The organism is Streptomyces sp. NPDC102437, assembly GCF_044765565.1.
Lineage (GTDB): Bacteria > Actinomycetota > Actinomycetes > Streptomycetales > Streptomycetaceae > Streptomyces.
Genome location: NZ_JBIWKI010000014.1, coordinates 111,909 through 224,100, shown reverse-complemented (window position 1 = coordinate 224,100; position 112,192 = coordinate 111,909). Strand labels below are relative to the sequence as shown.

The window sequence follows — 112,192 nt, the reverse complement described above, 5'->3', positions numbered from 1 at the left end:
ATCGACGGCTTCTATGACTCCCGTCGCGTCCAGTAACGGCTCAATCCGTTCCCGGGTCTGCCAGTTACGGGACACCGAGTTCGAAAAGGCCGTAGCCCGCGTACGAGCCGGAAGCCAGGGCTGCGATGCCGAGGAGCATGAGCTGGTGGGTCAGGCTGAGCCGGCGCAGGGCGAGGGCCAGCGGGAGAAAGAGCGGGAAGAGGGGGAGCAGGTAGCGGGAGACGTTGCCAAATATCTGCTGGCTGCCAAGGACGAGGACGAGGGTGAGGACGGTATAGACCATCAGGACCACTGGGGGACGCAGCCTGATCAGCAGCAGAAGCAGTGCGAGCGCGAGCAGGACGACACCGACGCCGATCAGATCCGCGAAGGGCCAGGCGGAGAGATAGTCGGAGTGGCCCACCGGGACGGATGTGAGGACGTCGAGGGTGTGCCGGCCATAGTCCCACTCGTGGGCCCAGGCATCGGACTGAAGCCTGAAGTAGCCGCCGTAGTCGCCCATCTGGTGCCCCACCCAGCCGAGATAGGCGAGGAGGCCGAGCGGGGCGACGGCCATCGCGACCATCGGACGCAGGATGCCGTCCCGGCGGCGGTAGAGCGCGAGCAGGGCCGCGACGGCGACGGCGGCGATCAGCGCCGCGGCAGTGGGCCGGTTGAGCCCTGCCACGCAGGTGAGGAGACCGGCGGCGAGCCAGCGGCGGCTCAGGACGGCATGGCAGGCCCAGACGGCCAGGGCCACGTAGAGGGAGTCGGAGTAGACCGCCCACTCCACGCCGGAACCGGGCCAGACGGCCCAGAGTCCGGCCGCGGCCAGCCCGGCCCGTCTGCCGCCGAGGCGTTCGGTGACGGCGTAGATGCCCAGGGCGGCGGCCAACGAGGCGACGACGGAGACCAGCAGGCCGGCGCCGTACGGGCCGAGACCGGTGAGCTCGGAGACCAGCCGCATCAGCGCCGGGTAGAGCGGGAAGAACGCCGCCGAGTTCCCCTCGAGGGTGATCGGGCCGGTGGCGCCGGGGATCGGGACCAGCTGAGGGTCGTACCCGTGCACAGCAATCTGCTGGTACCACCAGCCGTCCCAGCTGGCCAGGACGTCCCACGGGTGGGCGCCTCCGCCGAAGCGCGGGTGCTTCGTGCGGTAGTCCCCGGCGGAGTGCAGCAGCCACATGAAGGTGGCGAAGCCGATGAACTTGAGCGTGCCGTAGACGGCCAGTACGGGGCCGTAGTACTCGGCTGTGCGGCGCAGCCGTCCGCGGTCGGGGCCCGTGGTGGCGGGCTGCTGCGACAGCCTCGCGTTCCAGCTCAGGGTGGCGGTCGCGGTCGTACGGGCCGTGGTCCTGATCATGCGCGGAACACCCACGTTCGGAAGAACAAGAACCGCAGCAGTGTCGCGGTCAGGTTGGCGGCGAGGAGTACGGCAAGTTCGGTGGCCCGACCGGCCGAGGGCACCGCGTGGTGCAGAGCGGCGAGCGATCCGCCGGTGAGCGCCAGGCCGATCAGGAGGACGACCAGGCCCCTGCCCTGGTGGCGCAGCACACCGCTGCGGCCACGGAGGCCGAAGGTGAGCCGCCTGTTCACGGCCGTGTTGACGACGGCGCAGACCAGCAGCGCGAGTGCGTTGGCGGCCTGGGATCCGGCCACCGGGCGCAGCGCCGCGTAGAGGAGCAGGTACGCGAGGGTGCTGACGGCTCCTACGGCGGCGAAGCACACGAGTTGGGTGGCGAGCCTGCCTGGTGCGTCGGTGCCAACATCGCGGAGCGACCCGCCCGGCGGCAGCGTGCCCCGCGCCAGTGCCCCGCTGATCCTGGCGATGCCGCGCAGGTCGGCCAGTGCCGTGGCGAGGATGTCGACCCGGGTGTCGGGATCGTCCACCCAGTCGACCGGCACCTCATGGATGCGCAGCCCGGCACGCTCGGCGATCACCAGCAGTTCGGTGTCGAAGAACCACTCCGAGTCCTGTATGAGGGGCAGCAGTCGCTGGGCCACATCACGCCGCACCGCCTTGAATCCGCACTGCGCGTCGGAGAATCCCACGGCGAGGACGGAGCGCAGAAGGGCGTTGTAGCAACGAGAGGTGATCTCTCGCTTGGGGCCGCGCACCACCCGGGAACCGGGGGCCAGGCGGGTGCCGATGGCGATGTCGGAGTGGCCGGAGAGCAGCGGGGCCACAAGCGGCAGCAATGCCGTCAGTTCCGTGGACAGGTCTACGTCCATGTACGCGAGTACGGGGGACGACGAGAGCGACCAGGCGGTACGCAGCGCCCGGCCGCGTCCCTTCTCGGCCAGCCGAAGCCACTGCGCTTCGGGCAGTTCGTCCGTCAGCCGAGCGGCGATCCGCGGGGTGCTGTCCGTGCTTGCGTTGTCGGCGATGGTGATACGGAACGGATAGGGGAAGGTCTCGCGCAGGTGTGCGTGGAGCCGCCGCACGCTCGGCTCCAGATCTCTCTCCTCATTGAACACGGGGACGACCACGTCCAGGACGGGCTCCGGGTGGTGCGTCGCCACCGGTGCGCGGTATGGCAGTCGGCTGAGGTCCTTCAGGGCAAGTGACCCTTGGTTTCTCATGTTCTATCCTTTTTGTGACCTTGCACGGGGTGGGCCGGAGACGCTTGGGGCGACGGTGCGCCACGGTGCTACGGGGTGACGAGCGTGGACGAGGCGGTCGACGGTTAGTTCCGCGCGGTCGCCGTACTCGAAGGCGGAGCCGAGGTCGAGGACGGCGACACGCCCTCCGTGCCCCCCGGCAGGGTCTCGGTGGCCGTGGCCGTACTCCCGGTCGTGACCGGCGGCGCGCTTGCAGGGGTCCCGTCCGGGGACGCTGGGGCAGTGGAGGTGTCCGAGGAGGGAGGCGCGCTCAAGGACGCGTCGGGTGTCGCGGGCGGGGCGGAGAGCGAGGGGCTCGCCGCGGGCTTCGGGCCGGGGTGGCTGGGCTCGACCTGGGTCGCACGGCCGGGCAGCAGGAGCATCCCGACACTGAGACCGACAACGGCCAGGACGGAGCCGACTGCCCTCTGCGCGGCCCGTTTCCGACAGCGGACACGCACCCCTGCCCGGAGACGTTCCCGGTGCTTCGGCTCGAACAGTGCGGGCGCCTCGGTTTCGCGCATCATCCGTGCCAGCTGCCGCTCGAAGTGATCCATGGGGTTCTCCTTCACCGCACCGGCTCGTTCACATTGCCCAGGAGCTGCCTCAGCTGCGCCACCCCGCGTGCGGCGTGGGACCGAGCCGTGCCCACCGGGCACCCGAGCGCCTCCGCCACCTGCCCTTCGGGCAGGTCCTGGTAGTAGCGCATCACCACCGCCACCCTCTGCTTCGGCGACAACTGGGCCAGCGCGGCCTCCAGCCGAGAACGCTCCGCCACGTCCGCTGACATATCGCCGACCACCGCCGTCTCGGGCAGCTGTTCGACGGGGCGTTCACCCCACCAGCGCCGCTGTCCCGAGCGTGCCGCCGCACGCACCATCACCTTGCGGACATACAGCTCCGGGGCGTCATCCGCGACCTTGGACCAGACGAACCAGAGCTTGACCAGGGACTCCTGCAACAAGTCCTCGGCCCGATGCCGATCACCTCCGACGAGCAGACGGGCCAGGTGGACCAGCACCGACCAGCGGGCAGCCACGAACTCGTCGAACGCACGGGCTCGACTCTGCTCCATCCACACTGTCCCTGTTCTCGCCGGTTGCCTACACCCTGTAAAAGGCACTGGCGTGCGACCCACGATGCACCTGCAGCCCGTGATCTGGGTCACAGGGCATGTCAACGGCAAGTGCGAGACGCTCCTCCGTCCCCTCAGCGACGCCGAGAACGAGGACGCGGTTCGACGGCCCCGGCCCTGCGCTTGCCGATAACCTCATCCGCGCTGGTCTGAGCTGGTGTGCGGGGTGTACGGGATGTCGAGCGCGGTCGGTCGGGTCTGTACCGTCGCGCGGCCGTCGACTCAACGCCGCATGATGACCAACCGTGCTGCTGCGACCGGCCTGCTTGGGCATGGCGAACGCGTTCGCCGTGCTGCGCCTGCTACCGATGAGCGATCGGGACAAGGACATCGAGATCCTCGCCCCGCGCCACCAACTGTCGGTGCTGGAGCGGGCAGCGCTGGACTTCCTGCGGACCGCCACCAACCTGTCGCCGGCCGCCGTCATCACTCCGGGCGAACGCACCGGCGCGTACCGCGGGTCTGGAGGACCTGCTGATCGGCGCGGAAGGCGAGAGCCGGATCTCCACCGAGGACTACGCCGTGTCACTGCTGGACGAGGTCGAGCAGCCGAAGCACATCGGCGGGCGCTTCACCGTGGCGCACTGACGCCCCATCACGGCGCGAGAAGGGCCAACGAACCGCAGCGATCCGTTGGCCCTCCCGCTCTCCGGCTCAGTATCAGCTCTCGAACGCGTCCTGTGATCACCAGGCCCGAGCCTCACCGCAACGATCACGGAGGGCGGTCGGATCCGCGTGCGTCGCGTCTCGGCTCAGCTTCCCTTCGGCACCTCGATGTCGTAGACCAGCGCATACACGATGTCCCGGGCCTGGCGCAGGTCGTAGCCCGTCGCGTCCACGATCACCTTGACCGCCCGGATGGTGTCGCCACCCAGCATGAACATGCGCGCGTCGGCCTGCGCCTTGGCCGGAACCGGCAGGACACTGGCTCGCCGAGGATCCACGCTCCGCGGGATCCTCGGCAGCCCGCCCTCCTTTTTTCTGCCCCCGAACACCTTCAGTCCCCAACCCCTCGCCCGTACGACCAGTCCGTGGAGCGCATCCTATGCGGACTGGGCGCTCCGGCAGATTCAACGTCCTCGCCGAAGCCGACGTCGGCGGCTTCGCCAGGGAGCAGTAGACGACCAGGCCGACGAGCAGCAGCCTTGCTCCGACCTCACCCAGAATCGGATATCAGCTCACGCACCGTCCTCTCAGAGTCCTGCTGGACAGTGCGGCCGCTGGTGACGTCCACTCAGGTCCAGCCGTCGGCCTGGGCCTTGCACTTGAGCGAAGCCACTCGCGGGATGCCCCGTGACACAATGCCGCGCATGAACGATTCGGCCACGACGGCCATGGCCCGGGAGGTGCGCCGGCGATGGCGCGACCGGGAGGCGCCCGACGGGGACTTCATCGTGTTCGCCGACGGCTCTCTCACCGTGATGGATCTGCTGCGTCTGCAGACGCCCGACCGGCTCGACGATCCGCGGGCCGAGAGCTGGCACTGGACCGAGGCCCTGCGCGCCACCGAATGGAGTACCGACAGCTGGGTGGAGGTCGACTCCGCGCTCGCCACGCACACCCACGAGGGAAGCCGCGCCTGGGCGGGAGAGTCCGCCCATCACGGATCCATCGGCTGGGTCGCGCTGACCCGGGAGGACGACGAGAGCACCCTGGAGTGGCTCGCCGTCTCCGCCTGGTCCGATCCGTTCCACCAAATCACGCTGGACGACACCTCGGTGACCGCGGTCAGCACCTCCGGCCGGATCTGGACCTTCCCCCGGAACACGCCCCAGAAAGTAAGGATCACCGACGACCCGGCCTACCCGGGCCGTCGCTGCTGAGCGCGCCGCCTCCCTCGGTCGGGCTCATTCCTCGGCCCGTTGGGTGATGGACGCCTCAGTACGGTCACCCGGGAACTCGTACCACCGGCGCTCCAGACAGACGTAACGCACATCGGCTTCGACGAGGCTGAGGAAACCGGCCACGGTTTCGGACAGACGTTGCTGCAGCTCCGGGTCGATCAGCGTTCCGTCCTCCGCGAAGGCCTGGTAGCTGTTGGCAAGGCTGAACATGTCCGGATAGACACGGGTACCGAGGTGCTCCAGGGGGACCCTCAGCGCCCACAGTCCTCGGTTGCCGCCGACCAGGGACGGCGAGGCGGAGACAAGCATCGCGTGCTTGGTCTTGAACGGCTGCGGCCGCACACGCGAGACCCAGTCGATCGCGTTCTTCAGCAGGCCCGGCACAGAGGCGTTGTACTCGGGCGAGGAAATGACGAATGCGTCGGCCTGTTCGATCCGGTCACGCAGCAAAAGAGCGCCGTCCGGCAGCCCTTCGGCGGCCTCCGCGTCACCGTCGTACAAGGGCATGCCGAAATCGTGCATCGCAGCGTGGTCGACGGTGGCGCCGGTGTCGGAAATCAGCCGGGCCACGAGCGACGCGAGGCGGGCATTGGATGAATCGGCCCGCAGTGCGGCGCCGAAGACGAGCACCCGCAGCGGGCCGGGCTGGGCCTCCCTGGGCATGTGATACGTCCTTTGGTCGCGGGGGCCCGTGCTTGGTCCGGGCACCACCGGACCATTGGTTCCATGGTGGGGCCTTCATTCTCCAGGGGGCCGGAAGAGCTCGCCCGAAGGAAGGAGAAGCTTCAGCCGGTTGATCAGCCGCTCGACGGTGTTGCGATCACGGTAAAGACCGGCGTCGAAAGTGACGGGAGGACCGCCGACTGCCCTCCTTCTTGCGGTTGGCCACCTGGTCCTTCTTCTCCGGGACAACCGCCTTGGAGCGGTGTTTACGCAGGTGGGCACGGTTGGCGCGGGGCGAGTACGCCTTGCCCGCGGCTACCGAGGCGGCCCCCGGACCGTCGCGGAGGTCCTGTCGCCCCCGGACGACCTCATCCTCTTCTGCGGCATGTCGGCCGGGTTCGAAGACGTCACAGCGGGCGACGCCCGTATAGGCCGGGCGTAGCTCGGCGAAGCGGTCACGTTCGTCGACGGTCTCCGACACCGCCCCTCCTCGGCCCATCAACGAACCGTTTCATGCCACACCCACATAGCTGTTCATATGCCATATTGCGCACATAATCCCAACGAAAGGTATGTCATGAAGCTCGCAGTCATCGGCGGTACCGGGCTGATCGGGGCGCAGGTCGTCAAGGATCTGAACTCCGCGGGACACGAGGCGGTACCTCACTCGCAGTCCACCGGAGTCGACGTCATCAGCGGCCAGGGACTGGACGAGGCAGTGGCGGGAGCCGGCGTCGTCGTCAATCTGACGAACTCCCCGACCTTCGACGAAGCGTCCCCGGCCTTCTTCCAGACCTCGATGGACAACCTTCTGACCGCGGCCCGAAAGGGCGGCGTCGGCCACTTCGTCATCCTCTCGATCGTCGGCACCGACCAGGTCCCGGAGCTGGACTACTACCGGGCCAAGACGCTTCAGGAGAAGATCCTCGCGGCCGGGCCGATCCCCTACTCGATCGTCCGGGCCACGCAATTCATGGAGTTCATGGACGCCGTCCTGTCCTGGACCACCGACGGCGACACCGTCCGGCTGCCCGCCACGCCGATCCAGCCGATCGCGTCCAAGGACGTGGCCAGCACGGTGGCGGAGGTCGCCGCGGGCGCCCCGCTGAACGGCATCCGCAACATCGCAGGCCCCGAGATCTTCAACCTGGACGAGCTCGGCCGGATCACCCTGACCCACAAGGGCGACAACCGTACGGTCGTCACCGACCCCACCGCCGGCATGTTCGCCGCCGTCAAAGGGGACGTCCTCACCGACAAGGACGCCCACCTCTCCCCCACCCGCTACACCGACTGGCTCTCCTGACATTCCCGCCCCCGCGCGTCCTGTCCCAGCCCGGCAGTCCTTCCGTTGCGCGCGCGCAGGGTGTCGCGGCTTGAGCCGGATGGGGATCCGGCTGAGGTCCCCCGATCCCAGGTCAGGCGGAGGGCGGGGGACTCGCATGCAGCCATTCGGTCCCGCCGGGATAGACGCGCCACGGCTCTCGGGGTGCGACGGGCCCGTGGACGTCGCGACGGTCGACCGTCGGCATGAGCCCCGGCTGGACTGACCGGCGCTCAGTACCGTGCGGACCATGCGAAACGGAGGGTGACGCGCGGCGGCGTGTCTAACGCTGGTAGCGGGCGTGCCCTATGTGCCACACGTAGGAGGCTGCGACGGCTTCCATGGCGTGAGCGTGACCCGGGAGTGCGTTCTTGCCGGTAGCGCGGAGTTCGGTGAGTCGAAGGCGTGCGGTGGAGGCTTGGTCCTCGCACATGCGGGAGGCCAGGCGGAACGCCCCTTCGAGGTCGCACCCGCGGTGTCGGATCAGCAGTGTCGGCAGGCTCAGAGGAGTCTGACGACCGCGATCCGTCTCCTTCACGTACGAGGCGAGGTCGTTGATCCACCCGGCAAGGTGGGCAACGGCCTTCTCCAGTTCCCGCACTGCTGCCGAGGCTCGCTGACCCTCGGTGAGTTCGTATCCGAGCACGACTTCCGCGGTCGTCATGACGGTTCGGACGAAGACCGTGTGCGGGCGCATCGCGTAATAGTCGCTCAGGGTGACCTGGTCGGGCCTGTCGAGGTGATGGGCCTCCCAGAGGATGCCGAAGAGATTGTCCCGCAGGTGCGCGGTGAGCCGTAGATACTGCGTGGGCGTGGCCCGTTCCCGGAACCGGTGCAGGAGCTCCCTCAGGGCGGCGAGGCCGGCGTCGTCATCGGCCGCCGGCTCGTCGTGACCGGACAGCACGTGGACACAGTGACTGATGCGGCGGACCAGGCGGGCTGTGTCACGGCCTCCTTCGGCCTCGCCGTGTACGTCGTCGAACGCGGTGAGCCACAGAAAGAGATCGGCGCAGAGGAACACGCCGTCCCGGTCCGCCGTGGGCAGGAGACGAGCCACCCCCTGGGCCGTGATGTTGCAGAGGGCCTTCGCCTCGCCGGGTGAACCGACCAAGGGGAAGGTGCCCAGCCAGTGGGCGGTCTGCTCCTCGATGGCGTCGGCATACGGGCTGGTGGCGAAGGGGCCGGGGAAAGAGCCTCGGAGGTCGGGCATCGGCAGGGTGCGCGCGGCCGGGCTTCGGGTGTGGCTCATGCGGCTGCCCCCGCGACTGCCCGCTGCCTGGTTTCGGCGACCATACGAGGGTCCGACGGGTGCACCGTGAGCAGCCCGACCGGCTCCACGGTGGCGCCGGGAACGGGCCGCAGCCGCCAGCGGGACGCGATGAACGCCGTGATGACGATCGCCTCCGTCCAGGCGAACGCGTCGCCGATGCACATGCGTTTTCCTGACCCGAAGGGGATGAAGGCGCCTCGCGGCGGCTGGGGGCGCTCCGGCAGCCAGCGGTCGGGGTCGAAGCGCAGCGGGTCGGGGTACAGGACCGGGTCCCGGTGCAGTGCGTAGGGACTCCACAGCACCTGCTCCCCCGCCGGCAAGCTGGCCTGCCCGAGGCACACGGGCTTGGTGGCCTGCCGGGTCACCAGCCATCCGGCGTGGTGCAGGCGCAGGGTCTCACTGACCAGTCTGCGGGTGAAGGCGAGTCGGGGGACGTGCTCGGCGGTGATCGGTCCCTCTCCGACCACGGAGTCGACCTCCTCGTGCAGCCTGCGCTCCAGCTCGGGGTCGCGGCCCAGCTCGTGGAACAACCAGGCCAGCATGACTCCCGTCGTCTCGGAGCCCGCGGCCAGCAGCCCGATGATCTCCGACAGGATCTCGTTGTCGGGCAGTGGCGCACCGGTTTCGTCCCGGGCCTCCAGGAGCAGTGTCACGAGGTCGTCGTGGGCGTCGGGGGCCGCCCGGCGCTCCGCGATGATGTTCGCCACCTCGCTGCGCAGCAGGCTGCGGGCGGCCTTGAGCCGCCGGTTGCTGCGGGTGGGCAGCCGTTCCAGCGAGGACACGGGCACCATGGTGCGCCAGATGGCGGCCGTGAAGACCGTGTCGACGGCGTCGAGGATCGCGCGCGCTCGTTCGTGCTCCGCGCGGAAGGAGCACAACACCGACATGGCCACGTCCTGGGCCATGAGCCCCATTACGGTTTTCAGGTCCAGCAGTTCCCCCTCACGCCAGCCCGTGATGGACGGCTCCACCGTTTCCCGCATGGTGTTGACGTACCCGCTGATCCGCTCGCGGTGGAAGGCGGGCTGGAGCAGGCGGCGCCTGCGCAGGTGCGGCTCACCCTCCGCGACCGGCAAGGCCGACTGACCGAAGAGCTTGAGCTTCTCGCCCAGCAGCCCCTTGGAGAAGGAACCGGATTTACTGGTGAGCATTTCGTGGATCAGCTCATGGGAGTTGACCACGGTCACCTTCTTGAGGCCGACCGACATACGGACGATCGGCCCGTATGTACGCAGGCGTTCGACGAACTCCAGACGGTCCTTGAGGAGGGGCACGACGTGTCCGATGAGCGGCAGCCTCCCCGGGGCTGTCGGCGGAACGTCCATGTCGGCAGTCACATCTATGTCAGGTGTCACGCGTCCGTCCTTTCCACATCTGCTTCTGTACATGCGGCTGCGCGACGTGCCCGCAGCAACTCCCGCGCAGCCAGCACCTCGGCCTCGATCACTGCGGTGGGCGCATACAGGGTCTTGTCGTGCCACAGGGCGGGGTGTCGGTGGCCGGGGTGCAAGGCAGTGTGCAGATACGTTTCAGCAAGATCCAGGGCCCGGGTGTGCTGCCGCTGCGGTGTGGGTGTGGCGGCGCTCAGCAGGATTTTGACGGCGTATGCGGTTTCTTCGACGGTGCTGCCCCACACGCCCCAGGAGCCGTCGGCGCGCTGAGTGTCAATGGTCCACGCGGCAGCGCTCTGTACGGCCCTGGACGCGTGATGGCCGCCGTACTGGGCGAGCGCGGTGACGCTTCGCGCGGTGGCGTAGTAGGGGGAGGCATGCCACTTGTCGGTCCAGTGCCCCTCGGGTTGCTGTTGGCCGGTCAGCCAGTCGCAGAGCTTCGCCGCTCGGGGGCCGTACGTGAGCTCTGGGGTCAGGCAGCGCCGCAGGTAGCTCACGAGGGCTTGGAGGGCGTGGGCGTTCGCGGTGACCGATCCGGTGTCCTCGCCGATGTAGCAGTCGTAGTGGCTGCCGTTGTGGAACAGGTCCAGCGGTGCCAGGTCGTACTGCAGGCCGACGAGCGATGCAACCAGCGCCGCCATGGCAGTGTCGTCGGCGTCGGTCATGAGGCCGGGAGCACCGCGTACGCCTTGCGGATCGTAGATCTCCTCGGCCCACCCACGGACAGTGGGAAGAGCGGCGGCGGGCAGGTGGGCGCGCGCCAGCGCGGCAGCGACCCAGAGCCGTTCGACCACGCGGAGCGGCGCGGCCTCGGGGAAGAGACCGCCGTAGCGCTGCGCCACTGCGGTGAGGTCATCGACGGCCTGAGCGGTAGTAGCGGGGAACCGCGCTGCCCGTGCCGCGGTGGCGGCCGGCGAGCTGCCCAGCAGGCCGTCGGCATCAGGGAAGAGAGACGGTGAGATGTAGCTGTCCATGCCTTCGAACGTGTGGTGAAACTTGACGGGCAGGCTGCCCGCCGACTCGTAACGCCTGGCCACGGAAGCGGGTGCCGACGCGTTGAAGCCACCCGGGACCGGCAGCCGGGGGCCACCGAAACCAGGTATGTCACCGCCGGTGATCAGGGAGTCCAGCTTCTCGTTGATCTTGGCTACCAGGCTGGGTACGAGTATTTCCGCTGCGGCCGTGTCCGGCCACGGGCCCGCCGATGGCAGGGATCGCAGTGCGTCGAGTCCTCTGTTCACCGCGGCCGTCAGCCGGCCGGTGACCTCTGCGGACGCGGTGCCCCTTCGCAGGACAGCCAGTGCGGCCTCCACTCCACTGAGTGTCGGCAGCAGCCGGTAGGGCAGCGGTCCCTCCCCCCAACTTCCGTCGGTCGCCTGCTGTTCCAGCAGGTACGTGATCCGCCGTGGCTCCTCGGGCAGCCACGGCGCCGCCGAGAGGACGCGGGCCGTCTCGTACAGGGAGGGACGGACGCTTCCCCAGCTGTCCTGGTCGACCCTGTCTACCAGGTTGGTGGCTCGTTCGGCGTAGGACGTGCCAATGGGCGTGCTGATGCTCATGGGGCGACTCCTCTTCGGGTTCTGACTGGCGGAGTGCGGCGACGCCTTATGTCTGTCTGGCCGTCGCGTCCAGGGCGAGCCGGCGCAGGGATGCCGTGGCATCCCCTGGGAAGGGAGCGTCGTCCAGGGCGGCCAGGGCGGCGGCCCGTCGTGTGGCGATCATTTCCTCCACGGTCAGCCGGGCTCCGGTGGAGTTCAGGATCGTGCGGACCGCGGCTGCGTGTTCCTCGTTGAGGTCGCTTCGCCCGACGAGCTCGCGCAGTGTCTTCAGTTCGGCCGTGGAGGCTCGCTGGACCGCGAGCGCCATCAGGACGGTGGCCTTGCCCTCGCGCAGATCGTCCAGCACCGGTTTCCCTGTTTCGGCAGGGTCGCCGAAGACCCCGAGCAGGTCGTCCCGCAGCTGAAACGCTTCTCCTAGTGGTATGCCGAAACCGGTACAAGCATCGAGAACGGGCTGGGTCGCTCCGGCCGCTGCCGCCCCTATGTGCAGAGGCCGTTCTATGGTGTATTTGGCGGTCTTGTATCGAATGACGTGCAGTGCTGTATCGACATCACCGGTAAGGCGGCCGGTGGTCTGCAGGTCCAAGAGCTGGCCGTACATGACCTCGCTCCGCATTTCGGCCACCAGAGGCAGCACCTGCGCCAGCCGCCCCGGGCTGAGGTCCGCTGTTCGCAGGAGGTCGTCGGACCACACCAGGGCGAGGTCGCCGAGAAGGACGGCCGCGCCCAGACCGTGCGCCTCGGCCCTGCTGCCCGGGCCGCCGCTCTCGGTGTACGCGGTGGCCAGTGCACGGTGGGCGGACGGCCGGCCGCGGCGGATATCGCTGTCGTCCATCACGTCGTCGTGTACCAGGGCGAACACCTGGAACAGTTCGAGGCTGGCGGCAGCGCGAACGGCAGCAGTCATGTCACCTGTTGCTCCGGCGGCCTGCCATCCGTACAGGCACAGCAGGGACCGAAGTCGTTTTCCGCCGGTCAGGAGTCCGCGCAGGGCGGAGGTCAGGTGGAGCAGCTCGATTCCTGGCGCGGCACGTTCCTTGGCGTCAAGGAAACCGGTCAGAGCCGCGCCCACCTTCTGTCGTAGGGAAGAGAGGTCGGGGAGTCCTGTGGGAAGGGTTTGTGTCGCCGGCAATTGATCCTCTTTCGTTCGGGAACCGTCGTCGCGGTTCCGTTCTTGCAGAGGACGGGTCAACAGACCCGCGTTTCCTCCCTGGGGTTGTGGCGGTGGTGCCGGCCGGCTCCCGGACGGCACCACCGCTACGTGACGATGGACGGCAGGTGATACGGCTTCTACGCCTCGGTGCCGCCTGATGTCGGGGAGAATGAGGTGTCCCGCTCGGGGCGGGAAGGGCTCCGGCTCCAGGGGGTGGCCCCGTTGGCGTCGGGGGTCAGCGGGGTGAATCGGGCCGGAAGCGCGGTGAGCGTCCGGTGAACAGCCCCAGGGCGGTAGGTCAGCTTTTCTGCGGGAACGTCCAGTTCGATGTCCGGCAGGTAGGTCAGGAGCCTCTCGATGGCGGCGGTGGCGATCAGCGTGGCGACGTCACGGGCAGGACATGTATGGGGTCCTGCGGCGAAGGCCAGGTGAGCCTTGTTCCCGGAGCGGTAGCCGTCCGACGGGATGCCCGAGTGGGGGCAGGTGTTGGCGGCGGCGTACGACACCATGACGGGCGAGCCCGCAGCGATGCGGGCGCCGTGGAAGGTCACGTCCTTCTTGGGGAAGTGGACGCTGTAGTTGGCCAGCGGCGCGTCGTGCCAGAGCGCATCGTCGATGGCGTGCTGGATCGGCAGGCTCCCGGTGGTCAGGGTGCCGAAGTAGCGGTCGTCACTGAGCAAGCGGACGAGCGTGTTGGCGATGAGGTTGCACAGTGGCTCGTTCCCGGCCCCGAGGGTGATGAGGATCTGATTGACGGCCTCTTCCTGGCTCAGCCCATTGGGATGATCGATGAACCAGGAGGTCAGATCGTGGCCGCGCTGTGCCGCCTTGGTCCCGTAGAGGTTTTCGAGGTAGGCGCCGAACGCCTGCCCGCCCAGTGCCTGTCGCTCCGGATCGCTGTCCATCATCGCCTCGAGCGCCCACACGAGCCGCGGGCCGTCCTCGTCCGGCATGCCGAACAGGGCGTTGAAGACCATCAGGGGCAGCTGCTGCGCGTACTGGCGGACGAGGTCGACGGTCCCGGTATCGGCGAATTCCCGGAGCAGCGTGTCGGCGAAGCGGAATGTCAGGGCACGCACATCATGGGGATCCAGGAGGCCGAAGCTGTCCGTGATCACACGTCGCAGGTGTGCGTGTGCCTCGCCGTCGGCGAAGAACAGACTCGGCCGCCACTCCACCAGGGGCCGGATCGGGCTGTCCTCCGGCACCTGTGGCAGCCAGCTCCGGGTGTCCTTGGTCCACGTATCGGTGTCCTGGAGGAGGTCGAGCGCGGCTCGGTAGTCGGTGACCAGGTTGACCACGACACCGGGGGCCACCTCGGCTACGCCGACCGGTCCCTGCCTGCGCAGCAGTTCATAGCTGCGCTGCGGATTCGCGGCGTGTTCGGCCCCGTGCAGGGACACGGGGGCTTCGGCTGGTGTGAGCGTCACGAGGCTTTGACTCCGGCAACGGATATGGAATGGGCGGTCAGTTGGGCGAGCGCGTGCAGGCCGCTGTTCTTCTCTCGTGCGTCACAGGTGACCAGTGGTGTCTCCGGGGCGAGGTCGAGCTTCGAGCGGATGAGCGCCAAGTCGTACTTGGGTGAGTCAGGGAAGACATTGACAGCGACGGCGTACGGCAAACCGCGCTCCTCGATGAGTTCCATCACTTCCCAGGAATCCTTGAGCCGCCGGGTGTCGACCAGGACGAGGGCACCGAGCGCTCCGAACGCGATGCCTTCCCACAGCGGAAGGAAGCGGCGCTGCCCCGGAGTTCCGTACAGATACAGAACGATCTTGTCGCCGGGCAGCGTCAGACGGCCGAAGTCGATGGCGACCGTGGTGGTGGTCTTGTCACGCAGGACATCGTGGCTGAGGTCATCGGTGGCGACCGCTGCGTCCGTCATGACTTCGTCGGTGTGCAGTGTCGGAATCTGCGACAGCGACTTGACCACGGTCGTCTTGCCGATGCCGAGCGGGCCGGCAACGAGGATCTTGATCCTTCGGTGTTCTCCCTCGGGCAGGTAGACAGGAGGCGAGCTAGGCGGCAAGGAGAGCGTGGAGTCCACTCAGAACCTCTTCCAGGACTTCTTTCGACGGTCGGCCATCGTTCGACGCGCGCAGGGCGTCCGGAATCGGGACGGTGGCCTTTAACTGACCGTCACTGACAAGTTGTTCGGCGAGCACCAGAGTCACGCTGACCGGGAGGCCGAGATAGCCGGCCAGTTCGACGACGCTGAGAGACCCGTCGGTAAGGAGCTCGATCACGCGCTGGTGCACCGCTGTGTGGTACCTCGCGAGGGGCAGACCACTGGCACGCAGAGCGGCCAGCGAATCCAGGGTGCCCGAGAGGCCGGCACCGGGGTTGGTCCCGGTGGCGAGGTAGGCCGGCAGCAGCCGTCGCTGTTCCTGGCCGCGGCTCATGACGCCCCGTCGTTGGTACGAGCGGGAACGGACATTATCTGTTCGCCGAGTTTCATTGCCTGGCGGGCCATGGTGGCCGCGACCACTCCCATGGGCATGTCCTCGTCGCCCGCTGCCGCGATCAGGGTGTTGGTTCCTTCTCCGACCGGCATGACCATGTAGATGCCCCGGTCGTTGTGTGAGGTGACGGTCTTGAGCGGAGTGCCTCGAGGGACGCCCAGAACGGCGTTGGTGGCGGCACGGGAGGCGGAGTGCAGCGCGGCAGTCATCGCACCGATGCCGTCCGCCTCGTCCTTGGTGAGATCCTCGGAGATGGCCTGGACCATCCCGTCGAGAGTCATCGTCAGGGCGTGCCGGACACCACGGATTTCGGTGATGGGCTTCAGGACCCAGGCGGACGGGCCGGTCTCTTCGTGGGTTTCAGGCATGGTCACAGTGTTGACTCCGAATCGGTGACGGACCGGTCGCCGGTGAGGCCACTTTGGAAATCGCTCCACATGGCACCGGTGTCTTCCGGGTTCAAGGGGCGGGGCGCTGCGGCGGTCTCGTCATTGGTGGCTGTCGCTGAGAAACGGCGGCGGCGCTGCGGTAGCGCGGACGCGCCGGTCGGCGCGGGCGCGTGTGCGGGCGAGTCGGCGGCGGGCCGCTTGTGGGCCTGTGGCGCCACGGCAGGTTGGGGAGCCATGACCGACGGAGGTGTGGCGTTTTCGTCGATCGAGGTCAACAAGTTCTCGGGAACGGACACCACAGCGCGCACCCCGCCATAGGGAGAGGAAGTGTCGATGGAGACATGGAGGCCGTAGTCGACGACGAGACGGCCGATGGCGGCGAAGCCCATGGACGGCGGATCGCCGAGTTCGAGGAGCATCACCTCCTGCTGTTCACCTGATATCAGACTCCGGCCGCGGGCGAGCGCTTCTGCGGTCATGCCCTTGCCGGCGTCGTCGATCGTGATGCACACACTGCCGTTGCCAGTCTGGATCAACCCGACATCCACCATGAGGTCGTCACGGGAGTGCTCCAGCGCGTTCGCCATCAGCTCGGCGCAGACCACAGCAACTGGTTCGGCGGCACGCCCGACCACGCCGATGTTGGAAAGGCCCAGCCGCGAAACGATGTTGATGCGGTCGAAGCCGCGCAGTCGTGAGGAGGCACCACTGACGACCTCGCTCACGTAGGTGTCCTTACGGACATGGCCCGGCCAGCCGCCGCACACGATGGCGGATCTCTGCGTGAGGCGCAGATTCTGCTCATTGATGTGGTCGGACTCGAGCAGACTCTGCGTCAGACGCGGCGGCGCGCTGAACTCGTGCTGCAGACCCACGATATTCGTCTGCAGCCGGTAGGAGAGGGCCTGGGACTCCTGAGTCGCGCCACGAAGAGCAGCCCGAGCAGCGGCGTCGATGCGGCGCCGCTCCTTGAGGACGATGCCGGAAACCGCTTCGGGCAGGGCGTCGAGGAGCTGGGCGGCCTCGGACCCCGCGAGGTTCTTGTGCAGGAGTCCGGGGACGGGGTGATGAGAGCTGATCAGGTGCAGTGCGAGAGCGGGGAGCCTGTCGGAGACGAGGTGACGTACTTCGTCGAGAATCTCCGCCTCGCGAGCAGTGAGTTCCTGCGTGCGCGACTCTGCGGCCTGCCTTTTCTGCACCTCGGTCCGGGTACGGCCCTCGGCAGCCTGCACACGGGAATTGGCGGCCTGAGCCTCCGCGGACAGCTCTCTGCCCTGCCGTATGTGTTTGCGGCGCGAGCGTGCCAGCAGCAGCGCCCAGCCTGCTAGGAGGAGAGACAAGACGCCAAAGGCAATGGCGATTTTTGAGGACAAGGTCACGGAGGGTGGTCCTAGGGGGTCGATCGAGCCTTCGAAGAACAGCGCAGCGGTTCACTCCCCCGCAGGGGGTGTGCGCGGTCCCCGGAGAACTGGTGGACAGGAAGAACAATGTGGCAAGTCGGTAGTGCGTGGGCCGTTCGTACGGCGGAAGAGCGCCGCCGCGGACAAGCGAGTGCCAGGCCGCGGCGCGGCCCGGTGAATCGCCCGAGTCGGCCAACGTCCCGAAACCGCGATCCCCACATGTGTCGACGGTCGCCCGGCAGGCCCTCGCGCGACTCCGACCCCCCGAAACGATCGTGGGGCGGAGCTTGCTGAACGCGAACGAACAGGGTTCATCAGAGCTCCGTCGAGGAGTACGAACGTCGGCTGCATCGGGTGCTTCCCGCCGTCGCACGAGTCGACCAGCGGCCTTGCCACTTCCTAAAACGCGGTCAGCTTACTGGAGTTGATCTGTTCACTCGGTATTGGTGGGCGCGCACAGTTACGAACCGGACGATCTTCGCCTACCGGGTTCTCGCTGATCGCGCACGGCGTGGTCAATGGCAGTCTCCAGCAGCCCGCCGAGCACACCCTCCGGTGGCCTCGGCGCTGAACGCCACGGAGGTCAGGTGCCCGAAGAGCGGGGTGAGCGGCGCGGCTTCAGATGTCCGCGACCGAATTGCGCAGCACAAGAAGAGCAGTCGGTACTGCACATGAGCGCGATCAAGGCCGGAAAGGTGCTCGCCCCGTCCTCTCTGGTGTCGATGACCGTCGGGCCGTTCGCGGGACGGCTCTCAGACCGCATCGGCGGCAAATACCTGCTGCTGGCCGGACTGACGCTGTATGCAAGCCCGCAGACCTCATACCGGCTGCGGCCACCCGGGAGACGACGCCCGGTCGCTGACTGGATGGCCTGCTGCGGGACTCCGGCCGTACGCGGGTTCACCCGTGCCCGGCTGGACTGGTCGTCCCGGGCGAACCCGGGAGTCGGGGCGCGACCGGCCGCCGTCAGGGAGACTTCACGGCGTTGACCATGGTGTATCCCATCTTGTCCCGGCACAGCGCGAGGATGTGCGGGTAGACGGTGTCGAGCTGCTCCATCGCGTCGGTGCCCACCAGCGCCGCGATCTGGGCGCGCCTTGCGGCGAACAGGCGCGGGATCAGCTCGTAGGTGGGTTTGAACTCCCGGGACATGTCGCGAGTGCCTTGGACGGTGAAGCCGGCCTCGCCGAGCATGCGGGAGTAGTCCTCGGGTCCGGCGGGGAGGCGGGAGAGAGCGAACGCGGCCTGGAAGAGCTGCACTTCCTCGGGTGTGAAGGGCACGGCTTCGTAGCAGTCCGCGAGGACGAAGCGGCCCCCGGGCCGCAGCACCCGCCGAACCTCGCGGATCGCGGCGGGGCGGTCGGAGAAGTGAGCGAAGGACTCGATGGCCCACGCGGCGTCGAAGGTCTCGGACTCCTGGGGCAGGGCCATGGCGTCCGCCTGTTCGAAGGTGACGCGGTCGGACAGTCCCGCCTTCGAGGCGCGGTCGTGGCCGGCCCGGACCTGCGCGGCACTGACCGTCACGCCGAGCACGCTCGCGCCCGACTCGGTGCCGATCCGCACGGTGGGCCGGCCTGTACCACAGCCGACGTCCAGCATCCGCTGTCCCGGCAGCAGCCCGATGACGTCGATGAGGGTGCCGGTCCAGGAGTCCTGGGCCCGGGTGAGTTCCTCCCACATCTCGTCGGCCGTCAGCTCCCCCGCCTCCGTCCGCACGCCGTCGGTCCACATGCCCAGGTGCATGCTGTCGCCCATGGTCAGGCCGTACAGGCCCCCGAAGCGGTCGTACCATTCACCGACCTCCCGGGCCGATGGATTGCTCATGTCCAACTCCTCGCTTTCCGGGCGGCCCACCAAATGGGCTGGCGCCGCCGGGCCGACCCGGCCGATCGACCCCGCTGCCCTCCACCTTCCCCAGGACAAGCCCGCAGTGAGGCCACACGGCGGGGCGCACAGAAGCACGGATGGATTCATCTCTCACAGCAATCCCGCCTCCGCGACCCGTCAGAAGCCGCCGACCGATCTATCCCTGGTGGGCGTGCGACGACAGCCCTTAGGCTGCTGGTCATGAATCCGGCCGTGACCAGCGGTGCGGCCACTGAGCCCGCCGTCCTTGACGCCATGGAGCTGACTTCCGATCCGGAACTGGAGGCCCGGTTCATGGAGTCGGTCCACCAGATCCTGGCGGACCTGGTCCGTGGAGGTGCCGCGCTGGGCTGGGTCGAACCACCCTCGCGGGACGAGGTGGCGGAACTTCTCGGCCACGTCGTCTCTGCGGTGTCGACCGGGGATGCGGCCCTGCGTGCCGCTTACCTCGGCCGTCGGCTTGTCGGGGTGGGGTACTGGCTCCGCTACACCCGACCGACTCATCGGCCACACGCCGATCTGGAGAAGATCGCGGTAGATGCTACCGCCCATGGTCGTGGCGTCGGTCGGGCGCTGACCACTGCCTTGATCGCCGACGCCCGGAAGATGGGCATCGAGGTCCTCACTCTGGACGCCCGCGGCGACAACACCAGTGCCCTGCACCTCTACCGGTCGCTGGGCTTTACCGAATACGGCCGTCTGCCCGACTTCGTCGCCGTCGACGAACGCCGTTACGACAAGGTCTTCTACATGCTGGACTTCCGCCGACAAGGCTGACCGCCGCCACGCACGAGGGCCCGGCGGCGACCCGCCGGCGCTTCGCGACCTTGTGCCGGCTGGTACGAGGAAGTACACGGTGCGGGCGGCGGGGTCCAGGGTGGCGGGGCCGCGTCCGGACCGAGCGGGCCGGCGGTTTGCAGTTCGATACCGGTGATGTGCGAGGTCGGCGCGGACGCGCGTCGGCGGACCGGCTGCGGTGGCCTGGGGGCCTCAGCGGTGGGTTGCGGCGTGTCATGAGTCGCTGCGGGCCGGTTCCGGCTCGTGCTGCGACGTCCGGTCCTGCCGGGGAAGCAGGAGCGGGCTGGTGAGGATGAGCAGTCCCGCGACCGTGAGAGCGGTGCGGGGGCTGGTGAGATCGGCGAGCAGGCCGGTGAGCGCGGTGAGGATGGCGATGGACGCCTGCTGACCGATCGACCAGGCCGTCAGGGTACGGGCGACGAGATGCTTGGGGGTGTGTTCGAGCCGGTAGGTGGCGAGCACCGGGCTGTACAGGCTCATGTTGATGATGATCGCGAGCTCGACGGCCATCACGGTGACGAGGCCCACGACGCCGGGACGGACAAAGGCCAGGCCGATCAGCCAGATGGCGCGCAGAGTGCCGACGGTCCGGAAGACCCAGTGCCGTCCGAAACGGGCCACGACACGGTGGGCCAGCCGCGAGCCGATGAGTCCGCCGAGGCAAGGGGCGGCGAAGGCGAGGCCGTACTGCCAGGGTGGGAACCCGAGCCGGCGAAGCAGGAGCACGGCCAGCACCGGCTCGGTGGCCATGATCAGACCGGCGACGAGCATTTGATTGAGGTAGAGCGGCCGCAGAACGGGGTGGCCCATGATGTGCCGCCAGCCGTCGAGCAGTGCGCCCGCCCGGACCGGGCCCTTGTCGGTCGTTCGCGGCGCTTCCTCCTGGCCGCGGATCGCGGTGATGCCCAGTGCGGAGAGCAGGTAGCTGAGCGCGTCGGCCACCACGGTGGTGACCGGCCCGAACAGGCCGATCGCCGCTCCGCCGAGCGGTGGCCCCACCGCGATGGAGCTCCAGTTCGTGGACTCGAACCGCGCGTTGGCGACGAGCAGGTCATCCGGTCGGACGAGGGCCTTGAGGTAAGCACCACTGGCCGCGTTGAACGCGATCTTCGCTGCGGCGATCACGGCCGAGATCACGAGCAGCTGGACGAAACCGAGCCGACCCATGGCGTAGGCGACCGGGATCGTCGCCATGGCGGCGAACCGGGCCAGATCCATCGTGATCATGACCGGGCGCTTGCGCCGGAACTCCACCCACGGTGCGAGCGGCACCGCGATCAACGCCCCCACCGCAGGCCCCACCGCGGACAGCGCGGACACCTCGGCGGGGCCGGCGTGCAGCACGAGTACAGCGAGCAGCGGCAATGCCCCGAACCCCAGCCCGGACCCGTACGCGCTCACCGCATACGACGCCCACAGCCAGCCGAACTGGCGGCCCAACCGTCTCCGGCCCACCATGCTCAGCGCCTCCCGCGAAGTCCCACCCGAACAATCCGACGTTGACCGAGGAGAGCTAAGTGGGCAGGTCTGCAGCAGGTCAAACAACTGACTTGCCAGCGATTCACAACCATCCGTTGTTCAGTAAGGTGGGTAGGCGTGGATCTCGAAGCCATACGTACCTTCGTCGCCGTCGCGGAAGCAGGCCAGTTCCAGAAGGCCGCCGCCGACCTGTCGATCACCCAGCAGGCCGTCTCCAAACGCATCGCCGCGCTGGAGCGCACCCTCGGCGTGCGGTTGTTCACCCGTGCCCCACGCGGCGCCGAGCTCACCATCGATGGGCAGGCGTTCCTGCCCCACGCACGGGAGCTGCTGCGCGTCGCCGAGCGTGCGGGCGCGTCCGTGCGCCCCGATCGCCGTCCGTTGCGCGTCGATGTGATCGCCTCGCGCAGCGCACAGTCGGGCCTGATGCGCGGCTTCCACCGCGCACACCCCGAGATCGACCTCGACGTGATGATGCTGTTCGACATCGAGACGGCCATCACCGCCATCCGCTCCGGTGCGATCGATGCGACCTTCCGCGCCGTCGCCGCGCCCGGCCGGCCCCTTCCCGAGGACATCGAGTCCGTCCGGGTGCTCGACGAGCCGCTCCAGCTCCTCACCGGCCCCGCCCACGCACTGGCGGGCGCCCGGTCGGTGACCGTCGCCCAGCTCACCGGGCACCGGATCTGGATGCCCGGCATCGCCCCCGGTACCGAGTGGGGCGCCTACTACGACGACCTCGTCGCCGAGTTCGGCCTCACCATCGAGGTGACCGGTCCCAACTTCGGCTCCGACGCGCTCCTCGACACCATCTCCGGCACTCCGGCTCTGGCGACCTTCATGGGCGAGCACACCCGCCTCATCTGGCCCGCCGATCACGGCCTGCGCCGCATCCTGGTGACCGACCCGGTGCCCGTCTACCCGCACTCGCTCCTCTGGCACCGCGACAACCCCCACCCGGCGCTGGCCACCCTCCGCGCCCACCTCGCCGCCACGACGGCCTGCCGGGACGCCGCCGGGACCTGGCTACCGGGCTGGGTGCTTCCCTGCTGAACCTGTACTGCCCCTACTTCCATGGACACGATGACGCCTGGCTCAAGGCCTCTGCGGGGTTTCTGATGGAGCGCCACCGCGTTCCCTGGATACCTGAGGGTTCGGTGCCGGGGTCCACAACCCCTGGTTCCTGGACGAAGACCGTTTCGCCCGAATCCACACCTCGCAGCTGGGGGTTCCGGCCGGCCTCGACTGTCGCGCGTGGACGATGGCACCCACCGAACCCACGGCACCGGACCCCGCTCCCTGATCCGGCCTGATCCAAACGAAAGACCCTAGTCGTTGAGAAGGGGGCTGTGGCGTTCGGTGAGTGGGCCGACGCCGAGATCTTCGCGCATGAGCTTGCGCATCTCGGCGGCTGCTTTGCCGCGCGCCTCCCAGCGGGAGCGGTCCTCCGGACTGCTGACCGCAGTGCCGTCGATGTAGCCGTCGCAGATGCGTCGCAGGCAGTGGAACACGCTGTTGGACGCCTTGACGACGCCTTCGGGCGCGATGAGCCACATCCGTTCTGACGCGATGCCTATACCTGAATCCCGAAAGGCATCGCGCAGCGCAAGCGCCCGCTCGTCGTTGGAGGGGTGCTCTCGATCGGCCAGGGCGCGCAGGGTCTCGCCGAGGACCTTCACGGTGGTGGTGTACTGCGTGTAGATGTCGAGCCGCAGCCGAAGGGCTTCCTTGACATCCTCGCGCTTCCACCGATTCCGGTCGGCAATGAGAGTGGCGACGATGCCGATTGCGGCGCCGGCCAGGGTGGAGAGCAGCGGCAACCAATCCATGCGGGCCAGTTTGGGGTATCCCGTGGCGGTGGCACCAGGTGGGCTGTCCCGTAGCCGGTCCGAGGAGGGCGGGGTCCCGCTCCTCCCCCGCGGCAGGTCGCGCGGACGCGATGGGCCGGAGCTGGATGTGGCCGCGGCCCAGGCGCCATCGGCGGCGAGAGGTGCCCGCTCCCGGCCGAACGGGAGAGCGCGGTCCGTGCCGATGCCTTCGGTCCGGTCCTTGATCTGCTCCACGGGGTGGCCCTCGGCAAGGTTGACCGGAATCGCACCGATCTCCCGCGCTTTTTCCAGCCGCTCGGGAACGCGGTCCACGACGAAGACCTTCTTCGCGCCGCCCAACAGGGCCACGTAGGCGGCCATGAGCCCGACTGCCTGTCCGGCACCGACTACCCGCCGGGAACGACAGTGACAGTCCGGGGTCGCGGCGCAACTGTCGACGTCCTCATCAACGGCGACTGGCTGTCGCTGTCGTGGTGGGAATTCTCCGACGGCCTCCGCGAGGACATCGCCGACCGCTGACCCCGGTGCGGACCATGGTCCGCACCGGCGCCCGGGCTCTTGATCATTCATCGATGCCGGAGCGCTCCGCGCCCGCGACGATGTGGCGCTGGAGCACCAGGAAGACGACCAGCAGGGGCAGGATCGAAACGGCGGCTGCGATGAACAGCTCATGCAGGTTGACCGTCTGAGCCGTGGTGAAGGTGGCGAGCGCGACCTGCACGGTCCAGGCGTCACGCTGCTGGCCGATCACCAGCGGCCAGAGGAACGAGTTCCACGAGCCGATGAAGACGATCGCCCCTACGGCGGCGAAGACCGGCTTTGTGTTGGGGACGACGATCCGCCAGTACGTACGCCAGTAGCCGAGCCCGTCAACCCTGGACGCGTCCTCCAGCTCCCGGGGGAAGCCGAGGAAGTACTGCCGGAAGAGGAAGGCCGCGAACGCGCTGAAGAGGGTGGGGACGATCAGTCCGCGCAGGGTGGAGACCCAGCCGAGCGACGAGACGAGGACGAAGCTCGGGACGAAAGTGACGGCGGCCGGGATCATCAGGGTGACCAGGAACGCGTAGAAGACGTGGCTCGCATAGGGATACTCGATGCGGGCCAGCCCGTATCCGGCCAGCGAGGCGAGCAGCAGGGTGCCGACGGTCGTGAGGACGGCGATCACGGCCGAGTTCCACAGGGCGTGCAGCATGGGGACATTGCTGTCGTTGAACAGTTCCCGCAGGTTGCCCCACTGAAGGCTGTGCGGGAAGAACGTCCAGTCAGCGCCGGTGATGTCCGCTTCGGTGGCCAGGCCGTTGCGCACCAGCAGGTAGAACGGGACGAGGAAGAGCATGGCGAGCGCGATGAGCAGCACGAGCCGCAGTCCGCGCGCGAGCCGTCGGAGGGCATGGGCCATGGAGAGCCCCGTTGTTCGATCCGTCGGGTGCTGTCGCATACGTCAGTCCTCCCGGCGTCCGAGACCGAACCAGCGTGCCTGTACCACCGCCACGACCGCGATGATCAGTGCGAGGATCACCGCGCCCGCGCTGCCGAGGCCCAGGTTCTGGTCCTGTCCCAGCGCCACGTAGTACAGGTAGACCAGGGGTGGCCTGGCGTAGGGCGGGTAGCCGCGTGCCGTCGACAGCAGGTTGTAGAACTCGTCGAAGGCCTGGAAGGCGTTGATCACCAGGAGCAGGACGACGGCGACGGAGGTCGCACGCAGCTGCGGGAAGGTGATGTGTCTGAAGACCTGCCAGCCGGGGCGCGCTCCGTCGACGGCCGCCGCCTCGTAGAGGGTGCGCGGGATTCGCTGGAGTCCGGCCAGCAGGATCACCATGTAGAAGCCTGCCTGGAGCCACATGCGCACGGTCACGATGACCAGCCAGTACCAGGGCGGGCTGGTGGTCGACAGCCAGGCGATGTCCGAGCCACCGAACCATCCCAGCACCGTGTTCGCCAGCCCGAACCGTACCCCGTTGAAGATCGACAGCTTCCAGATCATTGCGGCGACGACGTAGGAGCAGGCGGTCGGCAGGAAGAAGACCGACCGGAAGAACGCCTGGGCGAAGCGCAGTCTGGCAACCATCAGAGCGAGGGCGAGCGAGAGCCAGTAGGTTGCCGGAACGATGAAGAGCGAGAAGACGACGAAGGTGACGAGGCTGGAGACGAAGGACGGGTCGCCGAGGATCTCGGCGTAGTTGTCCAGGCCCACGAAGTCGGTCGGTGTCACCGTGTTGTGGGCGTCGAAGAAGCTGAGCCACACGCTCCACAGCAGTGGTACGTACGTGAAGAGGGCGAGCCCGGCGGCGAAGGGGCCGACGAAGACCCAGAACCACAGGTAGCGGTTCTGGGGACCCAGCAGTCGCCGTCCCAGCGGCCGCCCGGTGCCCTCAGGTGTCTGCGTGGCTATGACCGCACCCGCTTCAGCTCGGCGTTCGCCGTCGCGACGACCGATCTGATCTGGGCGTCCGGGTCGGCACCTTCGGTGATGATCCGGCTCAGGGCGTCCTGGTAGGCGCTCTGGCTCCTGCTGGTCCACAACAGCGGCTGTGCGTAGCCGTGTTCGGTCGTGAAGCGGACGGCCTCGGCCGCCGCGCCCTTGGCGAGTCCGGCTGCCTTCTTCGCCAGCGAGATCCGGGCGGGGATGTGGAAGCCGTAGGACAGCGCGAAGTCTTCCTGGTAGTCGCTCCGTTCCACCCACAGCCACTTCACGTATGCCTTCGCCGCGTCGATGTGGCTGCTGCGCGCGCTGACGGCCGCCCCGTAGGCGCCGACCGGTACCGAGGGCCTGCCGTGTGCCCCGTCGCCGGGGAAGGGCAGGACGCCGAAGTCGTCGCCCAGCGCCTTCTCGATCTGGGGGAGGGCCCACAGTCCCGTCCACTGCATGGCGGTCAGGCCCTGGAGGAACGCGGACGGGTCGGACCAGTCGGTGGGGGCTCCGAGCAGCAGGGAATCGTCCTGGTGGAACCGATGCAGTTTGCCGAGGGTCCTGGCGGCTTGCGGGTCGTCGAATCCGACCGTTCCGCCGGGGGTCACCAGTTCCAGGCCTGCGGCCCGGAGCGGGGTGGCGCCGAGCACGCCGGCTCCCCCGTCGTTGCCGAGGAAGAGGCCCTTGACATCCTTGGTCGTCAGGGCCTTTGCGGCGTCGGCCAGTTCGTCGAGGGTCTGCGGTGGCCGGACTCCGGCCTCGGCCAGCAGGCTCTTTCGGTAATAGAGCATCTGCATGTCGATGGCCTGCGGGATGCCGTAGATCCTGCCCTTGTATGTCTTGGGGGTGAGGACCGCGGGGTTGAAGTCATCGCGTGCCCCGTCCAGGAGGTCGGTGAGATCGGCGACCTGACCACCCCGGATCTGGTCCAGGGTCGGACTGCCCTCGAAGACGTCCGGTGCGTTCTTGGTCAGCAGTGCTGCGGCAGTCTGCTGGTCATAGTTGCCGGGCCGCCACTCGATCGTGATATTCGCCTTGCGGTACGCGGCCGCATATCGCTTCACCGCCTGTTCGGTCCCGGCCTCGCCGTACTGGTGGTACCAGTGGTCGAGGGCGGGGCGGTCACCCGCTCCGCCTGCACGGCCGGTGTTGGATCCGCAGGCGGCGGTGAATGCGAGGGCGCCCGAGGCGGCCAGCAGATACCGGCGGCTGATGCTGTTGGCTGTGGTGCTTGAGTGGGGCATGGTCCATCAGTGTGACGCCAATGCGTGTATGAGTTGTTGCCCGCCTGTGAAACGGCCAGTTATGGCCGAAGGGGCGGTTGGATCAGAGTCTTCAACGATCAAATGCAGCCAGGGATGTTCAGGCCGTCGTCATGAGCCGACGGCCCGGCTCACGGAGATCGGCGACATGGACAAGGCCACGATGGTGGTCACCGTCGACGCCCTGGAGCAGGCCGGCCTCGCCGAGCGCCGCCCGTCCAGCACCGACCGCCGGGACCGCATCATCGCCGTCACCGGGAAAGGCGACGAACCTCGCTGAGGGCTGCTGCCGGGTGGTGCGGCGGCTGCCTCCGCCGTCGTCGAGCCGAGCCCGTACGGGAAGGGCCCCACCCCCCTCGTCTTTCGGGAGTGGAGCCCTTGTCGTGTTCAGCGGGCGAATCGCCGTCGGCCGGTTCAGCCGGTGGCGTCCTGACGCCTGCGGCGCATCCACCACACCAGGGCCGCGCCGGCGGCGACGACTACCGCGGCGATGCCGGAGATCAGCCCGATCGGGGTGTCGGAGCCGGTGTCGGCGAGGCCGCCGTGCGGGTCCGGCTTGTTCGCCGGCGGCTGGGTGTTCCCGCCGGTCGGGGCCGGGGTCGGGGTCGACGGGTCGTCACCCGGCTTGGAAGGGCCGGGTTCAGGCTTCGTGGGAGTGGGGGTGGGCTCGGGCTCGGGATCCTCGCCTTCACCGGCCGCCATCCTGCCGCCGCCGAGGTAGAGGGTGTCGGTGTCCCGGTAGGAGACGTCATCGGACTGGAGGGACGTCCTGGTGGTGGTGTCCAGGGTGCGGTGCTCGACGTTGAACCGGGTACGGGAGATGTTCTGCTTGGGCTGCTTGGAGAAGTCCACGCCGCCGACGCCCTGGTTGTAGACCTTGCCGCCGTACTCCAGCTCGAACCACTCGATGCCCTTCTTTATGGAGTCCATGTAGCGCTTGTGGACGTCCTCGCGGGTCCAGTTCTCGTTGGGCGCGCGCAGCGGCCACGCGGAGACGTCGTTCGAGTCGATGATCTTGTGGAAGTCGGTCGCGGTCTTCGCGTCCTGCTGGCGGATGTACTCGGCGGCGACGCGCGCGGTGTAGACGGCGCGCAGGTCGGCGTAGTCGGGGTCGGTGTTGACCCGGTCCTCCACCAGCGGCATCACGTTCGTGCGGACGCTGGCCTCGATGGCGTGCTTCTGCTCGTCGGTCAGGCCCTTGCACTCGGTGGATCCTGGTGCCTGCCACTCGACGTCCAGCCACTGGGTGGACACCTTCAGGGGTGCGTCGAGGATGTAGATTCCGCCGTCCTGCTCGCGGACCTGGGCGGGCTTGGGCTCGATCCACATGCGCACGCCGGGGAAGCAGGGCATGCCGTTCTGGCGGGGTGCGGTGTCCCAGTACCGCTTGGCGCCGGCGTGCTTGTCGGGGTTGAGAGCTTCGGAGAAGTCGTGCTTCATCTCCAGGTCCGCTTCGAGCAGGACCCGGCCCGCGTCGGTCTTGCCGAACTCGGCGTCCATGACCCGGTCGGGCTCGTCCGGGTTGAGGTTGACCCAGAACTTCTCCGGGGTGAGTGCGAGCCAGGTGAACAGGGCGTCGGAGGAGAGCTGCATGCGCGCCTCGCCACCGAAGCCGGGGTTCTCGTCGGGGTCGGGCATCTGGTCGGCACGCATGGAGTACTGCATGCCCTTGCCCTTGCCCAGGCCTCCTACGTAGCGCAGTTCCAGAGTGGTGAAGTCGACGCCGCCGGGGCCGCCGCGAGGGAGGGTGCCCCGGGTGTCGAGCCGGCGGGCGTCGGCCTGGATCCTCTTGGCCTGTTCGAGGTTCTTCCCGGAGCCGTTGATCCGGTCGTTCAGCGGGCCGCGGGTGCCGCAGGCGGAGACGGCCGCGGGCTGCGTCCTGCCCTGGCCGCCCTGGCAGCCCGGGGCGAACCACCGCTGGTAGTCGGAGTAGCCCTTGATCGGCTTGGTCCGCGGGACGGGGTTGTAGATCCGCTGGTTGCCGCGGACCTGGTTCGTCTGGCCGGGACGCAGCCGGTTGACGTACCTGTTCAGGTTGTCGATCTTCTTGCGCTGGCCCGTGGTGAACGCCTTCGCGCCGGTGAACCGGAACTTGTGGTCCGGCATGAACCGGGCGATCTTCCGGTCCTTGCCGAGCTGCTTGTTCGTCAGTTCCGAGTTCGACTTGAACTCGTTGAACTCCTTGGTGCGCTGGTTGTAGGCGTCGTACCGGCGCGTCTCGACGACGTTGCCCTGTGCGTCGATGAGTTCGACGGTGACCTCGCACAGCCAGTCCGGCCCGACCAGGCGGAAGTCACGGACGAGCTGGCGTTCGAACGCCGATCCCTTGTGGTTGTTGGTCTGGTTGCGGATGTACCGGTGCTCGAACCAGTGCTCGAAGCTCAGGCCCTCCTTGTTGTGGAAGTACCGGGCGTAGATCTCGAACTTGCGGTCCTCCGGGTCACCGGACTTGTCCGCGGCCTTCTGCCACTCCTTGTAGTTCTTCTCCGTATCGCCCGGGATCTTCGACAGGGCCTGCGTCCTGTCGGCGGCGGTCGGGGGCTTCACCCCGTCGTACGCCTTGCCGGGCAGGTCGTAGTTGAAGTTCTTCGGATTGCCCTGCCAGGCGGAGAAGTTCGAGCCGGTGGGGTCGTTGGGGAACCCCGAGTTCTTCGGCGTGCTCTGGTACTTGCTTCCCAGGTTCTTCACGTCGCAGCGCTTCGCGCCCGGCTTGATCCGGGCCGAGACGGCGCGCGGCGCGGCGCTCGCGGTGTCGGTCCCGATGCCGGGCAGGCCGGTCACGGTGATCGCCGAAGCGATCCCGAAAGCGGCCAGGACTCGGCCTGCCAGACGCCACCGCTCGGGTATGCGCAGTGCTCTGTTCAAGTGTGATCTTCCCTCATGAGTGGGGCCTTGAGGGGTAGGGGCGGCGCGTATGGGCCCCCGTGACGTGTACGCGCCGCCCTTGCATCCTAGGCCGGTCCACCACCGCGCAAGAAGGCGGACAGGCGCGTGTCGGCGCGTCAACCAAGCCGATCTCGTTGGATGTTGAGAGCTGCTCAGCCGATGAAGTAAAGGCCTTCCATATGGCTGGTCGCGTGCTCGCTGTGCCGCACCCGAAGCGAGGAGGCGTCCAGATCCGACCTTCCCCACGGGTCCGCGCCCCCGAGGCATGCCGTGGCGAGGGCGCCCCAGTCGTTCTGGTTCGGGTCGTCGCCCAGGTCGAAGTACACGTCGAGCTCTTCGAGCACTTCCTCGGTGATTCCGAGGGCGGACATCACCGCCTGCGGGTCGCCGGTCACGACGAACGGTTCGTCACCGGGCCAGCCGCAGGCATGGAACATGGTGCCGTCCGGCAGCCACACGAGGTCTTCGGTGTGATCGGCGCCACAGTGCACCTCCACCCGGCCCACGATCCGCGCGTCGGGGAAGCGCTCACGCAGCCGGGTGGCCTCCGCGAGCAGCGGCATGTCGTTGCCGTCGTCCGCGAAGGCCGGGTCGGAGATCGACATGACGTTCCCCCACGCCCCCACCTGGACGACGTCCAGATCAGACCTGGTGGAGACCGTGACCGATTCGCTCTGCTTACGGGTTCCGAGGTCTTCGAGGATGTCGTCGATCGTCTCCAGGGAGCGGGCGAACTCCGCGGCCCGGTCCCGGGCATTGGGCGGAAGTTCGGCGGCGTCCACTGTGAACGGCGGGTGGAGGACGGTCAGTTCGTAGCGGCTGCCGCTGCCCCGGGTCATACGGTCGGGAGGCAGGGTCCAGAAGTCGGTGTCAGACATGCCTGTCACCGTAACGGGGGGCCTGATCCCGTCGGGGGTGGTTGCAGCCGGCCGGCCCGGTGCCCGTCGGCGAGTCCGCGCCGCCGGTGCCGGACCGGTGGAGCGGTCACGGCGCGGTGCGGGCCGCGAGCAGCGATTCGAGTGTGGCGCGGGCGGTGTACCGACGGGGCAGCCCGGGGGCGAAGTGCTCCTCGCCGAGGTCGGCGCCGTCATGGCGGACCGGCCCGTGGAACGTCGCGGAACCGCCGCCGTCGGGCAGGCGGAGCAGTGCGCCGCCGGTGAAAAGGCAATCGTCGAGCCGCGTGGCGCCGTGGAACTGGGCGCCCGTGAAGTCCGCGTGGGCCGGCCGGCAGCCGCTCAGGTCGAGGTCGACCAGTGTGGCGCCGGAGAGCGGCAGCTTCGCGTCCGGCCAGAACCGGTTGGCGTCCGCCGGCCGCAGGTGCGTTGTGAGCAGGTTCTGCGCCGCCTGTCGTACGGCCAGTTCGGCCCGCTGTTCGTCGTCGAGGTCCGCGGCACCTGCCGGGAACGGCAGCGGCATCCGCAGGTACGCGCAGACCGCGGTGACGATCCCGTCGCGCAAATCGGGCCGGGCGTCGCCGAGAGCGTCCAGGATCCCCAGCCCGACCAGCCGTACGGGCGCCTCGGCTGCCGCCAACTGGTGGGTGTACGGGGCGACAGCGGCGTCGGTCGTCAGGCGTGCCGGGCCGTCGTCGTCGGGCACCGCCGTCCAGCCGAACGGCCACCGCTGTTCGAGGTCGGCGGTCGCGGCACGGGCGTCGGTGAGGTCGGCGGCGGGTTGGTCCAGGTACACCTGCGAGTCGAAGCGCGCACCACGGAACGACGCCGCCGCGCCGAACCTCGCCTTCCAGAACCACGCGGCGTCCCGGAAGTGCGCGCCGCGGAACGACGCGGGACCGCGGAACAACGCCCCGTCCCCGCCCTCCTCCCAGGACTGGTACTCGCCCATCAGGTACGCATCGGGCCAGTGCGGGTCGGCCTCGTTCGGCTCGCTCCAGGGGATCACGGTCGTCGGCCCGAACATCTGCGTGAAGGCGTCGTCGTCAAGATCCGCCCAGCTCTCGTCCTCCCAGAAACCCTCTTCGCCGAAGCCGAACCATGCGAGCCCGTCGAAGCAGGCACCGTCGAACCGGGCCCGGCCGTGGAACCGGGCCCGTCCGAAGACGGCCTCCTCGCCGAACCGGGCGCCGGCGAAGCCGGCATCGCAGGAGAACACCGCGCGCGCGAACACCGCGTCGCCCGCCCATCGCGCGCCCTCGAACATGGTCGTGCCACGGAACAGGCAGTCGGCGAAGGTCGCCCGGGCGAACCGGCAGCCGGTGAAGTCGATGCCGTCCACGACCGCGCCGGTCAGGTCCACCGCGATGCCGTCCCAGCGGGCGGTGTCCGGCCCGGCTGCGTCCGGTACGGGGCGCAGCCGGTCGGCGAGCATGGCGAGCGCCGCTCGCCGTACCTCCGGCCCGGCCGGATCGTCGCCGCTGTCCGGTCCGGCCGGATGATTGCTGCCGCCCGCCGGTGATTCGTCCCTGGCCAGGTGCTCGCGGACGAACGCGCAGAGCGCCTCCGCCACGTCCGGCCGCAGGGCCGGATGCTCGTCGCCGAGCCGGGCCAGTTCGGCCACGGCGTTCCGCCGGGGACCGGCGACGCCGCCGCGCAGCCGGCCCGCGGCCGCCCGCACCACTTCGGCCGCCGGCCCGTCATCACCAATGGCCACCATAGACACCCCGCACGATTGGTCGATCGAATTCCTTGGCTCCCGCAAGGTAGCGGTTCGCCTGGAACCATCGAGCTCGGCCCGTCGCCCCGACCACGCCACCGGCCACCCGATACCGGCGATTTGGACTTTCCTGGCTGCGCGATCGCTGTGCGCCAGGGCTACGCGAAGGCTGCTGCGAGCGCGGAGCGGGGTGCGCGGCCCAGCAGTTGGCGCAGGTCGCCACCGGTACGGGACATGAACCCGGCCGCGATGGCGGAGCAGGTGCCCACCAGCATCGGTATCTGGAACGGCTCGGCGCCGGAAGCAGCGACGCGCGCGCGGGCCTGGGCGAGTGTCTCCGGCTCATAGGTGACGTGCGGCCCGTGCGTCCGGGCCAGGTCGGCGCCTCCGACGGCCTGCTCGCCGACGAGTTCGTAGATACGTCGCGCATGGGCGGGCGCCTCTGTCGTCACACGTACCGCGGCGTCGGCCAGATCCGCCCGTGCGACGGCGGCCAGCCGGCCTTCGCCGAGCGGCGCAGTGATCCGCCCGTCGGCTGTCGGCGCCGCGAGGCCACCCAGCAACTCCGCGTACAGGCCATTGCGCAGAATCGTCCAGTTCATGTCGGTCTCCTGGAGCCGACGCTCGGTCCAACGGTGTGGCAGGGCGTAAGGGAGATGATCGCCGTCGGCGGTCAGGCTCGTATACACGACATGCCCCACACCGGCCCTCTCCGCGGCGTCGACAGCGGCTCCGTGCCGGGCTATGACGGTGTCGTCCTCGCCGTATCCCGCGGAGATCAGCAGCAGCACATCCACACCCTCGAAGCCCTTGCTGAGCGTGCCTGGCTCGTCGAAGTCGATGTGGCGGACAGGCAGTCGTTGTGGCTGCTGAGGAGCGCGCGTTCCGAGGACGGTGTCGTCACGGCCGGCCAGTCGCTCGGCGATCAGCGTGCCCAGGGCACCGGTGGCGCCAGTAACCAGGATCATCAGGGTCTTCCCGTTCCGGTAGGTTCTCTTCGGTAACCGGGATCATCCTGCGGGTTTACCCCGAAGCGCGTAAGGAGGCACTTCCATGTCAGTGGGGCACACAGCGGTAACCACCGACCCCGTCGTCAGTTGCGGCGACGAGCACGAGGACTGCGGGATCCGCGAGGTACTCGACCGGATCGGGGACAAATGGTCGGTTCTGGTCGTCGTCGAACTGGCGCAGGGCGTCCGCCGTTTCCGACAGCTGCAGCGTGCCGTCCCCGGCATCTCGCAGCGGATGCTGACGCTCACCGTGCGCCGGCTGGAACGCGACGGCCTGGTCACCCGGACCGTGCACCCGACGGTTCCCCCGCAGGTCGAGTACGAGCTCACGACGATGGGCCACAGCCTCACCCACCTGGTGAAGGCCCTCGCGGACTGGTCGGCCCGACACCGCGATGCCATCGCGCGGGCACGCCAGGAATGGGACGTCGTACACCCCGACTCCGGAATCCGCTGACCGTCCGGCGGGCGGCACTCGGCGATGCCGCCCCCGGACGTCTCAATGCCCGTTCAACCTCTGATCAGGCCGACTCGTTCGTCTTTCCGCTGAACGACTTCTACGTGGTCCGTTCGTTCCTCGTGGCCACGGCGTCCCGCCACATACCGACGACCGAGGGGCGACCCCCCGCCCGCATGCGCTATAGTCGATCTTGAAAGTTCGCCGCAACGCGCGGCGGCTGACAATGCGTTGGTGGTCCAAGGAAAGACGCCCCGCTTCCCGTGGGGAAATGCAGGTGCAAGGCCTGCCCAGCGCTCGCCCACGAAGCCCTTCCCCTCCACCGGGGAAGGGCTTCGTCATGTTCACCTGATGCCGCATGAGGCGTTCACCCGGCAACGGGTCTCACGCCGTGGCAGGTACCGCCGCCGCAGGCATCGCGGGTCGCAGATGACCGGTGCGGCGGAGGCCGGTCAGGGCCGCGGCGCACCCGGTCCCGAGCGCGGTCAGGGCTGCCCAGGGCAGCCACGGGGCGTCTGTGCGGGCGGCGAGGTCGAACAGCGCGCCCACGGCGAGATTGCCGCCGGCCACGGCGATGCCGGCCACGGTGCTGTAGGCGCCGTAGTACGTGGCGACCAGGCGTTCACCCGAGAGCCGGACGAGCGTGTCCATCTCGAACGGGTAGAGCAGTGCGGAGCCGGCTGCCAGGAGCGCCGCGCACGCCACCAGCCCGGCGAGCCCGAGCAGCGCGGCGAATCCGTGAGCGGGGCGGTGGGGTCCGGGGAGCAGCGGCAGGAACGCCGCCCCCATGACCGCCAGTCCGATCGCGATGGCCTTCGGGGCGTCCAGGCGTTTCCTGGCCCGGTCGGTCAGCCGCAGCTGGCCGGCGACCGCAACCAGGGCGGAGACGGCGAAGACCCCGCCCATCGCGGTGCCGCTGCCGTCGCCGAGGAGAGTGCGGGCCTGCAGGGGCAGGGCGAGGTAGGTCTGGAAGGCCAGCAGATAGGAACCGGCCATCGCGGCGGAGAACAGCATGAAGGGACGGTTGCGCAGAATCGTCCGCCAGTCCGCGGCGATCCCCCGCCATCCCGCCTCGCTCTGTGAGTCCGCGGCGGGGCGGCGGGCGGGCAGGGCGCGGACCTGCACGAGCGCCAGCAGTGCGAACACGGCCGCGGAGACCGCGCACACCACGCGGAAGTCGAGGGCGAGCAGGGCGAGTCCGGCGAGCGGACCGAGCAGGATGCCCGCCTGGTAGAAGACGTTGAAGCAGGAGAACGCCTCGACCCGGCGCTCCCCGGCTCCCTCGGCGATGTACGCGCGGACCGCGGGGTTGAACAGGGCTCCGGCAAGTCCCGTGGCGGCGGCGGCCGTGACCAGGGCGGGCAAGGTGTCGGCGAAGGCCAGCAGCGCGAACGCGCCCGTGCGCAGGGCGCAGCCGGCGAGGATCATCGGCTTGTAGCCGATCCGGTCGGCGAGGGTGCCGCCTAGCCAGAACATGCCCTGCTGGGAGAGGTTGCGTACGCCCAGCACCAGACCGACCGCCCACGCCGCGAGGTCGAGGCCGTGGGCTAGGTGGTCGGCGAGGTAGGGCATGAGCATGTAGAAGCCGAGGTTGATGCCGAACTGGTTGACCATCAGCAGCTGGATGCTGGGGGTGAAGGAGCGCATCTGGGTGCGCAGCCGCCTCACCGCGCACCCGCCAGGGCGGTGCGGGCGGTGGCCGGAGCGGGGTCGGTGACCGTGGTGCAGCGGGTCCAGGACGTCACTGTCCGTTCGCCGGGCTCCTGGATCTCTTCCGGCGCGGTCGGCATGGGTGCGTCGAGCAGGTGGTGGCCGTGGCACCAGCCGTCGTTGTAGATGGTGTCGAGGTAGCGGTGGGGGCCGTCGGGGAAGATCGCGGCGATGCGGGTTCCGGCAGGCCGGTTACGGGCAACCCATCCGGCGACCAGTGCGACCGCGCCCACGCTCCAGCCGCCGGAGGCGTAGTGGCTGCGGGCCAGGGTGCGGCAGGCCCGGACGGCTTCGGCGGGGGCGACCCAGTGGACCTCGGTGAACGCGTCGTAGGCGACGTTGCCCGGGTGGATGCTGGAGCCCAGTCCGCGCATCAGGCGCTGCCCGGCGGGCTGCCCGAAGATCGACGACCCGGTCGAGTCCACCCCGATCAGGTCCAGGTCGGGGAAGGTCCGGCGCAGGGCCGCGGAGATGCCTGCGGAGTGGCCGCCGGTGCCGACCGAGGCGACCAGGACGTCGATGCGGCCCAGTTGGGCGATCAGTTCCGCGGCCAGCGGGGTGTAGGCGGCGACGTTGTCGGGGTTGCTGTACTGGTCCGGGCACCAAGACCCGGGGGCCCGGGCCAGCAGGTCGGCCGTCCTCTCGCGCCGCGCCTGTTGCCAGCCGCCCACCGGGTGTGCGGTGGTGACGAGTTCGACGCGGGCGCCGTACGCGGTCAGGGCCCGGCGGATCGCGGGCTCCAGGCCCGGGTCGGTGACCACGGTCACCGGGTGGCCGAAGGTGATCCCGGCCAGGGCCAGTCCCAGTCCCAGGGTGCCACTGGAGGACTCGACGATGGCCGCGCCGTCGGCCAGGTCGCCGCGTGCGCGGGCGCGGGCGACCATGTGCAGGCCCGGACGGTCCTTGATCCCGCCGGGATTGGTGCCTTCGAGCTTGGCCCAGAAGCCGCGCCCGGAAGGGGCGAACGGTTCGCTCACCCAGAGCACCGGCGTGTGGCCGACCAGATCGGACGGGCCACGGGCGGAAGCGGGGGCAGGGGCGTACAGAGGGGCGTTGGCGTACAGAGAGGTGTTCATGGAGGGTGTCACGGCTCCTCACCCCAGGCCTGCGGCAGCCGGCGTGGGGTATCGGCGGGTCAGGGCGCGGACACACGGCCGCCCGGGACCTGCCCGGCGGTGCCGGACGGAGTGAGGCAGCGCGGCCGTGTGGGACCTGTCAGGTCCGTGCCACACACAGAGCCGTAAGGACACCGCGTCCGCCGAGGGTGCCGTCTCCCGGAGCGCGGGCGCCCCCCACCCCGGCCAGAGCCGCGTCCGGGCCGCACGGCAGGGCATGCACGGTCGGCGCGCCGCCCGGCGAGGGTACGGGCGGGGCGTCACTGCGGACCCGGTCCACCGTGTGATCACCGGTGTCCGGGCAGCACGGCGCCCGCTCCGGGGCAGAGGCCGTGGGCCCGCCGCCGAGTGCGGCCACGGGGGCGGCAGCGGCGTAGGCCGTGCTCATCGGATAGTGCGGACTGTCGAACGCCGGACCGTGACTGTGGACGCAGCCCATCAGGTGGAAGGCCACCCAGAGGAGCATGACGAGGACGCCGCTGTCCCGCATGCGGCGATGCGCCGGGGGGAACGACGCCGCACCGATCATGCACTCAAAGTATCCCGACGGGCACTCAAAGTCATATCGCGTGGGGTGTGTGGCGCGGGTCAGCCGTCGGGAACTCCATGCGCGCGACGGCCGGACGGCGGGGGCCGGGTCGGCGGGAGTTCGACGCGGCGGCCTTGGAGGGCCGCGCCTGGTTCACCGAGAAGACCTTCGACGTCACCGAGGGCGTTCGGCACCGCGTCGACGACGTACCTACGGCCACGTCGTCCCGGCTCAACCATCGATCGCCGGGGAGGCCCGAGGTGCTGCGACTGGGTATGACGTCCAGCCACAGCGAGGACCTGCGGCCCATCCTCGCCGCGTTCGCGTCCCGCCGTCCCGGCTGCGCCCCCTTGCCCACTGCGGTCGTTCGTTCCCTTCGCCTCCTTCCTCGTCCTCCGTCATCCGGCGGGCACTTTGAGCGGCCCGGCCGCTGGGGCCGGCCCGTGATCCCTGGCGGGACGGCTCTCAAGCGGACTTCCTCAGCGTCCTCCCGGTGACCATCATCCCCGCCAGGACTGCTGCGGCCAGAGTGCCGGTGACCGCCATGGCGATGGCTCCAAAGTTCAGGTGCAGGCCGACGTCGGACGAAGTGGCCTGGGAGAGGCCGGAGGCCATTCCCGCCAGCGGGGGCAGCGTCACCAGGGCACCGAGGCCGGCTCCGACGGCCACCAGCAGCGCGGTCTCGCCGGCGGCCAGCCCGAGGAGCTGGCGGACGGTGCCGCCGGCGGACTTCATCACCGCGTAGTCGCGGCGACTTGAGGATGTCGTGCAGCAGCGGGGCGGCGGCGACGCCTGCCAGGCAGCCGGCGATCGAACCGAGCAGGCCGACGACGGCGGCCTCGCCGAGGATCATGCGGCGGATCTGGCCGAGTGCGGTACCGATGGTGCGCAGCAGGCCGATCTCCCGGCGGCGCATGCCGGTCGACAGGACCAGCATCGAGGCGACGACGAAGACCGTGGCGAACAGGCCGAGGAGGGCCATGGCGCCGATGAGCCGGACGCCCAGGGAGCGCTTGTGCTCGATGTATCGGGGCTGGAGTTCGGAGCGGGCGTCGCCGGATACGACCGTGCCCCTGTCGCCGAGGGCGTGGCGTGCGCCGGAGGCGATGGCGGCGGTGGACGCCCCTTTGTCCGCGATCAGCGCGAGGGCGCCGACGCCGGGCTGCTGCTCGGCGGCGAATGCCTCGCTGAAGGGCGGTGTTCGGCGTGATCGTGCTGCTGGCCTCGCCGTACACGGTGACCTCGTGGGCGGGGGCGCGCGCCGCCATGGCGCGTACCTTCCTGGCCCCGCGCGACCGGGAGCTCGGGGAGGAGCTGCGCGAGGTGCGTGCCTCGCAGGTCCGTCTGCTGGACTCCTTCGACGCGGAGCGGGTACGGATCGAACGCGATCTGCACGACGGGGCGCAGCAGCGGCTGGTGTCGCTGGGAATGACCCTCGGGATGCTGCGCCTGGACACCCCGCCGGATTCCCCGCAGTCCGAGCTGCTCACCCAGGCGGAGAAGCAACTCTCCGCAGCTCACCAGGAGTTGCGGGCTCTGATCCGAGGGCTCAATCCGCCGGTGCTGGCCGATCACGTGCTCGTCGCGGCGATCGAGGACTACGCCGCCCGGTTCCCGATCCCGGTCGCGGTGACCCGGCCGCGGTGCCCATGGTTCGCGCTGCCACTCCCGGCCTCCCCCACGATCCGTCCAGCGAGCAGGTCGCCGCATGGGTGGAACTCGTCGAACTGATGGGCGACGAGGACTTCCGGGCCCGGATGCGCCGGACGGCCATGTGCCAGGCCGGTGGGCGCATGCCCGGCAGCGAGAGCCGCTCATGGCTCTCGACAAGGCGGTGTGGCTCATCACCGCGTCAGTGTGCTGACGCCGACGGTGTCGGTGAGGAGCGAGTCGGCGGCAGTGTGAAGCCGGCCGTCTCCGACGATGTGACCGCTGTGATCTGTGGCACAAGGGACCTGGAAGCGTGGCGGAACAGTGACGTCAAGGCTCCAGGATTGAGCCTGTGGACACGACGAACCGGTTCCGGACCGTGCGCCTGGGCTTCCTGTGGCGCTTCTCGGGTGTAGGGCCCGGATGCCTTCTGGGCCTTCTGACAGGTGTCGCCCTCGGCACGAGCGGCGCGGTGGATCGGCTGGGCGTCGGCCCCAGCCTGCTGATCGCCGCCACGGTCGTCGCCCTCGTGGCGCTGCCCGCGCCCATCAGCTTCTGGGTACGCGCCGACAGCGAGGGCCTCACCCTCTCCAGGGCGCTGCTGCGCCGCCGCTACCGCTGGCACGACATCACCGGCCTGGACATGGCCTTCGGTGAGGACCCCGATTCGGACGCAGCTCGTCTGACGATGCGTCTGCGCCTGACCACGACCCCCGCTACCGGCCGCGGACCGCTCGTCGGCGTCCTCGGTCTCGCCCCCGGCCATCAGCTTCGGGGCACCGAACCGCGCCGGCTCGCAGACCTGTTCACCCTCCTCGCCGCCCATGGTGTCCCGCTCGCCGAACCGGACTTCGCCGACCGCGTCCTCGCCGTCCACGGACTCCCGCCGCTCGCTCCGGGTCCGGGCCCGATCGACTGACCCGTTCCCCTCCGCCCGAGGCCGCGTAGTGGTGGTCGGGGCCGGAGCGGTTCAGCCGGCGGGCAGAGCGGCCGTGCTCCCTCGGGGTAAATCCGTCGTGCCCGCGACGATTGTCACGAGGGGTACGCCGGTCCGGGCGCGGGGACGGGGCCACCGGGCCGGAACCGCTCCACCCCGACGATGTGCCGCACCTTGACGGGACGCACGATCACCGCGACCCGCTGTTCCTCCGGCATGATCCACTCGAAGCGATCGACGCCCAGGTACTTGCGGGCCAGCCGGTCCATCCGCTCGTGTGCCTCCTCGCCCTCGATGAAACGGGTCACCACACCACGGATCTGCACTCGGTCGAAGGGGTCGGTGGCGTCCGCGTGTGAGAGGTAGACGCGGGGGTCGCGGCGCAGGTTTTCCTCCTTCACCCGGCCCACCGAGGTGTTGAACGTCAGCTCCCCTTCCCCTTCCAGATCCACCCACATCGGGCTGACCTGCGGTGCTCCGTCGGCGAACACGGTGCCGACGTACCAGATGTTGGGGGCTTGCAGTCGGGCACGGACAGCTTCATCGAAGGGCGCAGTCATCCCGGGAGGCTATCAACCATGATCGACTGGAGAGATCGGGGAGCCGTGGAATCCGCCCGGCCGCGGCTTCGCCGAGCAGATCGGTGTGCTGCCGGCAGCCGCCGACAGCATCACGACCGGCCCGGCGAGATCGCAACGCGTCGAACGTCAGCCGACAGGCTTCTGGAGGGCGTTCGGTTCGGTGGTGAGCAGCGCGGTGATCTTCTGGGCGAGCTCCGGGCCGAGTTCACCCCAGCCGTCCTTGTAGCCGTAGACGCTCGCCAGGGTGCGGGCGTCGTAGTCGCCGTTCATGATCTCGATGTCGGTGGTGGTGATGAGTGCCGGGTGGGCGACGCCGACAGCTCCCGAGACCTTCAGCAGCTCCTTGCGCAGGGTGCGCAGGTAGACAGCGGCCCGGGTGGCCTTCGAGGGCGCGTCGATGCCGCGTACCAGCCACGGGTCTTGGGTGGCGATGCCGGTGGGGCACTTGTCGGTGTGGCATTTCTGTGCCTGGATGCAGCCGATGGACAGCATGGCCTCGCGGGCGACGTTGATCATGTCGACCCCCAGGGCGAAGGCGACGGCGGCGTTCTCGGGCAGGCCGAGCTTGCCGGATCCGATGAAGGTGATGTCGTCGGTCAGACCCCGCTCGGCGAACGTGCTGTAGACGCGGGAGAAACCCATGCGGAACGGCAGCGACACCGAGTCGGTGAAGATCAGGGGAGCCGCCCCGGTGCCGCCCTCGCCTCCGTCGATGGTCACGAAGTCGACCCCGCGATCACCACGCGCCATCAGATTGGCCAGCTCCTGCCAGAAGCTCATCTCCCCCACAGCGCTCTTGATCCCGACCGGCAGACCGGTCTCGGCAGCGAGCAGCTCCACGAAGTCGAGCATCGAGTCGACGTCGTGGAACGCGGTGTGCCGAGAGGGGGAGGCGCAGTCCTTGCCGGCCGGGATGCCGCGGATCCCGGCGATCTCGGGGGTCACCTTCGCGCCCGGCAGCATCCCGCCGAGCCCCGGCTTGGCACCCTGGGAGAGCTTGATCTCTATCGCCTTGACCGGGGCGCTCGCGACCACGTCCTTGAGCTTGTCGAGGCTGAAGGTGCCGTCCTCGTTGCGGCAGCCGAAGTACGACGTCCCGATCTGGAGGATGAGGTCACCGCCGTTGCGGTGGTACGGCGAGAGGCCGCCCTCGCCCGTGTTCTGCATCGCGCCGGCCAGCGCCGCGCCCCTGTTCAGCGCCGTGATGGCCGCGCCGGACAGCGATCCGAAGCTCATCGCCGAGATGTTCACGACGCTCGCCGGCCGGAACGCCTTGGCGCGTCCGCGCGGGCCGCCCAGCACCTTGGCCGAGGGCAGCGGGGCCTGCGGGTCGTGCAGATCGGGCAACGTGCCGGCGAACGTCCGCTGCTTCACGTACGCGTGCCCTTGCACGTGCTCGACGTCCACGTCGGTTCCGAACCCGAAGTAGTTGTTCTCTTCCTTCGCCGACGCGTAGATCCAGGTGCGCTGGTCACGGCTGAACGGGCGCTCCTCCTCGTTGGACGTCACGACGTACTGGCGCAGTTCCGGCCCGATCGTCTCCAACAGGTACCGGGCGTGCCCGATCACGGGGAAGTTCCTGAGCAGTGCGTGCTTCTTCTGGACGAGGTCGCGGGCAGCCACCAGCGCCAATGCTGTCGCGGCGGCCGCGCCGATGCTCCGAGCCCGCATGAACGTTCCTCTCCTCGGTTGCTCGATACCCGACTCCATCGCCGTGCGACGGATGTCGTGGGCGTTGGGCGGCGGACACGACCGGACAGGCATCGGCGTCCGACGACGAGACGCCACATGATGTTAGAGGTCTCGCGAATGGTCGGACGGGGCAGGGTGCGTGGCCACCGGGCGATCAGCCAGGTCGAACCCGCGGCCCGGTCGTGTCCGGCGGCAGCGCGAGCCGTCCCGGCCCCTGGCTCCCGGCCCCCGGTCCCGCGGGGCGCTGTCAGTGGCTGGGGCTACTGTGCTGCTGCATGGAGATCGAATCCCTTCTCAAGGACCTGGGCAGCAACGACGCCGCGCGCGTGGAGGCCGCTGCCTCGCAACTGGCGGAGCAGGCCGACAGCGTGGTGCCGGAACTGCTGCGCGGCGTGGTCGGTGTGAACGGGACCGCTGGTCTCCAGCCGGTCATGCGAGCGTTGCGGCACATCGGGCCGCCCGCCTTCGACAGCGTACTGGCGGCCTGGCGGCGCAAGGAGGTGGCGGACTGGCAGGCGGGGCGGTTCCTCGGGGTGTTCGACGAGCGTTCCGCCGACCAGTACGCGGCCCTGGCGGCCGATCCGGACCGCGGAAGTTCGGGCCGCGGCTTCCAGGGGCTCGTCAGGCTGCAAATAGACTCCGAGGCCGGGCTGATGGCCTTGGTGGACTGTTTCGCCCGGGGCCGCCTCGCCCCCTACAAGGCATCCGACTACGCCCGCCTGCTGCACGAAGCCTTCCGGCCGCGGCTGCGCTCCCTGCGTCGCGACCCTGCCGTGTCCCCGAAGGTCCGGCGGGGCGCGATGGCGGCGCTGGTGGAGGGCGGCGGTGTCGACGCGCTCGACGACCGTGACCGGGCGGCGATCGAGCGGCTGATACAGGTGAAGATCCTGGACGAGGAGGTCCCGACGCTTCCGTCGGCGATCCTCAGCGGCTGGTGGATGGCCGTGCCCGGGGCGTCGTACGAGGGGGTCTTCGAGGCTCTGGGCCTGCACGACCGGCTGCCCGTCACGGCCGCCGTCGGCGTGGAGGCAGCAGAGGGCCGGAGGATCCAGGTACCTGGGCCGGACGGCGCCGACCGCTCCGTGGGGCGGGCCTTCATCACCCCGGAGCTGGACGGCTGGCGCCTGGTCTTCGGTCCCTTCGACGAACTCGTCGGCGACCCCTGGGACGGCATGATCGAGACGGTCGAACGGGTAAGCGTCCACTGCGGCCAGGCCCAGTTCTACTTCCTGGACGACGCCGGCGGCTCCGACGTGTGGATCGTCGCCGAGAACGGCCGGGTGATCCGTCGGTACGCCGCCGAGAGCAGCCCCGAATGGGAGGGCGACCCGCTGCCGTGGGAGACCCTGGCGGTCGACGACCCGGACTTCGACCCCGAGTACGACGAGGCCCCGTCCAACGCGGGGACCGCGGGCGCCCGGTCCGCCTGCGCGTACCTCTCGGTCGACCCCGACGATGTCGGCCCGGACACCGAGGTGCGCGGCCACGGCTGGCTGGCCGTCACCGCACCGGGCGTCGGGCACGGCGCGTTCCCCGGGACACTCCGTATCTGAGGCGCATGCCGTCGGCGGACCCGATCGCCCGCTGTCCGGTCATCTGCTGTCCCGGTCGCATGTACCCGTCGTCTGTACCGCCTCGGCGCCCCGCGGAGTCCGCCCGCGGGGCGAACCCACCAAGCCCAACACTCAGTAGACGTCCATCAACACGCCAAGGTGCCGTGCTTTCGTCGCCGCGGGATCGTCAACTGCTGTCGAGGGCGGAGGGCTGTGCGGGCGGGCCAGATGGCGACGGCGAAGGCCGCGAGGGTGGCGGTGGCGTGGTCGCCTAGCGGCGTGCTGAAACAACAAGGTGGCGCTGGTGTGCCAGCCGGGGTGCGACCGGGCCGCCTCGCCTTCAGGCGGATTCTAGGCCCAGGAACGCGGTGGGTGGGGTTGTCAGGCGTTCTCGGGTCCGGACGGGGCGGTCCACTCGACGAACTGGACGATCACGCCATTGGGGTCGGCGATCTGGAAGAGGCGTTCGCCCCAGGGCTCCTCGCGCAGCGGCATGGTGATCTCGACACCCTCGGCGCGCAGCCGCTTCTCCTCGGCCTCGATGCCGGTGATGGTGAAGGCGAGGATCAGGCCGGAGACATGCTGGTCGCGCTGCTCGGCCGGCAGCACTTCGATTCCGCGGGCGAGGAGGACGACGTCCGCTGCGGCGTCGTCGCGCGAAAGGGAGGCGAATCCGTCTGCGGCGGCCTGCTCGGCGTAGCCGAGGTGGGTGGTGAAGAACCGCTGTGACGCGGCGACGTCGTCGACGGTGAGCGAGACGGTGGACGCGGTGATCTGCAAGGCGGTTCTCCTCATGGGGTTCGGGGAGCCTGTCGCTGCTGCTGGTCGACGAGGCTGCCGGGCGTGGTCGTCCGTACGGCGCTGTGGGTGCGGGTGTGGATCAGTAGCCGCCGCGGCGCGGCAGGTTGTGCGTGGACGGAGTGCTGCGCCGGGCGCGGGCGGCGGCCATCCGGGCGAGCAGCCACCCCTCACGGCGACGGGGCGCGGCGCCGGGGGCTGGGGCCGTCACGCCCGGGCAGAACTCACCGAGGTCGACAGCGAGGCAGATGTCGAGGACGGGGGTGGTGCTCGCGGTGCGATTGGGTTCGGGCATGGACTCTCCTCCTCGTTCCATCATCAGAACTTTACGACGGAGGTAAAGTTAGCCACGAGGCTCGCGAGTGTCAACATAAAAATGCTACGAGGGTAAGATTGCCTCATGGCTACTGACATCAAATCGGCCGCGCAACCCGCCGGCCTGCGGGAATCCAAAAAGCAGGAGACCCGGCAACTCATCTCCGACCACGCCACCCGTCTGTTCATCACCCAGGGCTTCGAGCAGACCACCATCGCCGAGATCGCCGCCGCCGCGCGCGTCGCGAAGAAGACGGTGACCAACTACTTCCCGCGCAAGGAGGACCTGGCCCTGGACCACCAGGACGCGTTCATCGCTTCCCTGGCGCACACGGTGGCCACTCGACGGCCCGGCGAGTCCGCCCTGGCGGCACTGCGCCGCGCCTTCACCGACGCCGCAGCAGCCGCAGATCCGGTCTCCGGTTTCTCGGGGCCCGCCTTCGCCCGCATGATCGCCGACAGCCCCACCCTCTCGGCCTGTCTGCGCGGCCTGCACGACCAGCGCGAACGCGCCCTGGCCCAGACTCTCGCCGCAGCCGTGGGCGCGCCGTCGGACGACATCACCGTCCAGACCGCCGCCGGGCTGCTCGGCACCGTCCACCGCATTCTGTTCCAACGCATCCAGGACCTCACCTTGGCCGAACATCCCAACGACGAGATCGCCGCAACCATCACCACGGAGGCAGCCAACGCCTTCGACATCCTCGAACCGGCCCTCGCCGACTACGCCGTGGCCTGAACACCCGGCCACCCGCTCCGGCGGTCCGTCAGAACCGTCAGCGCGGCTGACGGAGTCCTGCGACGAGGAGTGCGACCAGTCGGCGCGCGTCGTAGCGGGGGTCACCGTCGGCGCCGATGCAGAGGTTTCCGATGCCGCGCATGAGTTGGTAGGCATCGAGGTCGGGGGCGAGGCCGGAGCGGATCTCGCCGGAGGCGACGGCCGCGTAGAGGAGTTGGGCGCACACCGGCAGGAGACGGTGGAGGGAGTAGGTGTGCAGCGCGTCGTAGCCGGTGCCTCCCCCGCTGCGTCGTGGCGGCCAGGCCTTGCTTGGTGACCAGGAAGTCGACGAAGAGGTCGACCGCACCGCTCCAGGGCGGCATGGGGCGTCGGGCCGGCCGACAGCAGGGCCGGGCCGGCCTCGGCACAGGCATCGACCTGGGAAGCCGTCCTTCGCCACCATGACCACACCAGCCCTCGTCGTCGCCGGGGCAGCAGGCGCCCCACACCGGGCCCCGTCGCGCGTGGTCGAAGCCACCGACGTCACCGACACCCTCTCTCCTTCAGGTGCGGATCATCGACATCAGCAGTTGGTGGGTTTCGCCGTCGGCGGCCACGACGAGTCCGCGGCCTGCCTGTCCGATCGGGGAACCGTCGATCCCGGTGACCACGCAGCCGGCGGCCCGGCACAGTGCGATACCGGCGGCGAAATGAACGCTTCCGGACAGGTCGCCGCCGTCGGTGACGTACGCGGCGCGCTTGCCGGCGGCGACCCAGGCCAACGCCAGCGTCGTGGATACGACTCGGGGACGGAAACGTTCCACGAACCCGGGATGGGCAAGCAGTTCCACAGCCCGGAAGCCGGGCGCGCCGGGGAACGGCGGGTCCAGATTGACGTCCACGAGTTGGGTGTCGGGCGTGGGCGTCAGTCGCGCATCGGCATCGTCGTGCCGCACCCAGGCGGTCTCCCCGTCGGTGAAGAAGACCTCGCCGCTGAACGGGTCGGCCACCGCTGCCGCACCGTTGCGCAGCGCCACGTTGACGGCCACCAGCATGTTGCCGACGGCGTAGTTCAGTGTGCCGCACAAGGGATCGACCAACCACTGGCGGTCGGCCCGAGCGGCACCCTGGTGTCCACCCTCTTCGCCGAGCAGAGCGTCATCGGGCCGGGCGGCCCGGATGACACCGAGAATCGCCTTCTCGGCCTCCACGTCGGCGGTGGTGGCGAAATCCCCGGCCCCCTTGTCGATGCGGGTGAGCCGCCGACCGTACATGCTCCGCACCACGTCCGCGCCGGCACGTACCGCGGCTGTCGCAACCCCGGCATCGTCGAGGCCCGCGCTCGCGTATGAGTTGACCATGTCACGCAGGATATCGGCGGCGGTCCGGGTCCTCGCCTGCCGGACCGGTCCTGTCCATGTTGCTCACGGGTTGAAGGCGGCCGAGACGAGCCGGTTGACGAGCGCCAGGTCGTTGCCGCCGCCGGTGGTGGGATTGAAGGAGTAGACGAGGCGGCGGCGCAGGTCACGGGTGGTGAACATGCCGTCGGTGTAGCCGAAGGTGCTGCCGGTCTTGCCCCAGACGGTCACTCCGTCGGGAAGGGTCACGCGCATCAGTCCCGCGCCGTAATAGGCCCGGCCCCGGCCCGGATCCTGGGACCTGCCGCCGAGGTATGGGACGTCGGGAACGGTGAACAGTTCGGCCATCCGGGAGCGCGACAGGAGGCGTCCTCGGAACAGGGCGGTCAGGAAGCGGTCCAGGTCGCCGGTCGTGGAGATCATGCCGCCTGCGCCCGGGTTCTGGTCGGTGATGTCGACCAGCTGGGTTCCGCCGCCCGCCCGGGGCACGGCGATATAGCCGTGGGAGTGGGGGCCGGGAATCGTGGTGTCGGTCTCCGGGGCGGTGGTGTGCCGCAGATGCAGCGGGCGCAGCATCCGGTTGGTGATCTCCTGCTGGTAGCTGTGGCCGGTGAGCTTCTCGATCAGCATCCCGGCGACGTAGTAACCGGTGGCCCCGTAGACCTGCTTTTCACCGGGGGTCGTGAAGGGCCGGTCGCGCCGGACCGCCTTCGCGACCAGTTCGGCCAACGGGTGATCGTCGAAGCGGTGCTCGACGATCCCCTCCGGGGTGGTCGGCAGATCATCCGCCGTCAACTCAGACTCCCCCCGCTCGGCCCCGGCCTGCCCCTGATCCGCCGTCAGGGCCGAGCGGTCCACCGGGCCAGGCCGCTTGGCGGAACTCGTTCCCGGCGGGCACACTGCCACGGTGGCGCCACATTGCCGGCGGCCGCGCGCACTGCACGAACATGCAGAACCCGGCCCCCGCTTCAGCGCCGGTCCGACGTCGTTTCTGGAGACCGTATGAGCAGCGCCCTTCTCGTGATGGACGTCCAGCGAGCCATCGTGGACATCGCCGACGACGGCTCCGGATACCTTCCGCGCCTGCGCAGGGCGATAGATGGTGCCCGGGCCGCAGACATTCCTGTCATCTACGTGGTCATCGCGTTGCGCCAGGGCTTTCCCGAAGTCAGCCCGCGCAACAGAGCTCTCACCGCCGTTGCGCGAGCCGGACTTCATGTAGAGGGCGACCCCGGCACCGAAATCCACCCCGATGTCGCGCCCCGGCCGGGCGAGGTGGTGGTCACCAAGAGACGGGCGAGCGCGTTCTGCGGCAGCGACCTCGACGTGGTGCTCAGGGCGCACGGCATCGACAGCCTCGTCCTCACCGGCATCGCCACCAGCGCCGTGGTGCTGCATACCCTGTGCCAGGCCAACGACCTGGACTTCGGCCTCACCGTTCTCGCCGACGCCTGTCTGGACACCGACGCCGAGGTCCACCGGTTCCTCACCGAGAAGCTGTTCCCGCAGTGGGCGGACGTCACCACCGTCGACGGCTGGCTGGGCGCCGCCACACCCCGGTAGCGACGGACCGGGAGGCGGAGACTATCCGGCGAAGATGCGCTCGGGCCAGCCTGCGGCGATCCGCCCGTACGCCAGGATGTCAGCGCTGTTCGGGGTCTCCCGGTTCTTGTCCATGTAGAGGTAGGCGTCGCCGGTGGGGAGCGTCCCGATCCACGCGGAGTTCGGGCCCATCGTTCCGTTCTTCGCGCACGATCCGACGGTGATCGCCGTGAGGTTGCCCCAGCTGGTGGGGCGGACGTCCTTGCGCGTCCACTTCGTCGGCGTCTTGTGGGGAATGGTGTACTCCACCAGCTGTCCGGTCGTGAGGGTGGCGAGAAGTACGTCGGCGCTCTGCCCGTCCGGAAGCGTCTTGAGGCCGTACCACGCCAGGGTCTTGACGCCCTGCCAGCCGGACGCGCCGACCAGTGTCGTGCTGTGCATGCTCTCCGCCTTGGTGGCGGTGTTGTACCGGAAGATTCCGCCGCCGTCGGTGAGGGAGTACACGTAGCTGCCCGGCCTGCCGGAGAGGGCGGGCACCGCCGTCATGAGACGGACGGAGCTCCAGGTCGTGCCCACCTTCTTCTTGGCCAGGGTGCCGTCGAGGTTGAGGCCGAGCACGTACAGGCTTCCGTCGGCCGCGGTCGCGTAGTAGTCCCGTCCCGTGCTTCCCAGCGCGTCCGGCGACTCCGCGCCGGCCGACTCCTTCTTGACGAGCGCCCGCGGCACGAATCCGAGCCGGCTCTGCTCCCAGACCGAGGTGTACAGGTTTCCCTGGCCGTTCTCGCTGGTGTAGGTCCGGTCGACGATCCGCTGAGCGGAGTCGACTCCCAGGACGTTCACGGAACAGGACAGGCCCGGGTCAGGGATACCCGGCACGCCTGTGCTCGCCGTCATGGGACGCACCGCAGGAGCCGGTGCGGCCTGAGCCGGAGCCGGTGCGGCCTGAGCGATCGCGGGAGCGGCAAGGGACGTGAGCGTGAGCGCGGCAACAACCGCGACGGAACCGCTCACTCGACGTCGGAACATAGACACCCGTTCATCCTCATCTCGTGCTGTTCGCTGGTTTCTCCGCATGCGTGAGGCGCATCCGGGGCCCTGCTGGCAGGGCCGAGGGTCTTCTCCGAGAACTCGAAGAGGAGACCCTTGTCCAGGCAGGGACGACGGAGGCAGTACACCGGTTCCGCAAATCGAGAATTACTTGCTTCTGCTAATCAGCACTGATGCATGCGTCCGACATTGCCTGGAAAGTCACAAGGTGCACTCGGTGAACCAAAGCGTTGCCATGGCGAACCCTTCGAGGTGTTCGGTGAGGTATGCCGCTTCGGTCGCGAGCCGGTCGGAGTCGAGTCCGCGGGTGCGCGCTATGAGGACTCCGGCCCGTCACATCCGTGAGCGGCCTCGTGCGTTCACTGCAGGTTGTTCGTGTCCCTGGGGATGTTGCCTGCGGCGGGGAGCGGCTGATGGCCTTCGTCCCAGTGGTTGGACCAGCTGCACAGTCCGCACGCGTACCGGCCATTGAGGCCGTGCACCTCGGCGCCGCAGCCTCGACAGCGCGTGGTGGTGATCTCCGGGGTCATGGCGGGTCCGGGAGAATTGGACGACCAGCCGCATTGGTTGTTGCAGGTCCAGGACCCGTCGGGGCCCTGGGTGGCTGCCGCGCCGCAGTTTCCGCATGTCATCGGAGACCTCCCCGGGGTGGTCCGGCCGGCGGGGGTGCGGCGGGGCCGGGTTCAGGATGGCAGGAAAAGGCGGGGTTCCGAGAGCCTCTCGCTCTTTCGGGTTACCCGGGACACTCGGGCGAAAGGGCGGGGAGGTGCGGGTACTCGGGTTCCCGCACCTTCCGTGCCCGGGACGGTCGCATCACCCGCCGTGATCCGCGACCCGAGATCGCTTTGGCGCCGGCCCCCGGGACTTGGCGTGGGTCAGTTCGCACCTCCCGTCCACGCAGGACCGACGCAGCCGCCCGGCCGAGACGGTCTCCACGAGGCCGATCGCCCAGCACATCGGGCAGCCGCGCAGTGCGACCAGGCCGACCGGCGCGAGCACAAGACTCCCCGGGCCGACGACCGGCAACAGGGCAAGGGACCCTACGAGCGCACCGAACCCGACGGCGCCGCGGGCCAGATGGCGCGGCACGCTGTCGCTGGCGAAACCGCCGCGCACCTGCGCGTCGCGCACACCGGCGGCGCCGACGACGACTGTGGAACCGGGCTGGTACCCGGGCGTAGAAATGGACTTGTAGCCGGATGTGGAGCCGGTCGTGGCGGTGCGTGGCACCGTGGTCGAGTCAGATGTCATCGTTGTTGGTTCCCCTCATCACGGCAGGTCCTCGTTCAGTACCTCGCGTACTGCCGAACGGGCCCGGTGCAGGCGGGACTTCATCGCGGCGGTGCTCAGTCCGAGCCGGTCGGCGACGGTGCGGCCGGGCAGGCCCTGGATGTCCCGCATGACCAGCACCTGCCGCTGGTCCATGGGCAGGGCGGCGACGGCGGCCGCGACGCGTTCGGCCTCCAGACGCAGCAGGACGTCCTCCTCGGCGGACCGCGAGGTGCCCCCGAACGCTTCGAACCGGTCCGACGTGCCGAGCCGGCCGTGCTCGTCGGCCGGTGCGCGGTGGAGCAGGGCGCGGGTGCGGCGCAGGCACTCGTTGCGGACGATCCGGAACATCCACGATGCCAGCGCCCCGGAGGCGCGCAGCATGCCGATCTTGCGGTAGAGGATGATCAGCGCTTCCTGGGCGGCATCCTCGGCGTCCTGGGGTGTGGCACACAGCGTGTGCGCGAACCGGTGTACGTGCGGGTAGGAGCCGTACACCAACGAGGTGAGCGCCTCGACGTCGCCGCGTTGCGCCGCGGCGACCAGAGTCGCGCCGGGCCAGGTGTGGTCAGCCACGCTGACGCCTCCGGCGGCGCAGCAGCGTGACGGTGCACGCGCACAGCAGCAGCGCGCCGGCCGCGGCGGCGATGATGACGGTGGTCATGTGGTCCTCCTGGCGAGTACGGGGCGGACGCGGTCGTCCGCACGCCTATGAGAGGCGCGGCGGGCCCAGAAGGATTCACCCCTGGCCATGAATGCGGCCTCAGGTGGTCGCCCCGGAGGGCCCGGTGATGCGCGTGACGGCGTCGAGGGTGAGCGCGCGGTCGTGGGGTTCCGTGGCCAGGGCCCGATGGAGGGTCAGCCCCTCGATGAGGGCGTCGAGTTGGCGGGACGTGTCCGGGTCGAAGTGTTTCTCCAGGTGGCCGCGGCTGCGGGCCATCCATTCGTGGGTGAGTTCCCGGTAGGAGGGCCGTCGGGCGGCGAGGGTGTAGAGCTCCTGGGTGAGGACGAGGTCGCGTCGGCTTCCGTCGGACAGCGCGTGGATGAGGTCGACCACCGCTTCCCTTGCCTGCCGGCGATCGGCCGGAGCGGCGAGGTGCGTGTCGAACAGCGCGACCACGTGCTCGGTGAAGTGGCGGAAGGCCTCCCGGAGCACTTCGTCGATCCCGCTGAAGTGGTAGGTCATCGAGCCCAGGGGGACGTCTGCGCGGGCAGCGATCTTCCGGTGGGAGACACCGGCGGTGCCTTCCTCGGCGATGAGGTCGAGCGTGGCGGTGAGAATGCGTTCGCGACGCTGTGGGTCGGTGTGTCCGGTGGCCATGGTCGTCGCGGCCTCAGAGCGTGCGGACGGGGCGGGCGGGGTTGCCGACGGCGACGACACCCGCGGGGATGTCCTTGGTGACGACGGCGCCGGCGCCGATGACGGAGTTGTCCCCGATGGTCACGCCGGGGAGGACGATCGCGCCTCCGCCGATCCATACGCTGTCGCCGATGGTGATCGGCTCGGCGGCTTCCAGCTTGTCGCGGCGGGGTTGCGGCTCCAGGGGGTGCGTCGGGGTGAGCAGCTGGACGTTGGGGCCGATCTGGCAGTCCTCGCCGATGGTGATGGCCGCGACGTCCAGGGCGGTCAAGTTGTAGTTGACGAAGGTACGCGCCCCGATCGCGATGTTGCTCCCGTAGTCCACGTACAGCGGCGGCCGCACGTGGACCTCGTCTCCTACCGACCCGAGGAGTTCGGCAAGGACGGGCTGGGCCGCGCCCGCGTCTTCGGTGTAGGCGGCCTGGTAGCGGGCGGCCAGGCGCACCGCTTGCTGCTGGCGGCCGGCGATCTCGGGGTCGTCGGCGATGTAGAGGTCGCCCGCCAGCATGCGTTCGAGGTTGGTGCGGGGGTCCTGTGCGAAGTAGTCCGTCTGCATGAGGATGATCGTAGGCGCGGAGCGTACGATCGTACACTCTGTGGTCTGCCGACGGCCTCGCGGGGCCGTGGCACCATGTCCGGCATGACGACGTACCGAAGGGGCCATGCCTCGTAGACGGCCAGGACACGTCCGGGGCGGTGTCGTCCGGGGCGGTCTCCCCCGCCACCGGACACCGGACGCAAGGCCGGTCATCGGCGCCATCGACGGCCTGTCCTCGCCCGCACTCGCCGATATCGCCCGCCTGGAGCGGACCCGCAACTATCTGCGGCCGGGGGACGTCACTGCGGCCGTGCGCCTGTGGAAGGACTACGTCCACCGCCCCGAGCGCGTGCTGTGGCAGGACTACGACTGGGGCAACGTGCACTGGTACTGCTGCGGCGATCCTCTCGAAGCCCGTGCTCTCCTGGACACCGTGATGCAGGCCCTTCCTCCCCGGAGCGCCCGCGAACTCCGGCGCGTCATCAGCCGGTCGGACGCGGTGTGGGACCAGCCTGCGCTGCCGTACGAAACCTGAGAAGCTCCGTCGCGGTGCTGCTCGTCCCGCTGATGAACCGCAGGCTCACCCGTCGCGCAGCCGGAGAAGGTACGTCGCAGTCAGCGCGACGGCACGGTCCTCGTCGTGCGACAGCTCCGCGAGGGCCCGTGAGGCCGTCGTCCCCGGGATGCCCGCCAGCGCCTGGGTCAGCCGTCCGCGTGCGGGCGCTTCAGTCGTGTGCTGGGCAAGTCGGTCGACGAGCCCGGCCGCGATCCGGTCCGCCGTCGCGGTGTCGTCCGCCAGCACGCTCAGGGCATCGGCCGCATCGATGTCGTTCCTGCCCTCCACGATCATGTCGATGAGCGTCGGTACCGCATCGGCCGCTCCACGTGACCCGAGCACCAGAGCCGCGTACCCGCGGACCACGGCGTCGGGGTTGGCGAGGGCGTCCCGCAGGTACGCGGCAGCCTCACCCCCGGGCATCTCGGCGAGGGACTGAACGGCACGTTCCCGCACCGCCGCCACCGGCGATCGGAGGCCCTGCGCCAGCAGTTCCGAACCGCCGTCGCCCGATCGTGCCAGCGCCCATCGAATGGCTCCGGCGACGTTCGGCTCCGTCTCGCTCAGTGCCGCGTCGACCAGGGCCTCCACCGGCACCGGAACCTCGTCGACGGAGGAGAGGGCCGCGCGCTGGCGCGCGTCGGCGCTCTTCGACCCCAGCGCCTGGAGGAGCGAAACGACCTGGAGGACGTGCTCCCAGTCGGCGGGGTCCGCGGCATCGATCCGGCGGAGCCGCGTGAGCAACTCCGTCTCGGCCGCGATGCGTTCGCTCGTCTGGCGGATGAGGTCGCCGACGAGCGCCGAGGGCGTGAAGCCGGGATCGTCGAGTGCGCGCCCGATCTCACGCAGGGACAGCCCCAGTGACCGCAGGCTCTCGATGTGGAAGATCCGCCGGATGTCCTCCCCGGAGTACTCCCGGTATCCGGAGCCCGTGCGGCCCGAAGGCCGCACCAGGCCGAGCGACTCGTAATGCCGGAGCATGCGGGCACTGACCCCGGACCGTCGCGCCACCTCACCGATCAACACGCCCTATCGTCCCTCCTGGCCGGAGCCACCGAGGGCCACGACGCGCTTCGCCTCCTCGATCGCGAACTCGAACCCGGCGTCCGGGTCGCGCAGCAACCGTTCCGTGGCAAGTGCGTGTGCGTGCACGTGTGCCTGCGGGCGTGCGCGTGCGTGTACCTGCGGGCCAGGGGTCGTTGTCGCGGCGTGCAGAGCCGGCAGAATCACTTCGCCCAGCGCGACCATCGCCCGGCTGAGACTCAGCTGCGTCTCCCGCCCACCGCGCCCGAGCTGCGTCGCCAACACCACGGCCAGGGCGGGCTCCTCGCCTTCCGATACGAGTACGACCGCGGCCCGCCAAGCGCTCCGCGCCACCTCGTCCTCGGGGTCGGACAAGAGCGTCCGGGTGATCGCAGGCCACGCCTGCCGGTCCCCGATCTTGGACAGGCTGTGCAGCGCCTGGCTCCGGGCCTGCGCACGCTCCGAACGGAGTTCGCCGACCAGCGCCGGGAGTGTCATGGACACCGGGTGGCGGGTGAGTGCCCAGGTCAGCATGTCGCGGACGAAGAACTCGGGCTCGATCGCGCATCGCTCGATGAGCGTTTCGACGTAGCGCGGGTCGGGCGCCGTACCGACCGCCAGAGCGGCCCGCAGCCGCACGGACGAACTGCCGTCCCCCAGCCCCTGGAGCACTCGTGCCCCATCCGTGTCCTGTCCCGTGACCGTCATCGAGACCACCTCCTCGGCAAGCAGTGAAGACCCTGCCACCGTGTCAAGGTCAACCAGGACCCACCGCGCAGGCACCTGTCACCTGCTGGTTCCCGGTGCCGGTCATCCGGTCGACCGGGCAGACCCTGCCTCCGGTTTGCGGGCGAGCAGGTGAATCTCCTTGAACTGCCGCCGGTCGGTGGGCTGGGGCTCGCGAACCATCCGGGCCACCTCGGCCAGACCGGCCGTGCGCAGCATCGCGGCGAGGTGATCCGGCGACCATCGATAGGCAGGAGCGACGGCGTGGTCGAAGACCTGCGTCGGGTGGGAAGGGTCGTGGCTGGCCCAAAAGCCGACCAGAATGTGGCCGCCGGGTGCCAGCACACGGTGGAACTCCAGCAAGATGGAGGGGAGTTCATGCGGCGGAGTGTGAATGATGGACCAACGTGAAAGTGCGCCTGCCAACACGCCGTCAGCGATGTCCAACGCGGCCATCGAGCCCACGTCGAACCGCAGGCCCGGGTAGGCCTGCCGAGCTGTCTCGATCATCGCGGGAGAGGCATCGACGCCGAACACCGCCAGCCCCAGTTCATCCAGGTGGGCAGTGATATGACCAGGCCCACACCCCAGATCTGCGACCTGACCGCCCCCACCCGCACTCACGGCCTCGGCGAACGCACCCAGAAACGCGCGGTCCAAGGGCCTGTCACGCAACTCCTCGCGGAACAGTTGCATGTACAGGGGGGCGGCGGCGTCGTAGGCCTCGCTGGTGGCACTGAGGGCATCGTGTTCGATCACGCCCACGACCGTAGTCCCTGGCACCGGCACACGCCCGGGAATCGCGATCCGGGCCGGGGTCCGGTCCGGCGTCACCGCGGCGCCGGCATTTCAAGATCACACCGCTCGACGCCGGCCCCCGAGGCCCGGCCCTCGGATCGGGGCGGGGCGCCGACCCGATCAGGCATGGACGACAGGTTCGCCGCTCAGCGCGACACCGGCCCGGCGTAGCTCGTCGAGTGCGGTTCGCGTGGTGTCGGGGGCGACACCAGCGGTGTAGTCGAGCAGGACCCGCACCGTGAAGCCCGCTCGTGCTCCGTCCAGCGCGGTGGCCTTCACGCAGTGATCGGTTGCGATCCCCACGATGTCGAGATCGGTGACATCGCGGGCTCTCAGCCAGTCGGACAACGTCGTACCGTCCTGGGTGAAGCCTTCGAAACCGCTCTTCGAGGCGGAGTGCGCGCCCTTGAAGACAACCTCATCGACGTGCCCGGATTCCACGGCGGGCGCGAAGTCCTGGTGGAACTCGCCTCCTTCACTGCCGACGACGCAATGCACGGGAAAGGATTCCTGGAAGTCGGGGTTCTCGGAGAAGTGGGTGCCGGGGTCGATGTGGTGGTCACGGGTGGCGACCACGAAGGCGTACTGCCCGTCCGAGTGCCCGAGCAGCTCGGCGATGGCGGCGGCCCGGTCCGCACCGCCCTTCACCGGAACGCTGCCACCCTCGCAGAAGTCCTTCTGCACATCGACGACGATCAGTGCACGACGCATGGGAAGAGCCCTTTCCCTTCGGATACAGCGATCCACTCGATGGTCGCCCTGCCACCGTCGGACGGGGCCACCACTCGCCGGTCGTTCACCCGACCAGCGCGCGGCACGCACCGCAACGGGCTTGGTGGAGCCGGGGCGTCAGGCCTCGGCGGTGGACGTCCCGGTCGCCCGCATCGCCAGGTGGGCGCCTCGCCAGCGTCGGCGCAGCCGGCGATCGTGGCTGACGACGACGAGGGCGCCGTCGTAGTCGGCCAGGGCGGTCTCCAGCTCCTCGACGAGAGCGGGCGACAGGTGGTTGGTGGGTTCGTCGAGCAGCAGGACCTCGGACGGCTCGCTGAGCAGTCGCGCCAGGGCTAGACGCTGCGCCTGCCCGGTGGACAGCCGGCCGACCGGCACCGTGAGCTGGTCGCGGTCGAACAGGCCCAGGGACAGCAGCTGTTCGGCGTGCTCGGCGGGGTGCCCGGCCCGGTCGCGGGCGAAGGCGGCCAGCACCGTCTCGTCCGGTTTCCCGGGCTGTGGCTCCTGGGGGAGGTAGCCGATCCTGCCGCGCCGGGTGACGCTCCCGCTGTGGGGAGCGATGTCCCCGGCCAGGACACGGAGCAGAGTGCTCTTTCCCGCTCCGTTCGGCCCCGTGATCAGCAGGCGTTCGCCTGCCGCGACGGTGAGGTTCGTACGGTCGAGCCGGTCCGTGACGACGATGCCGGCGGCGTCGAGGACGGTACCCACCAGGCGACGCGTCCGCAGTACCGGGGTGAAGTGCAGCGGCTCCGGCGGAGGCGGGACCGGGTCGGCGAGCAGGCGGCGCAGCCGTTCCTCGGCGTTGCGCACCCGACTGGCCAGGGACTGCTGTACCCGGCCGCCCGCCCGGTCGTAGGCCATCTTGTTGCCGTCCTTCATCAAACGGCCCGGAGCCACCTGGCGGGCGGTGGTCGCGGCGGCCTCGCGGAGCCGGTCGGTGTCGGCCCGCCACTGGCCGTGCGCCTGGGCCCAGCGCTGCCGGGCGGCGGCCTTCCCGGCGAGGTAGCCGGAGTAGCCGTTGCCGTACCGGACGACGCGGCGCCGGTCGGCGTCCACCTCCAGCAGGCTGGTCGCGACCCGTTCGAGGAAGATCCGGTCGTGGGAGACCGCCACCGTGGTGCCCCGGCGGGTGCGGAGGTGTTCCTCCAGCCAGGTCAGGGCGCCGTCGTCGAGGTGGTTGGTCGGCTCGTCCAGCAGCAGCACCTCCGGCGCGGCGGCCAGCAGGGCCGCCAGCCGCAGTCTGACCCGCTCGCCGCCGGACAGGCTGCCCACGCTGCGGTCACGGCCGACCAGTCCCAGGCCGAGGCCGTGCAGGGCACGTTCCACCCGGGCGTCGGCGTCGTAGCCGCCGCGCAGTTCGAAGAGCGTCATCAGTTCGCCGTACTCGGCCAGGCCCGACGCGTCGCCGTCGGCCATCTCGGCCTCAAGCCGCCGCATGCGCCGCTCGACGGCGCGCAGATCGCTCAGGGCGCGGTCGATGATCTGCTGGACGGTTGCCCGCGGGTCTGTCCGCTCGTCCTGGGCGAGATAGCCGACGCCGCCGGTGGCCTGGACCACGACCTCGCCCTCATCGGGCAGTTCGTGCCCGGCGAGCAGGCGCAGCAGGGTGGTCTTGCCGGATCCGTTCTCCCCGATGATCCCGGTGCGCTCGCCTGCGGCGAGCGAGCAGGTCACCGCATCAAGGACGGGCCTGCCGTCGAAGGACTTGCTGACGGCGAGCGCGGTGATCTGTGTGGGCATACGAGGTCTCCAGAGCATTCGGGAACGAGGCGGCCGCGAGGGGCCGCGTGGCCGGGCGAATGCTTTGGAAGAACATCGATCACTCCACTAGTGCGACAACTGATGCTTTAAGATGCTGCCATACCTTCACCCCCCGAGCAATCGGATTTACCCATGACGCCTCCCGCAGCCCCTGAGCCGGAACCGGAACGGGAGCCGGAGCCGGAAACGGAACCGAACGACACCCGGCCACCACCGGCGCCCCGACGCCGGCCCGGGGGCCGCACCGCCCGTATCCGCGCGCAGGTGCTCGACGCAGCCCTCGCGGAGCTGGCCGAACACGGTTACGACGGGCTCACCACGGACGCCGTCGCCGCCCGCGCCGGAGTGCACCGCACCACTGTCTACCGGCGCTGGCGGGACGTCGGCGGTCTGCTCGCCGACGTGCTGGACGCGGCGGGTGACGACGACTGGCAGCCCCCGGACACCGGTTCGCTGGAAGGCGACCTGACAGCGCTGAACGAGGAGATCCAGACGGGCATGAGCGCACAGCCACCGGTCATGGCGGCCCTGATCGCCGCCTCGTTCCGCTCCGAGAAGGCCGCCGAGGCCCAGCAGCGGCTGTGGGAGGACCGGTACGCCCGCTGCGGGATCGTCGTCGGCCGGGCCGTCCGGCGCGGCGAACTCCCGCCGCGCACCGACGCCCGGCGGCTGCTCATCGCCGCCACCGCGCCGCTCTACCACCAGCTGGTGCTTCTCCGTACGCCGTACGACCCGCAACTGCCGGGCCACGCGGCCAGAACCGCCGCCCTCGCCGCAGCCGCCGGTGCCTTCGCCGAGCCCCCGCCGGAGGTTCACACCTGAGACCCCGTCCGGGCGCGGCTGCCGCGCGCGGCGGGCTCGCGCAGGCGGGCGGCGGCCGTGCGCCACGCGGTGGTCACCGCGGTCCGGGCCCGTGCCGTCCGGGCGGCGCGGTCGCCGGTCAACTCCAGGGGCGCGCCCACGTGCACATGAAGGTCCGGTCGGCGCAGCGGGGCGGTGACCAGACCGGCGAGCTGCTTGGCGGTGCTGCCCGAGGAGATCCGGCGGGCTCCGGCCTGACCCACGGGTATGACGGGGGCGCCGGTGCGTTCGGCGAGCCGGGCCAGGCCGCTGCGGAAGGTGCCGGGTGCCGCTTCCGCGGCGTCCCTGCGGCGGGGCAGGCCGCCTTCGGCGTAGATGAGGACCAGCCGCCCCTGCTCCAGGGCTTCTGCCGCGGCGTCCAGCGCGGCGGCGGCACGCCGGTCTCCGCGGATGACCGGGATGTGTCCTTCGCGGGCGAGCGCACGGCCGAGCAGCGGGACCCGCCACAGCCCCGCGGCCGCCATGATGACCGGCTCGGCGCCGAGGCGGTGCAGGGCGGCGGTCACGATCGCGGGGTCCGCCAAGGACGTGTGGTTCGCGGCGATGATGCTGCCGGGCACGAGTTCGGTGCCGGGGTCGGTGGTCACCGTCAGGCGGCCGAACGCGGGCACCAGGACGTCGGCGAAGCGGCTGAGCATGAAGGGTCTCCCGGTCTCGGCGGTGTTGGTCCTCATCGTCGGGACGGGGTGGTGCCCGGGGCCTGAGTCGCCGTACTCATATCCGGGTCCTGTCGCTTCAGGCGGTGCACCGTTCCCGCCTCACCACCGGTCGGGCGGCACCGTTCCTGGTGAATGCCCAGAGGACGAGGGCGAGGCCGCTGAATCCGGCGCCGAGTACACACACCGCGCTCCAGCCCGCCGCGGCGTACAGGGTTGTCGCGGCGAGGGCTCCGACGGCGCTTCCGATCGAGTAGAAGACCATGTATCCGCCGATGAGCCGGCTCCCCGCGTCGGGGTGCAGCGCGTGGATCAGGCTCTGGTTGGTGACGTGTACGGCCTGTACGGCAAGGTCGAGAAGGATCACTCCGGCCGCGAGGGCCCACAGCGACTGCCGGGTGAGAGCGAGGGGCAGCCACGAGAGGGTCAGCAGGGCCAGGCCGAAGCCGGTGGTCCGGTTGGCGTGGCCGCGGTCGTTGAGGCGGCCCGCGACGTTGGCGGCGAGGGCCCCGGCGGCGCCGAGCAGCCCGAACGCGCCGATCGCGGTCGACGTCAGGGACATGGGGGGATCACTGAGAACCAGGGTGACGCTGCTCCAGAGGGTGCTGAAGGCGGCGAAGACGAGGAGCGCGAACAGGGCGCGAAGACGCGGCAGGCGTTCGCGCGTGAACAGGCGGACGGTGGAGGTGAGCAGGCGCCCGTATCCCAGTGCGGGCGCCGGTGTGGCGCGTGGGGGAATGACACGGTGCAGCGCGAGGGCCGACGCGCAGGTCAGCGCTGCGGAGGTGAGGTAGACCGAGCGCCAGCCCGCGAGGTCGCCGAGCAGTCCGGAGACGGTACGGGCGAGCAGGATGCCGGTGACGACGCCGCTGGTGACGACGCCGACGACACGGCCGCGGCGGGCGGGCTCGGTGAAGGACGCGGCGCAGGCCACGAGGGACTGTGTGACGACGGCGAGCAGCCCCAGGGCGGCCATCCCGACGAGGAGCGTCGTGGCGGTGGTCGTGGTTGCGACGAAGAGGAGCGCGGCGGCCAGGAGGAGCAGTTGCGTCGTGATCAGCCGTCGGGGGGCGAGCAGGTCGCCTAGCGGAACGAGGAGGAAGAGGCCCAGGCCGTAGCCGATCTGCGTGAGGGTGACGATGGTGCCGAGTACTGCCGGGAAGATCGCGAACTCGTTGCCGAGGGCCACCAGGAGCGGCTGGGCGAAGTAGACGTTGGCGACCGCGGTTCCGCAGGCGACCGCGAACAGTGCGGTGGCGCCGCGGGGCAGTACGGCGGCGGATGTCGCCTGGTTCATGGTGACCCTTCCAGCAGTCCGGTTGCATGTTGCTACCCGTGACCGTAGAGGCGACTGGTAGCATGTTGCAACCGCCATGGACGGCCGGTCGGCCGCGAAGGAGGACGACGTGGTGAAACGGACCCGGTTCGACGACAGCGACTGCCCGGTCGCGCGATCGGTCGACGCGATCGGCGACTGGTGGTCGCTGCTGATCGTGCGCGACGCCTTCGACGGGAGCCGGCGCTTCGGCGAGTTCCAGCGAAGTCTCGGGGTCGCCAAGAACATCCTGAGCGCCCGGCTGCGCACCCTGGTCGCGGGCGGGATCCTGGACTCGGTACCGGCGCCCGACGGCGGCGCCCACCACGAGTACGAGCTGACGGAGAAGGGCCGGGAGCTCTTCCCCGTCATCGTCGCGCTGCGTCAGTGGGGCGAGGCACGGTTCTTCGAACCCGGTGAGCCCCACTCGGAACTGACCGATCGTCGCCAGGGCCTCCCCCTGCTCCCGCTGGAGGTGCGCGCGCAGGACGGACGGCTCCTCACACCGGACGAGACGGTCGTCACCAAACTCGACGGCACCACGACGCCCCACCGCTCGCCGGGCCGGTGAGCGGTCTGCGCGTGCGCCGCGCGCGCCGCGCGCGCGCCGTGTCGCTCAGGTCATGAGGGCTACGAGGGCACTGCCGAGCCGGCGGCGGAGCCGTCCGCGAGGTGCTCGTTGCGCGCCGCCACCAGCACCTCCAGCCGCCCGGCTCGCTGCGCCCGGCGCCTGTCACTCCGGATCGTTCCGGATGCCTCGTTCGGCACTCCCGCCACTAGCTTTTCGACGGCGCCCGCCAGAACGACCAGTCCGGATCCGGGGAGCAGCGATGCCGACGACCGTCACGACCCGCCGCCGGCCGACCGCCGCACTTCTCGGGCGTCAGGAGCGAAGAGTGCTCCACGCAGTCGGCTGCGGGCTGCGGGACGACGAGATCGCTACGGCTCTCGCCGTCTCCGAGGACGCCGTGGCCGGGCATCTGGCGCGGATCCTCGTGAAGCTCGGGCTGCGCGACCGGGCCGCCGCCATCGTCCACGCCTTCGACTGCGGCCTGGTCGTGCCCGGTTGCGGTCCCCGTCCGCAGGCGGCGGGCCCGGCGCTGCGGGCGGCGGGCGGGCCGAAGGCGGAGATCTCCGTGCTCGGGCCGCTGGAGGTGCGGCGGGGCGGGCGGACCCTGGATCCGGGGCATCTGCGCCAGCAGGCCGTGCTGGCGGCACTGGCACTGTGCACGGGCCGGGCGGTCAGCCAGCAGGAACTGCTCGACGGGGTCTGGGGGTTGGAGCCGCCGGTCACCAATGTGGTGCCGGTGTACATCTACCGGTTACGCAAGAAGCTGCGACTCGGGGACGGCGGCCCCGACCCGTTGATCGAGCACGGCCGGTGCGGCTACCGGCTGGCCGCCGGTGGGGTCGAGGTGGATGTGGCGCGGATGGAGGCGCTGGTCACCGAGGCCGGGGCGGCCGACCGGGCGGGCGAGACGGCCGAGGCGGTGCGGCTGTGTTCCCGGGCGCTGGAGCTGTTCCGCGGGGAACCGCTGGCCGGTCTGCCCGGACCGTTCGCCGAACTGGAGCGGCTGCGGCTCACCGAGCGCAGGGTCGCCGTCGTGCAGCGGAAGTCGCAGTGGCAGTTGCGGCTGGGCCGGCACTCCGAGGCGGTCGCCGAGCTGTCCGCCTTCTTCGCTGCGCATCCCTTGAACGAGTCGGTGGCGGCGATGCTGATGCGTGCGCTCTACCGGGACGGGCGGCAGGCCGACGCGGTGGCCGTGTTCGTTCGCACCCGTCGGCGGCTCGCCGATGACCTGGGGGTTCGTCCCGGCCGGCTGCTGCGGCTGACGTACCGGATGATTCTGTGCGGGGACGAGGCCGGGCTCAGAGGTATCACGCCGTGATTGGGCCCGGGGCGTCGGCGGTGGATGACCGCCTGCCGGCGGCCGGTTGTCCCGGCCACCGACAGATGGTGAAGGCGTCCGTGGCTACGCGGGGTACCAGGCGCCGTTGTACCACTGCTCGTTGGCGCTGTCGTTGTGGTGGTCCATGTTGAAATCTTCGGGGTAGTTGTTGACGTGGTTGGCCGGATACGTCCAGATGCCGGCGGACTCGTCGCAGACGTAGTCCCAGTGGCAGATGGTCTTGACCGGAATGTTGCCGAAGAACTTGTCGGCACCGGCGAGCGGTGCGCCCACGATCCCGCCGAACGGCACGGACCCGCCGTTGGCACCGGGGTTGCCCTGGCGCTTGGGGTCGGCGATGAGGATGGCGTTGACGTTGTCGAACGTCTGCCAGTTCTCGGTGACCCAGATGTGCACCACCGCGGCGCCCAGGGAGTACCCGGCCATCTTGACGTGCTGGCCGGGGCATGCAGCGCGCTGGTCGCGGACCAGCCGGTTCAGCTCGTTGACGCCCGCGCGGGCGCTCGCGCCGTTGGGGATCGTGGTGGGGTACCCGACGTGCTGCTGGATGTTGCCGTAGAAGCCGTCGTTGTTCCAGGAGCTGCCCGTGCCCCCGACCACGATCGTGTAAGTGCCGTCGCACGGAGCCGCCGCCTGTGCCGTGGTCCCCTGTGCCACCGAGAGCCCGGCTGTCATCAGCAGACCGGCTGCCGCGGCCGCGATCCTTCTTGTTCGCATTCCGTCCTCCGCATGTGGTTGGCCGACGCGGCCGCATTCCGGCGCGGTACGCGGCCGGCCCGGGTCGAGGAAGACAGTGGCAGCGGTCGATGACATCGCGATGAAACCCGGCTCCGGCGGGCGGTATCGGTGTCCGGCCGACGGCGATAACCCATGGATAAGGGCGCCGCCTACCTTCGGGTTCCATGCAGGAGGCTCAGACCTGAAAGGGGTTTGCCGCATGGACTTCCGGATTCTCGGGCCGGTGGAGGCCCGGCGTGACGGGGACTGGATCGCGTTGTCCGGTTCCAAGGTGCACACGGTCCTTGCCGCGATGCTGCTCGCACACGGGCGGGTCGTCTCGGACTCCAGACTCGGCGCGCTGCTGTGGGGGTGGGACCCACCCGTCACCGCGAGCGCGCAGATCTATACGTACATGTCGCGGCTGCGCAAGCTGCTCGGTGACGAGGTCGAGATCGTGCGGCGGCAGCCCGGGTACGTGCTGCGGGCGCCCGGGGCCCGGATCGATGTCGTCGAGTTCGAGCGGCTCGACCGGCTCGGCCGCGAGGCGCTGCGGGAGCGGCGTCACGCCGATGCCCAGGCGCTGCTGACCGAGGCGCTCGGGTGGTGGCGTGGTCCCGCCCTGTCGAACGTGACCGAGTTCCTTCTGGAGGCGGAGCTGCCGCAGCTGGAGGAGGCACGGATGCTGGCTCTGGAGAACCGTATCGAGGCGGATCTGGCGCTGGGGATGCACGAGCAGGTGACGGCCGAGCTGACGGGCCTGGTCGCCGAACATCCCGTACGGGAGCGGCTGCGCGCCCAGCTGATGACCGCGCTGTACCGGTGCGGGCGGCAGGCCGATGCCCTCCAGACGTACTACGAGGGGCGCAAGGTGCTCGTCGATCAGCTGGGGGTGGACCCGGGCGAGGTGCTCGGGGCGACCTACCAGGCGGTGCTGGGCGGGGAGTTGGGGTTGCGAGGTGCAGGGGCAGCGCGGGGGCGGTCCGATGTGCCCACCATGCTTCCGGCCGCCGATTGCGGCTTCGTCGGCAGGTCCGCGGAACTGTCCCTGCTGACCTCGCGGTTGGCGGCCGGGACGAACCGGCCCCGGCGTCTGCTGGTGACCGGGATGGCCGGGGTGGGCAAGACTGCACTGGCCGTGCGGGCCGCCGAGGAGAGCGCCGGTCATTTCCCCGACGGTCAGCTCTTCGCCGAGCTGTGCGATCAGGACGGCACGCCCAAGGACGCCGGCGAGGTGCTGGTGCGGTTGCTGCGGGCACTGGGCGAGCCCGGTCTCGACGGGAACTCGCGCGCCTTCGACCGCGACGAGCTGGTCCGGCTCTACCGTGCCCGGACCTCCGGCAAGCGGCTCCTCGTCGTGCTCGACGACGCGGTCGGCGACCTCCAGGTGGCGCCGCTGCTGCCCGCGAGCCCGCAGGCGGCCGTACTGATCACGAGCCGGGCCCGGCTCGCCCGGGTGGCCGGGGCGGACACCGTGGCGCTCGCGCCGCTGGACGACGACGAGTCCCTGGCGATGCTGGCGGCGGCGGCCGGTGAGGAGCGGCTGAGGGACGACCCGGACTCGTCCGACGACCTGGTCGCGTACTGCGGGGGGCTGCCGTTGGCGCTCGCCGTGGTGGGGGCCCGGCTCGCGGCGCGGCCGTCGTGGCCGGCCCGCCGGTTCGCGGACCGGCTCGCCGATCCGGCGGACCGGCTCGCCGAGCTGTCCTTCGGTGATCTGGATGTGCGGGCGGCGCTGCTGCCGTCGGTACGGCGCATGGCCGCCGGGGCCCCGCAGGCGCTCAGGGCGCTGTCCGGTGCCGGTACGGAGCCGTTCTCGGCCCGGGACGTCTCGGTGCGACTCGCGGTGTCGGAGGACGAGGCCGAGCGGGTGCTGGAGTCGCTGGTGGACACCGCGCTGCTCGACCTCTCGGGGCTCGATCCGCAGGGGCTGCCGCTGTACCGGTGCCATGAGCTGGTCCTCCTGTACGTGGCGTCGCTGGACCCGGCGGACCCGGCGGCCTTCGGCCCGGTCTCCCCCGCCCGGCGTTCGCCCGCCGCGCACGACAGCGCCACCGCGGTCGGGTGACCGCGGTGGCCGGGAAGTCGCCGTCGTCCGTGGTGTCACCACGTCCCGCGGGTCCAGGAGTACGTCGGGATCTCGGGGACGAGCGCGGGGGCGATGGTCTCGCGGACCACGGTCCACGCGTCGGCGACGACGCGTTCGCGGGGCGGCCGGGCGGCGGCGCCGAAGGCGGTCGCGGTGACCGCCCACATCGCGGCGACGGCGGCGACGGCCCGGACCTCGGCGGAGGGCTTGGCCGGCACGGCGCGGCCCCGGCCGACATCGATACGGAAGCCGAGCTCGGCGGCCTGGGTGGCCCGCACCTTGTGGGCGACCGGGCTGCCGGGGCAGCCGAACACGGCGGCGGACAGGGGGTGTTCGTAGGCGGTGCGCACCCAGACGGAGACCCGGATGCGTTCGCGCTCCTCCCAGCCGCCGCGTGCGGCGGGCCCGGGGTCCGCCTGCTCGACGGCGGCGGCGAGCTCGGCGAAGTATCCGGTCAGTTCGGTGTCGTCGAGCGCCCCGAGGCCGGCGTCGAGCTTGCCGACGTTGCCGTCGAGCTCCCCGATGTCGGCGGCGAGCGTGCTGCGGTCGGCGAGTTCATCGGCGTAGGCGGCCCGGGGGGCCGGAGCGGCCGGGGCCATCGGGGCGGTCTCCAGGGGCTGCGTAGTCATGACGGTCGGCTTCCTTCGGTGTCGGGCGCATCGGTTTCCCCGGGCGGGCCGAGTACGGAGTGGATGTGAACGGGACCGGGCGGAGCACCACCGGGCGGGCGGGCGATGGCTGCGGCCACCCGGTCGTCGAGCCGCAGGTCCTGGACCGACCAGACGGTGGTACGGCCGGAGTGCGTGTGCAGTACGCGGACCGGTCCGTGACGGGCCGGCCAGGTCTCCAGCTCATTGAGCGCGGTGCCCACCAGTCCCAGCCCGGCCGCCTTCACGACGGCCTCCTTGCGCGTCCAGACGCGGTGGAACACCGCGTCGCGTGCCGGTCCGGGCGGCAGCGTCAGCAGGTGTGCGCGTTCGTTGTCGGTCAGTACCGAGTCGTACAACGAGGGCTGGCGCATGGGCCGTACGGCCTCGACGTCGACTCCGATGGCGTGGCCCTCACCGAGCGCGAAGACACCGCACCCCGCGGTACGGGACATGCTGATCGCCCACGGCACCTCGGGGTGTTCGATCACCGGCGGGCCGTGCCCGAGGTCCCCGCAGCCGGGGCACTGGCGCCGGCCCAGCTCGATGGACTGCGGTGCCACGAGCAGTAGTTCGGACAGGGCGCGGCGCGCCCCGGCCCTGGTGTGCACGAAGGCGGCCACGTCCCGCTCGGCCAGCAGGGTGAGCGCGCGGTGGAATTCGTCGGTGCCGAGCAGCGCCAGATCGTCGGGGACGACCCGCTGCGGCGGCTGCCACCACCACACGTGGGCCGCACCGGCGAGATCCGGTGTCCCGGGCGCTGCCCGGGAAGGCTGCTGGGTCCCGGTGCTCTTCGGTGTTCCGGGTACGAACGCCATGGACTGCCCCCATTCCTTATTCCTTCACGGTCCTTGTCGACCTCTCGTGTCTTCCCGTGGCCTCCGATTCCTCCGCACGGCCGACCGTGCGGACAGAAATGCCACGGTGCGATCGTCCGCCCGGCGGCTACGGGCCGTCTATATGTGCCTGAGCCCGAATTCCCCGTAGGGTCGCGATAGCACTCACTCGGAGACTGGGACGGTAATTTCCGAGCGACCCGAGGATGTCCACATGTCCGAGACCCATACGCTTTCCCTGCCGCTTTCGGCAGTGGCGGCAGGCACCGTCGTGGAGCTGACGGAGGCCGAGCAGAACGCACTCGTCGCCGTCGCCGAGCAGCTGACCCCGAAGGGGTTCGCGGACGGCAGGATCGACGATCTCCGCTGGCTGGACGCCGCGCGTGAGGCCTCCGTGCAGCTTCCTCGCAGGCTGCTCTCGGCGCTGCGCGCGTTCCGTCACGACGCGGGCCCCGACGGGGTCCTGCTGCTGCGCAACCTGCCGGTGGTGGCGGACGACCCGCTGCGTCCGACGCCGGCCGTGAAGGGGTCGGTGGAGCGTCTTCCCACGGTCGCCGCTTCCGTCATCACCACCGCGATGCTGCATCTCGGAGAGGTCATAGCATTCCGTAACGAAAAGACCGGCGCGCTCGTGCAGAATGTCGTTCCCGTTCCGGGGAGCGAGTCCTCGCAGAGCAATGCGGGTTCCGTTCTCCTCGAACTCCACATCGAGAACGCATTCCATGACAACCGCCCGGATTTCGTGGGCCTGCTTTGTGTGCGGGAGGACCCGACGGGCGATGCGAAGCTGTGCACGTCCTCCATCCGCCGCGCGCTTGTGCTGCTCTCCGAGAAGACGCGGGCGGTGCTCTCCGAGCCGCGGTTCCTGACCGAGCCGCCGCCGTCCTTCGGCACCCTGGACAGCGTGACGCCCGCCCACGCGGTGCTGAACGGCGACCCGGAGGACCCCAATGTGCTGGTGGACTTCTCCGCCACGCATCCGCTGGACGACGAGGCCCGGCACGCCATGGCCGAGCTGCGGGACGCGTTCGTGGAGACGATGTCGGCGCTGTCGCTGCGCGTCGGCGACCTGGCCGTCGTCGACAACCGCCTCGCGGTGCACGGCCGTACGTCGTTCACTCCGGCCTACGACGGTGCGGACCGCTGGCTGCACCGGGTGTACGCGCACCTGGACCACCGGCGCAGCCGGGTGGACCGGGTGGGCAACGGTGCGGTCCTCGGCTGAGCGGGGCCACGCACACGACGTACGTATCCGCCAGGCAGGCCGAGGGGCCGGCCCCCGCACCGGGGGCCGGCCCCTCGGCCGTGTCCGTGAAGTCCCGCCTGGCTCGCGATCAGGGGTGCACGGGAGCTGAACTCCCGCACACCCCTGGGTTTGGTGTGACACCTCGGCCTACTGGCGGGCGCTGATGACGTCCGCCGGGCGGCCGCCGAGCGCGAAGCGGCCGGGGACCAGCGTCGCCAGCGCGGTGAGCACCGCGGCGAAGCCGAGGACTCCGAGGAACATCGGCAGGTCGATGGACGGCTGCGCGGCGCCCGTCATCCCGACGCTGAAGGCGGTGAGCACCGCGAGCGAGATGGCCGTGCCGAGTACCGCGGCGACCAGGACGATCAGCGCGGACTCGATCCTGAGCATCGACATCACCTGGCGGCGGGTCGTGCCGACGAGCCGCAGCAGGGCGAACTCGCGGGTGCGGTCCGATACCGACATGGCCAGGGTGTTGACCACGGCGATCGCGGTGAACGCGATGATCAGGCCCATCGCGAGGTAGTTGACCTCGGCGTTGGACTGCTGGACGTCGGCCTGGACGTCGTCGACCTGGGTGCGGTCGAGGACGCCGATGCCCGGGAAGTGCTTGAGGGCGCCGGTCAGCTGCTCACGGCCCGCCTTGCCGTCGCCGGCCGTCTTGACGAGGACGGAGGAGGCGAGCGGGTTGTCGACGTGCTGGGCGACCAGGTCGTGCGACATGGTCAGGTCGCCGAAGCCGAGGCCCCGTTCGTAGACGGCGGCGACCTTCAGCTGTGCCACGGTGGAGTCGCCGAGCGTCACCTTGAGCGTGTCGCCGGGCTTCTTGCCGAGGTGGTCGGCGGAGACGTCGCTCATCGCGACGCTCTTGTCCCCGAAGCCCTTGAGGCTGCCCTGCGAGACGTCGGGGTCCCAGTTCGTGGTGAGGCCCTGCGCGGAGATGCCCTGCGCCGGGTACTTGTCGAGGCCGATGCGGACCTGGGTCCGGACGATCTCGGTGACCTGGGTGACGCCCGGTACGGCGCGCAGCGCGTCCGTCGCCTCGGCGGGGACGCCGGGGCCGTTCGAGGCGACCACCCAGTCGGCCTTGTTGCCCGCCTTGGCCTGGGCCGAGGCGGCGTCGCCCATGGTGGTCTGCACGAACAGGACGGTGCAGGCCATGCCGATGAGCAGGACCAGCGGGGTGACGGCCGCGGCCATCCGCTTTGCGTTGGCGCGGGCGTTGGCGGTCGCGAGGTGGCCGCCGACGCGCGAGAACTTCAGCGGGATCCCGAGGATCGCGACGGCGATGCGGGCGATGACCGGGCCGAGCAGCGAGACCGCGACGGCGAGGACCACGACGGACAGGAACGTGACGGGCTGCGAGGCCGGCTCGGTGCGCAGGAAGCCCAGCAGGACGACCACACCGATACCGAGGGCCAGGACGAGCATCCCCACGCCGAGCCGCCCCCAGGCGAAGTGGCGCTGTTCCATGGACGCCTCGGACAGGGCCTCGGCCGGGCGGATGCGGGCGGTGCGGCGGGCGGAGATACGGGCCGCGACCCACGCCCCGAGCAGTGCGGCGCCGACGGCGGCGGTGAACGGCACGAAGCTGAAGGTGAGTTCGAGGGTGTCGGGGATGGCCTTGAAGTCGATGAACTTGCTGTGCAGCCAGTACGCGATGGGCAGGCCCACGACCGAGCCGAGGCCGCCCGCGAGGCCGCCGATGATCAGGGCCTCGCGGCCGATCAGCTGACGGACCTGCTTGGGGGTCGCGGCGATGGCGCGCAGCAGGGCGAGTTCGCGGTAGCGCTGCTGGATGGAGAGCGCGAAGGTGCCGACGACGACGAGGATCGCCACGAGCAGCGACGTACCGCCCATGGCGCCGCCCATGGAGACGAGCTTGACCCGGGCCTTGCCCGCGTCGAGGAACTCGATGGGGCCGCGCTCACCACCGGTGGCGATGGCGTACTTGCGGCCGTCGCCGTCGAGGGCCTTCTCGGCCTGGTCGGCGAGGTCGCTCGTGGAGACGCCGGGCTTGGGCAGCAGGCCGATGGTCGCGACCTGGCCGGCCCGTCCGGAGAGCTCTCGGGCGGTCTCGTCGGAGAAGAACAGCGAGGTCTGCTGGTGCAGGTCGCCGCCCTGGGCCGCGGCGATGCCGCTGACCTTGTACGTCGTCGGGGCGCCGGTCGACTGCACGAGAACGCTGCTGCCGGTCTTGAGGCCGGTTCGGGCCGCGAGTTCCCGGTCGAGGACGACCTCGTCGGCGCCCGCGGGTGCCTTGCCGTCGGTCAGCTCGAACGGGGTCAGCGCGGCGGAGGTCCAGGCGTGGCCGTAGGACGGCTTACCGTCGATGCCCGGCACGATCTGGCCCTGGGGGCCGACCGCGTACGCCGGGAAGTTCGTCTCGGGGACCGCCTTGCGGACACCGGGTAAGGCGGCGAGCTTCGCGGTGGTGCCCTCGGGCAGCCAGACCCGCTCGGCCAGCGGCTTCGCCTTGTGCTTCTCCTTGACCTTGCCCTTCTTCTTCTTGATGGTGGTCTGGTGGACGTTCTGGTCGGCGCCGACGATGACCGGCGCGGCGGCGTAGCGCTCGGTGGCGATGGTGCCGCGCAGCCCGGTCTCCAGGAGGATGCCGCAGGCGGTGACCAGCGCGGCGGCGCAGAACAGGGCGAGGAAGGCGCCGATGAATCCGCCCTTCCTGGCCTTGAGCGTCTGCAGTGCGTAGCGCAGCATCAGGCCCACGCTCCCAGGTGTGTCATGCGCTCGGCGACGCGGTCGGCGGTCGGGGAGTCCATCTTTCCGGCGATCTTGCCGTCGGCCAGGAAGAGGACGGTGTCGGCGTACGAGGCGGCGACCGGGTCGTGGGTGACCATGACGACGGTCTGGCCGGTCTCGTTCACGCAGTCGCGCAGCAGGGAGAGGATCTCCTTGGCGGTCACGGTGTCGAGGGCGCCGGTCGGCTCGTCGCCGAAGATGACGTCGGGCCGGGTGATGAGGGCGCGGGCGATGGCGACGCGCTGCTGCTGGCCTCCGGAGAGCTCGGCGGGCCGGTGGGCGGCCCGGCCGCCCAGGCCGACGCGGCCGAGGATCTCGTCGAGCCAGTTGTTGTCGAGGCTCTCGCCCGCGAGGCGCAGGGGCAGCTCGACGTTCTGGCGGACCGACAGGGACGGGATGAGGTTGAACGCCTGGAAGACGAAGCCGATGCGCTGGCGGCGCAGCTTCGTCAACTGGGTCTCGTTCATGTCGTTGAGCTGGGTGTCACCGATGTAGGATTGGCCGGTGGTCGGCTTGTCGAGGCCGGCCGCGCAGTGCAGGAACGTCGACTTGCCGGAACCCGACGGGCCCATCACAGCGGTGAAGGAGCCGCGCTCGATCCCCACGGAGACCCCGTCCAGGGCACGCACGCCGCGGCCGTTCTTGCCGTACACCTTGGTCACGTCGGCCAGACGAAGGGCGTGCCCCCGGTTGACCGTGTTGTAGCCGTTGTCGAGGGAAGGGCGGCTCGTCTCGGTCACCATGTTGCGACCTGTCCTCTCCGTAGTGCGGTTCCGGGTCTCAAAGGGATGATTTTCGAGCGTATATGGCATCGGGTCGAGCGTGGCACGTAGTTCTATATTCGATCTACTTGGTGGCTTTTTCGGCCAGTTGACCAGGCAATCGTTGCCGGGGCGGGGCCGCCGCGCCGGGCCGCGACGCCGGGGCGAGTGTGTTGTGTCCGGCGCGGGCCACCGGGACTCCGGGGGCGGGGAGTGCGCGGCGGGGTCCGGGCATGGCTTCGCGCCGCAAGAAGGGGATCTTGCGGCGCGAAGCCCGCCGTCATGCCGGGGCGTGGGTGTGGACCGGGCCCAGGGGGCTGGTCTCCGGGCGGGCCACGGAGGCCGCCCAGCGGTCGCCGATGTCGACGTCCGTCACCTGCCACCGCGTTTCCTCACCGCGGTATCGGTGCACCACCCGCACGGGGCCGTCCTGCGCAGGAGCGACGTCCAGCGTGTTGAGCGGCATGCCCAGCAGGCCGAGGCCGACGGCCTTGACCACCGCCTCCTTGCGGGTCCAGGCCCGGTGGAAGGCGGCGTCCCTGGCCGGGCCCGGGGGCAGGCCGAGGACGTACGCGCTCTCCGGGGCGGTGAGGACCACCTCGGCCAGGCCGGCCGGTTCGACCGGCCGCAGGGCCTCCACGTCGACGCCCACCCAGGTGCCCGCCCGTACCGCGAGGGCTCCGGCCCCCGCCGTGCGGGACAGGCTGACCGCGAGCGGGACCGGCGGGTCGGTGACGGCCGGCGGGCCGTGCTCCCGGTCGCCGCAGCCGGGGCAGATCCGCCGGCCGAAGCCGACCTCTCCCGGTTCGACGCCGAGCAGTCCGGCCACGGCCCGCCGGGCACCGGCCCGGGTGGCGGTGAACGCGGCGGCGTCCGCCTCGGCGTGGAAGCGCTGGGCCCGGCCCCGCTCCACCTCGTCGAGAACGGCGTAGTCCGCCGGGTCGGTCCGTGCGCCGAGCGGCCACCACCACACGTGGATCTCGCCCGACTCCTGCATCCGGCGAACCGCTTCGAGCGCCGGTCGGGGTATGCGCACCTCGCTGATCGCGGTATTCCGCCGAGGTGTCATCTGGCCTCCTCTCGATCCTTTCGATACGGCCGGTCTCAGGCCAGTCCGTTGAGGCGCAGGAGCAAGTCCTTCACCTCGGTGGCGTGGTAGCGGTCCCGTTCCTGCCCCGGGTCGGAGCACAGCAGCAGCGGCCCGTCCCGGTGGTCCTGGGGCAGCCGTCCGTGGCTGCCCTTGACATGGGCCGGGTCGAGCGGCACCACGGTGAGCGGTGCGCGCATCCCGGCCTTCTTGCGCAACAGGGTGAGTGCTGCCTTCGCCTTCACCGCCTTGTCGGCGGGGTCGAAGAAGAGTTCGGCCGGGTCGTAGCCCGGTTTGCGGTGGATCTCGACGCCTCGCGCGAAGTCGGGGGCGCGGGTGTCGTCGAGCCAGTAGTAGTACGTGAACCAGGCGTCCGGTTCGGCGACGGCGACCAGCTCGCCCGCGTTGGGGTGGTCGATGCCGTACGTGGCCTGTTCGGTTCGGTCCCAGATCTCGTCGACGCCCTCGGTGTGCTTCAGGACGTCGCGGACGCGCGGTATGTCGGCGGGGTCGGCTACGTACACATGGGCGGCCTGGTGGTCGGCCACGGCGAACGCGCGGGAGGTGCAAGGGTCCAGGTACTCCATGCCGCGCTGGCTGTAGACGGAGAGGAGTCCCTCGCGGCGCAGGGCGCGGTTGATGTCGACGGGCCTGGAGACGGGGCTGATGCCGTACTCGCTGAGGGCGACGACGGTGGTGCCCCGGTCGCGCAGGTCACCGAGGAGCGGGGCGAGCGCGGCGTCGGCCTCGCGGGCGGCGCGCACGGCCTGGGGGCTGTCGGGGCCGTAGCGCTGGAGGTCGTAGTCGAGGTGGGGAACGTAGATGAACGACAGGTCGGGGCGGCGGGTGTCGACGACGTGGCGAGCGGCGCCGGCGATCCACCGGGTGGAGGCGATGGAGGCGGTCGGCCCCCAGTAGTTGAAGAGGGGGAACTCGCCCTGGCGGGCGGTGAGTTCATCGCGCAGACCGGCAGGCTTGGTGTAGCAGTCGGGGGACTTGCGGCCGTCGTAGTGGTAGACGGGTCGCGGCGTCAGTACGGTGTCGACGTCCGCGCCCATGGCCCACCACCAGCACAGGTAGGCGGTGCTGTGTCCGGGGTCCTGCTTCCGGGCGGCCTGCCACACCTTCTCTCCCTGGACCAGGGCGTTGTGCTGGCGCCACATCATGACCTCGCCGTGATCGCGGTGGTACCAGCCGTTGGCGACGGCCCCGTGGTCGCGGGGCAGCAGGCCGGTGGTGAGCGTGGCCTGGACGGTGGCGGTGACCGCGGGGAAGACGGTGTCGAGCCGGGCGGTGAAGCCCTCCTGGCCGATGGCCGCGACGTGCGGCATCTCGCCGAGGAGGCGGGGGGTGAGGCCGACGGTGCACAGGACCGCGACCTGGCGGCCGGTCATGGGGTGCCTCCCCTGGTCTCGGTGAGGCCGAGGCGGATCAACTCGCCGTGCGTCCACTCCAGTTCGGTGGCGATCCCGGCGGCGATGCCGGCCGCCCCGGTGGGCCGGAGCCCGGCGGGCAGGACGTCCCAGGTGTACGTCTCGACCTCGACGTGGTCGGTGAGGGCGTGCTGCCCGCCGAACGTCGCCCGCAGGGTCTCCTGGAGGGAGTCGCTGGTGTTGCGCAGCGGCGGCTCGGGCTGGTCGTGCAGGGGTACGTGGTAGTGGATGCGCCAGGGCGCGTCGCCGGGCAGGGCGCCCGCGAGGGCGGGGGCGAGGTCGTCGGAGCCGTGCAGGGTGCCGTCGGGGCGCTGTTCGCGGACCTGGTGCAGGAAGCGGGGTTCGGCGAAGGGGCGCAGCGCCTCGCGGGACTCGGCGTCGGCGGGTGTGTCGGCGACGAGGGCGGAGGACGCCTGGAGCTTGACGATGGGCACGCCTTCGGCGACGAGGGCGGCGACGGCGCTCGACGGGTCCTCGTGCTGGACGGCCAGGTGGCAGGCGTCCAGGCACAGGCCGATCCAGTCGTGGTCGGCGCCGGCGATGGCCCGGGACGCCTGGGCGGTGGTCTCGGCGACGCAGCCGGGTTCGGGTTCCAGGCCGACGCGGATGGTGCGGCCGGTCTCGGCCTCGATCTGCTTGAGTCCGGCGGCGAGGTCGTCGAGGTGCCGGGCGGCGGTGGAGCGCTGCACACCGGTCCAGGGGGTGCGCCAGGCCAGCGGCAGGGTGGATATGGAGCCGCGGGCGGCGTCGTCGGGGAGCAGTCCGGCGAGCACCTTGGCGAGGTTGAGGGTGTAGGTCAGGCGGGACGGCTCGGACCAGTCGGGGAAGTACACGCCGCGTTTGACGACGGGGGTGTGGAAGCCGCGGTAGGGGAAGCCGTTGAGGGTGACGGTCTCCAGGCCCCTGGTGGTCAGGGCCCGGCGCAGCGCGGCGGTGTCGGCGGGGTGGTCGGCGAGGTGGTGGGCCACGTCGGCGGGGAGCCAGAGACCGAGGCCGACGAGGTCGGTGCCGAGGTGCTGGCGCACCTGTTCCGCGTGGTCGGTGAGCTGGGCCGTGATCCCGTCGAGGGTCTCCGCCGGATGCACGTTGGTGCAGTAGGCGAGGTGGATGGTGGTGGAGTCCGAGTGGTGCAGACGCATGATGTATCGACCTCAACTGCCGCCGCGGGCGATCGAATTTCCGGCGTACAGCCCCGCGGCCTGCACATCGTTGTAACCGTCCAGGTCAAGCCTGCCCGACTGCCCGTAGAACGTGACCGGGTTGCGCCACATGACACGGTCGACATCATCCTCGTCGAAACCGGCTTCGAGCATGGCTTCCGCGGTGATCCTGGTGAGCAGGGGATCGCTGTGTCCCCAGTCCGCCGCCGAGTTCACCAGCATGTGCTCCGTTCCGTACTTTTTGAGGATGTCGACCATCCGCCGCGGGGTCATCTTGGTGTCCGGGTAGATGGAGAACCCCATCCAGCAGCCGGTCTCGATGACCTCGGTGACGGTGACCTCGTTGAGGTGGTCGAGGACGACGTGGCCGGGTTCGATGCCGGACTCCTCGATGACGGCCAGGGAGCGGGCGGTGCCGCCGGCCTTGTCGCGGTGCGGGGTGTGGACGAGCGCGGGCAGCCCGAACTCGACGGCAAGGGCGAGCTGCGCGGCGAACGCGTGCTCCTCCGCGTCGGTCATGGTGTCGTAGCCGATCTCCCCGACCGCTACGACGGAGTCCTTGGCGAGGTAGCGCGGCAGCAGGTCGAGCACGGGGGTGCAGCGCGGGTCGTTGGCCTCCTTCGGGTTGAGTCCGATGGTGCAGTGGTGCCGGATGCCGAACTGGGCGGCGCGGTAGGGCTCCCAGCCGAGCAGGGCGTCGAAGTAGTCGGCGAAGCTGGCCGGGTGGGTACGTGGCTGGCCGAGCCAGAAGGCCGGTTCCACCAGGGCGCGTACACCTGCGTCGTACATGGCCCGGTAGTCGTCGGTGGTCCGGGACGTCATGTGGATGTGCGGGTCGAATATACGCATGGCCGATCTCCGTCGAGGTGTGTGGCCCGGCTCCGTCGCGGGCCGGGGGCGGTGCTCAGCTGTCGTGGGTGGCGACCAGCCACAGGTCGGCGGGTACGGTGCGGCCGGCCGCGCGGCGCTCGGTCGCGAAGCCGACGGCCATCCGGGCCAGTTCGGCGTCCCGGCGTTCGTGCAGTCCGGCCACCTTGGCCAGCGGGATGCCGGTGAAGAGGCACTTGAGGACGGCCTGGCGCCAGCGGTACTGGTCGAGGTGGACCCGTGCGTAGGGGCCGAGTGCGGCGGCGATGAGCCGGTTGTCGTTGGTGCGCAGGGCGTCGTCGGTGAGGTGGACGGCGTGCGGTCCCAGCGGCAGGAAGGGCAGGGCGCACAGGACGCCGCGCCGTTCCGCCGCGTCGCCGTTGCGGTAGCGCTCCGTGATCTCCTGCGCCAACTCCTGTCCTTCGGCCTTCAGTTGGGCGAGGAGCCTGGTGCGTACGCCGTCCTCGACGCTCCAGCCCGCCCAGCCGGGCAGCCTGCCGCGGCCGTAGACGCGGCCGGCGGCGGGGAAGCGGCTGTCGAGGGCGGCCGGGCCCTGTTCGGCGACGGCCGCGAGGTCCTGGGCGAGGCGGGCGCGGTGCTCGTGGCCGAGGGCGGAGCCCAGTCCCTCGGTGAGGGCGCGCAGGGTGAGGGTGTGGTGCACGGTGGTCGGTGCCGCCGTGATGGTCGGTGCTGTCATACGGGTTCGGCCTCCTTCGACAGGGTTGCGCTACGCAGGAATTCGATGCTGTGACGAGCCGTCGCGGTTGCGGCGTGGCTGTGCCGGGGCAGTTCCACGGAGACCAGTCCCTGGTACCCGGCCGCGCCGAGGGCGCGCAGTACCGGCGGGAAACAGATCTCGCCCTCGCCGAACGGCAGGTGCTCGTGGACGCCGCGCCGCATGTCCTCGATCTGGACATGGGCGAGGCGGTCGGATGCCAGTTCGACGCAGCGGGGGACGCTGTGGGGTTCGAGGCACCGGCAGTGGCCGATGTCGAGGGTGAGGCGGAAGCGGTCGGGGAGGCCGAGCTCGCGGTGGAGCCTGCGGTAGCCGGCGAGGTCGGCGACGAGCATGCCGGGCTCGGGTTCGAAGGCAAGGTCGATCCCGGTGGCGTCGGCGTGCGCGACGGTCTCGGCGCAGCCGTCGACGAGCCGCTGCCAGGCCTGTTCCGGGGTGGTGCCTGGGTCCGGGGCGCCGCTCCAGAAGTGAACGGCCCCGGCGCCGAGTTCGGCACCGATGCCGATGGCGCGGCGCAGCAGCCCGAGGCGCAGCTCACGGCCCTCGGGCTCGGCGGAGAGCAGGGTGGGGCGGTGCTTGCGCCAGGGGTCGAGGAGGTATCGGGCGCCGGTCTCGACGACGACGGCGAGGCCGGTGGCGGCCAGGGCGCGCCGGGTCTCGGCGATCCGCCGGGGCAGGTCGTGGGCGTAGGGGTCGAGGTGCTGGTGGTCCAGGGTGAGGGAGACGCCCTGGTAGCCGAGGTCGGCGAGAACGCGCAGAGCGTCGGGCAGCCGGTGGTCGGCGAAGCCGTTGGTGCCGTACGCGAAGCGCAGTCCGGGGGGCGGGGCGTCCGGGCGGTGGCTCATGTCGAGGACACCTTCCGGGCGAGCCGGCCCACCAGGGGCAGGGCGGCGGCCAGCGGCAGGGCGAGCAGCGGGGCTCCGGCGCGGGCCACCAGGGTGGCCTGGAGGGGCAGCAGGGCGTGGATGCCCGCGCCGACGGCGGCGCGGACGCGCGGGGCGGAGGGGTCGCGGACGACGGCGGTCTGGGCGCGGGCGCAGGTGCCCGCGTAGGTGGCGAGGGCCGCTCCGGCGACCAGGGCGCGGGCGGACTTGCGGGGGGCGGGGGCGTCCGGTGTCCCGGCGGCGGCAAGCAGTGCGGCGACGGAGGACGCGGCGGGGGCGCCGAGGTGGGCGCCGTCCGCCGCGGCGGAGAACAGCCGGGCGGGGCTGGGCAGTTGGGCGGCGTTGGCGGTTGCGGCGCGCGGGCCGGCGGTGGCCAGCAGGTGGGCCGCGCCCGCTCCGGCGATCGCGGTCGTCGTCACCAGGGAGAGCTTCGGCTCGCTCGTGGGCGCGCCGTCGACCTCGTGGCGGCTGAGGCGGGTCACCGCGAAGGTGTGCGCGGCGACCGCGGTGGCGGCCGGGAGTGCCGCGGCCGCGCGTCCGGGACCGGTGCCGTGCAGTACGTCCAGGGCTCGGGCGGCGGCCATGGCGGCCGGGCCGAGCGGGGTCGACTTGAGGCCGAGGTCGTACGCCCAGACTGCGGCGGCCAGCGGCAGGGTGCGGCGCAGCAGGGTGCGCCGGCCACCGGCGAGGGCGGCGAGGCCGAGGCCCGCGCCGGTGAGGCCGATGGCGGTGGCGAGGGCGGCGCGCGGGGTGAGGCGGCCGGACGGGATGGGGCGTTCGGGGCGTTCGGTGGCGTCCTCGGCGCGGTCCGCCCAGTCGTTGAGGGCCATGCCCGCCCAGTACAGGGCGACGGAGGACGCGGCGAGGCCGGTGGTGCGGCGGATGCCGGGGCGGCCCGCCGCGAGTGCCCCGGCGACGACGTCGCCGGGGACCGTGATCGCGGCCGGGGCCCGGACCAGTTCCGCGTAGGTGCGCAGGGTGGTGTTCATCGCGGGGTGCCGATCGCGGCCGGGACCGGGGCGTTCGCCCAGGCGGTCAGGGCCTCGTACTGGAGGGTGAGGTTGTGCTCGCGGGAGCCGGCCGGGTCCTTGAAGAAGAAGCCGAGCGCGGTGAGCGCCCCGGATTCGCCGCGGCGGCGGCCGTGCGCGGCCAGCCGTACGAGGTCGAGGACGAGCGGGGCGGCGAGGGCGGAGTCGCAGCCCTGCCAGGTGAACTGCATGGACATCCGGACGCCGAGGAAACCCTCGAAGGAGATGTGGTCCCAGGCGGTCTTCCACTCCCCCATCTCGGGGACGTTGTCGATGTGGACCTGGCCCTGGACGGGGTGGCCGACGGTCTCCTCCAGGCTGCGCTGCTTGGACTCGGTCTTGCTGCGGGCGGCCTCGGGGTCCTGGAGGGTGGCGCCGTCTCCGCCGCCGAGCAGGTTGGTGCCGGACCAGGAGCGCAGGCGCAGGGCGCGCTGCGTGAACATCGGGGCGAGCGCGCTCTTGACGAGGGTCTCGCCGGTCTTGCCGTCGCGCCCGGCGTGCGGGACGCCGCAGGCGCGGGCGAGCTGTTCCAGGGCGGGCAGCGAAGCGCCCGCGGACGGGGTGAAGTTGACGTAGGCGCAGCCGGCGCGGAAGGCGGCGTACGCGTACAGGGAGCTGGGCGGCAGCAGGTCGGTGCTGGTGGCCAGGACCTCGTCGAGCTCCGTGAGGTCGAGGAAGGCCGGGTCGGGGTCGGGCAGCGGCTCGGTGGAGGAGACGTTGACGACGACGACCTGTTCCAGAGCGTGCCGTTCGCGGAAGGAGACGATGTCCGCCGCGAAGCGCGCGGCGGCCTCGGCCTGGGGCTCACCGGGCCGCTGCGAGCCGTCGCGGATCTCGCGGTCGGTGGCCTCCAGGGCGCCGCGCACGCCGTCGAGGAGGTTGGCGGGCAGGACGCCCGCCAGGGCGAGTTGCCCGGCCCTCGCCGTCAGTGGGACGGACACGATGTCGTGCCCGCCGAACACGAGGTCGGCGAGGGCCGGGAGCGATGCGTCACGGAACGGGGGAAGGTCCGTCACGCATCCGTCACAGGAGGCGCTGCCCGCGGCGATCGCGGTCGCGCCGACGGTCGCGGCCGTGGCGACCGAGCCTCGTGCGCCGATCATCCAGACGCCGATGCGGGGTGAAGTTCCGGTCGTGGCTCGCATGATGGGCTGTGCCTCCTGAGTCTTACGGGGGTGAGCTGCGGTCCTGTGGCCGTCCGGCGGATCAGGGTCGGGCAGGCCCTAGAACTTGCCCAGGTCGACCGGGTACGGGTAGGTGTCGAAGGCCGTGTCGAGCTGCTTCGCGCTACGGCGCAGCCACTTGCGGGTGACACCGTCCACGGTCCGCGGGGCCAGGCGCTTGTTGTCGTTCGCGTCGATGGCGGGCTGGCCGATGGACTGGAGCTCCCAGGAGACGCCCGCGAGCCGGTTGATGTGCGTCCACCACTTCACGTCGATGTCCAGGAGCCGGAAGCCGGCCAGGAACGGGTGCCAGCGGTGGTAGGCGTGGGTGAAGTCCGGCGGCGTGAAGTTCATCATGTGGACCTTGTTGCCGTCCGAGCGGCGCGGGTCGAACAGGACGCCCTGGCCGAAGTCCTGGAAGGCGCGGACCAGTCCCGCCCGGTCGTTCCCGTAGAACTCGTGGTAGACGTCGCGCTGGGCCTCGGAGAGCAGTACGAAGGCGTCGCGGTTGGGCTGGATGAGCTCCAGGAAGCTGCGCGGGTAGCGTCCGCCGGAGCGGGTGGCGGCCCAGGCCGAATCGACCTTGGTGAAGCCGCCGAACGGCTTGACGATGACGTCGACGGCCTCGACGAGTTCGGGCGTCGGGTTGAAGTAGAAGCGCTCGTCGTACTCGTACCAGAACTCGTTGGCGCGACGGTCGCCGACCATGCCCGGGATCTCGGGGAACTCGCTGCGGGACCGGCCGTGGGCGGCCGCCGGCAGAGCGCCGGCCACCGTCACCGCGGCCGCCGCCCCGGCGATACCGGCGGCGGCCCTGAGGACGCCCCGGCGGTCCATGGTGTTCTGCGGCATCGGTGGATCTCCTTCGTCAGTGGCGGTGCGGAGGACTTCGGTGATGGGACGACTCTCGCGGCCCGGACTATGTGCGTCCTATAACGCCGCTTGCAGGGCGTATTGCCTGGTCAAAGGGGGTGCTAGAGGCGCCGAAACCGCTGCGATGCCGGGACGATATGGCAACGGATTACGTTCTTCCGGAAACGGATGTACGAATCCCTACATCGTTTTTCGGCCATACAGGCGGCCGGTACCGGTCACTGCCCCCACCAGTGAAGGAGACACTGTGGTCACGATCACAAGCGCCCGGGTCGAACGGAAGGACACCAGCGACAACGGGGGCATCCCCCGATTACACGGCCCCCTCACCTGGTGCGCGGGGGCCATGGCACTGCTCGCGGTCATAGCCGCGGGCGGCCTGCTCCTCGACGGACGCACCGTGCTGGGTGAGGGGGTGTGGCTCAAACCCCTGAAGTTCGCGGTCTCCTTCGGCCTTTACACGATCACCCTGGCCTGGATGATCGGCCGGACGGAGCGCTGGCAGCGCACCTTGCGCAGACTCGGCACCGTCACGGTGGTGCTGTTCATCGTCCCGGAGATATCGATCATCACGTTCCAGGCCGTACGGGGCGAACGCAGCCACTTCAACGTGTCGTCCACGTTCAACGACGTACTCGTCAAGGCGATGGGCGGCGCGGCGTACATCGGCTGGACCATGACGCTGCTGCTCGGGGTCTTCCTCCTGTGGCAGCGCAAGGTGGACCGGCCGCTGGCCTGGGCCATCCCGATCGGACTGTTCGTCTCCCTGGCGGGCATGTCGATCGGCTATCTGATGACCACCCCCACGGCCGCGCAGCAAAGGGCCGTGGACGCCGGGGAGCATCCGTCCACGCTCGGCGCGCACAGCGTCGGGGTGCTGGACGGTGGTGCCGGTCTGCCGTTGACCGACTGGGCGACCGATGGCGGTGACCTGCGGGTGGCTCACTTCGTGGGCCTGCACGCGCTGCAGCTGCTGCCGCTCGCCGCACTGGGCCTCGGGATGCTCGCGGGACGGCTGCCGCTGCTGCGCGGCGAGGGTACGCGTACGGCCCTGATCGTCGTCGGCGGTGCCGGCCATGCCGGGCTCACCGCCCTGCTGCTGTGGCAGGCGGAGCGGGGTCAGCCGCTGCTCGAACCCGACCGGCTCACGCTCACCACCGCCGCCTGGCTCGTCGGCGCGGTGGCGGTGGCCATCGCCGTGGTTCTCGCGACGGCGTCGCGCGACCGGCGCGACTCACCCGGGGGCTGATGCTCCCGGCGCACACGCAGGAGGGGGTCACCGCGGCTGCGGTGGCCCCCTCCTTCGTATGCCGGACGCCCGGGAGCGTCCCGTCAGTCGGCCGCCGCGAACGGGCCCCGGCGCAGGGCCGGGGAGATCAGCGCGGCGAGGGCCGTCAGGGCCATCGCGAGGCTGAGCCCGAGGACCGTACGGGTCGGGCCGAGGCCCTCCAGGGCGAAGCCGGCCGCGACCGGGCCGGCGGCCATCGCACCGCCACCGACCAGCATGGCCAGGGAGTTGGCCCGGCCCCGCATGCTGTCCGGTGCGATCCGGACTAGATAGACGCCGCCCGCCACGTTGAACACACCGCCCACGTAGCCGCTCAGCGCGAAGATCGCACCCAGCGCGTAGGGGTCGCGGAGCACGGCCACGGGCACCATCAGCAGCGCCCACACGGCCAGCCCGCCGATCACCAGGGCACGCATCGACAGGCGCTCGGTCCATCGGCCACCGGTGAGCGCCCCGACCAGGCCGCCCGCCCCGCTGAGCGAGAGCACGACACCCACCTGGAACTCGGTGCCGCCCGCCGACTGGATGCCGGACATCACCGCCAGGTTCAGGCCCTGGAAGAGGACGTTGGAGACGGCGACGGCGGCCATCACGGCCCGCAGGAAGTGCTGGCGCCACATCCAGACGAGACCGGCGCGGACCTCGGCGGCGAGCGCCGTCCGGGGCGCGTCCTTCCGGTCCTGCTGAAGCTTCCCACGTACACCGAACAGGCAGGCCACAGCGGCTAGTTGACCGGCGGCCGCCGCCACGAACGGCAGCGCGGAGCCGAGCGTGACCAGTCCGCTGCCCAGCGGCTGGCCCGCGATGGCGGCACCACGGGTACGGGCCTCGTTGCCGGTCATCGCGGCGCCGATCTGCTCGGACGGCACCACGGCGGGCACGGCGGCCCGCTCGGCCAGCTGGAACAGCACACCGAGGGTGCCCTCGACGAACGCGGCGGCCAGCAGCGCCCACAGCCAGATGTGCCCGCTCAGCAGGAGCGCGGCGATCACACCGGCCACCACCGCCTGGCCGAGCCCGGCACCCAGCATGACGCGCCGCCGGTCCCAGCGGTCGACGAGGGCGCCGCCGGGCAGCTGCACCACGAGCTGCGGGAGCAGCAGCGCGGTCCCGACGAGCCCGGCGTCGCTGGGTGACCTGGTCGCCCACAGGACGGCGAGCGGATACGCGACGGCGGTGGCGCGCCCGGCGAGCAGCGAGAGGCCGGCGCCGCCCCAGAGCAGGCGGTAGTCACGGTTGCGCCGCAGCGGCACGGGCGGCGCCGCGGTCTCCCCGTCCGGGGTGGGCTGCGGGTCGGGTTGCGGCTGAGCGGTCGTCCGGTGGTCGTCCTCCGGTACGGCGTCGGCGTCGTCCCGTTGCTCGGCGGCCAGCAGCCACGACAGTGCCGCCGGGTCGGTCACCGAGTCGGGCGCGGAGTCTGTCGCGGTATCGGTCGCGGGTCTCATCGCGCGGCCACCAGGGTGCGGTTCCCGGACGGGGTCGCCCCGGGCTCCTCGGCCCTCGTGGACTCCTCGGCCTTCGCGGCGGTGCGGACGAACTCCAGTACCGCCATCGCGCTGTGCATCTTGTTGGTGGCCTGGGCGAAGGCGATGCTGTGCGGTCCGTCCAGCACCTCCGCCACGACCTCCTCGCCCCGGTGGGCGGGCAGGTCGTGCATGAACACGGCGTCCGGGCTGGTCTCCCACAGGGCGGGCGTGATCCGGAACGGGGCGAAGACGTTCCGCCAGTCGGGGTCGGGCTTGCTGGTGCCGGTGGTCTGCCAGCGGGTCGTGTAGATCACGTCGTAGCCGCCGGTCAGCCCGTCCATGTCGTGCCGCTCGACCAGAGTGGCACCGGTGCGGGCGGCCTGGGCGCGGGCCCGGTGGGCGATCGACTCGCCGAGGCCGTAGCCGGGCGGGGTGCGGACCTCGAAGTGGACGCCGGGGAAGCGGGTGAGGGCGAGCGCGAGCGCCGCCGCCGTGTTGTTGCCCTCGCCCGCGTACAGGATGCGCAGGCCGTCGACGTGGCCGAAGTGGCGTACCAGTGTGGTGAGGTCGGTGAGCGCCTGGGTGGGGTGTTCCTCGGCGGTCATGGCGTTGACCACGGACATGGTCCCCTGCCGTGCCCAGCCACGCAGTTCTGCCTCGGGCCCGGCGGTCCGGGCGACGAGGACGTCGAGCATCCCGGACAGCACCCGGCCGGTGTCCTCGGTGGTCTCGCCGGTGTTGAGCTGGAGGTCGCCGGGTCCGTAGGCGATGAGGGAGCCGCCCAGCCGCAGCGAGCCGGAGGAGAAGGCGGTACGGGTGCGGGTGGAGGTCTTGGCGAAGTAGACGCCGACCACCTGGCCGTCCAGCGGTGCGGGCCGCCGGGCGAGACCGGCGGAGAACTCGGCACCGCGGTCCACGATCCGCCGCAGCTCCGCGTCGGTGAGGTCGTCGATGGAGATCAGATGACGCATGGGGTCAGCCTTCCTGGGCCGGGTCGTGGGCCGTACGGACGTCGAGTGCGGCGGCCAGTCGCTCCACCGTGTGGTGGCGCAGCGCGGTCGCGAGGTCGAGCGGGAGCCCGGCCCTGCGGGCGGCGAGCAGCAGGGGCGGTACGAGCAGGGAGTCGCCGCCGAGGTCCCTGAAGTCGTCGTGCACGCCGACCTGTTCGAGGCCGAGCACCTCGGCCCAGACGGCGGCGAGCTGTCGCTCGGTGTCGGTGCGCGGCTCCACGTAGGGGGCGTCGGCGGCGGTGGCGGCGCGGGCCACCAGGGCGAACCGGTCGCGTTTGCCGTTCGCGCCGAGCGGGAGCGCGGGCAGGGCCGTGACGGTCGCCGGGATGACAGCGGCGGGCAGCACCGCGCGCAGGCGGTCGCGCAGGGCAGGCACGGAGACGGTGTGCCCCTCGGCGGGCACCACCCAGGCCGCGAGGCGCTTGCCGCCGTCGGCGGCGTCGACGGCCGCGACGAGGGCTTCGCGTACGGAGGGGTCGGCGGCGAGCGCGGCCTCGGCCTCGCCGGGTTCGACTCGGTGTCCCCGGATCTTGACCTGGTCGTCGGCGCGGCCGAGGAACTCCAGGGCGCCGCCGGGGAGCCGGCGGGCCAGGTCCCCGGTGCGGTAGATGCGGGCGCCCGGCAGTCCGTAGGGGTCGGGCAGGAACGCGGCGGCGGTCAGGTCGGGGCGTCCGGCGTAGCCGCGGGCGAGCCCGTCGCCGCCGAGGTACACCTCACCGGCGATGCCGTCGGGGACCGGCCGCAGCGCGCCGTCCAGGAGCCGCAGGGTGACGCCCGGGAGCGGAGAGCCGAGGCCCACAAGGGAGCGCGGGGCGCGGGGCCGCTCGGGGGCGTGCAGGGTGTCGGCGTGCTGGAGCCCGGCTTGGACACCGGCCGCTGCCGCGAGGGGGCGCGGTGCGCCGCGGTGCCGGTTCCGGTGCCGGGGCAGGACGCGCAGGGCGGTGGCGGCGACGGTGGTCTCGGTGGGGCCGTACTCGGCGGCGAGGACCATGCCGCCGGACCCGATGCGGGCGGCGACGCGGTCGGCCTGGGCGGCCGGGTAGGCGTCGCCCGCGCAGACGGCGAGCGCGGCCAGGGAGCCGAGTTCGGCGTCGGTCAACTGGGCTTCCAGGAGCGTCAGATGGCCGGGGGTGAGCCCGACGAAGGAGTAGGGCGCGCCCTTGAGGAGTTCGGCGCCGAACTCCCCCGGCCCGTACGACTGCGGGAGCAGCCGCACGGTCTGCCCGGTCATCAGGGGTGCGTACAGTGCGGGAATTCCGAGGTCGAAGCCGACGGACGTGAACCACGGCGCGCCGCCGGTGCCCGCCGCCGCGTACTGCTCGACCGCCCAGTGCAGGTAGTGGGAGAGGGACCGGTGGCTGATCTCGACGCCCTTGGGGGTGCCGGTGGAGCCGGAGGTGTGCAGGACGTACGCGAGCCGGTCCGGGGCGTGGGCGGTGGCGGGCCGGGCGGGTACGGGGGCGTCGGTGAGGTCCTCGGCGACCACGAGCGGGACGTCGCCCAGGCGGGCGGCGTGGCGGCGTTCGGTGACCGCGAGCGTGAACTCGGTGCCGGCGATCCGGGCGTCGGGGGTGCAGGGGTCCACGGGCACCTGCGCGGCGCCCGCCTTCCAGACGCCCAGGAGCGCGGCCACCAGGTCGGGGCCCCGGTCCAGGAGCACGGCGACACGGGTCTCGGGCCCGGCGCCGAGGGCGCGCAGCCGGTGGGCGACAGCCTCGGCGCGGGCGTCGAGCGCGGCGTAGGAGAGGGTGGTGGAGGAGCTGGTGGTGGAGGAGTGGCTGGTGGATCCGAAGGAGAGCGCAGGGGCCGTCGGGGTCCGGGCGGCCTGTGCCTCGAAAGCGCCGAGCACGTCGGCGGGGGTGTCGGAGTGCGGCAGGGCGGGTGCGGCGAGGGCGCCGCGCTCGTAAGCGTCGGGGTAGGCGCCGCGGGCGTCGCCGTCGGCGCCGGTGCGCGCCATGTCGGCGAAGACGGCGGTGTAGAGCGCGGCGAGGCGCTTGGCCCGGCCCCGGGAGAGGGTGCGGGTGCGGGAGGCGATGGACAGGTGGCCGCGCACGGGGGTACCGACGACGAGCCGGAACTCGTTGGGGCTGTCGTCGCGGCTGGCCATGATGTCGATGAGCTCGGTGTCGACCTGGTGGAAGTCCAGGTAGTGGAAGAGGACGTCGATGAGGTGGGATTCGCCGCCGGGTCTGCGCATGGCGGGCATCGGGTAGCGGCGGTGCGGCCACAGCTCGACCTCGCGGGCGAAGACCTGCTGGGCGAGTTCGCCCCAGGTCGCGGCGGTGCGCTCGTACGGGAAGGGCACCGAGTTGAGGTACATGCCGGAGACGCGTTCGGCGCCCGCCTCCTCGGGGCGTGCGTCGGCGACCATGCCGCCGCGGAACCGCTCGGCGCCGGTGAGCAGCGAGAGGACCTTGCTGTGCGCGGCGTGCAGGACGCTCTTGTAGGGGACCTCGGCGGCGGTGGCCAGCGCGCGCAGGCCCGGTTCGACGTCGCCGAGCGGGATGTCGATGCGGTAGCGCTCGTCGCCCTCGTCGTCGCCCTGCCATCCGGCAGGGACGCTGAACCGCTCATAGGTGTCGACCATGTGGCGCCAGTGCTCGCGGTCGGCCGGGTCGTCCAGGGAACGCAGTTCGCCGGCGACGAAGTCGGCGTAGCGGACGGCGGGCACGGGCGGGGCGGGCTCGGGCTCGGCGCCGGAGCGCAGCGCGCGGTAGGCGCGGAGCATCTCCATCAGCTGGGAGTGGTAGCTCCAGCCTTCGATGACGGGGTGGCACTCGGTGATGGACAGCCACCAGCTCTCGTCGTCGAGGAGGTGGACGGCCATCCGCATGAGCGGTGCGCGGGTGAGGTCGAAGAGCTCTTCGCGGTCGCGGTCGGCGAACTCCCAGAGGGCCAGTTCGCGTCGGGTGGCCGGCAGGTGGCGCAGGTCGTCGAAGACGCAGGGCATCCGCGACGCGGCGTGGACGAGCTGGAGCGGCCGGGAGTAGCCGTCGAGCGCGAAGGAGGTCCGCATGACCTCGTGGCGTTCGACGATCAGATCGGCGGCCCGCTGGAACGCCTCCTGGTCGAAGGGGAGTTCGTCGCGGATCCGGAAGGAGGTGATGTTGTGGTAGCGGTTCTCGGTGCTCTCGCCGTACATCTCGACGAGCATCCCGGCCTGGGTGAGCGAGACGGGGTAGGCGTCGGTGACGTCGGCGGGCAGCGCGGCCCGGTCCGCCTCGCCGATGAGGGCGAACCGGGCGACGGTGGTGCCCGGTCCGGCCCCGTCGGCGTCGCCGAGGGCTGCGCGCAGCCGGGCCACGGTGCGGTGGGCGAAGATGTCGCGGACGCTGGTCTCCCAGCCGGCCTCGCGCAGCGCGCCGACGAGGGTGACGGCGCGGATGGAGTCGCCGCCGAGTTCGAAGAAGTTGTCGTGGACGCCGACGGTGTCGCGGCCCAGGACGGTGGCCCAGATCCCCGCGATGGCGCCCTCGGTGGCGTCGCGGGCCTCGACGTAGTCGCCGACGGCGGTGGCGGCGCGGCCCGGGGCGGGCAGCGCGCGGCGGTCGAGCTTGCCGTTGGCGGTCAGCGGCAGGGCGCCGAGGGTGAGGTAGGCGGCGGGCACCATGTACGACGGGAGGGTCTCGCCGACGCGGGCGCGCAGCGCGGCCGGGGTGAGGTCGTCGGGTCCTGCGCCTTCGGCGGGGACGACGTAGGCGACGAGTTCCTTGGCGCCGGGGCTGTCCTCGCGGACCAGGACGACGGCTTCGGCGACGGCCGGGTCCGCGGTGAGCGCGGACTCGATCTCGCCGGGCTCGATGCGGTAGCCGCGGAGTTTGACCTGGTGGTCGGCGCGGGCGACGAAGTCGAGGTTGCCGTCGGGCAGTACGCGGGCGATGTCGCCGGTGCGGTAGAGCCGGGCGCCGGCCGGGCCGTAGGGGTCGGGCACGAAGCGTTCGGCGGTCAGGTCGGGGCGGCCCGCGTAGCCGCGGGCGACGCCGATGCCGCCGATCCACACCTCGCCGGGCACACCGACGGGCAACGGGCGCAGGTGCTCGTCGAGGACGTACATGGTGGTGTGCGGGACGGCGCGGCCGATGGGGACGAGTTCGGTGGTGACGGGCCCGTCGAGGAAGTACGCGGAGTTGCCGACGGTGATCTCGGTGGGGCCGTACTCGGCGGCGAGGCGGGTGCCGTCGGGGCCCGCCGAGGTGGTCCAGCGCTCGGCGAGCCGGGCGGTGAAGGAGTCCCCGGCGGCGATGACGAGACCGGCCAGGCCCTTGATCTGGTCGTCCGTCAACTGCTGCTGGAGCAGGTCGAGATGGCCGGGGGTGAGTTTGATGAAGGCGTACGGGGCGCCTGCGGCGAGCAGGGCGCCGAGGTCGGCGGTGTCGAAGTCCTGCGGGAGCAGGTCGACGCTCCGGCCGGTCATCAGCGGCGCGTACAGGTCGGGTACGCCGAGGTCGAAGGCGACCGACGAGAACAGCGGGGCGCCGCCGGGGCCGGCGCCCGCGTAGGCCTGGACGGTCCAGCCGAGGTAGTTGGCCAGGCCGCGGTGGGTGACGAGGACGCCCTTGGGGCGGCCGGTGGAGCCGGAGGTGTAGATGACGTAGGCCAGCGCGTCGAGGTCGTACCCGGCGGGCAGGGCGGCGGTGGCGGACGCGCGGGCGGCCTGCTCGGCCGGGTCGTCGGCGACCAGGACGGTGAGGCCGTCTTCGTCGGTGACCAGGGAGGCGGGGCCGGCTTCGTCGGCGACCGGGACTGCGGGGCCCTCGAAGCGGCCGGCGTAGCGGGTCTCGGTGAGGACGGTCCTGGTGCCGGTGGTGGCCAGCATGTGACCGACGCGCTCGTCCGGGTAGCCGGGGTCCACGGGTACGTACGCGGCGCCCGCGCGCCAGATGCCGAGCAGGGCGGCGACCAGGTCCGGCGAGCGGTCCAGGAGGACGGCGACGGTGTCCTCGGGGCCGACGCCGAGCCCGGTGAGCCGGCGGGCGTGGCGCTCCGACTCCTCGGCGAGCCTGCGGTAGGTGTACGTGGTGTCGCCGTGGCGCAGGGCGATGGCGTCGGGGGTGGCCGTGGCCTGTTCCAGGATGGTCTCCAGGACGGGGCGCAGGGCGGTGGCGTCGAGGGCGTGATCGGTGCCGACGGGGGTGGCCGGCCCGTCGAGGAGCAGGGCGCGCTCCTCGGGGCCGATCGGGTCGAGGGTGGAGAGCGGGGCGTCGGGGGTGGCGGCGATCTGGGCGAGGAGCCGGGTGTAGTGCCCGGCGATCCGGGCGGCGGTGGCCGCGTCGAAGAGGGCTGTGGCGTATTCGAGGCTGCCGTGCAGGGTGCCGTCGGCGCGTTCGGTGAGGTGCAGGGTGAGGTCGAAGCGGGCGATGGCACCGGCGGCCGGGACGGGCTCGGCGGTGATGCCGGGCAGATCGGGTCCGTCGGCCCCCTCGCCGGACGCGAGGTCGAACATGACCTGGAAGAGCGGTGTGGTCGACAGGTCGCGCTCGGGCTCCAGTTCGTCGGCGATCCGGTCGAACGGCGTCTCCTGGTGGTCGAAGGCGTCCAGCACGGTGGTGCGGTTGGCGGCGAGTACGTCCCGGAAGGCCGGGTCGGCACCCCAGCGGGCCCGCAGCACCAGGGTGTTGTACGCGTATCCGGCCATCTGCCGCAGTTCGGGGCGGGTGCGTCCGGAGACGGCGGTGCCGACCGAGACGTCCCGCTTGCCGGTGTAGCGGCCGAGCAGGGTCTGGTAGGCGGTGAGCAGGACCATGAAGAGCGTGGCGTCGCCGTCGCGGGCGACCCCGCGCAGCGCGGTGGCGGTGGCGGCGGGGACGTCGAAGCCGTGCGTGGCGCCGCCCCAGGTGCGTACGGCGGGGCGGGGCCGGTCGGTGGGCAGGGCGAGCGGTTCGACGCCGGCGAGCTCCCGGCGCCAGTGGTCGAGGCCGCGGTCGGCTTCGGGGCCGCTCTGCCGGCGGGCGGCCCAGGCCGCGTAGTCGGCGTACTGGACGGGCAGTCCGGGCAGTTCCACGCCCCGGTGCAGGGCGGCGAGGTCGGCCAGGAGCAGCGGGCGGGTCAGCGCGTCGCAGGCGATGTGGTGCATGACGACGAGCAGGACGTGGTCGTCGGGGGCGAAGCGCAGCAGCCGCACCCGCATTGGGTGGTCGGCGGCCAGGTCGAAGGTCTCGGCGGCGCGGGCCTCCGTGAAGGCGACGGCGGCCGCGTCGCGGGCGGCGGCGTCGAGGCCGGGCCGGTCGGTGACGGCGAGGTCGACGGGCCCGGCCGGGTCGACGACCTGGCGGGGGTCGGCCGCGTCCAGGACGTAGCGGGTGCGCAGGATCTCGTGGCGGGCGGCGAGCGAGTCGAAGGCCCGCTGGAGGGTGCCCGTCGAGAGCGGGCCGCGCAGCCGGTACGCCATCGGCAGCAGGTACTCGGGGCTCTGCGGGTCGAGCTGGTGCAGGAACCACAACTGGCGCTGTCCGGCGGAGAGTTCAAGGGGCTTCGTGCGGTCGGCGCGCGGGATCGCGGCGCTGCGGACGGGGGTCTCGGTGCCTCGCCCGGCGCGCCCGGCGAGGCGGCGGCGCAGGAGCTCGGCGCGCAGCTCCTCCTGCGTGGGCTGCGTCGGCGCGGTGGGTGCGGTCACGACTGGTACTCCCTGTGGGCGAGGGCGAGTTCGGCTTCGGTGAGCGTCTCTATCTCGGCCGTCACGGCCTCTTCCACGGCTTCGGCGAGCCGGGCGACGGTGGGGCGTTCGAAGACGGCGCGCAGGGGCAGTTCGACGTCGAACTCCTCCTGGATGCGGGCGATGACCTGGGCGGCGCGCACGGAGTTCCCGCCGCTGCGGAAGAACCCCTGGCGGGAGCCGATCCGGTGGCCCGCGACGGCGTCGGGGCCGAGCAGCACCTCGGCCCAGATCCCGGCGATGATCTCCTCGACGGGGCCTTCGGGCGCGGTGTACGGCTCGTCGGCGAGCGCGGCGGCGAGGTCGGGCGTGGGCAGGGCCGCGGTATCGACCTTGCCGTGCCGGGTGAGCGGCACGGTGGTGATCGGCACGAGCAGCGCGGGGACCATGTAGTCGGGCAGCCTGCGGGCGCAGTGGTCCAGGAGTGCGCTGTCGCCGGGTACGGGCATGTCGTCGGCGGCCACCCAGTAGGCGACGAGCGCGGCGTCGGGGCCGGTGCCGTGGACGGTGACCACGGCCTGGGCGACGGCGGGGTGTTCGGCCAGGACGCCCTGGACCTCGCCGGTCTCCACCCGCCTGCCGCGGATCTTGACCTGGCCGTCGGCGCGCCCGGCGAACTCCAGGGTGCCGTCGGGCAGCATGCGGGCCATGTCGCCGCTGCGGTAGAGGCGGGCGCCGGGCTCGCCGTACGGGTCGGGCACGAACACGGCGGCGGTCAGGCCGGGCCTGCCGTGGTAGCCGCGGGCGAGGGCGGTCCCGCCGATGCACAGCTCGCCGGTCACCCCGTACGGCACGGGCGTGAGGTTCTCGTCCAGGACCCGGACCGTGCAGTGCGGGTAGGGGCGGCCGATGGGGGTGGACTGCGCGGTGTCGTGCGCGTCCCACCGGGTGGAGGCGATGGTCGTCTCGGTGAGCCCGTACTCGTTGATGAACCGTCGCAGTCTGCGCGAGAGCTCGCGGGCGAGGGCGGGCGGGCAGTCCTCGCCGCCGGTCTTGCCGACCAGCGGGCGGCGGCCGAAGCCGGCGTCGATCAGCATCTGCCAGTGCGCGGGGGCGGCCTGGAGGTGGCTGACGCCGTGCCGGTCGAGCAGGGCCAGCTGGGCACGGTGGTCGCGCAGTTCGTGGTCCTGGGCGAGGACGACCCGGCCGCCCGCGACGAGCGGCATGACGAGCTCGGTCCAGGAGATGTCGAACGTGGGCTGGGCCAGGGCGAGGTAGGCGTCGTCGGGCCCCTGCCCGAAGTCCAGGTGGGCCTGGAAGGCGCGCAGCGTCGGCAGCAGGGTGCGGTGCTCGACGGCGACCCCCTTGGGCCGGCCGGTGGAGCCGGAGGTGTACATCAGGTAGGCGAGGCGGGTGCCGTCCCCTGCGGGCAGCGGCTCGGCGTCCGCCGGCGGTGCGGCGTCCGGTTCGGTGTCCAGGGTGAGGACGGCGCCCCGGTGGATGCTGGCGAGGCGTGCGGCGCCCGCCGTGTCCGTGACGAGGACGCCCGCCCGCGAGTCGGTGAGCACATGGGCGATCCGGTCGTCGGGCGCGCCCGGGTCGAGCGGCACATGGGCGGCGCCGGCGTGCCAGCTGCCGAGGATCGTGGCGAGCAGCTCGGGGGTGCGGCCGAGCAGCACGGCGACGGTGGTCTCCGGGCCGGCGCCGAGGTCGCGCAGCCGGTGGCCGAGGAATTCGGCGCGGCGGGTCAGCCGTTCGTACGTCCAGGTCTCGTCGCCGCAGACGACGGCCGGGTCCTCGGGGGAGCGCCGGGCCACCTCCGCGATCGCGGTGTGCACGCCGCCCTCGGCCGCCTCGGTGATCGTGTCCCCCGGGCCGGCCGGGCCGGGGCCGTGGGACACGAGTGCGGCGCGCAGTGCGGCGGGCAGGATGTCGGCGGTGCCCAGCCGTACCCACGGGTCGTCGGCGACCGCCTCCAGCAGGCGGGTCCAGCAGTCGGCGAACCGTTCGACGGTGGCCGGGTCGAACAGGGCGGTGGCGTACTCGGCCATCCCGAGCAGGGAGCCGTCGTCCTGGCGCTGCACGACGAACGTGAGGTCGGTGCGGGCGGCCTGCCAGGCGCCCCGGAAGGCGTCGAGGTCGCCGGAGGAGGTCGCGGTGCCGGTACGGCCCTCCTCGTGCAGGTCGAACATCACCTGGTAGAGCGGGGTGCGGGCGGCGTCGCGGCTCTCGTCGAGCTCGGCGACGAGCCGGTCGAACGGCAGCTCCTGGTGGGCGAAGGCCTCCCGGGCGGTGTCGCGGACGCGGACGACGGCGTCGCGGAAGGTGTCGCCGGCGGCGGCGTCGCAGCGCAGCACGAGGGTGTTGAGGAAGAACCCGACGACATCGGCGGTCTCGGGCCGCTCGCGGCCGGCCACCGGGATGCCGACCGGGACGTCCCAGCGGCCGGTGAGGCGGGCGACGAGCGCGGCGAACGCGGTGAGCAGGGTCTGCTGGAGGGTTGCCCCGCAGCTGCGGCCGAGGGCCGCGACGCGCTCGGTGAGGGCGGCCGGGACGGTGAAGAGGTGGACGGCGCCGTGCGCGTCGCGCACCGGGGGGCGGGGTCGGTCGGTGGGCAGGTCGAGCGGGACGATGCCGTCCAGCACCCGCTTCCAGTGGTCGAGTTCGCGCGCGAGGAACGTGTCGGTGAGCCGGGCGCGCCGGTGGGCGGCGTGGTCGGCGTACTGCACCGGGAGCTCGGGCAGCCGGGCGTCCGTGCCGGTGTGCGCGGCCTCGGCGAGCGCCTTGAGGTCGCGCTCCAGGACGACGGAGGACCAGCCGTCGCAGGCGATGTGGTGCAGCGAGAGGATCACGTGCAGGTGCTCGGTCCCCCGGCGTACGGTCAGGGCCCGCCAGACCGGGCCGTTCTCCAGGTCGAAGGGGCGGGCGAACTCCTCCTGCACCAGCGCGTTCAGCTCGTCGGCGGTCGCGGCGAGCGCGGTGCGCAGCCGGGGCGGCCGGGTGCCGGGCGCGTCGGCGATCTGGACGGGCTCGGTGCCGTGCAGGACGTAGCGGGTGCGCAGGATCTCGTGCCGGTCGGCGAGTGCGCCCAGCGCGGCGGCGACGGTGGCGTCGCTGTACTCGGCGGGCAGGGTGAAGAAGGCGGGGGCGTTCCATTCGCTGCTGCCGGGGCGCAGCCGGTCGAGCAGCCACATGCCCTGCTGGCCGGGCGAGAGCGGCAGTCCCTGGGGCTTGCGGGGTACGGGAAGGACCGTTTCGGCAAGGTGGTCGTCGCCGGTCGGGTCGAGGGGGCGGCCGAGCAGCGCGGCCTGGGTCTCGACGGTGGTCGCGGTGAACAGGGCGCGCAGCGGTACGCGGGTGCCCGCCGACGCGGACAGGAGCTCGGAGAGCCGGGTCAGCATCAGGGACGAGCCGCCGAGCTGGAAGAAGTCGTGGGTGGCGCCGATATCCCCGGCGGGCACCCCGGTCAGCTGTGCCCAGATCTCGGCGACGGCCCTTTCGGTGGCGTCGCGCACCGGTACGTACACGGTCTCGGTGCGGCTCTCGGCCGGGTCGGGCAGCGCGCCCCGGTCGATCTTCCCGCTGGCGGTGAGCGGCCACTCGTCGACGGTGACGAACACGGAAGGCACCAGCACATCTGGCAGGGTGCGGCGCAGAAAGGCGCGCAGCTCGTCGGGGCGGGGCGCCTCACCGCGCGGCTGCACCCAGGCGGCGAGGCGGTGGCCCGCGCCGGCCGGGTCGGGCACGGCGGCGGCGACGGCGGTGCGCACCCAGGGGTGGGCGGCGAGCGCGGCCTCGACCTCGCCGGGCTCGATCCGTACGCCGTTGACCTTGACCTGCTGGTCGAGGCGGCCGAGGTATTCGAGGACGCCGTCGGCGCGCCAGCGCACCTTGTCGCCGGTGCGGTAGAGCCGCTGTCCCTCGTTGTGCGGGTCGGGCACGAAGCGTTCGGCGGTCAGGTCCGGGCGGCCGAGGTAGCCGAGGGCGAGCCCGATGCCGCCCGCGTGGAGTTCGCCGGGGACGCCGACGGGCACGGGCCGTCCCGCCGGGTCGAGGACGACCACGCGCATGTTGCCGATGGGGCGTCCGATGGGGACGGCGCCGGTGTCCCGGTCCGGGTCCCACTGGTGCTCGGTGATGTCGACGGACGCCTCGGTGGGTCCGTAGGTGTTCCAGATCCGTACGCCGGGTGCACGTTCGAGGATGCGGCGGCACAGGTCGGCGTGGAGGGGTTCGCCGGCGCTGAAGACCAGGCGCAGGGCGGTGGCGCGCTCCCAGCCGGGTTCGTCGACGAGGCGCCGGTAGACGGAGGGGACGCCCTGCAGGACGGTGACGCCGTGGTCGGCGACGGCGGCGAGCAGGGTCGCGGGGTCGCGCTCGGCGCCTTCGGGGGCGAGCACGAGGGCGGCGCCGCTGATGAGCGGGGAGAACAGCTCCAGTCCGGCGGCGTCGAAGCCGACGGTGGTCTTGAGCAGCACCCGGTCGGCGGGGCCGAGCCGGTGGCGGTGGGCCAGCCAGCGCACCCGGTTGGCGATGCCCTCGTGCGGGACGAGGACGCCCTTGGGTCGGCCGGTGGAGCCGGAGGTGTGCAGGACGTAGGCGGGCCGGGCCGGTTCGGCGACGAACTCCGGTGCTGCCGGGGCCTGTTCGCCGTCGAGATCCTGGTGCTGCTCGCCGGTGACGTCCTCGGCGAGCAGTACGCGGGTGGCCGCGGGCAGCTTGTCGGCGGTGGACCGCTCGGCGAGGGCCACCGGTGCCCGCGCGTCGTCGAGGACGAGGGCGATGCGGCTCTCGGGGTGGTTGGGGTCGAGCGGTACGTAGGCACCGCCCGCCAGCCAGACGCCGAGGAGCCCGGCGACCAGGTCGGGCCCGCGGTGCAGGCACACGCCCACGAAGTCGCCGGGGCGCACGCCCAGGGCGTGCAGCCGGGTGGCGAACAGGGCGGCGCGCGCGCCGAGTCCGGCGTACGTGACCATGCTTCCGTCGGCACCGATCACGGCGGGCGCGTCGGGCGTACGGGTGCGCTGGGCGGCGAACAGCGCGGGCAACAGGGGCGCGGTTTTGGGCCGGGCAGTGGTCGCACCGGCGTACGAACCCGACAGCATGCGGTCGTTCACAGTCTCTCCTCCATCGGGATCGGGCGGCGCGGTGGGGGTCGGGCCCGGCCTCGGATCCGGCGGCCAGTTCGGTCAGGCGGCGGTGGCGTCCATGCGGCGGCGCAGGCTCAGCGGTCGCAGGTCGGTCCAGATCTCGGCGATGCGCGCGAGGCACTCCTCGCGGGTGCCCTCGGTACCCTCGGCGTGCCAGCCGGCCGGCAGGGCGCGGTCGGCCCACCAGATCGAGTACTGCTCCTCGTCGTTGAGCACGACGCGGTACAGGGTCTCTTCGGTCTGTTGCTGCTCGCTCATCAGTTCGACGCCCCTTCGTGTGGTCGGTTATGGCCATGTTTGAAGGGCGGCCTATCCGGGCCCTATGCCGGCCATGTATTCATCGAGCCCGGGGCATGGGGCCCGTCCGTCCGGCGAAACGACCGCCGCCCCGCGCCTCCCACTTGGATGCCGTGCGCGTCGGCGGCGGCCCGCCGCGCGGGCAGGACCCGGCCCTGGGCGGGGTGATGGTCACGTCGGCTGGACGAGGCGGCATCCCGCACGGGCGTAGGATCGGATGCCGATATCGGTTTCGTCACTGCCGGAGGTGGGCCGGAATGCGGGAGTTCCAGCGGGGTGCGGTGCGGCTGCACATCCTGCACCACGCGGCCGGGGAGGAGATCCACGGCGCGTGGATGACCGAGGAGCTGGCCCGCCACGGCTACCGGATCAGCCCCGGCACCCTGTACCCGACGCTGCACCGGCTGGAGACCGACGGGTTGCTGGTCTCCGAGCAGCGGGTGGTCGACGGCCGTACCCGGCGTGTCTACACGGCGACGGAGGCGGGCAGGAAGGCCCTGGCCGAGGACCGCAGGGCGCTCGTGGAGCTGGCTCGCGAAGTCCTCGGTGACGACGCCCCGTAGTGGCAGGCGCGGAAGTTACGGCCTGCGGGCGGTCAGAGCGCGGCGGAGTCCGTAGGCGGCGGCGCCGAAGGCCAGCACCACGGCCCCGGAGACCACCGAGGACAGGGGCAGGGCGAAGGCCAGCACCAGGCATCCGGCCAGCCCGCCGGCCGGGATCAGCCGGTTCGGCCGTCCTTCGTCCTCGGTGAGCGTCCAGGCGGAGGCGTTGGCGATGGCGTAGTACGCCAGGACGCCGAAGGAGGAGAACCCGATGGCCCCGCGTACGTCCGCCGTCGCGGCGAGGACCGCGACCACGGCGCCCACCAGCAGTTCGGCGCGGTGCGGCACTTTGAACCGGGGGTGGACGGCGGCCAGGGCGTGTGGCAGGTGCCGGTCCCGGGCCATCGCCAGGGTGGTGCGGGAGACCCCGAGGATCAGCGCGAGCAGGGAGCCGAGCGCGGCCACGGCGGCGCCCACCCGCACGACAGGGGTCAGCCGGTCGACGCCGGCCGCCCGGACCGCGTCCGACAGCGGGGCCGCGGCCTGTGCCAGCCCGTTGGGGCCGAGGACCGTCAGCACGGCGACGGCGACGGCGACGTAGACGACCAGGGTGATGCCGAGCGCGAGCGGGACGGCCCGGGGGATGGTGCGCGCGGGGTCGCGGACCTCCTCGCCGAGGGTGGCGATGCGCGCGTATCCGGCGAACGCGAAGAACAGCAGGCCCGCCGCCTGGAGCACCCCGCCGGCCGTGGCGTCCGAGCCGACGTCGAGGTGGGCCGCGTCCGCCGTGGCGGAGGTGAGGGAGGTGACCACCACCGCGGCGAGCACCGCCAGGACCACGGCCACGATCACCCGGGTCAGGAACGCGGACTTCTGCACCCCGGCGTAGTTCACCGCGGTCAACGCCACCACCGCGGCCACCGCGACCGCGTGCGCCTGGCCGGGCCAGACGTACGAGCCGACGGTGAGGGCCATCGCCGCGCAGGAGGCGGTCTTGCCGACCACGAAGGACCACCCGGCCAGGTAGCCCCAGAAGTCTCCGAGGCGTTCGCGGCCGTAGACGTAGGTGCCGCCGGAGGCCGGGTAGCAGGCCGCGAGCCGGGCCGAGGAGGTGGCGTTGCAGAAGGCGACCACGGCAGCGACCGCCAGGCCGATCAGCAGCCCGGACCCGGCGGCGTGCGCGGCCGGAGCCAGAGTGGCGAAGATCCCCGCGCCGATCATCGACCCCAGGCCGATCACCACGGCGTCGGACACCCCGAGCCGCCGCTGAAGTTCGTCCGGCATTCCGGCGGCGGTCGATGGCTTGCTCATGGCCCACTCCCTCGGCGGCCCAGCCGCGCACGTTACGTACTCCGATATCGGGAGACGATACGGGAGCGGGCCGGACCGCCGGCCGCAGCCCCAGGCCACGCGTGCACACCCCGTGCTCACAGAAATGAGTAGTCCCCGAGAGACCGGAGCCCCCGCCGGACCGTGTCCGGTTTACCCAACGATCTCCGTTCTCACAACCTCTCGCGAAACAGCTTTCGCACCATGCCTCTCGCGATGGGTTCTGCGACATGCCCCAGCCCGCCGAACCGGCCGCCGCCGATCAGTTCGGCTGTCCGACCTGTGAGGTGCCCGCTGGAAGCACCCGCCGCACCCGCGGCGGCAAGGTGGCCCCGAAGGAGTGGCAGCGCGAACAGTTCAGCCTGGGAGTGCGAGGCGGAAGGTGGTGTGTCCGGGGCTGCTGGTGACGGTGGCGGTTCCGCCGTGGGCGGTGATCACTGCGTGGACGATGGCAAGGCCCAGGCCGGTGCTTCCCGTGCTGCGGGAGCGGGCGTGGTCGGCGCGGACAAAACGGCCGAAGACTTCGGGTTGGAGTTCGTCGGGGATGCCAGGGCCGTTGTCACTCACGTCCACGAGGACGGTGCTCTGTTCCGTCGTGAGCGTAATAGTCACGTCGGTGCCGGCCGGCGTATGGATTCGGGCGTTGGCGAGAAGGTTGCCGATCGCCTGTTGGAGGCGGTGGGCGTCGCCGATGACGGTGACCGGTTCTTCGGGGAGGTCGAGGAGCCAGTGGTGGCCGGGGCCGGCGGCGCGGGCGTCGTCCGTCGCGTTCAGGATCAGCAGGGTCAGGTCGACCGGCTCGTGTTCGAGGGGCCGTCCGGCGTCAAGACGCGCGAGAAGCAGCAGGTCATCGACAAGGCGGGTCATGCGCAGGGACTCGCGGTCGATGCGTTCCAGGGCGTGGCGGACTTCGGTGGGGACGGGGCCCTGGTGGCGCAGGGCGAGTTCGGCGTGGCCGCGGATGTTGGCGACGGGGGTGCGCAGTTCGTGGCTGGCGTCGGCGGCGAAGTGCCGTAGGCGTTCCTCGCTGGCCTGCCGACGCGTGAGGGCGTCTTCGACGTGGCCGAGCATGTGGTTGAGGGCGGTGCCGACCTGACCGACCTCGGTGCGGGGGTCGATGCCGCGGAGGGGGCCGGGCATGGCGATCTCGCCGCTGGCGAGCGGCAGTCCGGCGACCTCCGCCGCATGGGCGGTGACCTTCTGGAGAGGGCGCAGGGAGATCCGTACCCACACGGCTCCCGCGGTGCCGGTCGCCACGAGGGCGGCACCGAACAGGACGGCTTCGACCGCTTCGAGGCGGTGGACGGTCTCTTCCACCGGGTGCAGGGGCAGGCCGGTGATCAAGGTGTCCTGGTCGTCGCCCCGGACAGCCGTGACGCGGTACTTCCCCAGACCGGAGAGGCGGATGCTGTGCCCCTCTCCGTCCACGGGGATCCTCTCCAGGGTGCGGCGGTCTTCGGGGGTGAGCCGGAGGGGGCGGTCGATGGCGTCGTCGACGACGGCGGCCTGGGTGACGGTGTCGCCCAGGAGGCGGGCGCCGAAGGTCGCCTCGGCCTGGCCCCGGGTGTCGGGGCGGTTGTCGGCATCGGGCTTGCCCTCGTGTTCCAGACTGGCTGCGAACCGGCCGCCGGACGCGGAGAGCTGCTCGTCCAGGCGCCCCATCAGGAAGCCCCGCAGAGCGAGGGCGGTGGTGATCCCGACGACGAGGCAGGCGATGGCGAGCAGGGTGACGAGTCCGGCAGTGAGCTGGCCGCGCAGAGTGCGGGGCGGCAGGCGCCTCACGAGGTTTCCGGCTTGAGGACGTAGCCGACGCCGCGCACGGTGTGGATCATCGGGGTGCGTCCGGCGTCGATCTTCTTGCGCAGGTAGCTGATGTAGAGCTCGACGATGTGGGCGCGGCCGCCGAAGTCGTAGGCCCAGACCCGGTCGAGGATCTGGTCCTTGGACAGGACCCGGCGCGGGTTGCGCATGAGGAAGCGCAGGAGTTCGAACTCGGTGCGGGACAGTTCGACCACGGCCCCGCCGCGCCGGACCTCCCGGGCTTCCTCGTCCATGGTGAGGTCACCGACGGTGAGCCGGTTCGTGCCCGGTCCGGCGCTCATGCCGGCCCGCCGCAGCAGCCCTCGCAGCCGGGCCAGGACTTCCTCCAGGCTGTAGGGCTTGGTGACGTAGTCGTCACCGCCCGCTGTGATCCCGGCGATGCGGTCCTCGACCGCGTCCCGGGCCGTCAGGAACAGGACGCACACCTCGGGCATCTCACCTCTGAGGGCCCGCAGGACCTGGAGGCCGTCCAGGTCGGGCAGCATCCAGTCCAGAACCACCGCGTCGGGCCGGAAATCACGGGCCGTCGCCAGCGCGGTCGCGCCGTCGCCAGCGGTGCGCACGTGCCAGCCCTCGCCGGTCACCACTCCGGTCAGGACATCCGTGACGTCGGGTTCGTCGTCGACGACGAGGATCCGTACGGGGTCTCCGTCCGGGCGGCGCAGAAGCGCTGGTGTACGCGGCGGCTCGTCCATGGTTCCTCCAGCATCCCCCAGCGCAGACCACGGCAGGGGTGAGGCGTGCCTCTGAGTTTCCTCTGAATCGGAGCTGAGAGCGATCGACCGCGCCGTTTCAGAAGGTACGCAGAGGTTGGGCTGTGAGGCTGGCCAGCCATCGCCGGAGCGTGCGCCATGTCCGGAGGAGCCCATGACCACCACATTCACGACTACGACGTATGCCAACCGCGGGATGCGCCACCGGCGCCCGCGCCGCAGCCTTGTCCCGTTCCTGGTGCCGCTGGTGATCTGGGTCGGCGTCGCGGGGGTGCTGGCTCTGTGGTGGAGCGACACGACCTCGGTGGTCGGCCCGGCGGGCTGGCTCACCGGCGCGGGACGCATCACCGGCCTCCTGGCCGGATACGCCTGCGCGGTCCTGCTGGCGCTCATGGCCCGGATGCCGCTCCTGGATCACACCATCGGCACCGACCGGCTCGCCCGCTGGCACGCCTGGGGTGGCCGCTGCACCGTGTCCCTCGCCCTTGCGCACACCCTGCTGATCATCTGGGGCTACTCTCTGGCCTCCCACACGAACGTGGTCAGCCAGACCTCCACACTCGTCCTTCACTACCCCGACCTGCTCAAGGGCACGGCCGGCTTCCTGTTGTTCGTGGCCACGGGGATCGTGTCCGCCCGTGCCGCCCGCCGCAGGATGAGTTACGAGACGTGGCACTACCTGCACTTCGCGACCTACCTGGCGGTCTTCCTCACCTTCGGCCACCAGCTGTCCAACGGAGCCGACTTCGTCGACAACCGCCTCGCGCAGGCGGCCTGGTACACGCTGTTCCTCGGTGTCGCGGCCCTGGTCGCCTGCTACCGCTTCGCCGTCCCCGTCCGGCGGGGGCTCCGCCACCGCCTGCGCGTGGCAGCGGTCCACCCCGAAGCACCAGGGGTGGTCTCCGTCCACCTCACGGGCCGGCACCTCGACGACCTCGGGGGCGAACCGGGGCAGTTCCTGCGCTGGCGCTTCCTGACCCGCGGGCTGTGGTGGACCGCCAGCCCCTACTCCCTCTCCGCCCCCGCCCACCCCGGCCACCTGCGGATCACGGTCAAGGCCGCCGGCGGACACAGCGCCGCCCTCGCCCGCCTGAGGCCCGGCACCCGGGTGTGGGCCGAAGGACCCTACGGCGCCTTCACCGCGAACCGCCGCACCGTCCCCAAGGTCCTGCTCCTGGCCGGCGGTGTCGGCATCACCCCCCTGCGTGCGCTCTTCGAGACGCTGCCGGGCCAGGTGACACTCGTCTACCGGGCACGCCGCACCGTCGACCTCGCCCTGCGCGGTGAACTCGACGCGATAGCCGCCCACCGCCGGGCCGCCGTGCACTACATCGTCGACGAACCGGCCGGACGCACCTCCCCCCTCACCGACCTGGCCCTGAGCACTCTGGTCCCCGATCTGGCCGCGCACGACGTCTACCTCTGCGGCCCTCCCGGCATGACCGAGGCCGCGATCGGGGCCCTGCGCGAAGCCGGGGTCCCGGCCCGGCGCATCCACCACGAGTCCTTCGCGTTCTGAGGAGATCCGTCATGCGCCGAGCCGTCCTCGCCACCACCGGGATCAGCGCCCTGATCACCGCCCTGCTCGCTCTCAAACCCCACCAGCTCCCCGTCCTCGCCGGGGCGGCTCCCCGTTCCCCCACGACCTCGCACACTCCCGCAGGCACCTCGCCGGGCAAAGCCACCGAGACGGGCACGTTCACCGGAGATCCCATCGACACCCAGTACGGAACCGTGCAGGTCGCCGCCACTCTCACCAAGGGAAAAATCACCTCGGTCAAGGTCCTCCGGGCTCCGGACCAAAATGGCCGCGACCAGCAGATCACCTCCTTCGCCCTGCCCCGCCTCACCCAGGAGGCGCTCGGAGCCCAGAGCGCGCACATCGACGCCGTCTCCGGTGCCAGCTACACCAGCCAGGGCTACATCCAGTCCCTCCAGAGCGCACTGGACCAAGTCCATGCCTGACACCGCGACCGGGCTGCGCCACGTCGAGCACGTCATGGGCACCGTCTTCTCGTTCGACATCCGGGACCAGCCGACCCCCGCCATCCGCCGCGCCCTGGCCGAGGCCGTGCGCCACCTCCACCAGGTCGATGCCGTGTTCTCCACCTATCGGCCCGACAGCCACATCAGCCGCCTCGACCGCGGCGAGATCCGACTGGAGGACTGCCCGCCCGAAGTCCACGAAGTCCTGTCCCTGTGCGCACAGGCCGCCCACGCCAGCGACGGCTGGTTCAGCATCGTCCCCGCAAGAACCCTCGACCCCTCAGGGCTCGTCAAGGGCTGGGCGACCGAAGCGGCATCCCAGCTCCTGTACGATGCAGGCGCGCACCACACGTGCATCAACGGTGGAGGTGACCTACAGCTCCGCGGCCAGGCGGGCCCGGGCACCGCGTGGCGAATCGGCATCGCCCACCCGCTACGCCCCGGTGAACTGGCCACCGTCATCACCGCCGGCCACGACCTGGCCGTCGCCACCTCCGGCACCGCCGAACGCGGCCGTCACATCGTGGACCCGCACACCGGCAGAGCTGCCGACATGTTCGCCTCCCTCACCCTCGTCGGGCCCCGCCTGACGCTGACCGACACCTACGCCACCGCCGCGTTCGCCCGAGGCAACGGGGCACAGGACTGGGTGGAAACACTGGACGGCTACGAAGCACTCGCGGTTCTGCCCGACGGCCAGGAATGGCGGACTCCAGGATTCAGCCGCTATGGGTCATGAGGCACGCCGCAGCATCATTCCCGGGCACAGGGAACGGGCGCCTCCCTGCCGCGGCCTCGGTACACCACCGAAGTCCAACTCATCCCTGTCCAGCATTGAACACCACCCTCCGAAGGAGCCCCTCGTGGGACTCGACCTGATCAACGGCATCCCCGCACACATCCTGTTCGTGCACGTCGTCGTGGTCCTGGTACCCCTTACTGCGCTCGCCCTGATCCTGTGTGCCGTCCTCCCCACCGTCATGCGCAGGTTCGGCCTCGCCCTGCCGGCCCTCGCGCTGGTGTCCCTGATCAGCGTGCCGCTGACGACCGACGCCGGGGAGTGGCTGGAACGGCACGTGGACAGCGATCCCCTGGTCCGTAGGCACGCCGAACTCGGGGACGAACTGCTCCCCTGGGCCATCGGGCTCTTCCTGGTGTCCGCAGCGGTGTGGTGGTTCTACCGCCGCGCCGCCCGCCGCACCCCCGAGGCGGAGGGATCCGCCGGCACGGTGGGCACGCCGCTCCGCATCGCCGCCGCGGTGCTGTCCCTCGTCATCGGCGTGGGTGCCGGCGTGCAGGTCTACCGAATCGGCGACTCGGGCGCCAAGGCGGCCTGGCATGACGCCTACTCCGCCACCGCGCACCCCGATCGCGGCTGACGGGCACCTGCTGTGACACACCCCGGCCCCAGGGGCTGCGCTCGGTGACGACCACACGGCATCCGGCCCTTCTGCCCGCCACGGATCGAGCCCGGCGGGCAGAGGGGCCAGGCCGCTGTTCGGCTTTCTTCGCCGCCGCGCCGGAGCGTGTTTCGAAAGTGGCGCCGTCCGCCCGAAGGACGGCCGGCCGGGCGCCGCGTCTTCGCCGGGGCCGGCGATGCTTCGCGGCCGCTCCGGGAGAACGGGGCCTAGACGCAAGGGACCCCTGGCGCGGGGAGAGCGCCAGGGGTCCCTGGTTCGGTGGAAGGCGTCCGGACGGTGCGTCACACCGCCTGGGGAAGACGGTCCCGCGCCCCGCCGAGGGCCGCCTCGACGTCGTGGTCCAGGACCCAGTCGACGCTCTCGGCGTCGATACGACGGTTCGCGGCGGCGTCCTTCGGCTGCTGCCCGGTCCGGGAGCCGAGCTGCACGCGGGTGGTGTGCGGCCGGCGCGCCTCCTCGTAGCGGCGCAGTGCGGCGGCGATGCCGTCCGCGCCGGGCGCCGCCCCTTCGAGGCAGACGGCGAGCGCCACGGCGTCCTCCACGGCCTGGTTGGCGCCCTGTCCGTGGTGCGGGAGCATCGGGTGGGCCGCGTCGCCGAGCAGGGTGGTGCGGGAGGTGCTCCACCGCTCCAGCGGCTCGCGGTCGTACAGCGCCCAGCGGCGCACCTCGCCCGCCGCGTCGGCGAGCGCGCGCACGGCCGGGTCCCAGCCGGTCAGGACGGCGTCCAGGTCGGTGCGGTCGCCCGCGCTGGTCCACGACTCGGCGGCGCCCTCGGCGGCCGGGGTCACCACGACGTAGGTGAACTGCCGGCCCCCGGCGACCGGGTAGAGCAGGACGCGCGCGGTGGGGCCCGCGTACATGTACATCAGCGCGGGGTCCAGGTCCGGCAGGTCGGCGGCGTCGACCACACCGCGCAGGGCGCTGTTGCCGGAGTAGACCGGGGCGTCGGCGCCCGCGACCGCGAGGCGGACCGCCGAGTGCACGCCGTCCGCGCCGATCAGCACGTCGGCGTGGGCGTCGGTGCCGTCCGCGAAGTGCAGGACTACCCCGTACACGGTCTCCTCGTACCGGACGAGCTCCTTGCCGGTGTGCACCCGCTCGGCGGGGACCCGCGAGGACAGCATCCGGTGCAGGTCACCGCGGTGCACGGTGTAGTACGGGGCGCGGAACCGCTCCTGCCACGCCTCGCCCATCTCCTGGCGGGCCACGGTGGCACCGTTGTGGAAGGCCCGTACCTCCAGGGCCTCGGGGCGCACCGCGCACCGCTGCAACTCCGGTCCGAGGCCGAGACGCTGGAGCAGCCGGGTGCCGTTGGGGCCGAGGTGCATGCCGACGCCCTGCTCTCGCAGCTCCTCCCCCCGCTCGTAGACCTGGACGTCCAGGCCCCGGTGGTGCAGTGCGGCGGCGGCGGTCAGACCGCCGAGTCCCGCACCCACGATCGCGATGCGCATGCTCATCGGTGTTCCCAGGCGTTCTCGAAGGATTCGAAGTCGTCGAAACCGGCGACGTCGTCGAAGGAGGTGGTGCCGAGGGCGAGCAGCGCGGCCGTCTCGTCCTGTCCGGCCAGTTCCACGTCGGCGATCCGGGTGCCCGGGTCGGCGACGGCCGCGGCGAGCATCCGCTCGTAGCCGTCCGCGAAGCGCTCGACCGTGGCACGGTCGAGCAGGTCGGTGTCGTACGAGAAGACGGCGGTGACACCGTCGGGGGTCTGCTCGATGCGCAGCAGCAGATCCAGTTGGCCCTCCTGCTGCGGGACGTCGATGAGGGCGATGTCCAGCCCCTTGTACGCCACGGACGGGCCGATGACCTGCCCCGGCGGGACGTTGGGCACCGGCGGGTCCATCCGGTCCATCTGGACCAGGAACAGCGCGGTACGGAAGACGGTGGCCTGCGGGAAGGCCAGGGCACACGGGTAGCGGACATTGACCATGCCCCGCATCACCCGCTCGCCGGCCAGCGCGGCAGTGCCCCGGAAGGTGCTGGTGGCGTCGAACTCGGCCCGTACCGGCATGGTGTTGAGGAAGCAGCCGATCACGTCCCGCTGCGCCTTGCCCATCCGGCTGGTCGCGGGCACCCCGAGAACGAATTCCTCCTGGCCGGTCCAGCGGTGGGTGAGTGCCTGGAAGACGCCGAGCAGATACGCGAACGGGGTGACGCCCGCGTCGTCGGCCGCGGCGTCGAGCCCCTGGGCGGTGGCCGGGGCGAGCACGCGGACCACGGTGCCGCCCCGGAGCGAGCGCACGACGGGTCGCGGCCGGTCCAGCGGGAGCTCCGCGGCGGGCGCCCCGGCGACCGACTCGCGCCACCGGTCCGCGCCGCGCCGCCCCGACTCGGAGGCGGTGTGGCGCAGTTCCTCGGCGGCGTGGTCGGCGTACGAGCCGGGGATGGGCCGCCAGGCCGGTTCGGTGCCGGTGGAGATGCCCGCGTAGGCGTCGAGCAGGTCGCGGACGAGCAGCCAGCGCGAGGTGAAGTCGCTGACGATGTGGTGGGCGGCGGTCACCAGTGCCCACTCATCGTCACAGCGGCGCAGCAGCACGACCCGGAAGGCACCGGACTCCAGGCGGAAGGGGCGGGCGCCCGCCTCCTCCGCGGCCCGTCGCAGGCCCTCCTCGTCGATGCCGTCGAGGTCCCTGAACTCCAAGCGGACCAGGGCCCGTTCGGCGGCGGTGCGGACCGGTGTGCCGTCCTGCTCGGTGAAGACGGAGCGCAGCAGCTCCTGCCGGTCGCCGACGGCGGTGACCGCCGCCTCCATTGCGGCCGGGTCGACGGGTCCGCGCAGCAGCAGCGGCATCACGATGTTGTAGGAGGCGCTCTCCGGTGCGACGCGGTACGCGGTCCACATCGCTTCCTGGATGGCGGTCAGCGGCAGGGTTCCCCCGGCCGTGGCGCGCTCGTCGGTGCCGGTCGCGGTGGTCATCCGCAGCCTCCCGCGTGGCTCATGTCGGTGGTCCGGCCGGCGGCGGGTACCGCGGGCGGCCCGGCGGCGGTGGGCGCGGCACCGGCCGCGGTGGCGGGGGCGAAGGACGCGGCGAAGTCGGTGACGCGGTCCAGGCCCCAGTACGGCTCGCTGCCGTTGATGAAGTACGGCACGCCGAAGACGCCGTCGCGGTGCACGTCGAGCAGTGCCCGTACGCCCTGTTCGCGCACGAGCGGGTGGTGGGGGGCCTGGGCGACCTCCGCACCGTCCAGGCCGATCTCCTCGGCCAGTTCGCGCACCACGTCCGGGTCACAGATGTCGCGCCCCTCCAGCCAGCGGGCCCGCCCGGCGCGCTCCACCCAGGTGCGGCCGAGTCCCTCGCGCTCGGCGAGGAACCAGGTCAGGTGGGCCGGCTCCCACCAGGGCTTGCGGTCCACCGGCCAGGTCAGTGCCAGGCCGCGGTCGGCGGCGAGCCTGCGCACGTCGCGCAGGATGTAGAACTGCTTGGCCCGGGACATCGGGTGGAACGGGAACTCGGCGCCGGGCGAGGCTTCGGCGAGGAGCTTCTCGCTGGTCGGGTCCGGCTCCCAGAACGGGCGCCATTCGACGCGGTCCAGCAGCTCCGGGTGGTCACGCTCCAGGTCGGCGAGGGCGAAGAAGTTGTAGGGGCTGCGCAGGTTGAAGTAGAACCGCGGCGGCTTGGTGGTGCGGGCGGTCATGGCGAACTCCTTGGGATCACGGGAGGACCGGGGTGTCAGACGACCAGGCCGCCGTCGATGGAGAAGACCTGTCCGGTGATGTACGCGGCACGGTCGGAGGCGAGGAACGCCACCAGCTCGGCGACCTCCTCGGGCTCTCCGAACCGGCCGAGCGGGATGCTCCTGGTCATGTCCTTGGCGTACTTCTCGGAGAGTCCGCCGGTCATGTCGGTACGGATGAAGCCGGGGGCGACTGTGTTGGCGCGCAGCCCGGCCCGGCCGCCCTCCTTGGCGAGGGCCTTGGTGAAACCGATGATCCCGGCCTTGGAGGCCGAGTAGTTGGTCTGGCCGGCCTGCCCCTGGGAAGCGACCGAGGAGAGGGTGATCACGGTGCCCCGGCGGCGCTTCATCATCGGGAAGACGAGCGCCCTGGCGAAGTTGTACGTGCCGTCGAGGTTGGTGCGCACCACGGCGTCCCAGTCGTCGTCGGTGAGCGTGGCCAGGTTGCTGTCCCGGACGATTCCGGCGGCGGTGACGAGGGTGTCGACCGGGCCGAGGGTGTCTTCGGTCTCGGCGACGAAGGCGCGCACCGCGTCCCGATCGGTGACGTCGACGCGGCCGGCCAGCGTGCGGGCGCCGTGCTCCCGGGCCGCCTTCGCGGCGAGTTCGGCCGCTTCCGCCCGGGACTGGTAGCACAGGGCCACGTCGTATCCGTCGCGGGCCAGGACCTCCACGACGGACCGCCCGATACCGCGCGATCCACCGGTGACGAGCGCCACCTGCCTGGGAGTGTCGGACATGGTGCGTGCCCTTTCTGCGAGTGCTGCGCGGGATGGTGGGGGCTTGCGGAGGGCTTGGCGGCTCAGCCGAGGCGGAGCAGGGCCGCGCCGACGGTGCCGTCCCGGTCGACGGCGGTGACCAGGGCGAGCCGGTCCACCAGTTCCGGGCGGGCGGCCGACTCGGCGAGTACGGCGGCGAGCTGGAAGGCGGCACCGGCCGCGGTGGCGTCGCCGATGAGGGGTCGGACGGCGAGGCGCGGCGCGGCGAGGCCGTCCAGGGCCGCCGTCTCCTCCTTGCCGAAGACGCCGGGCGGGTTGCCGGGGGCGACGATCGCGATGTCGTCGGGGGTCGCCCCGGCGGCGGCCAGGACCTCGTCGACGCAGCTCTTCAGCACGGCGGAGGCACGGCCCGTGTTCCTGAAGGCCCGGAAACGGCAGCCGAGCACAGTGGCCAGGGCGGTGCGTCCGCTGTCGCGGGCCGCCGCCCCGCTCTCCAGGAGGAAGAGCGCCGCGCCCTCGCCGAGCGGTTCGGCGACGCTGCCACCGTGGTCGGCGACGTGCTCCAGCCGGGCGCGCTGTACGGAGAACTCCTCGGCGGCGCCCGCGAGGAGTGCGGTGGCGTGGCCGCCGCGCAGCAGCCGGGAGGCGTAGTTGAGTGCGAGCAGCCCGGTGGTGGCGCCGCCGGAGACGGTGACGTTGGGTCCCTTGAGCGTGTGCCGGATGGCGCTCTGCCCGGTGGGACAGTTCATCACGGTGTTGGGGAACCTGGCGGGGTCGACCAGGTAGGGAGCCTTGCCGGTGAGGGCGTCCCGGGTGAAGTCCATGATCGACTGGACACTGCCGGAGGTGCCGAGCACCAGACCGGTGCTCTCGGGGTCGGCGGCCAGGCCGGCCCCGTACTCCTCCAGGAGCATGCCCACGGTGGTGGCGGCGATGGCGGTGACCCGGTCCATGGAGCGGGTGCCCTTGCGGCCGAGGACGGCCTTGATGTCGAAGCCGGGTATGAGTCCGGCCTCGTCGTAGGGCACCGGCCACTGTTCGCTGTCGAGGGCGGCGACGGCGCGCCGCCCCTCGCGCAGTCCGGCCGTGAATCCGTCCCGGCCCAGCCCGTACGGGGAGGACACCGCCCAGCCCGAAACGACCAGGTCCTGCGCGGTGGTGACCGCGTCGGCTGACATTCCGTCCAACTCCTCTCAGGCCGCGTCGGGCCGGTTCAGGCCGCCGCTGTCGCGTCGGCGGGCAGGGTTTCGGCCGCGTTCGCGTCCCAGTGGCCGAGCATCAGGACCGCGTTGTTCCCGCCGAAGGCGAGGCCGTTGTTCTGCACGACCCGCAGCCGGGCCTCGACCGCCTCGTTGGGTACGCAGTCGACCGCGCACTCGGGGTCGGTGGTGCGGTGGTTGATGGTGGGCGGGATGAAGCCCTCCCGCAGCGCCAGGGAGCAGGCCGCGGCGGCGAGCGCGCTCGCGGCACCCATGGTGTGGCCGATCATCGACTTGATCGACACGGTGCGCGGCAGTTCGTCGCCGAAGACCTGCCGGATCGCGCCGACCTCGGTGACGTCGTTGGCCTTGGTGCCGGTGCCGTGCGCCGAGATGAAGTCCACGTCGGACGCCTCGATGCCGGCGTTGCGGTGGGCGGCGGTGATGCAGCGTGCGATGGAGTCCCGGTCGGGCGCGACCGGGTGGCTCGCGTCGCAGGACAGCCCGTAACCCAGGACCTCCGCGTAGATGCGGGCGCCACGCTCCAGCGCGGACTCCAGGGACTCCATCAGGAGGATCCCGGCGCCCTCACCGGTCAGAATGCCCTGCCGGTCGGCGTCGAAGGGGCGGCACACGTCGGGGGCGATGGTGCCGAGCCGGTAGAAGCCGGTGAAGGTCTTGCGGCACAGGGCGTCGGCCCCGCCGCAGAGCGCCATCTCGACGTCACCGGAGCTGATCGCGTCGTAGCCGGAGCCGACCGCGTAGTTGCCTGCCGCACAGGCGGTGGGAACGGTGACCGTCTCCACGTCCTCCAGGCCGAGTTCGCGGACGATGCCGGCGGAGAGCCGGCCGGGCCACACCCGGCGGGCGACGGTGGCGTCGAGCCGGTCCTCGCCCTCGGCGACCTGAAGGCCGATCAGGTGGTCCAGGTCGCGGGACTCGCCGTCGGTGGTGCCGACCGAGACCAGGGTGCGCCTGGCCCGTACGTCGTCCTCGGTGAGCCCCGCGTCCGCGACCGCCATCCGGCTGCCGGCCACCGCGAACTGCGCGGCCCGGCCGAGCTCGTCGGCCGCCATCTCGCGCAGCCACGCCTCGGGGTCGAAATCGGTGATCTCGCAGGCGTTGGAGTACGCGAATCCGGTGGTGTCGAAGGCGCCGATCGGTTTGGCGCCGCTGCGCCCGGCCCGCAGGCCGTCGGCGAAGGCGTCCACCCCGGTGCCGATGCTGGTCACCACGCCGAGCCCGGTGATCACCACCCGGTGCCGGGGGGCCGTGCGCGGCGCCGTGCCGCCCGTCGCTCCGCTCACTTTCCCTCGGCCTCCGCGACCACGGCGTACACGCCCGCCAGGTTGATCATGCGGCTGAGCTCGGCCTGCTCCAGGACGAGACCGAAGTTGCGCTCCATGGAGGCGAGGATCTCGATGGTGCGCAGGGAGTCGGCGTCGTGCTCCTCCTTGAAGAGGCTGGTGTCGGTGACCTCATCGAGTTCGAGTTCGAGGATGTCGCAGACGATCTCCTTGATCTCGGCCTTGCGCTCGGTGCTGAGGTCGGCGATCTGGGTGGTCATGTGGTGCCTCCGGGTCTCGGTTCGGGTTTTCTCGGGGGTCTCTGGTGCGGTTCGCTGGAACTGCGCTCCGGCTGCTGTTCGCCGGTGCTGCTCTCCGGATGCTGTTCGCGGGAACTGTCCGCTGGTGAGGAAAGCCTGCGGTGAAGCGCTATTACTGGGCTATATCGGCCAGTTGGCCCACGAACCCGGCGTCCGACGGCCCGTTCCACAGGTGGGCGACGTCCCCGAAGTGCTGGTGCACCCAGGCGTCGTCGTAGATGGTGTCGAGGTAGCGGTCGCCGCCGTCGGGCAGCACGATCACCACGT

At 71.1% G+C, this 112,192-nt stretch carries 100 protein-coding genes and 5 pseudogenes (1 of these 105 running past the window's edge); 25 read left to right on the top strand and 80 right to left on the bottom strand.

All coding sequences use genetic code 11. The features are described from left to right. Positions 1–64 precede the first annotated feature (64 nt). From ACIRJP_RS20380 to ACIRJP_RS20370, 3 genes are all read right to left on the bottom strand, one after another. Positions 65–1,342: a glycosyltransferase family 39 protein gene (locus ACIRJP_RS20380; protein ID WP_404175815.1), complete on the bottom strand. Its 1,278-nt coding sequence runs from the start codon at positions 1,340–1,342 to the stop codon at positions 65–67. Further along, positions 1,339–2,562, bottom strand: coding sequence for a glycosyltransferase (locus ACIRJP_RS20375; RefSeq protein ID WP_404175812.1), 1,224 nt, complete (start codon positions 2,560–2,562; stop codon positions 1,339–1,341). Before ACIRJP_RS20375 ends, ACIRJP_RS20380 begins: the two co-directional genes overlap by 4 nt. 586 nt (positions 2,563–3,148) lie before the next feature. Next, positions 3,149–3,655, bottom strand: a complete 507-nt coding sequence (locus ACIRJP_RS20370) for a SigE family RNA polymerase sigma factor (protein WP_404175810.1) — start codon at positions 3,653–3,655, stop codon at positions 3,149–3,151. A gap of 437 nt (positions 3,656–4,092) precedes the next feature. On the opposite strand from ACIRJP_RS20370, the pseudogene ACIRJP_RS20365 reads away from it, so the two are divergent. Next, a pseudogene (locus ACIRJP_RS20365) lies at positions 4,093–4,303 on the top strand (NAD(P)-dependent oxidoreductase); the annotation flags it as partial. A gap of 164 nt (positions 4,304–4,467) precedes the next feature. Here the strand turns inward: ACIRJP_RS20365 and ACIRJP_RS20360 are convergent. Continuing rightward, positions 4,468–4,659, bottom strand: coding sequence for a hypothetical protein (locus ACIRJP_RS20360; RefSeq protein ID WP_404175808.1), 192 nt, complete (start codon positions 4,657–4,659; stop codon positions 4,468–4,470). Positions 4,660–5,025: 366 nt separating this feature from the next. Between ACIRJP_RS20360 and ACIRJP_RS20355 the strand changes: the two genes are divergently transcribed. Then, entirely contained in the window at positions 5,026–5,538 is a 513-nt protein-coding gene (locus ACIRJP_RS20355; protein WP_404175805.1) for a hypothetical protein, read from the top strand. 24 nt (positions 5,539–5,562) lie between these two features. On the opposite strand, the gene ACIRJP_RS20350 is transcribed toward ACIRJP_RS20355, so the two are convergent. Both ACIRJP_RS20350 and ACIRJP_RS20345 read right to left on the bottom strand, forming a co-directional pair. After that, positions 5,563–6,222, bottom strand: coding sequence for an NADPH-dependent FMN reductase (locus tag ACIRJP_RS20350; RefSeq protein ID WP_404175802.1), 660 nt, complete (start codon positions 6,220–6,222; stop codon positions 5,563–5,565). 120 nt (positions 6,223–6,342) lie between these two features. Beyond that, positions 6,343–6,565, bottom strand: a pseudogene (locus ACIRJP_RS20345) (IS5/IS1182 family transposase); the annotation flags it as partial. Positions 6,566–6,799: 234 nt separating this feature from the next. On the opposite strand from ACIRJP_RS20345, the gene ACIRJP_RS20340 reads away from it, so the two are divergent. Next, the gene (locus ACIRJP_RS20340; RefSeq protein ID WP_404175799.1) at positions 6,800–7,528 is read left to right on the top strand and encodes an SDR family oxidoreductase; all 729 of its coding nucleotides are present in this window, start codon (positions 6,800–6,802) and stop codon (positions 7,526–7,528) included. 301 nt (positions 7,529–7,829) lie between these two features. Here the strand turns inward: ACIRJP_RS20340 and ACIRJP_RS20335 are convergent, their stop codons facing one another. From ACIRJP_RS20335 to ACIRJP_RS20295, 9 genes are all read right to left on the bottom strand, one after another. After that, on the bottom strand, positions 7,830–8,795 hold the full coding sequence (locus tag ACIRJP_RS20335; RefSeq protein ID WP_404175796.1) for a terpene synthase family protein: 966 nt from the start codon (positions 8,793–8,795) through the stop codon (positions 7,830–7,832). Continuing rightward, positions 8,792–10,171 carry a cytochrome P450 gene (locus ACIRJP_RS20330; RefSeq protein ID WP_404175793.1) on the bottom strand — a complete coding sequence of 460 codons (1,380 nt, stop codon included), beginning with the start codon at positions 10,169–10,171 and terminating at the stop codon, positions 8,792–8,794. Before ACIRJP_RS20330 ends, ACIRJP_RS20335 begins: the two co-directional genes overlap by 4 nt. After that, positions 10,168–11,766 carry a prenyltransferase/squalene oxidase repeat-containing protein gene (locus tag ACIRJP_RS20325; RefSeq protein WP_404175790.1) on the bottom strand — a complete coding sequence of 533 codons (1,599 nt, stop codon included), beginning with the start codon at positions 11,764–11,766 and terminating at the stop codon, positions 10,168–10,170. The genes ACIRJP_RS20330 and ACIRJP_RS20325 overlap by 4 nt, the downstream gene beginning before the upstream one ends. Before the next feature lie 46 nt (positions 11,767–11,812). Beyond that, a complete protein-coding gene (locus tag ACIRJP_RS20320) occupies positions 11,813–12,838 on the bottom strand; it encodes a polyprenyl synthetase family protein (protein WP_404175787.1) in 1,026 nt (341 codons plus the stop codon). A 218-nt stretch (positions 12,839–13,056) separates the two neighbouring features. After that, positions 13,057–14,349, bottom strand: coding sequence for a cytochrome P450 (locus ACIRJP_RS20315; protein ID WP_404175784.1), 1,293 nt, complete (start codon positions 14,347–14,349; stop codon positions 13,057–13,059). After that, positions 14,346–14,966 (bottom strand): GTP-binding protein, encoded by a 621-nt coding sequence (locus ACIRJP_RS20310; protein WP_401877145.1) that lies wholly within the window; start codon positions 14,964–14,966, stop codon positions 14,346–14,348. Before ACIRJP_RS20310 ends, ACIRJP_RS20315 begins: the two co-directional genes overlap by 4 nt. Further along, a complete protein-coding gene (locus tag ACIRJP_RS20305) occupies positions 14,938–15,321 on the bottom strand; it encodes a DUF742 domain-containing protein (protein ID WP_266737707.1) in 384 nt (127 codons plus the stop codon). The genes ACIRJP_RS20310 and ACIRJP_RS20305 overlap by 29 nt, the downstream gene beginning before the upstream one ends. Continuing rightward, a complete protein-coding gene (locus tag ACIRJP_RS20300; RefSeq protein WP_383722194.1) occupies positions 15,318–15,749 on the bottom strand; it encodes a roadblock/LC7 domain-containing protein in 432 nt (143 codons plus the stop codon). The genes ACIRJP_RS20305 and ACIRJP_RS20300 overlap by 4 nt, the downstream gene beginning before the upstream one ends. Before the next feature lie 2 nt (positions 15,750–15,751). Next, positions 15,752–17,149 (bottom strand): sensor histidine kinase, encoded by a 1,398-nt coding sequence (locus ACIRJP_RS20295; protein WP_404175780.1) that lies wholly within the window; start codon positions 17,147–17,149, stop codon positions 15,752–15,754. A 692-nt stretch (positions 17,150–17,841) separates the two neighbouring features. On the opposite strand from ACIRJP_RS20295, the gene ACIRJP_RS20290 reads away from it, so the two are divergent. Beyond that, positions 17,842–18,159 carry a hypothetical protein gene (locus tag ACIRJP_RS20290; RefSeq protein WP_404175777.1) on the top strand — a complete coding sequence of 106 codons (318 nt, stop codon included), beginning with the start codon at positions 17,842–17,844 and terminating at the stop codon, positions 18,157–18,159. Here the strand turns inward: ACIRJP_RS20290 and ACIRJP_RS20285 are convergent. Continuing rightward, positions 18,137–18,994 (bottom strand): methyltransferase domain-containing protein, encoded by an 858-nt coding sequence (locus ACIRJP_RS20285; protein WP_404175774.1) that lies wholly within the window; start codon positions 18,992–18,994, stop codon positions 18,137–18,139. The genes ACIRJP_RS20290 and ACIRJP_RS20285 overlap by 23 nt on opposite strands. 243 nt (positions 18,995–19,237) lie before the next feature. On the opposite strand from ACIRJP_RS20285, the gene ACIRJP_RS20280 reads away from it, so the two are divergent. After that, positions 19,238–19,813 carry a GNAT family N-acetyltransferase gene (locus ACIRJP_RS20280; protein ID WP_404175771.1) on the top strand — a complete coding sequence of 192 codons (576 nt, stop codon included), beginning with the start codon at positions 19,238–19,240 and terminating at the stop codon, positions 19,811–19,813. Between the two features lie 234 nt (positions 19,814–20,047). On the opposite strand, the gene ACIRJP_RS20275 is transcribed toward ACIRJP_RS20280, so the two are convergent. Then, positions 20,048–21,292, bottom strand: a complete 1,245-nt coding sequence (locus ACIRJP_RS20275) for an MFS transporter (RefSeq protein WP_404175768.1) — start codon at positions 21,290–21,292, stop codon at positions 20,048–20,050. A 138-nt stretch (positions 21,293–21,430) separates the two neighbouring features. Here ACIRJP_RS20275 and ACIRJP_RS20270 point away from each other — a divergent pair, with 138 nt between their 5' ends. Next, positions 21,431–22,366, top strand: a complete 936-nt coding sequence (locus ACIRJP_RS20270; protein WP_404175765.1) for a LysR family transcriptional regulator — start codon at positions 21,431–21,433, stop codon at positions 22,364–22,366. Between the two features lie 959 nt (positions 22,367–23,325). Here the strand turns inward: ACIRJP_RS20270 and ACIRJP_RS20265 are convergent. The 4 genes and pseudogenes from ACIRJP_RS20265 to ACIRJP_RS20250 all read right to left on the bottom strand — a co-directional run. After that, a pseudogene (locus ACIRJP_RS20265) lies at positions 23,326–23,529 on the bottom strand (zinc-binding dehydrogenase); the annotation flags it as partial. Between the two features lie 175 nt (positions 23,530–23,704). Further along, positions 23,705–24,541, bottom strand: coding sequence for a carbohydrate ABC transporter permease (locus ACIRJP_RS20260; RefSeq protein ID WP_404175762.1), 837 nt, complete (start codon positions 24,539–24,541; stop codon positions 23,705–23,707). 42 nt (positions 24,542–24,583) lie between these two features. After that, positions 24,584–25,534: a carbohydrate ABC transporter permease gene (locus ACIRJP_RS20255; protein ID WP_404175844.1), complete on the bottom strand. Its 951-nt coding sequence runs from the start codon at positions 25,532–25,534 to the stop codon at positions 24,584–24,586. Further along, entirely contained in the window at positions 25,531–26,796 is a 1,266-nt protein-coding gene (locus ACIRJP_RS20250; RefSeq protein ID WP_404175759.1) for an ABC transporter substrate-binding protein, read from the bottom strand. The genes ACIRJP_RS20255 and ACIRJP_RS20250 overlap by 4 nt, the downstream gene beginning before the upstream one ends. A gap of 142 nt (positions 26,797–26,938) precedes the next feature. Here ACIRJP_RS20250 and ACIRJP_RS20245 point away from each other — a divergent pair. Further along, positions 26,939–27,079 (top strand): annotated as a pseudogene (locus tag ACIRJP_RS20245) (MarR family transcriptional regulator); the annotation flags it as partial. 149 nt (positions 27,080–27,228) lie between these two features. Here the strand turns inward: ACIRJP_RS20245 and ACIRJP_RS20240 are convergent. The 4 genes from ACIRJP_RS20240 to ACIRJP_RS20225 all read right to left on the bottom strand — a co-directional run bounded on the left by ACIRJP_RS20240 (position 27,229) and on the right by ACIRJP_RS20225 (position 33,281). Further along, positions 27,229–29,679, bottom strand: a complete 2,451-nt coding sequence (locus tag ACIRJP_RS20240) for a hypothetical protein (protein WP_404175755.1) — start codon at positions 29,677–29,679, stop codon at positions 27,229–27,231. Between the two features lie 173 nt (positions 29,680–29,852). Continuing rightward, positions 29,853–30,578, bottom strand: coding sequence for a DUF6333 family protein (locus ACIRJP_RS20235; protein ID WP_404175752.1), 726 nt, complete (start codon positions 30,576–30,578; stop codon positions 29,853–29,855). Positions 30,579–30,684: 106 nt separating this feature from the next. Continuing rightward, positions 30,685–32,310 carry a pentapeptide repeat-containing protein gene (locus ACIRJP_RS20230; RefSeq protein WP_404175749.1) on the bottom strand — a complete coding sequence of 542 codons (1,626 nt, stop codon included), beginning with the start codon at positions 32,308–32,310 and terminating at the stop codon, positions 30,685–30,687. A 161-nt stretch (positions 32,311–32,471) separates the two neighbouring features. After that, the gene (locus ACIRJP_RS20225; protein WP_404175746.1) at positions 32,472–33,281 is read right to left on the bottom strand and encodes an NAD(P)H-binding protein; all 810 of its coding nucleotides are present in this window, start codon (positions 33,279–33,281) and stop codon (positions 32,472–32,474) included. An 85-nt stretch (positions 33,282–33,366) separates the two neighbouring features. On the opposite strand from ACIRJP_RS20225, the gene ACIRJP_RS20220 reads away from it, so the two are divergent. Continuing rightward, a complete protein-coding gene (locus tag ACIRJP_RS20220) occupies positions 33,367–33,780 on the top strand; it encodes a winged helix-turn-helix transcriptional regulator (RefSeq protein WP_404175743.1) in 414 nt (137 codons plus the stop codon). Between the two features lie 384 nt (positions 33,781–34,164). Here ACIRJP_RS20220 and ACIRJP_RS20215 read toward each other — a convergent pair whose 3' ends face one another. The 4 genes from ACIRJP_RS20215 to ACIRJP_RS20200 form a co-directional block, all read right to left on the bottom strand. Further along, positions 34,165–35,448 (bottom strand): MFS transporter, encoded by a 1,284-nt coding sequence (locus tag ACIRJP_RS20215; protein WP_404175740.1) that lies wholly within the window; start codon positions 35,446–35,448, stop codon positions 34,165–34,167. Then, positions 35,445–36,566, bottom strand: coding sequence for a PLP-dependent cysteine synthase family protein (locus tag ACIRJP_RS20210; RefSeq protein WP_404175737.1), 1,122 nt, complete (start codon positions 36,564–36,566; stop codon positions 35,445–35,447). The genes ACIRJP_RS20215 and ACIRJP_RS20210 overlap by 4 nt, the downstream gene beginning before the upstream one ends. Before the next feature lie 139 nt (positions 36,567–36,705). After that, a complete protein-coding gene (locus ACIRJP_RS20205; protein ID WP_404175734.1) occupies positions 36,706–37,095 on the bottom strand; it encodes a hypothetical protein in 390 nt (129 codons plus the stop codon). A 504-nt stretch (positions 37,096–37,599) separates the two neighbouring features. Further along, positions 37,600–37,869 carry a hypothetical protein gene (locus ACIRJP_RS20200; RefSeq protein WP_404175731.1) on the bottom strand — a complete coding sequence of 90 codons (270 nt, stop codon included), beginning with the start codon at positions 37,867–37,869 and terminating at the stop codon, positions 37,600–37,602. Between the two features lie 471 nt (positions 37,870–38,340). On the opposite strand from ACIRJP_RS20200, the gene ACIRJP_RS20195 reads away from it, so the two are divergent. Beyond that, complete coding sequence (locus tag ACIRJP_RS20195) at positions 38,341–38,865, top strand: sensor histidine kinase (protein ID WP_404175728.1); 525 nt, start codon at positions 38,341–38,343, stop codon at positions 38,863–38,865. Positions 38,866–39,136: 271 nt separating this feature from the next. Further along, complete coding sequence (locus tag ACIRJP_RS20190) at positions 39,137–39,703, top strand: hypothetical protein (protein ID WP_404175725.1); 567 nt, start codon at positions 39,137–39,139, stop codon at positions 39,701–39,703. A 113-nt stretch (positions 39,704–39,816) separates the two neighbouring features. Here ACIRJP_RS20190 and ACIRJP_RS20185 read toward each other — a convergent pair whose 3' ends face one another. Continuing rightward, complete coding sequence (locus ACIRJP_RS20185; RefSeq protein ID WP_404175722.1) at positions 39,817–40,281, bottom strand: TIGR03618 family F420-dependent PPOX class oxidoreductase; 465 nt, start codon at positions 40,279–40,281, stop codon at positions 39,817–39,819. Positions 40,282–40,428: 147 nt separating this feature from the next. Continuing rightward, positions 40,429–41,973 carry an FMN-binding glutamate synthase family protein gene (locus tag ACIRJP_RS20180; protein ID WP_404175719.1) on the bottom strand — a complete coding sequence of 515 codons (1,545 nt, stop codon included), beginning with the start codon at positions 41,971–41,973 and terminating at the stop codon, positions 40,429–40,431. Positions 41,974–42,269: 296 nt separating this feature from the next. Here ACIRJP_RS20180 and ACIRJP_RS20175 point away from each other — a divergent pair, with 296 nt between their 5' ends. Next, the gene (locus ACIRJP_RS20175) at positions 42,270–43,547 is read left to right on the top strand and encodes a hypothetical protein (protein WP_404175716.1); all 1,278 of its coding nucleotides are present in this window, start codon (positions 42,270–42,272) and stop codon (positions 43,545–43,547) included. Positions 43,548–43,928: 381 nt separating this feature from the next. Here ACIRJP_RS20175 and ACIRJP_RS20170 read toward each other — a convergent pair whose 3' ends face one another. Beyond that, entirely contained in the window at positions 43,929–44,327 is a 399-nt protein-coding gene (locus tag ACIRJP_RS20170) for a VOC family protein (protein WP_404175713.1), read from the bottom strand. Positions 44,328–44,427: 100 nt separating this feature from the next. Beyond that, positions 44,428–44,640 carry a hypothetical protein gene (locus ACIRJP_RS20165; protein ID WP_404175710.1) on the bottom strand — a complete coding sequence of 71 codons (213 nt, stop codon included), beginning with the start codon at positions 44,638–44,640 and terminating at the stop codon, positions 44,428–44,430. A gap of 105 nt (positions 44,641–44,745) precedes the next feature. Here ACIRJP_RS20165 and ACIRJP_RS20160 point away from each other — a divergent pair, with 105 nt between their 5' ends. Continuing rightward, the gene (locus ACIRJP_RS20160; protein WP_404175707.1) at positions 44,746–45,399 is read left to right on the top strand and encodes a TetR/AcrR family transcriptional regulator; all 654 of its coding nucleotides are present in this window, start codon (positions 44,746–44,748) and stop codon (positions 45,397–45,399) included. Between the two features lie 37 nt (positions 45,400–45,436). Here ACIRJP_RS20160 and ACIRJP_RS20155 read toward each other — a convergent pair. The 3 genes and pseudogenes from ACIRJP_RS20155 to ACIRJP_RS20145 all read right to left on the bottom strand — a co-directional run. After that, positions 45,437–45,819: pseudogene (locus ACIRJP_RS20155) on the bottom strand (TetR family transcriptional regulator); the annotation flags it as partial. Positions 45,820–45,941: 122 nt separating this feature from the next. Then, entirely contained in the window at positions 45,942–46,739 is a 798-nt protein-coding gene (locus ACIRJP_RS20150; RefSeq protein ID WP_404175704.1) for an inositol monophosphatase family protein, read from the bottom strand. Positions 46,740–46,802: 63 nt separating this feature from the next. Further along, the gene (locus ACIRJP_RS20145) at positions 46,803–47,531 is read right to left on the bottom strand and encodes a serine hydrolase domain-containing protein (protein ID WP_404175702.1); all 729 of its coding nucleotides are present in this window, start codon (positions 47,529–47,531) and stop codon (positions 46,803–46,805) included. 207 nt (positions 47,532–47,738) lie between these two features. Between ACIRJP_RS20145 and ACIRJP_RS20140 the strand changes: the two genes are divergently transcribed. Then, complete coding sequence (locus ACIRJP_RS20140; protein ID WP_404175699.1) at positions 47,739–48,299, top strand: cysteine hydrolase family protein; 561 nt, start codon at positions 47,739–47,741, stop codon at positions 48,297–48,299. Between the two features lie 21 nt (positions 48,300–48,320). On the opposite strand, the gene ACIRJP_RS20135 is transcribed toward ACIRJP_RS20140, so the two are convergent. The 7 genes from ACIRJP_RS20135 to ACIRJP_RS20105 all read right to left on the bottom strand — a co-directional run bounded on the left by ACIRJP_RS20135 (position 48,321) and on the right by ACIRJP_RS20105 (position 52,510). Continuing rightward, positions 48,321–49,172, bottom strand: coding sequence for a hypothetical protein (locus tag ACIRJP_RS20135; protein ID WP_404175696.1), 852 nt, complete (start codon positions 49,170–49,172; stop codon positions 48,321–48,323). A gap of 512 nt (positions 49,173–49,684) precedes the next feature. Next, a complete protein-coding gene (locus ACIRJP_RS20130; RefSeq protein WP_404175693.1) occupies positions 49,685–49,957 on the bottom strand; it encodes a hypothetical protein in 273 nt (90 codons plus the stop codon). A 181-nt stretch (positions 49,958–50,138) separates the two neighbouring features. Then, positions 50,139–50,576, bottom strand: a complete 438-nt coding sequence (locus tag ACIRJP_RS20125) for a hypothetical protein (RefSeq protein ID WP_404175691.1) — start codon at positions 50,574–50,576, stop codon at positions 50,139–50,141. Between the two features lie 18 nt (positions 50,577–50,594). Further along, positions 50,595–51,170, bottom strand: coding sequence for an RNA polymerase sigma factor (locus ACIRJP_RS20120; RefSeq protein ID WP_404175688.1), 576 nt, complete (start codon positions 51,168–51,170; stop codon positions 50,595–50,597). Next, the gene (locus ACIRJP_RS20115; protein WP_351253291.1) at positions 51,163–51,258 is read right to left on the bottom strand and encodes an LPXTG cell wall anchor domain-containing protein; all 96 of its coding nucleotides are present in this window, start codon (positions 51,256–51,258) and stop codon (positions 51,163–51,165) included. Before ACIRJP_RS20115 ends, ACIRJP_RS20120 begins: the two co-directional genes overlap by 8 nt. A gap of 99 nt (positions 51,259–51,357) precedes the next feature. Continuing rightward, the gene (locus tag ACIRJP_RS20110) at positions 51,358–51,915 is read right to left on the bottom strand and encodes a TetR/AcrR family transcriptional regulator (RefSeq protein ID WP_404175684.1); all 558 of its coding nucleotides are present in this window, start codon (positions 51,913–51,915) and stop codon (positions 51,358–51,360) included. Between the two features lie 13 nt (positions 51,916–51,928). Beyond that, positions 51,929–52,510, bottom strand: a complete 582-nt coding sequence (locus ACIRJP_RS20105; protein ID WP_404175681.1) for a sugar O-acetyltransferase — start codon at positions 52,508–52,510, stop codon at positions 51,929–51,931. 106 nt (positions 52,511–52,616) lie between these two features. Between ACIRJP_RS20105 and ACIRJP_RS20100 the strand changes: the two genes are divergently transcribed. Beyond that, positions 52,617–53,027 carry a hypothetical protein gene (locus tag ACIRJP_RS20100; protein ID WP_404175678.1) on the top strand — a complete coding sequence of 137 codons (411 nt, stop codon included), beginning with the start codon at positions 52,617–52,619 and terminating at the stop codon, positions 53,025–53,027. A 45-nt stretch (positions 53,028–53,072) separates the two neighbouring features. Here ACIRJP_RS20100 and ACIRJP_RS20095 read toward each other — a convergent pair whose 3' ends face one another. The 5 genes from ACIRJP_RS20095 to abc-f all read right to left on the bottom strand — a co-directional run bounded on the left by ACIRJP_RS20095 (position 53,073) and on the right by abc-f (position 58,064). Next, a complete protein-coding gene (locus tag ACIRJP_RS20095) occupies positions 53,073–54,074 on the bottom strand; it encodes a MerR family transcriptional regulator (protein WP_404175676.1) in 1,002 nt (333 codons plus the stop codon). Positions 54,075–54,077: 3 nt separating this feature from the next. Then, positions 54,078–54,779 carry a HEAT repeat domain-containing protein gene (locus ACIRJP_RS20090; RefSeq protein WP_404175841.1) on the bottom strand — a complete coding sequence of 234 codons (702 nt, stop codon included), beginning with the start codon at positions 54,777–54,779 and terminating at the stop codon, positions 54,078–54,080. 102 nt (positions 54,780–54,881) lie between these two features. Further along, a complete protein-coding gene (locus ACIRJP_RS20085) occupies positions 54,882–55,556 on the bottom strand; it encodes a methyltransferase domain-containing protein (RefSeq protein ID WP_404175673.1) in 675 nt (224 codons plus the stop codon). Between the two features lie 159 nt (positions 55,557–55,715). After that, positions 55,716–56,306, bottom strand: a complete 591-nt coding sequence (locus tag ACIRJP_RS20080; RefSeq protein WP_404175670.1) for an isochorismatase family protein — start codon at positions 56,304–56,306, stop codon at positions 55,716–55,718. 138 nt (positions 56,307–56,444) lie between these two features. Continuing rightward, positions 56,445–58,064, bottom strand: a complete 1,620-nt coding sequence (abc-f, locus tag ACIRJP_RS20075) for a ribosomal protection-like ABC-F family protein (protein ID WP_404175667.1) — start codon at positions 58,062–58,064, stop codon at positions 56,445–56,447. 153 nt (positions 58,065–58,217) lie between these two features. Here abc-f and ACIRJP_RS20070 point away from each other — a divergent pair, with 153 nt between their 5' ends. Further along, the gene (locus tag ACIRJP_RS20070) at positions 58,218–58,907 is read left to right on the top strand and encodes a TetR/AcrR family transcriptional regulator (RefSeq protein WP_404175664.1); all 690 of its coding nucleotides are present in this window, start codon (positions 58,218–58,220) and stop codon (positions 58,905–58,907) included. Here the strand turns inward: ACIRJP_RS20070 and ACIRJP_RS20065 are convergent. Both ACIRJP_RS20065 and ACIRJP_RS20060 read right to left on the bottom strand, forming a co-directional pair. Beyond that, complete coding sequence (locus tag ACIRJP_RS20065) at positions 58,898–59,584, bottom strand: lysophospholipid acyltransferase family protein (RefSeq protein ID WP_404175838.1); 687 nt, start codon at positions 59,582–59,584, stop codon at positions 58,898–58,900. The two genes, ACIRJP_RS20070 and ACIRJP_RS20065, sit on opposite strands and share 10 nt — an antisense overlap. 97 nt (positions 59,585–59,681) lie before the next feature. Beyond that, complete coding sequence (locus tag ACIRJP_RS20060) at positions 59,682–60,899, bottom strand: MFS transporter (protein ID WP_404175661.1); 1,218 nt, start codon at positions 60,897–60,899, stop codon at positions 59,682–59,684. A gap of 109 nt (positions 60,900–61,008) precedes the next feature. On the opposite strand from ACIRJP_RS20060, the gene ACIRJP_RS20055 reads away from it, so the two are divergent. After that, on the top strand, positions 61,009–61,488 hold the full coding sequence (locus tag ACIRJP_RS20055; RefSeq protein WP_404175658.1) for a winged helix-turn-helix transcriptional regulator: 480 nt from the start codon (positions 61,009–61,011) through the stop codon (positions 61,486–61,488). A 259-nt stretch (positions 61,489–61,747) separates the two neighbouring features. After that, positions 61,748–62,806: a BTAD domain-containing putative transcriptional regulator gene (locus ACIRJP_RS20050; protein WP_404175655.1), complete on the top strand. Its 1,059-nt coding sequence runs from the start codon at positions 61,748–61,750 to the stop codon at positions 62,804–62,806. A gap of 84 nt (positions 62,807–62,890) precedes the next feature. Here ACIRJP_RS20050 and ACIRJP_RS20045 read toward each other — a convergent pair whose 3' ends face one another. Next, a complete protein-coding gene (locus tag ACIRJP_RS20045; protein WP_404175653.1) occupies positions 62,891–63,544 on the bottom strand; it encodes a cutinase family protein in 654 nt (217 codons plus the stop codon). 220 nt (positions 63,545–63,764) lie between these two features. Here ACIRJP_RS20045 and ACIRJP_RS20040 point away from each other — a divergent pair, with 220 nt between their 5' ends. After that, positions 63,765–65,612, top strand: coding sequence for a BTAD domain-containing putative transcriptional regulator (locus tag ACIRJP_RS20040; RefSeq protein WP_404175650.1), 1,848 nt, complete (start codon positions 63,765–63,767; stop codon positions 65,610–65,612). A gap of 35 nt (positions 65,613–65,647) precedes the next feature. Here the strand turns inward: ACIRJP_RS20040 and ACIRJP_RS20035 are convergent, their stop codons facing one another. Both ACIRJP_RS20035 and ACIRJP_RS20030 read right to left on the bottom strand, forming a co-directional pair. Further along, positions 65,648–66,262, bottom strand: a complete 615-nt coding sequence (locus ACIRJP_RS20035; RefSeq protein WP_404175647.1) for a hypothetical protein — start codon at positions 66,260–66,262, stop codon at positions 65,648–65,650. Then, positions 66,259–67,098, bottom strand: a complete 840-nt coding sequence (locus ACIRJP_RS20030) for a 4'-phosphopantetheinyl transferase superfamily protein (RefSeq protein ID WP_266737796.1) — start codon at positions 67,096–67,098, stop codon at positions 66,259–66,261. The genes ACIRJP_RS20035 and ACIRJP_RS20030 overlap by 4 nt, the downstream gene beginning before the upstream one ends. A 232-nt stretch (positions 67,099–67,330) precedes the next feature. Here ACIRJP_RS20030 and ACIRJP_RS20025 point away from each other — a divergent pair, with 232 nt between their 5' ends. Continuing rightward, positions 67,331–68,341 carry a TauD/TfdA family dioxygenase gene (locus tag ACIRJP_RS20025; protein ID WP_404175644.1) on the top strand — a complete coding sequence of 337 codons (1,011 nt, stop codon included), beginning with the start codon at positions 67,331–67,333 and terminating at the stop codon, positions 68,339–68,341. Between the two features lie 168 nt (positions 68,342–68,509). Here ACIRJP_RS20025 and ACIRJP_RS20020 read toward each other — a convergent pair whose 3' ends face one another. From ACIRJP_RS20020 to ACIRJP_RS19970, 11 genes are all read right to left on the bottom strand, one after another. Next, entirely contained in the window at positions 68,510–71,077 is a 2,568-nt protein-coding gene (locus tag ACIRJP_RS20020) for an FtsX-like permease family protein (RefSeq protein ID WP_404175641.1), read from the bottom strand. Then, the gene (locus ACIRJP_RS20015) at positions 71,077–71,862 is read right to left on the bottom strand and encodes an ABC transporter ATP-binding protein (protein ID WP_266737799.1); all 786 of its coding nucleotides are present in this window, start codon (positions 71,860–71,862) and stop codon (positions 71,077–71,079) included. The genes ACIRJP_RS20020 and ACIRJP_RS20015 overlap by 1 nt, the downstream gene beginning before the upstream one ends. 298 nt (positions 71,863–72,160) lie before the next feature. Beyond that, complete coding sequence (locus ACIRJP_RS20010) at positions 72,161–72,949, bottom strand: 4'-phosphopantetheinyl transferase superfamily protein (protein ID WP_351253328.1); 789 nt, start codon at positions 72,947–72,949, stop codon at positions 72,161–72,163. A 35-nt stretch (positions 72,950–72,984) separates the two neighbouring features. Further along, positions 72,985–74,361 carry a nucleotide pyrophosphatase/phosphodiesterase family protein gene (locus ACIRJP_RS20005; RefSeq protein WP_404175637.1) on the bottom strand — a complete coding sequence of 459 codons (1,377 nt, stop codon included), beginning with the start codon at positions 74,359–74,361 and terminating at the stop codon, positions 72,985–72,987. Next, on the bottom strand, positions 74,358–75,539 hold the full coding sequence (eboE, locus tag ACIRJP_RS20000; RefSeq protein WP_404175634.1) for a metabolite traffic protein EboE: 1,182 nt from the start codon (positions 75,537–75,539) through the stop codon (positions 74,358–74,360). Before eboE ends, ACIRJP_RS20005 begins: the two co-directional genes overlap by 4 nt. A gap of 12 nt (positions 75,540–75,551) precedes the next feature. Beyond that, positions 75,552–76,409, bottom strand: a complete 858-nt coding sequence (locus ACIRJP_RS19995) for a TatD family hydrolase (RefSeq protein ID WP_404175631.1) — start codon at positions 76,407–76,409, stop codon at positions 75,552–75,554. A gap of 55 nt (positions 76,410–76,464) precedes the next feature. After that, a complete protein-coding gene (locus ACIRJP_RS19990) occupies positions 76,465–77,124 on the bottom strand; it encodes an EboA domain-containing protein (RefSeq protein ID WP_404175628.1) in 660 nt (219 codons plus the stop codon). Further along, positions 77,121–78,008 carry a sugar phosphate isomerase/epimerase family protein gene (locus tag ACIRJP_RS19985; RefSeq protein ID WP_404175625.1) on the bottom strand — a complete coding sequence of 296 codons (888 nt, stop codon included), beginning with the start codon at positions 78,006–78,008 and terminating at the stop codon, positions 77,121–77,123. Before ACIRJP_RS19985 ends, ACIRJP_RS19990 begins: the two co-directional genes overlap by 4 nt. Further along, on the bottom strand, positions 78,005–79,036 hold the full coding sequence (locus ACIRJP_RS19980; protein WP_404175622.1) for an SCO3242 family prenyltransferase: 1,032 nt from the start codon (positions 79,034–79,036) through the stop codon (positions 78,005–78,007). The genes ACIRJP_RS19985 and ACIRJP_RS19980 overlap by 4 nt, the downstream gene beginning before the upstream one ends. Further along, complete coding sequence (locus tag ACIRJP_RS19975) at positions 79,033–80,220, bottom strand: inositol-3-phosphate synthase (protein ID WP_356086140.1); 1,188 nt, start codon at positions 80,218–80,220, stop codon at positions 79,033–79,035. The genes ACIRJP_RS19980 and ACIRJP_RS19975 overlap by 4 nt, the downstream gene beginning before the upstream one ends. Before the next feature lie 78 nt (positions 80,221–80,298). Next, positions 80,299–81,090: a Tat pathway signal sequence domain protein gene (locus ACIRJP_RS19970; RefSeq protein WP_404175618.1), complete on the bottom strand. Its 792-nt coding sequence runs from the start codon at positions 81,088–81,090 to the stop codon at positions 80,299–80,301. A gap of 268 nt (positions 81,091–81,358) precedes the next feature. On the opposite strand from ACIRJP_RS19970, the gene ACIRJP_RS19965 reads away from it, so the two are divergent. Further along, positions 81,359–82,360, top strand: a complete 1,002-nt coding sequence (locus tag ACIRJP_RS19965) for a hypothetical protein (RefSeq protein ID WP_404175615.1) — start codon at positions 81,359–81,361, stop codon at positions 82,358–82,360. 83 nt (positions 82,361–82,443) lie between these two features. Here ACIRJP_RS19965 and ACIRJP_RS19960 read toward each other — a convergent pair whose 3' ends face one another. The 5 genes from ACIRJP_RS19960 to ACIRJP_RS19940 form a co-directional block, all read right to left on the bottom strand. Beyond that, the gene (locus ACIRJP_RS19960) at positions 82,444–83,844 is read right to left on the bottom strand and encodes an MFS transporter (protein WP_404175612.1); all 1,401 of its coding nucleotides are present in this window, start codon (positions 83,842–83,844) and stop codon (positions 82,444–82,446) included. Next, a complete protein-coding gene (locus ACIRJP_RS19955; protein WP_404175609.1) occupies positions 83,841–84,836 on the bottom strand; it encodes an ornithine carbamoyltransferase in 996 nt (331 codons plus the stop codon). Before ACIRJP_RS19955 ends, ACIRJP_RS19960 begins: the two co-directional genes overlap by 4 nt. A 4-nt stretch (positions 84,837–84,840) precedes the next feature. Then, the gene (locus ACIRJP_RS19950) at positions 84,841–91,488 is read right to left on the bottom strand and encodes an amino acid adenylation domain-containing protein (protein ID WP_404175606.1); all 6,648 of its coding nucleotides are present in this window, start codon (positions 91,486–91,488) and stop codon (positions 84,841–84,843) included. Next, entirely contained in the window at positions 91,485–96,572 is a 5,088-nt protein-coding gene (locus ACIRJP_RS19945) for an amino acid adenylation domain-containing protein (protein WP_404175836.1), read from the bottom strand. The genes ACIRJP_RS19950 and ACIRJP_RS19945 overlap by 4 nt, the downstream gene beginning before the upstream one ends. An 84-nt stretch (positions 96,573–96,656) precedes the next feature. After that, positions 96,657–96,875, bottom strand: coding sequence for an MbtH family protein (locus ACIRJP_RS19940; RefSeq protein ID WP_404175603.1), 219 nt, complete (start codon positions 96,873–96,875; stop codon positions 96,657–96,659). 296 nt (positions 96,876–97,171) lie between these two features. Between ACIRJP_RS19940 and ACIRJP_RS19935 the strand changes: the two genes are divergently transcribed. Beyond that, complete coding sequence (locus ACIRJP_RS19935) at positions 97,172–97,477, top strand: PadR family transcriptional regulator (protein WP_404175600.1); 306 nt, start codon at positions 97,172–97,174, stop codon at positions 97,475–97,477. A gap of 15 nt (positions 97,478–97,492) precedes the next feature. Here ACIRJP_RS19935 and ACIRJP_RS19930 read toward each other — a convergent pair whose 3' ends face one another. The 3 genes from ACIRJP_RS19930 to ACIRJP_RS19920 all read right to left on the bottom strand — a co-directional run bounded on the left by ACIRJP_RS19930 (position 97,493) and on the right by ACIRJP_RS19920 (position 101,301). After that, positions 97,493–98,767, bottom strand: a complete 1,275-nt coding sequence (locus ACIRJP_RS19930) for an APC family permease (protein WP_404175597.1) — start codon at positions 98,765–98,767, stop codon at positions 97,493–97,495. Positions 98,768–99,142: 375 nt separating this feature from the next. Next, on the bottom strand, positions 99,143–100,567 hold the full coding sequence (locus ACIRJP_RS19925; RefSeq protein ID WP_404175594.1) for a sensor histidine kinase: 1,425 nt from the start codon (positions 100,565–100,567) through the stop codon (positions 99,143–99,145). After that, positions 100,564–101,301: a response regulator transcription factor gene (locus ACIRJP_RS19920; RefSeq protein ID WP_404175591.1), complete on the bottom strand. Its 738-nt coding sequence runs from the start codon at positions 101,299–101,301 to the stop codon at positions 100,564–100,566. The genes ACIRJP_RS19925 and ACIRJP_RS19920 overlap by 4 nt, the downstream gene beginning before the upstream one ends. 172 nt (positions 101,302–101,473) lie before the next feature. Between ACIRJP_RS19920 and ACIRJP_RS19915 the strand changes: the two genes are divergently transcribed. The 4 genes from ACIRJP_RS19915 (at position 101,474) to ACIRJP_RS19900 (ending at position 104,684) form a co-directional block, all read left to right on the top strand. Further along, positions 101,474–102,838 (top strand): ferric reductase-like transmembrane domain-containing protein, encoded by a 1,365-nt coding sequence (locus ACIRJP_RS19915; protein ID WP_404175588.1) that lies wholly within the window; start codon positions 101,474–101,476, stop codon positions 102,836–102,838. 11 nt (positions 102,839–102,849) lie between these two features. Continuing rightward, a complete protein-coding gene (locus ACIRJP_RS19910; RefSeq protein ID WP_404175585.1) occupies positions 102,850–103,284 on the top strand; it encodes an FMN-binding protein in 435 nt (144 codons plus the stop codon). Further along, entirely contained in the window at positions 103,277–104,044 is a 768-nt protein-coding gene (locus tag ACIRJP_RS19905) for an FAD:protein FMN transferase (protein WP_404175582.1), read from the top strand. The genes ACIRJP_RS19910 and ACIRJP_RS19905 overlap by 8 nt, the downstream gene beginning before the upstream one ends. Positions 104,045–104,168: 124 nt before the next feature. Further along, a complete protein-coding gene (locus ACIRJP_RS19900; protein ID WP_404175579.1) occupies positions 104,169–104,684 on the top strand; it encodes a DUF2231 domain-containing protein in 516 nt (171 codons plus the stop codon). Positions 104,685–105,007: 323 nt separating this feature from the next. Here ACIRJP_RS19900 and ACIRJP_RS19895 read toward each other — a convergent pair whose 3' ends face one another. From ACIRJP_RS19895 to sbnA, 8 genes are all read right to left on the bottom strand, one after another. Further along, complete coding sequence (locus ACIRJP_RS19895) at positions 105,008–106,183, bottom strand: FAD-dependent monooxygenase (protein ID WP_404175576.1); 1,176 nt, start codon at positions 106,181–106,183, stop codon at positions 105,008–105,010. After that, positions 106,180–107,643, bottom strand: a complete 1,464-nt coding sequence (locus ACIRJP_RS19890) for a condensation domain-containing protein (protein WP_404175573.1) — start codon at positions 107,641–107,643, stop codon at positions 106,180–106,182. Before ACIRJP_RS19890 ends, ACIRJP_RS19895 begins: the two co-directional genes overlap by 4 nt. Next, positions 107,640–108,362, bottom strand: coding sequence for a 2-hydroxychromene-2-carboxylate isomerase (locus ACIRJP_RS19885; protein ID WP_404175570.1), 723 nt, complete (start codon positions 108,360–108,362; stop codon positions 107,640–107,642). Before ACIRJP_RS19885 ends, ACIRJP_RS19890 begins: the two co-directional genes overlap by 4 nt. 35 nt (positions 108,363–108,397) lie before the next feature. Further along, a complete protein-coding gene (fabG, locus tag ACIRJP_RS19880) occupies positions 108,398–109,141 on the bottom strand; it encodes a 3-oxoacyl-ACP reductase FabG (protein WP_404175567.1) in 744 nt (247 codons plus the stop codon). A 62-nt stretch (positions 109,142–109,203) separates the two neighbouring features. Beyond that, positions 109,204–110,298, bottom strand: coding sequence for a beta-ketoacyl synthase N-terminal-like domain-containing protein (locus tag ACIRJP_RS19875; RefSeq protein ID WP_404175564.1), 1,095 nt, complete (start codon positions 110,296–110,298; stop codon positions 109,204–109,206). 35 nt (positions 110,299–110,333) lie between these two features. After that, complete coding sequence (locus tag ACIRJP_RS19870; RefSeq protein ID WP_404175561.1) at positions 110,334–111,626, bottom strand: beta-ketoacyl-[acyl-carrier-protein] synthase family protein; 1,293 nt, start codon at positions 111,624–111,626, stop codon at positions 110,334–110,336. Further along, a complete protein-coding gene (locus ACIRJP_RS19865) occupies positions 111,623–111,886 on the bottom strand; it encodes an acyl carrier protein (RefSeq protein ID WP_388591021.1) in 264 nt (87 codons plus the stop codon). The genes ACIRJP_RS19870 and ACIRJP_RS19865 overlap by 4 nt, the downstream gene beginning before the upstream one ends. Positions 111,887–112,037: 151 nt before the next feature. Next, positions 112,038–112,192: the 3' portion of a 2,3-diaminopropionate biosynthesis protein SbnA gene (gene sbnA, locus ACIRJP_RS19860; protein ID WP_404175558.1), read on the bottom strand. It continues 895 nt past the right edge of the window; the window shows 155 of its 1,050 coding nt (coding positions 896–1,050); its start codon lies beyond the right edge, outside the window; its stop codon occupies positions 112,038–112,040.

Bases quoted from the DNA above. Each gene is read 5' to 3' on its own strand.
- ACIRJP_RS20380 (WP_404175815.1), bottom strand. From the start codon at position 1,342: ATGATCAGGACCACGGCCCGTACGACCGCGACCGCCACCCTGAGCTGG.
- ACIRJP_RS20375 (WP_404175812.1), bottom strand. From the start codon at position 2,562: ATGAGAAACCAAGGGTCACTTGCCCTGAAGGACCTCAGCCGACTGCCA.
- ACIRJP_RS20370 (WP_404175810.1), bottom strand. From the start codon at position 3,655: ATGGAGCAGAGTCGAGCCCGTGCGTTCGACGAGTTCGTGGCTGCCCGC.
- ACIRJP_RS20355 (WP_404175805.1), top strand. From the start codon at position 5,026: ATGAACGATTCGGCCACGACGGCCATGGCCCGGGAGGTGCGCCGGCGA.
- ACIRJP_RS20350 (WP_404175802.1), bottom strand. From the start codon at position 6,222: ATGCCCAGGGAGGCCCAGCCCGGCCCGCTGCGGGTGCTCGTCTTCGGC.
- ACIRJP_RS20340 (WP_404175799.1), top strand. From the start codon at position 6,800: ATGAAGCTCGCAGTCATCGGCGGTACCGGGCTGATCGGGGCGCAGGTC.
- ACIRJP_RS20335 (WP_404175796.1), bottom strand. From the start codon at position 8,795: ATGAGCCACACCCGAAGCCCGGCCGCGCGCACCCTGCCGATGCCCGAC.
- ACIRJP_RS20325 (WP_404175790.1), bottom strand. From the start codon at position 11,766: ATGAGCATCAGCACGCCCATTGGCACGTCCTACGCCGAACGAGCCACC.
- ACIRJP_RS20305 (WP_266737707.1), bottom strand. From the start codon at position 15,321: ATGAGCCGCGGCCAGGAACAGCGACGGCTGCTGCCGGCCTACCTCGCC.
- ACIRJP_RS20300 (WP_383722194.1), bottom strand. From the start codon at position 15,749: ATGCCTGAAACCCACGAAGAGACCGGCCCGTCCGCCTGGGTCCTGAAG.
- ACIRJP_RS20290 (WP_404175777.1), top strand. From the start codon at position 17,842: ATGAGCGCGATCAAGGCCGGAAAGGTGCTCGCCCCGTCCTCTCTGGTG.
- ACIRJP_RS20285 (WP_404175774.1), bottom strand. From the start codon at position 18,994: ATGAGCAATCCATCGGCCCGGGAGGTCGGTGAATGGTACGACCGCTTC.
- ACIRJP_RS20280 (WP_404175771.1), top strand. From the start codon at position 19,238: ATGAATCCGGCCGTGACCAGCGGTGCGGCCACTGAGCCCGCCGTCCTT.
- ACIRJP_RS20275 (WP_404175768.1), bottom strand. From the start codon at position 21,292: ATGGTGGGCCGGAGACGGTTGGGCCGCCAGTTCGGCTGGCTGTGGGCG.
- ACIRJP_RS20260 (WP_404175762.1), bottom strand. From the start codon at position 24,541: ATGGCCCATGCCCTCCGACGGCTCGCGCGCGGACTGCGGCTCGTGCTG.
- ACIRJP_RS20250 (WP_404175759.1), bottom strand. From the start codon at position 26,796: ATGCCCCACTCAAGCACCACAGCCAACAGCATCAGCCGCCGGTATCTG.
- ACIRJP_RS20235 (WP_404175752.1), bottom strand. From the start codon at position 30,578: ATGTCTGACACCGACTTCTGGACCCTGCCTCCCGACCGTATGACCCGG.
- ACIRJP_RS20225 (WP_404175746.1), bottom strand. From the start codon at position 33,281: ATGATCCTGGTTACTGGCGCCACCGGTGCCCTGGGCACGCTGATCGCC.
- ACIRJP_RS20220 (WP_404175743.1), top strand. From the start codon at position 33,367: ATGTCAGTGGGGCACACAGCGGTAACCACCGACCCCGTCGTCAGTTGC.
- ACIRJP_RS20210 (WP_404175737.1), bottom strand. From the start codon at position 36,566: ATGAACACCTCTCTGTACGCCAACGCCCCTCTGTACGCCCCTGCCCCC.
- ACIRJP_RS20205 (WP_404175734.1), bottom strand. From the start codon at position 37,095: ATGCGGGACAGCGGCGTCCTCGTCATGCTCCTCTGGGTGGCCTTCCAC.
- ACIRJP_RS20200 (WP_404175731.1), bottom strand. From the start codon at position 37,869: ATGAAGTCCGCCGGCGGCACCGTCCGCCAGCTCCTCGGGCTGGCCGCC.
- ACIRJP_RS20185 (WP_404175722.1), bottom strand. From the start codon at position 40,281: ATGACTGCGCCCTTCGATGAAGCTGTCCGTGCCCGACTGCAAGCCCCC.
- ACIRJP_RS20180 (WP_404175719.1), bottom strand. From the start codon at position 41,973: ATGCGGGCTCGGAGCATCGGCGCGGCCGCCGCGACAGCATTGGCGCTG.
- ACIRJP_RS20175 (WP_404175716.1), top strand. From the start codon at position 42,270: ATGGAGATCGAATCCCTTCTCAAGGACCTGGGCAGCAACGACGCCGCG.
- ACIRJP_RS20165 (WP_404175710.1), bottom strand. From the start codon at position 44,640: ATGCCCGAACCCAATCGCACCGCGAGCACCACCCCCGTCCTCGACATC.
- ACIRJP_RS20160 (WP_404175707.1), top strand. From the start codon at position 44,746: ATGGCTACTGACATCAAATCGGCCGCGCAACCCGCCGGCCTGCGGGAA.
- ACIRJP_RS20150 (WP_404175704.1), bottom strand. From the start codon at position 46,739: ATGGTCAACTCATACGCGAGCGCGGGCCTCGACGATGCCGGGGTTGCG.
- ACIRJP_RS20140 (WP_404175699.1), top strand. From the start codon at position 47,739: ATGAGCAGCGCCCTTCTCGTGATGGACGTCCAGCGAGCCATCGTGGAC.
- ACIRJP_RS20135 (WP_404175696.1), bottom strand. From the start codon at position 49,172: ATGACGGCGAGCACAGGCGTGCCGGGTATCCCTGACCCGGGCCTGTCC.
- ACIRJP_RS20130 (WP_404175693.1), bottom strand. From the start codon at position 49,957: ATGACATGCGGAAACTGCGGCGCGGCAGCCACCCAGGGCCCCGACGGG.
- ACIRJP_RS20125 (WP_404175691.1), bottom strand. From the start codon at position 50,576: ATGACATCTGACTCGACCACGGTGCCACGCACCGCCACGACCGGCTCC.
- ACIRJP_RS20115 (WP_351253291.1), bottom strand. From the start codon at position 51,258: ATGACCACCGTCATCATCGCCGCCGCGGCCGGCGCGCTGCTGCTGTGC.
- ACIRJP_RS20110 (WP_404175684.1), bottom strand. From the start codon at position 51,915: ATGGCCACCGGACACACCGACCCACAGCGTCGCGAACGCATTCTCACC.
- ACIRJP_RS20105 (WP_404175681.1), bottom strand. From the start codon at position 52,510: ATGCAGACGGACTACTTCGCACAGGACCCCCGCACCAACCTCGAACGC.
- ACIRJP_RS20100 (WP_404175678.1), top strand. From the start codon at position 52,617: ATGCCTCGTAGACGGCCAGGACACGTCCGGGGCGGTGTCGTCCGGGGC.
- ACIRJP_RS20090 (WP_404175841.1), bottom strand. From the start codon at position 54,779: ATGACGGTCACGGGACAGGACACGGATGGGGCACGAGTGCTCCAGGGG.
- ACIRJP_RS20080 (WP_404175670.1), bottom strand. From the start codon at position 56,306: ATGCGTCGTGCACTGATCGTCGTCGATGTGCAGAAGGACTTCTGCGAG.
- abc-f (WP_404175667.1), bottom strand. From the start codon at position 58,064: ATGCCCACACAGATCACCGCGCTCGCCGTCAGCAAGTCCTTCGACGGC.
- ACIRJP_RS20070 (WP_404175664.1), top strand. From the start codon at position 58,218: ATGACGCCTCCCGCAGCCCCTGAGCCGGAACCGGAACGGGAGCCGGAG.
- ACIRJP_RS20065 (WP_404175838.1), bottom strand. From the start codon at position 59,584: ATGCTCAGCCGCTTCGCCGACGTCCTGGTGCCCGCGTTCGGCCGCCTG.
- ACIRJP_RS20060 (WP_404175661.1), bottom strand. From the start codon at position 60,899: ATGAACCAGGCGACATCCGCCGCCGTACTGCCCCGCGGCGCCACCGCA.
- ACIRJP_RS20050 (WP_404175655.1), top strand. From the start codon at position 61,748: ATGCCGACGACCGTCACGACCCGCCGCCGGCCGACCGCCGCACTTCTC.
- ACIRJP_RS20045 (WP_404175653.1), bottom strand. From the start codon at position 63,544: ATGCGAACAAGAAGGATCGCGGCCGCGGCAGCCGGTCTGCTGATGACA.
- ACIRJP_RS20040 (WP_404175650.1), top strand. From the start codon at position 63,765: ATGGACTTCCGGATTCTCGGGCCGGTGGAGGCCCGGCGTGACGGGGAC.
- ACIRJP_RS20035 (WP_404175647.1), bottom strand. From the start codon at position 66,262: ATGACTACGCAGCCCCTGGAGACCGCCCCGATGGCCCCGGCCGCTCCG.
- ACIRJP_RS20030 (WP_266737796.1), bottom strand. From the start codon at position 67,098: ATGGCGTTCGTACCCGGAACACCGAAGAGCACCGGGACCCAGCAGCCT.
- ACIRJP_RS20025 (WP_404175644.1), top strand. From the start codon at position 67,331: ATGTCCGAGACCCATACGCTTTCCCTGCCGCTTTCGGCAGTGGCGGCA.
- ACIRJP_RS20020 (WP_404175641.1), bottom strand. From the start codon at position 71,077: ATGCTGCGCTACGCACTGCAGACGCTCAAGGCCAGGAAGGGCGGATTC.
- ACIRJP_RS20015 (WP_266737799.1), bottom strand. From the start codon at position 71,862: ATGGTGACCGAGACGAGCCGCCCTTCCCTCGACAACGGCTACAACACG.
- ACIRJP_RS20010 (WP_351253328.1), bottom strand. From the start codon at position 72,949: ATGACACCTCGGCGGAATACCGCGATCAGCGAGGTGCGCATACCCCGA.
- ACIRJP_RS20005 (WP_404175637.1), bottom strand. From the start codon at position 74,361: ATGACCGGCCGCCAGGTCGCGGTCCTGTGCACCGTCGGCCTCACCCCC.
- eboE (WP_404175634.1), bottom strand. From the start codon at position 75,539: ATGCGTCTGCACCACTCGGACTCCACCACCATCCACCTCGCCTACTGC.
- ACIRJP_RS19995 (WP_404175631.1), bottom strand. From the start codon at position 76,409: ATGCGTATATTCGACCCGCACATCCACATGACGTCCCGGACCACCGAC.
- ACIRJP_RS19990 (WP_404175628.1), bottom strand. From the start codon at position 77,124: ATGACAGCACCGACCATCACGGCGGCACCGACCACCGTGCACCACACC.
- ACIRJP_RS19985 (WP_404175625.1), bottom strand. From the start codon at position 78,008: ATGAGCCACCGCCCGGACGCCCCGCCCCCCGGACTGCGCTTCGCGTAC.
- ACIRJP_RS19980 (WP_404175622.1), bottom strand. From the start codon at position 79,036: ATGAACACCACCCTGCGCACCTACGCGGAACTGGTCCGGGCCCCGGCC.
- ACIRJP_RS19975 (WP_356086140.1), bottom strand. From the start codon at position 80,220: ATGCGAGCCACGACCGGAACTTCACCCCGCATCGGCGTCTGGATGATC.
- ACIRJP_RS19970 (WP_404175618.1), bottom strand. From the start codon at position 81,090: ATGCCGCAGAACACCATGGACCGCCGGGGCGTCCTCAGGGCCGCCGCC.
- ACIRJP_RS19960 (WP_404175612.1), bottom strand. From the start codon at position 83,844: ATGAGACCCGCGACCGATACCGCGACAGACTCCGCGCCCGACTCGGTG.
- ACIRJP_RS19955 (WP_404175609.1), bottom strand. From the start codon at position 84,836: ATGCGTCATCTGATCTCCATCGACGACCTCACCGACGCGGAGCTGCGG.
- ACIRJP_RS19945 (WP_404175836.1), bottom strand. From the start codon at position 96,572: ATGCTGTCGGGTTCGTACGCCGGTGCGACCACTGCCCGGCCCAAAACC.
- ACIRJP_RS19940 (WP_404175603.1), bottom strand. From the start codon at position 96,875: ATGAGCGAGCAGCAACAGACCGAAGAGACCCTGTACCGCGTCGTGCTC.
- ACIRJP_RS19935 (WP_404175600.1), top strand. From the start codon at position 97,172: ATGCGGGAGTTCCAGCGGGGTGCGGTGCGGCTGCACATCCTGCACCAC.
- ACIRJP_RS19930 (WP_404175597.1), bottom strand. From the start codon at position 98,767: ATGAGCAAGCCATCGACCGCCGCCGGAATGCCGGACGAACTTCAGCGG.
- ACIRJP_RS19920 (WP_404175591.1), bottom strand. From the start codon at position 101,301: ATGGACGAGCCGCCGCGTACACCAGCGCTTCTGCGCCGCCCGGACGGA.
- ACIRJP_RS19915 (WP_404175588.1), top strand. From the start codon at position 101,474: ATGACCACCACATTCACGACTACGACGTATGCCAACCGCGGGATGCGC.
- ACIRJP_RS19910 (WP_404175585.1), top strand. From the start codon at position 102,850: ATGCGCCGAGCCGTCCTCGCCACCACCGGGATCAGCGCCCTGATCACC.
- ACIRJP_RS19905 (WP_404175582.1), top strand. From the start codon at position 103,277: ATGCCTGACACCGCGACCGGGCTGCGCCACGTCGAGCACGTCATGGGC.
- ACIRJP_RS19895 (WP_404175576.1), bottom strand. From the start codon at position 106,183: ATGAGCATGCGCATCGCGATCGTGGGTGCGGGACTCGGCGGTCTGACC.
- ACIRJP_RS19890 (WP_404175573.1), bottom strand. From the start codon at position 107,643: ATGACCACCGCGACCGGCACCGACGAGCGCGCCACGGCCGGGGGAACC.
- ACIRJP_RS19885 (WP_404175570.1), bottom strand. From the start codon at position 108,362: ATGACCGCCCGCACCACCAAGCCGCCGCGGTTCTACTTCAACCTGCGC.
- fabG (WP_404175567.1), bottom strand. From the start codon at position 109,141: ATGTCCGACACTCCCAGGCAGGTGGCGCTCGTCACCGGTGGATCGCGC.
- ACIRJP_RS19875 (WP_404175564.1), bottom strand. From the start codon at position 110,298: ATGTCAGCCGACGCGGTCACCACCGCGCAGGACCTGGTCGTTTCGGGC.
- ACIRJP_RS19865 (WP_388591021.1), bottom strand. From the start codon at position 111,886: ATGACCACCCAGATCGCCGACCTCAGCACCGAGCGCAAGGCCGAGATC.